Genomic DNA, 115,343 nt, shown 5'->3' with positions numbered 1-115,343 from the left:
CTTCACCGTGGGGGCGAGCGCGCCGATCCGGTTCATCTTCTTCGGGACCACCCAGCCCGAGTACTCCAGACGGCGCTCCTCCTTGGCGCGCCGGCCGTCGCCGGCCGCCGGGAGCGGCTGGTGGACCTCGACGAAGCGGCCGTCGGGCAGACGGCGGATGATGCCGGTCTCGAGGCCGTGCACCAGCACCTCGCGGTCGTGCTGCTGCAGGCCCAGCGCGATCCGGTACGACAGGTAGTAGGCCAGCGGCGGCAGGATCACGATGCCGATGCGACCCGCCCAGATCATCGCGTTGAGGCTGATGTGGAACTTGTCCGCCAGCACGTCGTTGCCGCCGGAGATCAGCAGGATCGCGTAGAACGTGATCGCCATCGCGCCGAGTCCGGTGCGGGAAGGGTTGTCCCGCGGGCGCTGCAGCAGGTTGTGGATGGCCCTGTCCTTCGAGAAGCGCCGCTCGATGAACGGATAGAGCATCGGCAATATGGCGAGGAGGCTGGGCAGCACAACAGTGGGCCAGAAGATCGGCGGGACGGTGTAGCCGTTGCCGAACAGGTGGAACCGGATCTCCCACGCCGGGAAGAGACGGGCCGCGCCGTCGAGGAACATGACGTACCAGTCGGGCTGGCTCGCCGCCGAGACCACCGCGGCCTTGTACGGCCCGTACAGCCAGATCGGGTTGATCTGCACGAGGCCGGCCAGCGCGGCGATCATGGCGAACACGAACATGAAGAAGCCGCCGGACTTGACCGCGAAGTTCGGGAACATCCGCACGCCGACCACGTTCTCGTTGGTGCGGCCGAAGCCGGGCCACTGGGTGTGCTTCTGCTTCACCAGCAGGCCCATATGGACACTGATGAGCGCGAGCAGCGCGGCCGGCACCAGCAGGACGTGCACGATGTACAGCCGGGGAAGGATGATCTCACCCGGGAACTCGCCCCCGAACAGCGAGGTGGTCACCCAGGTGCCGACGATCGGGATCGACAGCGCGATGGCGCTCGCGATGCGCAGGCCGGTGCCGGACAGCGCGTCGTCGGGCAGCGAGTAGCCGGCGAAGCCCTCCAGGAAGGCCATCCAGAACAGCAGGATGCCAACGATCCAGTTGGCCTCGCGCGGATTGCGGAACGCGCCGGTGAAGAAGATCCGGAACATGTGCACCACGATCGCGGCCACGAACAGCAGCGCCGCCCAGTGGTGCATCTGCCGCACGAACAGGCCACCGCGGATGTCGAACGAAAGTTGCAGCGTCGTGTTGTACGCCTGCGACATCTCCACCCCGCGCAGCGGAGGATAGCTGCCGTTGTAGGCCGTCTCGCGCATGGACGGGTCGAAGAACAGCGCGAGGAAGGTGCCGCTGAGCAGCAGCACGACGAACGAGTAGAGCGCGATCTCGCCCAGCAGGAACGACCAGTGGTCCGGGAAGACCTTGTTGAACAGGCGACGCAACGGCGTCGCCGCCTGAAACCGCTCGTCGACCGCCCTCGCCGAGTTGGCCGGCAGGGCCCGCAGATCGGTCTTGCGTCGTCTCATGGCCGCTCCCAGAATGCAGGTCGCGCCGCATAGGCCAGCACCGACTCGGCCAGCACGCCCAGGTGCCGGTCGAACTCCGGATGATCGCCCCCAGCTCGTAGACGTCGGCGAGCGCCCGCTTGGCGTCCGCCTCCCCTCGGAGGCGTTCCTCGACCAACGTGCCGCCGTCGGGAATCAAGCACGCGCCGCCCGATGCACGGCCAGCAGCCCGACCAGGTCGTTGAACAGGTCCTCCTTGCGTGCCCCCGGTGCGGAGCTGACGCGCGCGAACAGGATCTCCACGACGTCGCGCCGCAGCGTACCCTGCTTGCCGATGGCCTGGCTGACATCGTTCGGCGAGGCGAACCGGTCGCACGGAAGGTCCTGCAAGGTCCGCATCACCTTCTCGTCGGCGCCGTGCTGACGGGCCTGTTCGACGAGGCTCTGCATGCTCCTCGGACCGCTGCACCTCGATCGGGTTGGCAGCCATGTCCTGCCGCTACCCACTGCCACGACGTCCAAGCCCGGGCCGCGCCGCGGAATTACGTCACCCCCGGAGGCGACCCGATGCGGTACCGCGTCGGCGGCCTTGAACGTCAGGCCGCTGCCCGGCGATCAGCGCGGCCTGCATGTCGCGTCCGGAGTGCCCGAAAATGTCGCTGTCCACCACGCTCAGCTTTGATCTGGGCGTCTTCCAGGAGTTTCTCGACCCGGCTGCGTTCCGCGACGGACGGTCCAGCTCCGCCAGCCGCAGACTTCAGGATCCGGTTCGCCCGCCGCAGCTCACGAACCTCCCGCTCCAACTCGGCGATCCACGCCGCGTCCGACGACGCCGTCCCCGACCGGACTCCATCAGCCTCAGCCTGCTTCACCCACGTACGTACGCAACGCCTCCGGATGCACGCCGAGCTGCCCCGCAATCCGCCGAATCGCCCCGATGCTCGACGCCGGGTCCCGCCTCGCCTCACCCGCCAACCGCGTGGCCCGCTCCCGCAACTCGTCCGGGTACTTCCGTGGTGCCGCCAAGACAGTGAATCTTCCGGGTGTTCGATGTCTCCATCAAACCCGGGGCGAGACAGACACCCCCCGACGCCGCCAGCCTGCTACCGGGCTCCCTGGTGACTACCCGGACGGGACTTGCACCCGCTGGCGGTGACAAGCTCACGAACACACACGAATCAGACCGTCAGGCCCAGCGCCCTCCACTCCATTCGTGCGCGCCCTCCGGCCCTTGGCAGACTAAGGACCATGCCTGCTTATGAAGACCGCGCGGAGGGTGACGCCTCACTGAGTGGTGAGCCCTTCCAACTCACGCCGATCAGAAAGGTCGACGTGTTCCGCAGCATCCTCAGCCAGCTCGAAGCTCTCGCCAACCAGCATTCGGCTGGCGAGAAGATCGGCTCAGAGCGAGAGCTGGCGGAACGGCTGTCCGTGAGTCGAGTCTCCATACGCGAGGCACTGCGCGCGCTCGAGGGCATGGGGAAGGTGAGGATCCAGCCCAACCGGGGCGTTTTCGTCGCCGAGCATCCGCGGTATGTCGTCGAAGTCGCGCATCCCACCGGCCACATGGACGAGAACTACGTCCGACAACTCGCGCAGGTGCGCTCGGCCATCGAATGCGAAGTCGTCCGAGCGGTCGCACACCGAGCCGATCCCGACCTGGATGCCGCCGATGCAGCGCTACGCGAACCGCCTACCGGCAGCAGCAGGGCGTCCGGCGTGAACCTGGACGTGCGATTTGAAGTCGCTCTCGGCCGCGAGACCGGAAATCCTGTGCTCATCGAGTTCCAGCGCGTGATACACGAACTGTGGTTGCAGGCTTGGATCCAGCGTGGTGGCGGCGTCGGTCCACGAGACCGGTTCCATGACGAACATCTCCGGATCCTTGAAGCTCTTCGCGCACGCGACGCGGAGGGCGCCGTACGGCTCATGGCGCTGCACATCGATCCGTATCACCAGAAGTCCTCGTGAGAGGGCAGCCATTCTCCCTTCTGTGACACAAGCTGCTTCGCAACGAACCTGAACGAAGACCCAGCCGGGTCGGCTAAGCCGAGGCCGACCCGGCTGGGCTGACGGTCGCTATTTGGTGTCGATCACATAGAGGTAGCCGTCCTCCGCGGTCACCAGCAACTCACTGCGGTTGTCGCCGTCGATGTCAGCGGCGGCGACGTCGCCGAGCCGTGCCCCGATCGTCAGGCTCCACTTGATTCGGTTTCTGGCATGGGCGGTGGTGTCGATCGCGTATACCGTCCCGTCCTGGGTGCCGACGACGTACTCGATGTGGCCGTCGCCATCAATGTCGACGGCGATCACGTTCGGCGCCAACCCTGAGCCGGGAATCGTGAAACTCCATTTAATCTCCCCGGTGGCCGCGTTCCGGCAGGTGAGTACTCCCAGGTCCGACAGGGTCGCGAGTTCTACCGTGCCGTCGGCGTCGACGTCAACGACGGCGGAGCGGCGGGCGAAGAGTCCGATCGAATACAGTCCGGTGTCCTCCCGCCACAACGTGGTGCCGTTACCTTCGGCGTCAATTTTGATGACGTCGAGATTGTTGTATCCCGCGGTCATGAGCACCTCAGCGCGGCCGTCGCCGTCCACGTCAGCGATCACTGGTGTGTGATATGCCCCTACATGCCCTTCCAGGATCTTCATGCCGGCCATGTCGGTGCCGTCGATGTTGTAGATGAGGTCACCGGCCAGGAAGAGAGTGTTGTCAATGCCGTTGCCGTTGAGGTCACCGACAGCCGGGGCGCCAGTCCACGGCCCGAACTGCTGCCCCACGTGTCCAGGCCCGTCGTCGCGCGAGGCCAGGAGGGCGCCAGAGCGACCGTTCAGTATCCGGCTGACCTCGGTGTTGTAGCCGGCACGGTTCGCACCGACGTAGATATCCAGGCCTTGCTTTCCGGTGAAGCGGCCGAAGGTCCACAGGTAGGGGCCATTGGGGCCGTTGAATGTCGGCGCGGGGAGATCCTCGAACACGTGGTGCCACACCTCGCGGCCCGTCGCATCGAGTACTCGCATACGAGCGTGTGAGTCGACGGTATCGACGAAGACGAGTTCACTGCGCCCGTCTCCGTCGAGGTCGAACGCGGGCACCGACTCGAGCTGGGCCGGCTGGTGGTACACGTACTCGCCCTGGCCAGGCTGCTGCCAGCGCCGGACCAACTTACCCTTGGAATAGTCGAACACCCGGACCGCCCCGAAGCCCGGCACGATGATCGCATTTCGCTTGCGGCCGTCGAGGTCGGCGGCGGTCGCAATGCCAGCCAACCCGGCAAGCGTGGTCTGCCCGATGAGCGTCCCGTCGGGCTTCTCAAGCCGCAAATAGCCGTCAAGGGTCTGATACAGCACCTCTGCGGTGCCGTCGCCGTCGAGGTCGGTCACCCGGTGGAGCACACCGCCGTCGTACGGACGTGACCAGGTTTGGGTCACCGCGCCACCGGAAACCGTGTAGCCATGGAGAGAGTTGCCCGAGATGACCACGAATGAGGCGAGTGGGTCGCATCGGAGCGCCTCGTGGCGGTTGGTCCGGGAAGCCGGGCTCAGCGTGCTCGGATAGTCCGACACGGGGTCGGTCACGAGTACCGATCCGGGTAGCGACCAGACCCGGTGGTAGGTCCCGTCCGCCCCGACTGCGTAGAGTTCGAGCGTGGCCTGGGTACCAGGCGTCTGGGTCGTCTCGACGCTGACCAGCAGTTCCGCCTTTCCGTCGCCGTCGAAGTCCTGGATGGCGCGCAGATAGCGGTCGGCGAGGTCAAGCTTGGGAGAATCGATGCCGCCGACGGCGTCAGCGACCAGCACGTGCCATCGGTTGTCACCAGTGTCGTTGAACAGGCCGCATACGATCTCGATGCGGCCGTCGCCGTCAACGTCGGCAACACTATTCACGGTCGACCGAAGAGCCTTGTGATTCTCCGTGTACTCGATGAACTTGTCCCACAACAGCGACAGACCCGACGATGAATTCTGTATGACTGCCGCGTGCAGAGTCACGCCATCCGCGAGGTCAACCACTTCCAATCCCGGACCCCCGCCGAGATTGACCAGTTGAATGTGCCCGTAGTTTCTTCCGTCGATGTTCGGTCCGGTTTCCCATTGAACCCTTCCGTTCCAGCCCCCGTCGCTGCCGTCGAGCAATGCCCCGGTAGCGCCGGCGAAAGTGCTGATCTCGGCATAACCGGCAATGAGAACCTCGTTGCGACCGTCGGCGTTGACGTCGCCCACAAGGACTTCCGGCGCGTAGGCCGGCTGTGCATAGGCCTGACTCGTTTGCCATATCTGGCGGCCGGACTTCACGCCACCATCGAAGGCGAACGCGTAGCCAAACGCACTGTGGTATGGCCAAACCACCATTTGAAGTCCTGCCACGGAGTTGTCCAACTTCGCGATCTGCATCGAGGGGAGGAAGATTTGGCCACTCCCATCCGGCTCAGCAAAGTCGTGTTGCCACTGAATACTTCCGTCGTTCGCCGACAGCGCGTAGATCTTGGTTCCGCCGATGACCACGACCTGACGGGATCCGTCCCCGGCTAGATCGAAGACACCGAAGATATCGGCTGGGCTTAGCCCGTTCGCGACCCATCGATCGGCCAGGCGGGCATCCTTCGCGACGACCTGGCCACCGGAGATGAAGAGCAGGTCCCGCTTGCCGTCGTCGTTGAGATCCACGGCCTTCACCCAGGCCGTGGTGCCACCCAAGTAGGTGCGCGCCACGATCTTCGGCTTCTTGATCTTTCCCGGCATCGGCTGATAGCAGGTGTTGCGGGTATCCATGCCGAAGCGCGCCCACTGACCGGCCAACGTATTGCACGGTGGACGGGCTTCGGGAGCCGGCGAAGCCGCCGCCGACGGCTGACGGAAAAGACTCGGAATAGCAATCGAGGCGGCGCCCGCCGCTCCCGCTGCCAACAGACGTCGACGGCTCAGACCACTCATGGGAACGCTCCTCCAAGATTTGATGGCCTAGGACATACGTGGCTTCGGTCGCCGAAGGCGCCGAACTCGCCGTCCTGGGCGAGGTCTCCCTGGCTCTGGTGGACCAACGTCGCACGCGGCCAGTGGACTGTCAATAGACAAGTCATAGGTCCTAGGTTTACTCTTGGGCTGTCCCCTCGGCGATCCAAACCGCAGTCGCACATGCCTTCCAACGTCGCCAATGTCTCCCAGCAGCGCGTCGGCGTCCGGCACGCACATCGCCTCACCCGGCACGGCGATGACCTGCGCCGCCTTCGGCCGGGTCACGCGCACCTGATGGCAGCGGGCGTGCTGCACGGGCTCCTCGGCGCTCATCGCGGCCACCCGCGCCGGGTCGGGCAGCGTGGCCCAGCAGCATCCGCAACGTCTTGGCCTCCAGACCGGTGGTGAAACACCCGGTCAGACCGGGGAACGCCAGATCGGCCAAGGCATGGACCCGACTGCCCAACACCTTCGCGGCGGCCAACTTGCGCCAGCGGAGGGCCACCCATACGACCTGCCCAGCCATCGCACCCTCCTTGCGATAGACCGGCCAACCCAGCCCCCGCACCAGTAGCTCGAGCATGGCCATGCAGTCCCGCACGTCGGTCTTGACCCGCGCCGCCTGGAGCCGGACCCGGGACCGTTGACCTGATACAGGTTCAGCTCAACGACGTCGAATCCCTTGCCACGCCACGTCGCCGCGAGAGCCTGGTGGTAGTGTCGGCCGCCTCTACGCCCACCCGCACGCTCTGCGCGCCCACCCGCGCGCGTCAAGGGCGCTCAGGCCGGCCGCGGCTGCGCGCGCGGCTATCCGTTCGCTCAGCTCCGGCGCGGTGGTCGACATGTCAGCGACGATGGCAGGGCCGCCCGCGAGCACTCCCTCCGGTCCGAGCACCGCGAGCTCGACCGTCGCGACGTCGGGCAGCATCACCATGACGAGATCTCGGCCAACGGCACAGTCACGTGGCGGGGTCTCTGGACTTTCGCAGTTTTTGATGAGGGGTCGGCGGTGGGTGTGACACGCCGGGTGGCCTGGGAGTGCGTGATCTTGGGGTGAGATGACGGAAGCATCGACGGTCCTTGTACCACTGTCGTTGCCGAAAGTGATCCGTCGATGCTTCCAGGAGTCAGCCTACCGATCTCGTTGCGTCGGTTGTTGGACGCCTTCGGTGGGTGTTTCACGGCGCCGACGTTCGGGGTCTTCTCCGCGATGGTCGTCGGGTTGGTCGCGCAGACCGGGCAACGTACGGTCTGCGGGATGCTCACCGGGGCCGGGATGGCCACGTCCTGGTCGCATGATCGGGCGCACCGGTTCTTCTCGACCACGCGTTGGGCCATCGACCAGATCGGCCTGACGGTGTTCGATCTGGTCCTGACCCACCTCGTCGCCGACGGCGCCGATCTGCACCTGGCGGTCGATGACACCGCGCATCGCCGTCGGGGTAAGAAGGTCCACGGCGTCGGATGGATCCACGACGGCTCGGCGCCCGCCCGGAACAAGCTGGCGTTCGGTCACCGCTGGGTGGTCGTCGGGGTGATCGTGCGGCCCTCGTTCCTGTCCCGGCCGTTGTGCCTGCCGGTGTTGTGCCGGCGCTGGCAGGGCAAGGGCACCGCCTCTACCGTGGAGTTGGCCGCCTACATGATCACCGTCATCGCCGCCCGGACGCCGGGCCGGCGGGTCCACGTGGTCGCCGACGCCGCGTACCACGGCCATGGCCTGCGGGACCTGCCCGCCACCGTGACATGGACGACCCGGCTGCCCCGCAACGCGGTGGTGTATCACCGCGCACCGGCCCGCAGCGGTAAACGGGGCCGGCCACGATTGAAAGGCGCCCGGATCGGTACCCCCAGCGAGGCCGCCGCCACCGCGGTGTGGCAGACGGTGTCCGTGACGCGTTACGGGCGGGTCGACACCGTGCGTATCGCGGTCCTCGACTGCCTCTGGTACGGGGTGTTCGGGCCCCACCCGGTACGGATGACCCTCGTGCGTGACCGAGAAACCGGGCCGATGCTGGCCCTGATCACCACTGACCTGAGCGTCACCGCCGCCGATCTGGTGGCCCGCTACGCCGCCCGGTGGGCGATCGAGGTCACGTTCTTCGACACCCGCCAGACCCTCGGCGTCGGACAGGCCCGTAACCGCACCGCGGAAGCCGTGAACCGCACCTGGGCGTTCGGGATGTACGTCTACACCCTCGTCGTGCTCTGGTATGCGCTGTACGGTCACCGATCCGGGATCGTCGCCGACCGCCGCATCCACGCACCCTGGTACCTGTCGAAAACCGACCCGTCGTTCACCGACATGCTCACCGCGCTACGACGCACCCTCATTGCCGCTCGATTTATGGGCTCCCGCCCAGCTCAACCCACCAACGCAGAAATCCGGCAGGTCCAGCGAGCATGGGCACTCGCAGCTGCATAGACCGCGAAAGCCGAGGGGTCTGAGAATGGCGCGTAAGACAGACCGTCGACCCCGAGACCTCGGTGGTAACGCCCTGCCGGACCTTCATTTCAAGATGCCGGTCCTGGAGCAGCACGAGATCCGAATGGCTATGGATATCGATGAAGCCCGGCGCGACAATCTTGCCGGTAGCGTCAATCCGTTCCCTCGCCGAGACCTCGGACGTGTCGCCGCGCAGGATCTCGACCACCCCGTCCCGCACCGCGACACTCGCGTGGAACCCAGGATTCCCGCTACCGTCGATGACCAGCCCGTGTTCGATGAGGAAGTCCGCCGGATAGCTCATCGAGTACCACCGAGATCGAGGACGAGGTTCGGCTCACTGCGATCGAGTTCACGCACGTTCAGCGTCGGGCCGAGACCGGGACCTTCGGTCGGATGCCACACACCGCCCTCCACGACCGGCGCGCCGACGACATAACGTTCCCAGTAGGCCGCCTGCTCGGGGATGAACAACGACTCACTGATCATGAAATTGGGCAGCGTCGCCGCCAGATGCCAGGTCGCAGCGCTCTGCAGCGGCCCAAGCGGATTGTGGAAGGCGATCGAGATCGCATGAGCCTCCGCCAGATTGGCGATCCGGCGGGCAGCGGTGATCCCGCCACACAGACCGACGTCAGGCTGCGCGACAGCCACCGCATGCGACTCGATGAACGGCGCGCTGGTCAGATGGTTACCCCACCGCTCCCCCGCGGCGATCGGCGTACTGACCCGACCGGACACCTCACGCAGCCAGTCAGGGCGCTCGAACGGAACCGGCTCCTCGATAAACGTGAGGCCGTACGGCTCGAGCGCCTCAGCCAACCGGATCGCGTTCGCCACATTGAGCCGACCGTGACAGTCGAGCATCAGATGCACATCGCGGCCAGCTGCCTCCCGGGCCGCGGCAAAGTACTCGGCGATGTAGCCGAACACCCACGGGCTCAGGATCTCGGTCTCGGTGTGATGCGGTGCGACGAGCGGGGCCCGGTCATGCCGGACACTCGTGACCTTCTCATAGAAGCCCGGCAGCGTGGTCTTGACAGCACGAAACCCACGCTCCACCCGATCACGGACACCGGCGGCGAGACCCTCGGGCGACCCACTCGCAGCAGCATGGGTATACAACAGCACCTCATCCCGGAACGCGCCGCCCAGCAGCCGGTGCACCGGAACCCCCAGAGCACGGGCATTGAGGTCCCACAGCGCCTGATCGATGGCACTGATAGCAATCGTCAGCAGCGTGCCCCCGAGGAAGGCGTCACGATAAAGGCGCTCCTGAATCCGCTCAATGCGGGTCGCGTCCACACCGACCAGGTTGTCAGCCATCTCATCGATCAACGCGACGACCGAACGCGTCCGGCGACGCATCGCCACCTCAGCCTCACCGACCAAGCCGTCCTCGGTCTCGATCTGGACGTAGATGGCGTTGTAGAGACCAAACTCAACGGGCCATCGGCGCACGCGCGCGATTCTCATATATCCTCCATTGGTCTACTAAGAACATGTTCGTCTGGTTGGCCGTGTCGCAGACCCTGGAGGCGGTGATCGCCGGCTGCGAACAGGCGTGGGGGTTCTTGAGCGGGGTGTTCCTGCTGTTACCCGTGCCGGTCAGCTACGACCAGCCGCTGTTCAGATCGTGCAAGGCACGCCACCGCCGTCGACCGGGTCCGAGACCGGACCCGCACGGTCTCGACCTGGTCAACTACCTGATCGACCACTATGGACACCAGGCCGGAAACAACACCTTGATCAGATAGAAGCGCACCGCTGATGCCCTGCCGCACGTGATCAGCGAGCTCCGATCACCCCGGCCACCACCGTCTTTGCGCCAGAGCCGTTGTTCTTACAGTCCCAGGGCGACCACGCGAACCTACAACAAGGTCGCGTCGATGGTTCCGTCAAGGTGGAGCAGGGACTCCAAGAGGTAGTAGTCGCCCCAGATGAGCTCGTTATCTGTGGCCAGTCCGAGCCGGTGGTTGTAGCAGCCGTTGAGAAGAATGCCTGGCGGCCGAGGGTCGGTTTCGCTCACCGGGGTGAGGTGTCGGGTAACCAGAGCAGCAATCATGGATTCAGCCGCTGCCACGTAGGTAGTTGAGCGATCGGGGAGCGCAGAAGCTAGTTTCAGCAATGCGGCCGCAGCGATCGCGGTGCCCGACGTGTCGCGGGCGGCGCCATGAGGTGCGTCGAAGTCCCAATAGGTAACTGCATCCTTGGGAAGGTGATCGATCCACCAATCCCCCACGCGCCGGGCGAGGGGAGCAAGGTCGTCGGTAAGCCAGCGGACACTGTGCGCCAAGCCCAACAGCCCCCACGCCTGCGCACGGGTCCATGTGCTGTCGTTGTTGATGCCCTTGTGCGTGTAGAGACGCGTTGGCGCACCGGATTTCGCGTCGAGCGAAACGGATTGGATGACCGAGCCGTCGTCACGGATAAGGATCTCACAGTGTCGACGAGCGTGAGATTCGGCAAGCGCTCGTAGGGATTCGTCGCCGGTGTTGGCCGCGGCGTATACGAGCAGCGGCACGGTGCCGGGCACGCCGTCGATGTTGGAGTTGTGCATGCCGGTGTCCGTCGCTTCTTCGGCATCGTCGCCCAACGGGATCAGGCCGGCGCTGGCGTTGTAAAGGCCGCGCAGGGCCAAGGCGCCCTCGATCGCAAGGGCATTTGCTTCGGGGTCACCGAACAGTTGAGCGCCTGTGCCGCATCCATACCAGAACAGGAAGCCACGGAAGACGGTGTGCGAGCGCAGTCGCGGCTCCAGTTGCCGCGCCCAGTCGGAGGCAGCCGACCGGAGCGCATCGCTATCGCGAGCCGCGGCGGCGAGCCACAGCTGACCCACCCAGAAGCCACCGGTCCAGTCGCCACCAGGGCTGCGGACCCATCGTCCGGTCTGAGTGTCGGCGTAGTGCGGAAAGCCCGCCTCCGTCTCGGTTAGCGTCCACTCGATCCTGCCGAGGATCGCCTCGATCGCGGCGCCGCGACTTGCCTTTCTCATCGGTTTCAGTCTCCTTTGGGCTCGTCCGTCGTCGGAGGGCTGGCGGAAGGGTTGCGCGTGTCCACCGCTGCTCTCCTCCTCAGGGCGTGAAGAGGCTCTCGTCCATGAGTGGGATGGTGTTTGGAATGTGGATCGGGAAGGACATCTGGGCGGCGACATCCCGCACCGGATCGATGCCGGGGGCCACCTCGACGAGGTCGAGACCACGTCGGGTGATGTCGAAGACCGCGCGTTCCGTGATGATCCTGGCCTGCTGACCGCGCGCAACACCATCGGCCACCGAATAGGTCACCTGCTCGACTCGTTCGACGAACTTGCGGATCGACCCCTCCTGTTTGATCTCTAGCTTGCCGTCGGTGGCCAGAACGGATAGTCCTGCGGTGGTAAGGGTGCCAGCGAACACGAGCCGCTTAGCGTTGTGGGCGATGTCGATGAATCCACCCGCACCGGGGTTTGCGCTACCGAACTTGCTCACGTTGACGTTTCCGACCGCGTCGAACTCAGCGAAGGACAGCGCGGCGAACGTACACCCGCCCCCGTCGATGAAGTCGAACTGGGACGGACCGTCGAGCAGTGCGATGGGTGAGATGTTGGCGGAGAACTGCCATCCGCTCATCACGATGCCACCGAACGAGCCGTGTTCGGTCGTGAATGAGTACTCGTGAAGTCGCTCGCCGTCGAGCAATCCGTCCTCGACCATGGTCAGCACCGCATCCGAGGAGGCGCCGAACCCGAAGATGGACATCTCGCGGGGGCGAATCTCACGGGCAACGCGGCGAGCGACGACCTTGTCCGCGCCTGCCGGAAGCTGCGGAATACGCGTGAGTGCCGTCGCGTCGAAGCCCAGATACGCGGCGTCGAAGGCGACGTCAGTTGTCATCACCTGGTCGGGTACGACCACCACGCGGTCGACCAGCTCGCCAGGTACCCGCACGGCGTGTGCCGGGCGCGACCCCCGCGGGACCAACTCGCCGACCTGTGCGATGACAGTTCCCCCGGACGCCTTGACCGCCATGGCCATGGAGACTGCCGAGGACACCAGCGGGTCACGCTCGAACGAGAGGTTGCCGAGATCGTCCGATGCGCTGGCCCGCACGAACGCAACATCCAGTGGCCAGCTCGGGTAGAAGAGGAATTGCTCATCTCGAAGGTTCACGACTTCGACCAAGTCCTGCGTGGCTCGGCCGGTGAACTTGCCGCCCTGCTGTCGCGGATCGATGTAGGTGCCGAGGCCAATACGTGTCAGATAGCCCGGGCCGCCGCGGGCCACCTCGCGCAGCCAGTGCATTGTGGCTCCGATGGGCCAGCTGTATGCCTCGATCGCGTTGCTCTTGACGAGTTCCATGAGCTTCGGGCGGAGACCTGTAAGGGGGTTGCGAGGGTTGATGTACGAACCAGAGACGATCCGCTTCATCAGACCTACTCGGGCCACGTGATCCATCCCTGGAATGCCCATGGCGTCGCCGGTCCCGACCGGAAACAGAAAGGTCAGGTCATTGGGCGAGCCCGTTAGTTCGAACCGGTTCCCCAATGCCGCCAACAGAGCATCGGGAGTGCTCCAGCCGATGACGCCGGTCGAAGCCACTGCCTGGCCGCTTTTGATCGACGTAACTGCGTCCGCGGCACTGCAGATCTTGTCGGTCATGACGATGCTCCCGAATCGCGAAAGAGTTGAGAGAAGGTGGAGCGGGCGTTTGGCGAGTGACAATCGCGCTCGAAAGCGGCAGCGGTCTGCGCATCGAGCGTCTCTGCCGACTGGCCGGCCAAGGACGCGAATGCCCGCTTCGTCGAGGTGACGGAGTTCCGCGGCAGACTCGCCAAGGCCCGCGCCTGCTCGAGCGCGTGCGTGACAGCTTGCCCCGGCTCGGTGAGATCATCGGCGACCCCGATCTCGCGGGCGGCGGCGCCGTCGATGGGGTGTGCGCCCCAAGCCAGCCGCCTCGCCACGACGGGGCCGACCCGGACCGTCAACGCCTGCAGGCCCCACGGCGGAACCCAACCGAGCGTCACCTCCGGCAGATGCCATCGAACGTCGGAGGCTGACACGACCACGTCGCACGAGGTGGCGAGAAGGAATCCTCCTCCTACCGCGAACCCCTCGACCGCTGCGATGACGGGCGTCTGCAAGAGCGCGATCGTTCGGGCGACGGCGGCCATCCGCGCCTCATGCCGCGCCATATCGGCAGGCGTCATGCCGGCGAGGTTCTTCATGTCCGACCCCGCGCAGAATCCTGGAGCCGCGCCCGACAACACGACTGCGCCCACGGCTGGTGCATCATCAAGGCTCTCCAGAGCGCTCCCTAGCCGGCTGGCAAGGTCGGCATCGAGCGCATTGCGCCGGGCTGGTCGATTCAGAACCACATGGGCTACGCCACTCTCCTCGACGTGGCAAAGAAGCGGAACGGACGCATCGAGCCCGGTGTCGGCGACCATGGATAGGAATACTGGTAAGTCCACAGTCCACTGTCAAGAGGCAAGTTTGAGACGCGGAGCGCAGATGATCTTGGAGCCTCGTCGTGCGCAGCCTGAACTGCTCATGCCGTACAGCAGATCCTGGAGTGGCTGGCTGCACTGGCGCCGCCGGACGGTCAGGCCGGGTACCTGCTCGACGAACGTGCGCACCGCGCAGTCGCTCACCCGGCAGTTGAACCGCCGGACCTGCAGGATCAGCCAGACCGCCCGTCGATCGGCGTGTCGGCCAGGCCGCGCTGGCACCGGCCGCGCACCGAGGCCGTCACCGTGCCGCAGCCCGGACACGCGGCGCTCTCGCCGCGAGCCTGACCGAACAGGTAGCCGGCCGCGGGACCGGACTCCACCCGCTCGATCAGCACGCCGGACAGGTGCCGCAGGACAACCTCGGCGACTGTGTGATCGCGCACCGTCAGATGATCACCGGTGGCCGAGGATTCGCAAAGCGTTACCGGTCAACGGATCGACCCGGTAGCGCCATGGCGTCCGTCTACTGTCGACACCCGTCAGCCAGGACCGTCCGCAATCCCACACCGCCCGCCGCCCCGCCACACTTCATGTGCCGGAACCGAATTTCGTGAGCGACGCCAAATCGACGAGTAGCTCCGACGCGAGAATCACCGCAGGTCATGCGAGCTCGACGCCTTTCAGTTGCCCCCCAGGGTGCCGGGCCTCGCTTGCCGCGACCCGCCGCGAGACTACTGCCCCGTTGCCGGGGATCTCGGGGGTCGGTTCGCCGAGCCACTCGAGCGCCGCGCGGATCGTGTCGCCGTGGCTGACGATCACGAGGGCGCCGTCGCCGGCGTCAGCGAGGCAGCCGGCGATCGCGGCGGCGATCCGTTGCCGCAGCTCTCGCAGCGACTCACCGCCGCCTGGGTGAACGTCGACGTCGCCGGCGGCCCACAGCGCATCGGCCGACGGCAGGCCTTCGAGGCGGCCGTAACAGCGTTCGCGCAAGTCGGGACGGAGCCGGATGGGCACGTCGAGTACGTCCGCGATGTGCTCGGCGGTTTGCCGGGCCCGCAAGAGATCGCTGGTGTAGACGGCGCGAGCCGCGGTGCCGCGAAGCGCCTCGGCGGTGGCCCGAGCCTGCCGGTGCCCGCGCGGGGTGAGCGGCACGTACGGGGTCTGGCCCTGTAGGCGGCGGGCCACGTTCCACTCGGACTCGCCGTGTCGGACGAGGTGCAGCGTCGTCATCGCCCGGATCACCTCGGCGCCTGTCCGATCAAGTGACCCGTCCCGACTCCTCGCGTCGGAGCCGCACTGCCGAGAGCAGCAACCGCGCGGCGAGGCAGGCTCTCACGCCCTCGGCGGCCCGCAGTCGTAGATCGAGCAGCGGTTCCAATCCGAAGCGTTCGCGACTGCGATGCCCGGCGACGAGCGCGGCCTGGGCGGCCGGCTCGTGGCGGACGGCGATCAGCGCCGCGATCGACGTGGCCAGCCCGTCGAGCACGACCGGCACTCGGGCCGCCGCGGCGGCGAGCGTGACCCCGGCCGGTACAGCAGCTTCCGGACCGCCGAGGCTCGCCAGCGCCGTGGTGGGTCGGGCCAGCGCGGAGCTCCGCCACGGGCATCGGGAGACCTCCCTGTTGCGATCGACCGGACTCCAGGACGCTACGGCCGCCCGTTTCGTCAACATGTTGGCCAATCGATTGCCAGTCACCGATGAGCACATACCGATCCGGTCGAGCGGGGCGCCCCGTCACCGACCTTCGTCGGCCGCGCCCGGCGCTGGGCTCGGTGAGTGTTCGTCGGCGCTTCCCGGTCCCCCGGCGGTATCGTCGTAGTGGTGTGCGAGGCAGTAGTCGCAGACGCAGCCCGAGTGGGCCAACCTGCAGGGTGCCTCCGGATCACTGGCACCGCTAACGCCATACTCGCTCATGTCATACTCCGCTGGCGGCTCAATGTCATAGCGCGGATATCGATCGTCGATGCGGCACAACCGCGCCGGATGAACGGCGCGGATCAGGCCAGGACGTTGCGCGCGTGGTCTCGGATGTAGTCGACGAGCACCGCGGTCGGAGTACCGGGACCGAACACCTCGTGCACGCCGTAGGTCCTCAGGGTGTCGGCGTCCTCCGGCGGAATCGTCCCGCCCACGACGAAGAGGACGTCGGCCCGATCGTTGTCCCGTAGCAGTTCGCCGAGTTCCTTCGCGTATTCCAAGTGCGCCCCGGACAGACTCGACAACCCGAGCACGTCCGCGTCTTCCTGGATGACCGCGCGCATGATCGATTCGGGGGTCTGGTAGATCCCCGTGTAGACGACCTCCATCCCGGCATCGCGAAGCGCGCGAGCCACGACCTTGGCTCCGCGATCGTGTCCGTCGAGTCCGGGCTTGGCGACCACGACCTTGGTCGGCCTGGCCTTTTCCGGCAACGCCTGCATATCCAAATCTCCCTTTGCGCCTAGAAGACCGTTGACGGTCGATGATCCTTACGCCACGACCCGACCGCGTCGGCCCAGTCAAATTCAGTGCTCATCGGGCTCGTAGCTCCCAATTCTTCGAAGCACTCTGCAGAATTCGGCCGACAGCGTCGCGCATGTTGCCGCCGTCGGTCACCGCCACCGCCTCCGCGCACGCGGCGACCCATCCCTCGGCGACCAGGGCGGCGTCAGAGGCCCACTTCCGGCTGCGCAGGGTGCCGATGGCGTCGCTCTCGACGAGGCCGAGCCACCGCTTCTCGAGCGCGGCGCACACCTCGCCCACTCCCTTGCCGTCGGTGGCGACGGTTTGCAGCACCTCCACGCCGCGTCCGGCCGCCAGGCGCAGGTGCCGCGCGCTCTCCGCGGCGCCGGGGCGATCGGCCATGTTGACGACGAACATGTCGGCGACCTCCATCAGGCCCGCCTTGATCGACTGAACGGCGTCGCCGAGCCCAGGCACGGTCACGAGCAGGACGGTGTCGGCGATCTCGACGATCGCGATCTCGGTCTGGCCGGCCCCGACCGTCTCGATCAACACGACGTCGAACAGCTCGGACAGTTCAAGCAGCCGGGCGATGTTTCTGGTCGCGGCAGCCACTGCGCCGTGTGACCCCCGGCTGGCCAGGCTGCGGACGAAGACCTCGGGCCGACCGGCCAGGTGGGTCTCCATTCGAAGCCGGTCGCCCAGCACCGCACCACCGGTGGTGGCGCTGGAGGGGTCGATCGCCAGCACGGCGACGCGCGATCCCGCATTCGCGTAGGCGTCGATCAAGCGTCCGGTCAGGGTGCTCTTCCCCGCGCCGGGCGGCCCGGTGATGCCGACGATGTGCGTACGCGAGCTGGACTGCGGCAGCTCCACGTCCCAGGCCGGCGCATTCTCGATGAGGGTCACCGCGCGGGCGAAGGGGCCCCAGTAGCCCGCCTGGGCCTGGGTGACGGCGTGGCGCAGCTGGTCAGGCGTGAACAAGTTCCAGCTCCCCGTTTTCGATCATCCGTTTGACGGCCACCTTGTCCACCTTCCCGATTCCCGCGATCGGCAGGTGCGACACCAGCGCCGCGCCCGACGGCCGTTTGAAGCTCACGAGATTCCCGCGGCAGAACTGCAGGAGTTCGTCGGCCCGCAATCCACAGCCAGGCTTGGCAACTGCGACCACCACGGGCGTCTCGCCCCACCGGTCGCTCGGTATCCCCACGACGACCACCTCCTGCACGCCCTGGTGGGCCGCCGCGACCGCCTCGATCTCGGCCGGTGCGATGTTCATGCCGCCGCTGATGATGATGTCCTTGAGACGGCCGGTGAGGAAGACGAGTCCGTCGTCGCTGATCCGGCCCAGATCGCCGGTTCGAAGGGCACCGTCGCCGGTGAGGCTCGCCGTGGTCGTCTCCCGGTCGTTGAAGTACTCCTTCATCCGGGCCGGCGTCACCGCGACGAGTTCCCCGGCGTCGCTCGCCGGAGTCGCGCCGTTGCGGACCTGCAGCCCGGTCGTGGGAAACGCCCGGCCGACCGTCGTCGGCTCGGCCTTCAGCAGCCAATGCGGTGCGGCCGTCAGCGGAAGCGCCTCGGTCATCCCGTACAACTGGTGCATCTGCAGGTCCGGCAATTCCGCCCACCAGCGGCGCAGGAGACCGGTGGGCATCACTTCCGATGCGAACAGCACCCACTTGAGCTTCGACAGCTTCTCGAGCGGAGCGAATTCGATCAGTCGCCTCAGGACGGTCGGGACGGCATCGAAGGTGGTCGCCCTGGTGCACGCGTCGGCGACCCGCTCGACGTCGAATCCGGGCAGGATCTCGAGCGATCCGCCCGTGCACAGCGTCGGCAGGACCTGCTCGGGGATGCAGGCATACAGCGGCAGGAACACCACCCCGCGCTCCCCCGGACCGAACGGGAAGGCCGAGGCGACCTGCATGCTCCCGTGCAGCATGGACTCGTGGGTGTGGACCACGCCCTTCGGCTGTCCCGTCGAGCCACTGGTCAGCATGATCGAACAGCCGGAACTCGGCCCGATGGTGGGCAGTCGGCCCTGCGCGGACACTGGCGCCGTCCGTAGGTCACGCACGTCGTACGAGCCGTCGAGCGCCTCTCGGATCTCGGGCTTGACGCGGCCGACGAAGATCGTCTTGGCTCCGACGAACTCCATTTGCGCGCCGATCGCCGCCGGGCCGAGCATGGCGTTCATCGGGACGGCGACGCCACCGGCCCGCAGAATCGCCATGTAGGTGGAGACGTAGGCGGATTCGTTCTCGCCGACGATCGCCACGCGGTCACCGGGCTGAAGGCCGCCGGCGAGCAGATCCCGCGCCAGGTCGGCCGAGCGTGACCACAGTTCCCGGTACGTCCACGTCTCGCCGTCGAATACGAGCGCCGGCTCGTTGGGCCGCGCCCGGACGACCGCTCCGATCCACGAGACGACCGTGCTGGTTCTGCTTCCCATCGCTAGGACGCCTGAGCCGGCCGGCTTCGCCCGACGACGATCGTCACGGTCGCGGTCGCGGCCAGCACCGGGCCGTCCTGCTCGAGTCGACAACCGTTCTCGTCCACGCTCAGTACCCGGTAGACGCGAGCCTCCACCTTCCGGCTGCTGTTCCCCCGGGAGGTGACCCGAGCGACTCCCTCGACGAAGTCGCCTACCCGAAGCGGCGCGAGGAACTCGACCGAGTCGTAGGCGGCGCACAGCCCTTCGTCGCCGCCCTCCAGCAACGCGAGCTCCGTCTCGAGATCGGCGAAGATCTCCATCACCTTCGAGCCAGGCACCAACCCGCCGGCGTAACGAGCATCACTCGGCGCTAGGCGGAGGCGAATCCGGGCTTCGTCCTGGCTGGGTGCAGGCACGTCATTCTCCCGTCGATGGCGGATCGGCGTCGGCAACTTTGCCCTAGTAGAATAGGTCAAAGATTTTACCGGCACAAGAGGCTATAAAGTTGACATAAGTAGGTACGTAGAGAGGTCGCATGGGTGGGGCGGAAGCCCGGCCCGGCACCGATAGCATGTCGCGTGTGGTCCTTCACCTGCGCGGAATCTTCCTGCCCGACGAGACGCAGCGCGACGCCTGGATCGTCGAGGGCCGGCTGAGCTTCACGCCGCCCGCGCGCGGCTCCGACGTCGACACGATCGCCTCGTCGGGCTGGGTCATCCCCGGATTCGTCGACGCGCATTGCCATATTGGCATCGCCTCGACCCGCAACGTCCACGACCCGCGGGCCCAGGCGCGACAGGCGCTGCTCGACCGCGACGCGGGAGCCCTGCTGCTTCGCGAGGTCGGTTCGCCGGTGGACACGAGCTCGATACAGCAACGCGACGATCTGCCACGCCTCATCCGGGCCGGCCGGCACATCGCCCGTACTCGCCGCTACATCCGTGATCAGGGTGTCGAGGTCGACCCTGACGCGTTGGCCGACGAGGTGGAGCGGCAAGCCGCGGCCGGCGACGGGTGGGTGAAGATCGTCGCGGACTGGATCGACCGGGCCAGTGGCGATCTCGCGCCGGCCTTTCCCGCGGACGCACTCGAACGCGCGGTCGCGCGAGCCCATGCCCTGGATGTGCGTGTAGCCGTGCACGCCTTCGGGGAGGAGGCGGTCGCCGCGGCCATCGCGGTCGGCGTCGACTCGATCGAGCACGGCACGGGACTCATGGGGCAGATGCTCGCAGATGCCGTGTCGAAGGGCATCGCGCTGGTGCCCACCCTGATCAACGTCGACAACTTCCACAAGTTCGCCGCGGCCGCCGAGCACAAGTTCCCGGTGTACGCGCGGCACATGCGGGCTCTCTACGCGTCCTCGCGCGAGCGGGTTCGCGACGCCTACGAGGCCGGCGTGCCGATCTACACCGGCACCGACGCCGGAACCGACGTCCCGCACGGCACCATTCGCGGCGAGATACAGGCGCTGGTGGGCGCCGGGCTGCCGCTGCCGGAGGTCATCGCGCAGGCCTCATGGCGCGCCCGGCAATGGCTCGGCTGGCCGGGCCTGGACGAGGGCGCGCCCGCCGACCTGATCGTCTTCGACGAGGATCCCCGCGTCGCGCTCGATGCGATCTACTCCCCTCGGCGGACGGTGCTGCGCGGGGTGGTGGTCGGCTGAACCAGGCGACGTTCAGCCACCGCCCGGGAGGGACTCGAGCAGCTTGCGCGTGTACTCGTGCTGCGGATTGTCGAGTACCGTGTCGGTAGGCCCGGATTCGACCACCCGGCCGCGATACATGACGTACACGAACTCCGACACGTGCCGCACGATCGACAGATCGTGGGAGATGAACAGGTAGCTGATCTCCTGTTCGGCGCGAAGCGTCGTGAGCAGGTTCAGGATCTGCGCCTGCACCGACATGTCGAGCGCGGACGTCGGCTCGTCGCAGATGAGCACCTTCGGGCGGACCGCGAGGGCCCGCGCGATCGCGACCCGCTGACGTTCACCACCCGACAGTGCCCTTGGCAGGCGCCGGGCGTAAGTCGCCGGCAGGCCGACCATTTCCAGCAGCTCGCCGACCCGCTGTTTCGGGTTGGTCGCATTCTTGTCGTGCGTGGTGATCGCCTCGCGCAGCGTCCAACCCACGGAGCGCATCGGGTTCAGGCTCGAGTAGGGATCCTGGAAGACGGTCTGCACGTTCGAGCGCAGTTCCCGGCGTTCCTCGTTGCGTACCTTCGCCCACTGGCGCGTCGTCGTACCCCCGATGACGATCTCGCCTTCGGTCGGCGTCTCCAGCCCGACCAGCACCCGGGCCAGCGTCGTCTTGCCCGACCCGGATTCCCCGACGATGCCGACGCTCTCGTTCACTCCGACCTGAATAGAGACGTCGTCGAGTGCCCTGACAGCGCGGGGTCCGATCTGGAACGACTTGCCGACGTTGCGGACCTCCAAGATCGGCGAAGTCCGGTCGGTGCTCGGCGCGGCCGCGACCTGCTCGGCAAAGGTTCGCAGGCTGCGCATCTCCTCCCGGATCTCGGGCAGCCGGATGCAGGCGGAGAGCCGACCGGGTGTCGCCTCGGCCAGCGGTGGCGCGCTCTCGCGGCACGCCGGCCCGGCCCATCGGCACCGCGGCTCGAAGGTGCACACCCCCTGGACCTCATCAGCGGTCGGCACGGCCCCCGGCATGGCGACGAGCTTCTGTACCCGCTGGCCGACGGGCGGCTCCGAGAGCAAGAGGCCCTGCGTGTACGGATGCAGCGGCTCGGCCTGCATGCGCTGCGAGTCGCCCACCTCGACCAACGAGCCGGCATACAGCACGTAGATCCGGCTGCACGTCTCGAACGCGACCCGAAGGTCGTGCGTTATCAGGATCAGGCCCATGCCGCGGGCCTGCTGGATTCGCTTGATCAGCTCGAGAACCTCGCGCTGCGTCGCGACATCCAGCGCCGTGGACGGCTCGTCGGCGATGAGCACCTGCGGGTCACGGCACAGCGCGGCGGCGATGGCGACCCGTTGCCGCATGCCCCCGGACAGTTGGAACGGGTAGCGGTCGATCACCGACTCGTCGGTGATGCCCACCTCGGCAAGACGACGGATCGCCTCCTCGCGGGCACCCCGGCCGCCGTGGATGTACTCCGGCAGCAGCGATTCCTCGAGGATTTGGCCGCACCGCATGACAGGGTTCAGCATCGTGAACGGGTCCTGGAGGATCAGCCCGATCTCCCGGCCGCGGATCGTCTGCCACTTGCGCTCGTTCGCCGTCAGCAGGTTCTCGCCCCTGTACGAGAGTTGCCCCGTTGCCGTTACCCCGGCCGGTAGCAATCCGATCAAGGACTTGGCCGTCATCGACTTGCCACTTCCCGACTCGCCGACGATGCCGATCGACTCGCCGCGCCGCACCGACAGCGACGCCGACGACACGATCGTGCTCTCGCCGCCGCCCGACCGCTTGGCCACGATGCGCAGGTTCTGCAGGTTGAATATCGCAGTGTCCAAGCCCTGCGTCACGACCTCGACCGTGCCCGTCATCGGCTCGCTCCTCGGCTCGAGAGCCGGTCGTAGCCCCAGTCGCCGATGATGTTCATCGCGGCCGCGACCAGCACGATCGCCGCGCCGGGCGCCAGCGTCGCGATTGGATTCTGGAACAACGAGATCTGCCCGTCGGACAGCATCTGACCCCAATCCGGCGAGCCGGGGGCTACCCCGACGCCTAGGAACGACAGGCTTGACAGCCCGACCAGCGCGCCGGCATAGGCCAGGCAGGTATTCGCGACCACCACGGCCGAGATGTTCGGCCAGATGTGCAAGAACATGATTCGACGGTCCGAGACGCCGAGCGTCCGCGCCGCCTCGACGTAGGGGCGCGGCACCTGCTCGAGGGTCACGCCCCGCACGACCCGCGCGTCGAATGGCATGATGAGCAGTGCCAAGAGGCCGACCGCGACCCAGTAGCCAGCTCCGATCGTGCCGGACACGACAATGATGATCAGCAGTCCGGGCACGGCCATCAGCAGATCCGCGAGGCGCATGATGAAGGCGTCGATGATGCCACCGCGATAACCGGCCAGGAGTCCGAGAATGTTGCCGACGAGCATCGCGCCGCCCGCGACCATCAGCGGACCGAGAAACACTGTTCGGCTGCCGACGATCATCCTGGAGAACACGTCGCGTCCGAGCTCGTCGGTCCCGAGCCAGTGCGCGCCGCTCGGGGGCACCAGCACGAGGTTCAGGTCCTGGGCGGATGGATTCTGTGGCGCGATCAGCGGCCCGAACGCTGCCGCGACCGCGACGATCGCCATGATCAGGAAGGAAATCGCGACCGATCCGCGCACGCGGTGTACCCCGCGCAACAGTCCGCGGCGAACGGTCCGGTCCGGGGCTTGTTTCTCCGCGAGGTCGAGGTCGACTGCCGTCATGATTCGTGTCTCCCGAGGCGGATACGTGGGTCGATGACGATGTAGGCGATATCGGCCAGCAGGTTCATCACGATGATGAGGGCGGCGATGACCAGCGCGAGGCCCTGGATCATCGGCACGTCCTTCGACATGACGGACTGGACCAGTAGGGATCCGACACCGTTGAGTGAGAACGTCTGCTCGACGACGACCGCGCCGATGATCAGGCTCGAGAGCAGGGTGCCGCTGATCGTGACGATCGGCATCAGCGCATTTCGCAGTGCGTACTTGAGCATGACGCGGCGCGCCGACATCCCGCGTGCCCGCGCGAAGGTGACGTAGTCCTGGTCGAGAACGCCGATCATCGCGGCGCGGGTGTGCCGCACCAGGAAGGCCATCACGGACAACGCCAAGGCGATCGCCGGCAGGGTCAGGTGCCACAGCCCGTCGACGAAGCCTTCGCCCAGTCCGGCCACTGGGAAGATCGGTACGACGACCGCGAGCAGGTAGAGGGCGAAGACGCCGGACACGAAAGCCGGCGTACTCAGCGCGACGATCGACCCGGCCACGGTAACGCGATCGAGCGCGCCACCTCGGCGCATCGCGGCGACCACGCCCGGAATGATGCCGAGCGCGAGCGCCACGATGTACGCGTACCCACCGAGATACAGCGACGTGGGGAGCCGGGACGTGATCTGGTCGGTGACCGGCAGCGTGGTCTGGATCGAGTCGCCGAAGTCCAACTGCGCGGCGCCCTTCACCCAGTACCAGTACTGGGTGAAGAACGGCTCGTTCAGGTGGTACTTCGCGGTCAGTGCCGCCACGGTCTCGGGTGTCCGGGTGTTCGGGCCGAGCAGCACGTCCACCGGGCTGCCCGGCGTCAGGTAGGTCAGCGAGAAGATCACGAACGAGAGCAGGATGAGCAGCAGCACCATCGCGGCCAACCGCCGCGCGATGTATATCAGCAGGCTCGATCTGGTCATGTGCGTGCCGCCGGTCCCGTCATCGCGTTCTCCTGGTGACTGGTGATCGCGGCGTCGGTCCCCGACCGAAGCCGCGATCCACGAGTTGGCTGGGTCGTCCTCACCGGCTCGACGGTCAACGCCGCTTGATGTTCAGCGGCCAGCATGAGTACGCCCAGAAGTCCCCGAAGTTCACCCACTCGAAGTTGTTGGATGCGTAGCTGGTTCCCTCGCGGAACAAGGGGATGTAGGGCAGATCCGTTCCGAGCTTGTCCAGGATCTGGATGTAGGTCTGCAGGCGCTTCGCCGGGTCCGTGGTGGCCAGACCGTCCGCGATGAGCGTGTCGACCTCCGCCGGGTGGTAGTTCGCCACGTTGAGCCCGCCCTTGCCGATGAAAATGTTGTCCCAGGACGGATCCGGCGCGCAGCCGCCCGTCGAGATGAACCCCGGGGGGCGCTGGTCGGCCGGCCCGAGCAGAACCTCGTAGTACTCCGTGGTCGTCATCGGCTTGATCTCGAGGTTGATGCCGATCGTCTTCAACTGAGCGGCGATCGCCTGGTTGATCTTCAGAGTTGCCTGATCGTTGGTGGACACTATCGTGGCGGAGAAGCCGTTCGGCTGGCTGGACTGCGCGAGCTCCTGCTTCGCCTTGTCCAGGTCGTGCGGGTACTTCGGAAGTGTGTTCAAAGCAGCGTCCGCCGCGCCGGCGTCGCCCAGGTTCTGCAGCAGCGACGGGGCGATCACGGTGTCCAGCGTGTCGATGTTGGCACCGCCGGTCGCCTTGAGCAGGTCCTGCTTGTTGATCGCGTACGCGACCGCGCGCCTGACGTGAACGTCACTCCATGGCGCGGTCTGGGTCGGCATGCTGAACAGCGACGAACCACACGTCGTTCTCGTCGTCACCCGCACGCCCGATGCCGACTTGAACGTGTCCGGCTCCGAGACGGAGGGCGCAAGATCGACTTCGCCGGCCCGCATCGCGAGTGCGAGGCTGGTTTCGCTTTGATAGAACTTCACGGTGATGTGCTTGATCGGCGGCTCGCCACCCCAGTATGTCGGGTTGGCCGAGTACTCGGCCCCCTTCGTCGGGTCGAGGCTGTCGACCTTCCAGGGCCCGGTCCCCATCACCAGCGTGCCGGGCTTGCCGAAGGTGTCCTGGTGTGCCTCGGTGAACGCCTTTTCGTAGATTTGCGAATAGGCCATTCCCGGCGTGTTCTTCCAGGCCGCATCGGGATGTTTCAAGGTGACGACGACCGTGTGCGGATCGCGGGCCTCGATCTTGCTCACGCTTCCGTAGAATCCGGCCTTCCCGAGCGCCGGTCCGCCGTCACGCATCAGCGAGTAGACCACGTCGTCGGCCGTGAGTTCGTTGCCGTTCCAGAACTTGACGCCTTGCCGCAGGGTGTAGACGTACTCGGTCGGGCTGTTCTCTGTCCACGAGGTCGCCAGCCACGGCTGCAGCTTGCCGTCCGGCGTGACCCGCAGAAGCGTTTCCAAGCTGAACTGGCCGGCGTAGAAGTAGCCGGAACCGCTTGCGCCGCCGGTCGGGTCGAGCGAGGTGTACGGCGCCGCGTACCCGATCGACAGCTTCTGGATGGGCGAGGTCGCGGCCGGCTTTCCCGGAGCGATGGAGACGACTGGCTCGCTACTGGACTTGGGTCCATCGTTTCGCGGGCTCCGGTTGCTCGCGCAGCCGGCCGCGACCATACAAACGGTTGTCACGCCTGCGGTGATCGCAAGCGTGCGCCGGGCGCGAGGCGGGCGGACCCGCACGCCGACGATGTTGGACATCAGAACCTCCAGGTGGGGGTGAATAACTCATGGAGGACCTACGAGATCTCTTCGGACACGAGTGCTTGCTCGGCAAAGCCATGGCCACGTCGCCAGCCAATCGGCCGGCCAGGCCTACGGGGACCGATCCGCATCGTCCGGATCGAGGCGCACGGCCAGGAAAGGGCCCGGTCGCCGCGTCATAGATGGGCCTTAGCCCGAACTCTCATCGGCGCACCTGCCGAGCGAGGATGCCATCGGGACGTACCTCCGATGTGTCGAGGCTGCCTCTGGACCGATGGCCTAGGGCAGGCTGTACGCACCTGACGCACGAGCTAGGCTCATCATGGGGCTGTAGTTTGTCGCAGGTCATGATGGCTGTCAAGGCCTAGCAGACTAGGTCAGTAATGGATAGCCGGCCCGGTTCGCCGCATCGGCCGAACCGCCGCCAGCCGCGCGTCCACCACGACGGCAGCGACCACAGGCGGGAAGGATCTGAGCTAGACCCCCTTGCCCCTGGGTTACTCGGTTACTAGAGTCGTGGCCCATCGCACTATGACAATTACGCGAGCAGACGGCATCTCGATAGGCGGAACCATGTCGGCACTGCATGACGACGCGACGGTCGTCGACCTCCACAACGATCTGATCCTGCTGGTCGACCACTTCGACCATCGCGGTCGACCGGACTATTTCGCGGACTTCTGGCTGCCCGAGCTGCGCACCGGCGGGTTGGACGTCCAGGTGCTCCCGATCTGCATCGAGGAGCAGTTCCAGTCCGAGGGCGCGCTGCGCCGGACCCTGCTCCTCGTCGAGCGCATCCACGCGCTGGCGCAACAGCACCCCCAGGTCACCGTCTGCCTCACCGGCGCGGAGGTCGCACAGGCGACGGCCGCCGGGCGGATCGCGCTGATCATCGCCCTCGAGGGTGCGCACGGGATCGGCCAGGACCCGGAACTGATCGGCACGATGCAGCGGGTGGGCGTGCGGATAGCGTCGTTGGCCCACCTGGGACGGACCCACCTCGCCGACGGAAGCGGCCTCGACGACTCGTCCCGCGGCGGACTCACGCCCCAGGGGATAGAGGTCCTGACCGAGATGGAGCGGGCGGGAATCGTCTTCGACCTGAGCCACCTGGGCGTTGCCGGCGTCGACGACGTTCTCTCCCGGGCCACCCGCCCGATGCTCGCGACCCACTCGGCCTGCCGGGCGGTCACCGACATCCATCGCAACCTGGCCGACCAGCAGATCAAGGCAATCGCCGACCTCGGCGGGGTGATCGGAGTGGCGGCAGCCATTCCCCCGTTCATCGACCCGGACCAACCTACGACGGCCCGCGTGGTCGACCACATCGAGCACCTCGCGTCGATCGCGACGATCGACGCCGTCGCGCTCGGTCCCGACTTCGTCGACGACTACTACGACGAGGTCTTCGGCGGCTGGATGGTCATCCCCGGGGTCGATCAGCCGTCGCTCGACAGCGACATCCGCCGGCCGTCGGACCTGCCGAAGATCACTCACGAGCTGGCCGCACGCGGTTTCTCGGACGCCGACATCAGGAAGGTGCTCGGCGAGAACGCGCTGCGGGTGCTCGACCAGGTCATGGGGATCCCCGGCCGTTGAGGCCGTTCGACGAAATGGGAGGCCACTGCTATGCCCAACGAACCGACTGCGCCCGCTTCCGGTAACGGCGACGGCTGGACGTACACGCTCGTGCCGCTGCCCGACGGGCGCACCTGCGAGGTGCTCGTACACGGCCGGCATGACCGCGTGCTCGTCCACCAGCCCGGTACACCCAGCGGGGCGGCACCGGACCCACTGCTGGCCGAGGTGAGCGACTCCCTGGGTCTGCGGGTCGTCATCCCGCTGCGGCCCGGCTACGGACGGAGCACGCCGAACCCGGGTCGGCGCATGGCCGACGTGCCCGGCGACATCGAGGCGGTGCTCGCCCATCTGGGCGCAAGCGAGTTCGTCAGCGCCGGCTACTCCGGAGGTGGGCCGCACTCGCTGGCGACGGCCGCGCTCGCCCCGGCGTGCCGGGCGGCGGCGGTCGTCGTCAGCCCCGCGCCCCGGGACGCGGCCGGTCTCGACTACTACGCCGGCATGGCCGCGTCGAACTTCGAGGAGTGGGCGCTCGCCGATCAGGGTGAGCCGGCCGTCCGGCCGTGGCTGGAGAAGCAGGCCGCCGAGCTGCGCGAACGGCCGATCGACACGTACGTGGAGCTGTTCGGGGACGCGCTGCCCGCGCCCGACCGGGCCGTGGTCGATCGCGACGGGGCCACGCGGATCGGCGTCGGGCTCCGCAAGGCGCTGGAGAACGGGATCGAGGGCTGGCTGGAGGACGACATCGCCCTGACGACGCCGTGGGGCTTCGACCTGACCACCGTCACCACGCCCGTGACGTTCTGGTCCGGACGGCAGGACGCGTTCATCTCCTACGCGCACACGGTCTGGATGGCTCAGCGGGTGAGTGGCTCGGACCTGCATCTGCTGTCGGCCCACGGCCACCTGAGCCTGATGCGGGCGCTGCTGCCCGACCTGCTCGGCGACCTCGTGACCAAGGCCGGCTGGAGCTAGGAGACATCGAGTTGACCGAGCTGGTGACGCGCTTGGTGATCGGCGAAGCAAGGGGCGTGTCAGCGGCGGTGTCTGTTGAAGGGAGCACAACGTGGCCGAAACGGTAAGGTGTCGCGACCTCGGGATCAAGATTGGCATCTTTCCTCCTGGGGCGCACAACGCGATCACCGATGTCCCAGGCGTCCGCGTCGGGCATTGCACGATCGTCGAGGGCGAAGGACCGTTGACCGTCGGGCGAGGTCCGGTGCGCACGGGCGTGACGATCGTGGAGCCGCGCCCGACGGTATGGCGATCACCGGTCTACGCCGGTTCGCATCGACTGAACGGCAACGGCGAGATGACCGGACTCGCCTGGGTCCGCGAGAACGGTCAGTTGACCACGCCGATCGGGCTCACCAATACCCATTCCGTGGGCACTGTGCGAGACGCGATCGTCGCGGAGATCCACCGTGAGCGCGGCGACGATGAGCTGTACTTCTGTCTTCCCGTGGTCGCCGAGACCTATGACGGCATTCTCAGTGACATCAACGGTCAACACGTCCGCGCCGAGCACGTCGAGGCCGCCTTCCGTGCGCTCGACAACGGGCCGGTCGCTGAGGGCAGCGTGGGTAGTGGTACCGGCATGATCTGCCACGAGTTCAAGGGCGGCATCGGTACCTCATCGCGCCTGGTCCCCACCGACGCGAACGCGAGTTCCGTCTACACCGTTGGCGTGCTCGTCCAAGCGAATCACGGTCAGCGCCGACGCCTGCGCGTCGACGGCATCCCGGTTGGCGAGCGGATACCGAACGACATCGTGTCGTCGCCGTACGAGGACCTTCGGCGGCGGGCGATGGCCGGCAGTGGCTCGATCATCGTCCTGATCGCTACCGACGCGCCGTTGCTGCCGCATCAGTGCCAGCGGCTGGCGCAGCGCGGTGCTCTGGCGATCGGCCGGACCGGGGGGATGGGTGAGCACAGCAGTGGTGACCTGTTGCTCGCCTTCTCCACGGGCAACGACGCGCTGCCGACGGTTGGCCTGGGGGAACTCTCCCTGGGTGACATCGAGGTGCGCGCGGCCAGCGACGTGATGATCGAGCTGCTCTTCGAGGCGGTGATCGATGCGACCGAGGAAGCCATCGTCAACGCGATGGTCTCCGCCACCACGACGGTCGGCCGAGACGGCCTCACCGCGCACGCGCTGCCCCACGATCTGCTCCGCGCGGCATTGGCCGGCTCGTGACCCAACCGCAGGCTCCCGAACCGACCCAGCATCACGAAGGTAGGTGACAGCATTGGTCAACCTGACGCGCATCTACACCCGAACCGGTGACGGTGGGCAGACGCGGCTCGGCGACATGAGTCGCACGAGCAGGACTGACCCGCGTCTCGTCGCGTTCATCCTCGCCCGGAACACGAACCGGGCCACCGGCGACGTGCTGTGGGTTCCCGGGAGTCACCGATGACGACGCACGCGCTGACGCCCGAGGACTTGGCCTCCATCCGGGTGGTCACGCACCCTCAGACCGCCGAGGACGGGACCGCGCACGCGTGCGTCGTGCACGATGCCGCCCCGTCGCGCGGTGAGCCGCCGCGATCGGACATCTGGTACTCGCGCCGGGGCGAGCCTCTGCGCGCGGTGACATCGGGTCCGGGCGAAGACATGCTGCCGCGCATCTCCCCCTCGGGACGGTGGCTGGCGTTTGCCTCGGACCGGGAGCGGGCCGGGCTCTGGCGGCTCTACGTGCTGTGCCTCGACGACGGGGCCGGTACGCCGCCGCGGTTGATCGACGAACTGCCCGGAATCGTCGAGGACATCGTGTGGGCGAGCGATGACTCGGGCCTGCTGGTCCGGGCCGCCGACGAGGGTTCCGACACCGGCAACGTCGGCGGCGGCAAGCGGTTCGTGCCGCCCGGCGAGGAGGACGCCGCGTTCGTCGTGCGGCGCCCGGCCACCGAGTGGCGGCGCCTGTACCGGGTCGTCCTGCCGTCGGGTGAGGTGTCGCCGGCGAGCCCGGACGGCCTGACGGTGTGGGAGATCGGCTGGGCCGGGCACGGTCCGGTCGCTGCGGTGGTGTCGGCCGACCCGAGCGAGAGCGGTTGGTACGACGCCCATTTGGCGCTGATCGACGTTGTCGCGCGGACAGCGCGGTGCGTGTACACGCCCAAGTGGCAGCTGCAGTCACCGGCGCTGAGCGAGGACCTGCGACGTCTCGCCTTCGTCGAGGCACCGCAAAGCGATCGGGCGCTGCTGGCCGGCGAGATCGCGATCATGGACCTGGACAGTGGAGCCGTCGTCCGGCCGCGGCACGAGGCGGACGTCACTCGCGTGCGCTGGACGAGCGACGGCCGCCTGTTCTGGGTCGGGGTGGCGTCGGTCGAGACGGCATGCGGCTTCCTGGTTCCCCATCCCGGGCCGGGCGGTCCTGCTTGGCAGGTGGACGAGTGGTGGCGCGGCCGTCGCACGCTCGGGCGTACGCACCTGGTCAGCGCCGACTGCAGCCGGCGCGCTGACACGATCGTTGCCGCCGTGCAGTCACACAATCGACCGCACGAGCTGGGCATCCTCTCGCCGTCGGACGACGGCCGGCGCCGGTGGCAGGCGCTGACGAGCCTCAACGCCGACCTGGCCGGCCGCGCGCGGGCCCGCGAGACCGTACACCGCTGGGCGGCCCGGGACGGCCTGGAGATTCACGGGTTGCTGCTGCTGCCGGACGAGGCCGGTGAAGGGCCACTGCCGCTCGTCGTCGTCGTCCACGGCGGGCCGACCAATGCCAGCACGTCGGTGTTCGCATCCGGTGCCCACCGCGGGGACGCGCTGCTGCTCACCCAGGCCGGGTGCGCGGTGCTCATACCGAATCCGCGTGGTTCCATCGGCCGCGGTGTCGAGTTCATGTCGGCGAACATCGGCGACATGGGTGGCGGCGACCTCGCCGACATCGAGTCCGGGGTGCAGTCCCTGGTGGCCGAGGGCCTGGTGGATCCCGGTCGTGTCGGGATCGTCGGCCTGTCCTACGGCGGCTTCATGGCGGCCTGGGCGGCGGTGCGCAGCGACGTGTTCGCCGCGTCGATCCCCATCTGCGGACTGATGAACTGGCTGAGCTTCCACAACACGTCGAACGTGGGCCGGTTCGACGAGATCTATCTCGACGGCGATCCGTACGATCCCGCCGGTCCTTACCTCCCTCGCTCGCCGATCATGTACGTGAACGGCTGCCGGACGCCGACGCTGCTCCTGCACGGCGAGATCGACCTGGCCTGCCCCGTAAGCCAAGCCCAGGAGTTCTACCAGGGTTTGGCCCGGGCTGGATGCGAGACCGAGCTCGTGACCTACCGCGGCGCCGGGCACGGAATGACCGAGCGCGAGCACGTCATCGACGTCAGCAATCGGATCCTGGCCTGGTTCACGCGACACCTGGGTCTAGGCCGGCCGGAGTTGGCAGATCACTGAGACAGACAAGAGGAAGGCATATATGCATCGCGAGACTGCTCCGGTACCGACAATCGACGTGTTCGCACCGGGAGTGTCGTTCACGTGGATACGGCGTGACGGTGACGCCCTGCTGTGGATCGAGGTCCGGCCGTCCGAAGCCCGCTCTGTCCTCGTCCGGTGGGAGCCGGGCGGTGAACCGGTCGACCTGACGCCGCCGGGACGGTCGTGCAGCAACATCGTCGGCTACGGCGGCATCCCGTACGGCGTCGCGCCGGACGGCGAGATCCTGGCCTGCGACAGCGAGGACCAGCGCATCCACAGTTTCCGGCGGGGCATTGCGCTGACGCCGCCGTCGTCGAACAAGGCGGTGCGGTGGAGTGACTTCGTGGCCGGCGGCGGCCACCTCTACGCGGTCCGCGAGCAGCATCACGACGACGGCCGGATCACCAACGAGATCGTGCGCGTCGCATTGGAGCCGCCGTACGACTGCGTGGTTCTGGTCAGCGATCACGACTTCGTCGGGGCACCCCGTCTGTCGCCCGACGGCTCGCGCTTGGCCTGGATCACCTGGGACCACCCACAGATGCCGTGGGACGGCACCGAGCTGTGGCTGGCCGACCTCGGCCCCGAGGGGCTGCGCAACGCGACGCGGGTCGCCGGCTCGGCGGAGGAGTCCGTTGTGGAACCGACCTGGACCCCGGAGGGCGAGCTGCTCTTTCTCAGTGACCGCAGCGGTTCGTGGAACCTCTATGCGGCCGAAGCACCCGAGCCCATCGTGGCCATGGATGCGGACATGGGCGAACCGCTGTGGTTCCTCGGCCTGCGCAGCCTCGACGTCTTCGACGACGGGCGCATCGTCTGCAAGTGGACGGTCGACGGCATCGAGCACCTCGGCGTGCGCCACGCCGACGGGCGCATCGACGAGGTCCTGACCCCGTACACGCAATTCCGATCGCCCACCGTGGTCGGCAACCAGATCGCCGTCGTCGCCGCCGGACCGCGCCATGCCCAGGCCGTCGTCGTACTTGACCCGGCCATCGGCGGCACGGGTGTGGTGTTGCGCTACTGCGGAGCCGTCGTGCCCGAGACGATCTCGGTGGCCGAACCGATCTCGTTTCCGACGACCGGTGGCGCCGTAGCCCACGGGTTCTGGTTGGCACCTACTGCGCCCACCGATGGGTTGCCGGCCCTCATCGTGAACTGTCATGGCGGTCCCACGGGGCACGTCGTGCCGACGTTGGACCTGCGGCAGCAGTACTGGACCAGTCGCGGCTATGGCTATCTGGAGCTCAACTTCCGGGGCAGCAGCGGCCGTGGACGGCCCTACCGGGACGCGCTCAAGGGGCAGTGGGGTGTCGTCGACGTCGACGACGCCGTGGCGGGCGCCCAGTACCTCGTGGACAAGGGCCTGGTCGACGGCGACAAGCTCATCGTCCGCGGGCTCAGTGGCGGTGGCTGGTTGACCTTGTGCGCGATGGCCTTCCGCGACGTGTTCGCGGCGGGCGGCAGCATGAACGGCGTCGCCGACGCTGTCGGCTTCTCGGAGGAAACACACAAGTTCGAGTCCCACTACCTCGAGTCGCTCATCGGCCCGCTGCCGGAGGCGAGCGAGTTGTACGCCGAACGCTCGCCGGTCACCGCCGCGGCGCAGATCACCGCGCCACTCATCCTGCTGCAGGGCGAGGTCGACGACGTCGTCCCGAAGAGGCAGGCCGACGCCATCGCGGCCGTGCTGCGCGAGCGCGGCGTCGAGCACGAATACCACGTCTACGAGGGCGAAGGGCACCTGCTCGCCAAGGCGGAGAACCTCGCCCATGCCCTCGACGCCGAATACGCCTTCTACGCGCGGGTCCTGGCCCCGCGGACGCACTGATCGGAGCGCGGGATGGCCCTGCCGAAGCTGATCGACGTCGAGGAGTTCTTCGCCGATCCGGAGTTCTCCGGAGCGTCGATCTCCCCGGACGGCACGCGGATCGCCTACCTGGCGCCGGCGCACGGCCGGACCAACGTCTGGGTCCGCGGCATCGACGAGGGGCACGAGGACGCCGTGTGCGTCACGCACGACGCGCGGCGCGGCATCAAGGCGTACTACTGGACCGACGATCCGCGATGGTTGCTGTATCTGCAGGACACCGACGGCAACGAGGACTGGCACCTGTACCGGGTCGACCTGGAAGCGCCGCAGACACCGGCGGTCGACCTGACTCCGCTGCCAGTCGGCTCCGGTGTGCTCGGCGTGGAGCGGATGCGGTCAAGGCCGGGCACGATGCTGGTGACGATGAACCCCCGGCCCCGGTTCCTCGACGCGTTCCGGATCGACATCGCCACGGGTGAGACCACGCTGCATCGGGAAAGTCCCGTCATGACAAGCAAGTTCTTCTTCGGCCCGGACGGCGAAGTGTTCTTCATGGCGATGGCCGATGACGGGACATGGGAGTTCTTCGCGATCGACGACGCGACCGGACAGCAGAAGTTGATCCGCCGCTGCCCCGGCCCGGAACACCCGCTGGGCGTGTTCCCCGTGGAGGTCACGGCGGACGGCAAGGGCCTGCTGCTGGGCGTCTACCGCGATTCCGACGATCTGAGCCTGGTTCGGGTCGACGGCGAGACCGGTGCGGAGACGGTGGTCGCGGCGCTGCCCGGACACAGCCTGTGCACCGCCGCGATAGGCCCCCCGACACTGTTCCGGAGCCGCCGCACCGGTGAGCTGCTGGCCGCGCGTTTCGTGGGGGATCGACCGATCGTCCACGTCGTGGACCCGCACTTCGCCGAGGTGTACGCGGAGTTGTCGAAACTCTCGGACGGCGTGCTGGCGTCGGTGTCCTCGGACGAGTCGGAGCGGCGGTGGGTGGCGACGTTCTTCCACGACCGCGAGCCGGACCTCACCTACCTCTATGATCACGGCACGAGGGAGAGCCGGCTGTTGTTCCGGCCCTACCCGCAGCTGGATCGGGCCGACCTGGCGCCGACGCGAGCGGTCAGCCTCACGGCGCGCGACGGGCTGCCGTTGCCCGCGTTCCTGACCCTGCCGGTCGGGGTTGATCCCGTCGGTCTGCCGTTGGTGCTGTTCGTACACGGCGGGCCCTGGGCGCACGATTCGTGGGCCAACTTCGCCGCACCCAAGGCGCAGTTCCTGGCCAACCGCGGTTATGCGGTGCTGCAGGTGAACTTCCGTGGCTCGTCGGGATACGGCAAACGGCACACCACCGCCGCGATCGGCGAGTTCGCCGGCGCGATGCACGACGACCTGATCGACGCCGCGGACTGGGCGGTCAAGCAGGGCATCGCGGATCCGGCCCGCATCGGGATCTACGGCGGCTCCTACGGCGGCTACGCGGCCCTGGTCGGGGTCACGGTGACCCCGGACTACTTCGCCGCCGCGGTCGCCTACTGCGGCATCTCCAGCCTGCCGAACTTCATGCGGACCGTGCCCGCGGTCTGGTACTCGATGATCATGAAGAACAGCTTCCTCCTGTACTGCGGCGATCCCGACGACCCGGACCAGGAGGCCGATCTCCTTGCCCGGTCGCCGATCACGATGATCGACCGCATCCGCACGCCGCTGTTGGTGGTGCAGGGTGCCAACGACGTCCGCGTCGTCAAGGAGGAGTCCGACAACGTCGTCGACGCGCTCCGTGCGCGCGGGGTCCCCGTCGAGTACCTGGTGGCCGACGACGAGGGGCACGGCTTCCAGAACCCGGAGAACGTCGTCACCCTGTTCCGCACGATCGAACGGCACTTCGCCGAACATCTCGGCGGCCGGTCGGCCTGACCACTGCGGCAATCCTTCATCCGAACACGAGGAGGCACGACGTTGAGCACGGTCGACCTTGATGGCATGCTCTCGGACATCGAAAAGGAAGCTGAGGAGTACCTCGCTTCCCGGGACGACGGGACGCTCGTCATCGGGCTGTCCGTGAACGGCGAGCGCCACATCCGGTGCCTGCGATCGGCCCGGGCCGAGCACGCACCGCTGCCCGACGCAGCGTCGGTCTACGAGATCGGCTCGGTCTCGAAGGTCTTTGCCACGACGATCCTGGCCATGCTGGAGGACCAAGGACTGATCGGGCTGGACGACCCGATCAGCAAGCACCTGCCGAAGCAGTTGCGGTTGCCCGACGAAATCGGAACCATCACCATCCGGCAGCTCGCCACGCACAGCTCCGGCTTCGGCTCGGTCGGAAAGCAGCACCAACGGTTCATCGACGAGGAATTGCGCGGTTATGGTCCGCAGAATGACCTAGATAAGTAGGTCATGGCCTGGCATAGATCAACAGGCGATAATAGTCTAGGCCTCGCAGCAGGCTGAAACCGGGGCGCTGGGCCAGCGCATCGTGGTCGTTCTGAATAGCCGCTCGACGAGAGGACTGAAATGAGCAATCCATTGGCGAGCATGACCGAGCTGATCGAACGGGAGGGGCAGGCGTACTGCGACGCGCGTAGCGAGCTGACTCTCATCGTCGGCCTCACACACAACGGCGAGCGCGAGGTCAGAGCGTTTCGCTCAGCCGGTGCGAAGTATGCGCCCCTGCCGGATGCGAGGACGATCTATGAGATCGGGTCGTTCTCCAAGGTATTCACGACATCGCTGTTGTCCGTCCTCGTGTCCAGCGGTGTGTTGTCCTTGGACGACACGGTCGCCTCGTACTTTCCTGAGCTCGACCTCAAGCCGGAGATCGCCGAGATCACGGTGTTCGATCTGGCCACCCACACCTCCGGTCTCTCTGGCGACGGCGTCGTGCTCGCGCGCCTGATCGCCGAGGACGTGGCCACCGGAGATCTCGCCAAGTTCAAGTACTACGAGCACTACTCCAAGGAGCACCTCGACGAGGAACTTCGCGTTGCCGAGCTCGTTCGCCCGCGGGGCAGCGGCTGGGAGTACTCGCGGACCGGGCTGAGCCTGCTCGGGCACATCCTCGAGGTTGCCTCTGGGGAGCAGTACGAGCCGCTGCTGAAGAAGCACATCTGCGATCCGCTGGGCCTGAAGGACACGACATACACCCTCAGCGAGGAGCAGGAGAGCCGGTTGGTCCGTGGTTATGACGAGAATGGGCAGCCCTCGCCCGTCTGGTACTGGGACATCATGCTCCCGCAGGGCGGGCTCCGTTCCACGATGGACGACATGCTGACGTTCGCGGAAGCCAACCTCGCTACCGACGATTCGCAGCTGTCATCAGATCTGCGGCGCGCTCGGGAGACCGAGTTCGAGTGGCCCGCGGGCTCGACGCCCGCGCCGGCTCCGTATGGGAGCAAGGCGACGTTCCGGCAGGCGCTCGGCTGGTGGAACCTGGACCTGGGAGACGGTCCGGTGACGCAGCACGCCGGTGCGACGATCTCGTACCAGTCGTTCGGCGCGGTTCATCAAGGGACCAGAACCGGGCTGGTCGCCATGACATCGAGCGCGACAAACCTGGTCGACGTGATGGCGTTTCCGGTGCTTGGTCAGGACTTGATCAACAAGGCAGTGACAGCCGTCTCCAATGGATCGTCTGATTGATGGGACCCACTCGCGGGAGGTTTGCATGACAGCGGACATGGCGGCTCGGTACCAGCGTGCGGAAGCGATGCTTTCGCACAAGCTCAAGGACGCCGTCCCGAACCCCCAGGTAGTCTCGCACTGGATTCCCAGTACAGAGACGTTCTGGTACAAGCGCGGCTCCGAGGTGATTCTTGTCGACGCCGAGGCGAGGACCAAACGGCCGGTTTTCGACATCGCGGTGATCGCGAAGGCGATCAGCGAGACGATCGGGACCGAGCTGCCCACCGAGGTGTTCGCCGGACTGCCGTTCGAACTCCGCGACGGCGTATGCCGCGTCTCGCTTGGCGAAGAGGCTCGCTTCGAGGTCGACCTCGAAACCTTTGACGTGACCGCCCTTCCGGCGGTTCCGAAGCACTCCACGATGTCGCCCGACGGTCGGTGGGCGCTGTTCTTCCAGGACCACAATCTGTTCGTTTTCGACACGACGACGGGTGCGGAGCGCCAGCTCACCTTCGACGGTGAAGAGGCGTACGAGTACGCCGGCAATAGCGGCAACACGGGGCTGCACACCATGCGGGCGAACAACGGCTTCGAACTGGCGCCGTCGGTGATCTGGTCCTCGGACTCGACACGGTTCTACACGCACCGGCTCGACGAGCGGAAGGTCGAGAAGGCCTACCTCGTGCGGTCCGCGCCGTTCGACGGCGGCCGGCCTCAGCTCCTCGACTTCCGCTACAGCATGCCCGGCGACAAGCACCAGGCCACCTCGGCGCTCTTCGTGTTCAACGCGGAGACCGGTGAGGTCGTGCAGGCGAAATGCGATCCCGTGTGGACGCCGTTCGTAAGCCCCATCGGATACGGCTGGGTGTGGTGGAGCCCCGACCAGTCGAAGCTCTACTGGCTTTCGACCGAGCGCGGCGACCGCAAGGCCAAGTTGAGGACCTTCGACGCCACGACCGGGGACGTCACCGTCGTCCTCGAGGAGAGCAGCAGCTCGCAGATTCTGTTCGGGCCGCACCAGCACGACTGCAACGCCAAGACGCTGTCGACGGGCGAAGTCCTCTGGTGGTCGCAGCGCACCGACTGGGGCCACCTCTATCTCTATGGCGTCGACGGCAGCGTCACGCAGCTGACCTCGGGTGACTGGAACGTCCGGAGCGTCGTCGTCGTTGACGAGGAGGCACGACGCGTCGTGTTCAGCGGCGCCGGTCGTGAGCCGGGCTCCGACCCCTACCTGCAGGAGCTCTATTCCGTCTCCCTGGGTGGCGGCGAGATCACGGCCATCACGAACGACGGCCTCGACCACCACATCCAGAAGTACCCGAGCGGGCCGAACGCATCGGACTCAGGCCAGTACTTCGTCGACAACACAGCGCGCTGGGACGTGCCGAACGTCGCGGTCGTGCGCGAGCGCACTGGCGCCGTCGTGATGGAACTCGAGACGTGCGATCCCTCCGCCCTCTACGCGGCCGGGTGGACCCCGCCCGAACGGGCCGTAGTGAAGGCGGCCGACGGCGTCACCGACATCTACTGCGGTGTCTACAAGCCGCACGATTTCGACCCGACTAAGAACTACCCGGTGCTCGACAGCATCTACCCGGGCCCGCAGATGTCGACCGCGCCGCTGCGCTTCCCGTTGTCGGGCGGCACCAACGTCGGCATCGACATGGCCTTCAGCGAGCCGTGGTCGTTCGCCGCGCTGGGCTTCGTCGTCGTCGCGATCGATCAGCGCGGCGCAGCATTGCGCAACAAGGCCTTTCAGGACGCCTCGCGCGTCGACGGCGGCCTGGTGTTCGTCGACGATCACGTCACCGCGATCAAGCAGCTGGCCGAGTCCCGTCCGTGGATGGATCTCGACCGCGTCGGCACCTACGGCATCTCGGCGGGCGGCTACGCGTCGGCTCGCCTGATCCTGGAGGCGAACGACTTCTACAAGGTCTGCGTCTCCGGCGAGGGCAACCACGACGACCGGATGAACCACGCCTGGTGGGGCGAGAAGTTCTTCGGCCTCGTCGACGAATTCGACTACGAGAAGAAGGCTAACGTCTCGGTCGCCCACAGACTCAAGGGCAAGTTGTTGCTCATGCATGGCGAGCTCGACGACAACGCCCTTTACCACCACACGATCCGCCTGGCTCGCGCGCTCATCGAAGCCAATAAGGACTTCGACCTCATGGTCATGCCGAACGCCGACCACTTCATGATGGTCAACCGGGCGTACTTCATCCGTCGGCGCTACGACTACTTCGTCCAGCATCTGATGGGGGAGACACCGCCCAAGGAGTTCGAACTCGGCGAGATCGACGGTTCGATCGGATATCAGTGACGGACTGGATACCGAACCGAGGCTTGGACCCATGACGAGTCACGGGACATCCGGCTGGACCGACGAGCAGCTGCAGATGCTGCTGTCCAGGACTGATGTACGACGCGTGTCGGTCGAGTTCCTTCGTGCCATGACCGAGGGCTGGTTCGCCGGGGCCGGTCGCTCATTGAGGTCGGCCCGGAAGGCGCCCGCAGCGACCTCGACCCGGCCCTGCCGCTCACCGAGCCGCCGTTCGGTGTCTACACGCACTATCTGCGGTACCGCAAAGAACACCTGTACGCCGACCTCGAAACCGCCGAATTGGAGTACCCGACCGGACAGGGCTGGCTGTACTCGGTCCTCGGCATGGGAACGCTCGGCCACATCCTGGAATTGGTGACCGGCCGGCCGTACGAGCAACTGCTCAAGGAGACGATCTGCGAGCCGCTGGGCCTCGCCGACACCTGCTACAGCCTGTCCAAGGAGCAGCAAGGCCGGGTCGTCCACGCCTATGACCGCACCGGTCAGCCGTGCCCGAACTGGTACCACGACGTCATGCTTCCGCAGGGGGGACTGCGTTCGACGATGAACGACCTGCTCACCTTCACCGAGGCGAACCTCAAGGCCAGCATCGACGGGGATGACTCCGTGCTTTCCCGGGCGATGCGCCGAACTCGCGAGGAGCACTTCGACGGGCCCGCGGCGTACCCGATGCCGGACGCTGAGGAGTCGCGCGACTTCATCCAGGGCCTGGGGTGGTGGGGCCTGTCGCGCCCCACCGGCCACGCCTGGTGGCACCCCGGCACGACGCTGTTCTACCTCGCCGGCGCCGGCGTCGATGAGCACGCCCAGGTCGGCTTCGCCATCGTCTCGTCGTACGGCAGGAGCCTCCTTGATCGAGTCGTCCTGCATCCGCTTCAGCAGGACTGGTTCCGCCGTGCCTGCCAGTAGGCCCACCGCACTCACTCTTCCGGAAGGCGGCAATCGATGCCCCGCGCGAGACTGATCGACGTCGACGAGTTCTATGCCGACCCGGTGTTCGCCGGTGCATCGATCTCGCCGAACGGAAAGCGGATCGCCTACCTGGCGCCGGCGCACGGTCGGCTGAACGTGTGGGTCCGCGGCATCGAGGAAGAGCACTCGGACGCGGTGTGCGTCACGCACGATGCGCGGCGCGGGATCAAGGCGTACTACTGGACTGACGATCCGCGGTGGTTGCTGTATCTGCAGGACACCGACGGCAACGAGGACTGGCACCTGTACCGGGTCGACCTGGACGCCCCCGATGAGCCCGCCGTCGACCTGACCCCGATGGACCCCGGATCGCGCGTGCTGGGCGTCGAGCGGATGCGCTCGCGGCCGGGTACGGTGCTGGTGTCGATGAACCGCCGGCCTTTGTTCTTCGACGCGTTCCGGATCGAGGTCGCCACCGGAGATATCACGCTGCACCGCGAGAACCCCTCGATGACGTCGGGGTTCTTCTTCGGCCCCGGCGGCGAGGCGTTCTCCATGGCGATGGCCGACGACGGGACGTGGGAATTCGGGGCGATCGACGAGAAGACCGGCGCCACCCGGGTGATCCGTCGCTGCGCGGGGCCGGAACACCCCGTTGGCGTGCACCCCACCCAGGTCACGCCGGACGGCAAGGGTCTGCTGCTGGGCGCCTATCACGACGGCGACGACTTGAGCCTGGTGCGCGTCGACGTCGCGACCGGCGAGGAGACGGTCATCGCGGCCTTGCCCGGGCACAGCCTGTGCACCGCTGAGGCGGCCGGCCAGGGCGCGCCTGCGATGCTGTTCACCAGCGAGCGGACCGGCGAGGTGCTGGCGGCGCGGTTCGTCGGTGACCGGCCGATCATCAAGGTGATCGACCCCGAGTTTGCCGACGTGTACACCGCGATCGCCAAGCTGTCCGACGGGGTGCTCGGCTCGCTGTCGTCGGACAATGAATGCCGCCGCTGGGTCGCGACGTTCATCGACGATCGCGAGCCGGGACTGACGTATCTCTACGACCACGACACCGGCGAGAGCCGGCTGCTGTTCCGGCCGTACCCGAACCTCGATCCGGCTGAGCTCGCGCCGATGACCCCGGTCAGCTTCCCGGCCCGTGACGGGCTGCCGCTGCATGGGTATCTCACCTTGCCGGTCGGCGTCGAGCCGGCCGGCCTACCATTGGTTCTCGTCGTGCACGGCGGCCCGTGGTACCACGACACCTGGGGCTACAACCCGCAGGTCCAGTTGCTGGCCAACCGGGGCTACGCCGTACTGCAGGTGAACTTTCGTGGCTCGTCGGGATACGGCAAACGGCACATCACCGCCGCGATCGGGGAGTTCGCCGGCGCGATGCACGACGACCTGATCGACGCGGCCAACTGGGCGATCGAGCGGGGCTACGCCGACCCGGCGCATGTCGGCATCTACGGCGGCTCGTACGGCGGGTACTCGGCCTTGGTCGCAGTCACGGTCACCCCGGACTACTTCGCCGCCGCGGTCGACTACTGCGGCATCTCCAGTCTGCCGAACTTCATGCGCACCCTGCCCGAGTTCCTGCATCCCTCACTCAAGAACAACTTCTACCTGTACTGCGGCGATCCCGCCGACCCGGCCCAGGAGGCCGACCTGCTGGCCCGCTCGCCGATCACGATGGTCGACCGGATCCGTACCCCGCTGCTGATCGCGCAAGGCGCCAATGACGTCCGGGTGGTCAAGGCAGAGTCGGACAACATCGTCGAGGCCCTGCGCGAGCGCGGCGTCCCGGTCGAGTACATCGTGGCCGACGACGAGGGCCACGGCTTCGCCAACCGTGAGAACCGCACCACCCTGTACCGCGCCATGGAGCATTTCTTCGCCGAGCACCTGAGTGGGCGCACGTCGATGCGCCGACCGGCGTAACCGGCAAATCTTGACGCATGAGAGGTAACCAATAGCCACGATGACGCGTCGTCGGTCGAGCCCAACCCCACGGGGCAATAGCTGATCCGTGGAGTACGCTGGTCCGGGCCTCGCGGATACGCCGGCGGGGCAAGAGCGGGAATGTGCTACACCGAATACCGAATAGCGACCAGGTTCCGACCAGGAGTTGGACCGCAGACCTAGGACAATCATCGTGCAGCGGATCGAGTTGAATCGAGCGTCGGGCGTCCCGGTGTTCCGGCAGGTGATCGATCAGATCGTCTTCATGATCGAGGCCGGCGAACTCCGCGACGGTGATCGGCTGCCGAGCAGCCGGCTGCTCGCCGCGAATCTCGACGTGAACCGCAACACGACCGCGCGCGCATATGCCGAACTCGGCAGGCTCGGCTATCTCACCTCGCAGGGCCGTGGCGGCATGGTGGTGAAGCGCCCTGATCGGGCCCACGAGCACCTCGCCTCGCACGAGGCGGCAGTCGCCGCGCTGGCCGGGCCGATCCGGGAATGCCTCGAATTGGGGCTGTCCGCCGACGAGATCGCGATGATTGCGTACCACCTGGGCCTGCACGCCCAGCAGAGCTTCATCCGGGTCGCGTTCGTCGAGTGCAACGAGGAGCGGGCCAAGTCATTCGCCACCGAGCTGTCCGAGACGGTGGACAGCGAGGTGCTGGGGCTGGTGCTCGGCGACATCGAGGAAGCCGACGTCGCCGATTGCGACCTCGTCGTGACGACCTTTTTCCATCACGCCGAGCTCAGGCGCCAGATCCACGCCATGGCGCTGCCCCGTCCTCCTGAGATACTCGCGATCGTCGCTGCCCCGCACATCAAGACGCTCACCCGGTTGGCGGCGATCCCCAAGAGCAAGCGGATCGGAATCCTGTATTCGACCGACGACCAGGCCGAGGCGATCCGCCAGTCGCTGTCGGACACCGGTCTGGAGAACGTGAAGGCCCTGCACGGTCCGAACGACGCCGAACTCAAGAAGTGCGACGTGCTCGTCGTGCCCAGCGAGGACCCTGCGCTGGCGGCGAAGGCGGCCGAGAAGGCGCGGGATGGCGCGAAGGTCATCGAGTTCGGCAACGTGCTCGACTCGGCGTCGCGGCGGATGGTCGCCGAGATCGTCGAGGAGATTCGCGAGCGCAAGGATCGCATGCTGCTCGACCACGACCGGGCGGCCCGCGAATAGGGCGGGCGTCGCACCCGCACAACCCCCTGAACGTGCAGCTGCGCGGGTCGCCGGTGACCATGATGGCGCTGGCGGTCGCGCCGTGGTAGCTGCGGTAGGCGGAAAGCACCTTTCACCACCGGGCTGATCACCGAGCGACACGCCCTGGTCGCAGACGCGCCGGCCAATGCGGCCGTTTTCCGGCAGCCGTGCCTCACCCTGCTGAGGAAACCGTGCCGAACCGGCAGTTGGGCGGCAACCTGCCGGCCGGTCGTGCAGGTCGCCGGGCCGTCGGCCGACCTGGCCCGGGCGAGCAGGCCGGCCGCGGCCAGTGCGCCGCATCGACTATGGCGCGATCCGCACGCTCGCCTTCTTAGAACACGGTCGACGGCTTGTGGTAACCCCACACGCCGCGCAGCACGTCGCAGATCTCACCGACCGTGGCCCGCGCTCGCACGGCATCCTCGATGAGCGGCATCAGGTTGACGTGCAGGTTCGGCGCGGCCTTCTCGATCGCCCGGAGGGTCGCCACCACCTGACGCTGCTCCCGCGACCGCTTCACCTCGGCGAGCCGCTTCATCTGACGCTCCATCACGCCGGGCACCGGGCGGTCGATCTCGATGTCCTGGGTCTCGTTCTCGTCGACGTAGTCGTTCACACCTACGATGATCGAGTCGTTGCTCTCGACCTTGACCTGCTGCTCCCAGGCCGAGTCGGCGATCAACTGGACGGCGTAGCCGGACTGAACCGCCTCGATCATGCCGCCCATGCTGTCGATTCGTTCGATCAGGGCGCGGGCGTCTTCCTCGATCTGGTTGGTCAAGGACTCGACGTAGTACGAGCCGGCGAGCGGGTCGATCACGTCGGCCACCCCTGTCTCGTGCAGGATGATGGCCTGGGTCCGGACCGCGATCCTGATCGCGCTCTCCGACGGGATGGACAGCGCCTCGTCGAGCGAGTTGGTGTGCAGGGACTGGGTGCCGCCGAGCACGGCGGCCAGCGCTTGGATCGCAGTCCGGGCCACGTTGTTGTAGGGCTGCTGCGCGGTGAGCGTGACGCCGGAGGTCTGGCAGTGCGCCCGCATCAGCCACGACCTCGGGTCCTTGCAGCCCAGCCGGTCGCGCGTGAGCCGTGCCCACAAGCGACGGGCCGCTCGGAGTTTGGCGGCCTCCTCGAAGAAGTTGTTGTGCACATCCCAGAAGAAGGACACCCGCGGGGCGAGCCGGTCGACATCGATGCCGCGCTCGATCGCGTGCTCCAGATAGCAGAGCGCATTGCTCAGGGTCAGTCCGACCTCTTCGACCGCGGTGGCACCGGCATCACGGATGTGGTAGCCGCAGACGTTGAGGGGATTGAACCGGGGCATGACGTCCGCCCCGTACTCCATGGTGTCGACCACCAGTTGCACGGAAGGCAGCGGAGGGAAGATGAACTCGTTCTGGGCGATGTACTCCTTGAGGATGTCGTTCTGCGTTGTCCCGGTGAGCACATGGCCCGGGTAGCCCCGCTCGTCAGCCACCACGCGGTACATCGCGAGCAGCACGGCCGCGGAGGGGTTGATCGTCATGGACGTGGAGATCTGGTCGAGCGGAATTCCGTCGAACAGGGCGTGCATGTCGACGACCGTGTCGACGGCCACGCCGATGCGGCCGACCTCGCGTCGGTACACCTCGTGATCGGAGTCGTAGCCCAGCAAGGTCGGGAGATCGAAGTCCGTGGACAGTCCCGTCTGACCGGTCTTCAGCAGGTACTTGTACCGGTTGTTGGTGTCCTCTGCCTGGCCGAAGCCGGCCACCTGCCGGATGGTCCACGGGCGTCCGCGGTACATGGTCGAGTGAACGCCGCGCGTGAACGGAAACTCACCGGGCAGACCGATGTCCTCGGCCGGATCGAGGTCGCGCAGGTCCGCGCTTGTGTAGACGTCCTTGACCGGAACTCCGGACATCGTCGTGAACTCGGCGCGGCGGGGCGGGATCCGCTCATAGTCGGCGGCGACCCGCTCTCGTCGCCAGGCTTCGACGCGCTCGTCCCAGCGCTTCTGCTCGTCGGTCACTGAGCCCATCGGATCGACGCCTCCTTCAGGATGGGGCTTGCGGACGGCCGCGTGCCCGGTACGGTAGCGTATTACGGCCTAGCTCGCTAGGCTAAATGTGGCTGACCAGCTCGGACTATCTGGCCTGCCGTCGAATTCCTGGCCCGGCGGCCGGAGCCGCGGGACGGCGAGTGACAGACAACCACATTATGCCCTAGCATAGTAGGGCATACATTATCTCCCAACTGCGGCGCCCGGCACCGGAGTCACCGCCAAGGGCCGATCGCCCACCCGACGGGAGACGAACCTCCGGAGGACGTAACCGTGCCGCACCTCTCCGAAGCCTTCCTGGCCCGGCCGCGCACCGTCGCCCACGCGGTGGCCGCGTTCCTGGTGCGGGCCGGCGTCCGCCGCATCTACGGGCTCACCGGAAGCCACATCAAGCCGATCTGGGAGGAGGCCACGCACGCGGGGCTGCAGGTCGTCGACGTCCGTCACGAGGTCGCCGCCGTGCACATGGCCCAGGCCGAGGCCGACCTGACCGGGCAACTCGCGGTTGCCACGGTCACCACCGGTCCCGGGCTGACGAACGCCGTCACCGGCCTGGCGGCGGCCTTTTCGGCGCGCTCGCCCGTGCTCGTGCTGTCGGCCGTACCCCCTCGGGGCCAGCTCGGCCTCGGTGCCCTCGAAGAACTCGACCAGGCCGGGCTCGTGCGTCCCGTCACCCGCTTCGCGCGAACCGTCGGTCACGACCGGCAGCTGCTGCCGTTCCTGCACGCCGCCGTCGCGGCCGCGCTCGGCGAGGACGGGCCGTCCGGTCCGGCCTACCTGGACTTCCCCGTGGACGTCCTGCGCGGCCTGGCCCGGTGGTACAACCCCGGCGCGATCGGCGGCGTCCGGACAGCGGCAAACCCGATGGACCCCGACGACGGAGCGCTCCAGGCCGCCGCGTCAGCGGTCCGGCGAAGTCGCCGGCCCGTCGTCATCAGCGGCCGCGGCGCAGCCCCGCGCCCGCAAGCGATCGTGGACTTCCTGGACGCGACCGGCGCGCTGTATCTCGACACCCCCGAGAGCCGGGGCCTGGTGCCCACAACGCACGCCGGCTACGTCCCGGCCGTTCGTTCGGCGGCCATGAGCCAGGCCGACACGGTGATCACGATCGGTCGGCGGCTCGACTTCGCCCTCGGCTACGGCTCGCCGGCAGTGTTCGGCTCCGCCCGCGCCTTCGTCCGCATCGGCCGCAGCTTCGAGGAGCTGGCCGAGAACCGCGCGCCCGAGGTCCAGGTCAAGGGGGACCCCTGCCGCGTGCTGTCGGCGCTGACCGAGCTCGACGTCGCGCCTCGCGACCCGGACACCGCCTGGCGCGAGCGGCTGTGCGGCGACGACCGGCGCCGCCGGCAGGACTGGGTCGTGAAGGCCCGGGCCACGCCCTACGGCCCGGACGGGCGCATCCATCCGAACGCGCTGATCGAGGTGCTCAACCGCACGCTCGACGACCCGCAGGCGCTGCTGATCGCCGACGGCGGCGACATCCTGTCCTTTGCCCGGGTCGGCCTCCAGCCGCCGGCCCGCCTGGACACGGGCACGTTCGGCTCGCTCGGCGTCGGGGTGCCCTTCGCGGTGGCCGCGTCGCTGATCCACCCCGACCGCCGCGTCGTCGCCGTGATCGGAGACGGGGCGTTCGGCTTCAACGCCATGGAGCTGGACACCGCCCGCCGGTGTGGCGCCCGACCCGTCTTCGTCATCAGCAACAACCAGGCGTGGAACATCGAGCGGCTTGACCACGTCGAGAACTATGCGGCGAACCCCCGCTTCAACACCGAACTGCCGGGCTGCCGCTACGACCTGATCGCGAGCGCTCTGGGGCTGCACGCCCAACGCGTCACCCGCATCGAGGAGCTCGAACCGGCCATACGGCACGCGCTGACAGCGGCGCCGGCCCTGATCGACGTGCAGACCAGCGGCGCCGTGCCCTCCCCCGACTTCTCGGCCGGGCTGGCCGACCTGCCCGATCTCCACGTGCTACGCGGCTGGGACGCGGCCGAGCGCGAGGCGCTCCGCTGATTCCCACGTCTGGATCGAACAGGTCGACGGCGGCGAGCCCGTCTGCCGGCGGCGAAGTGGTCGGTCAGCGCCCCAGCCTGAGGAGTCAAAAGCAGATGAGCGACCAGTCGGAGCGCGAGCTGAACGTGACACTCGCTGTGGTCTCAGCCGATTCGCACCGCAGAGCTGCCGCCGCACAGGAGCAGGCGGAAGATGAGTGCGGTTGCCCGCGACCGCCGGCGAATGCAGCGGCGGGCGAGCAGGATATCGTGCTGGATCTCGAGGTCGATGCGACAACGCTCGCGTTCGCCCGGGTTGTCTCCACACTGCACCGCCGCGGCGTCGACGTTCTCACACTCACATGGTCGAGCGACCTCCGTCGCGGGAAGGCCAGGATCACCGTGACGGCTCGGGTGGACCGGCAGCGACACGAGCACATCCGCAAGGCGCTCACGCGTCTTGTCGACGTGACGACGGTCAGGTCCCTGGCAGGGGCCTGACCGGTCCGTTCCGCAACCCGTAGGGGACACTTCGCAAGACGTGGCGCCGCCGCACTCCTCGTGCGCCGGCGCCACGTCTTGCCGCATTCGATGCCGTTGGCGTGCTGGTCCGGTTCGGCGGGCGGCCGCGCGGAGAAGCAGCAGCCCAACGGCTGACACCTCGCTGCGCGGCCCACCCATTCGTCTGAACGCCTGCTGTGACCGGCCAGCCGCCTACAGCTCGACCGGAATGTCGTCGATGCGGTAGGGCGGTGGGGTTTCGCCCAGGAGGTGTTGGACGAAGTAGTCCCACCGCCGCCGGAGGAAGTAGGCCCTGTTCACCATCATGAAATGGTCGGCGTTCGGGATGATGAGCAGGTCGAAGTCCTTGTTCGCCTTGATGAGGGCGTCGACCAGCCGCATCGTGCCGTGCGGGGTGGCGTTGTCGTCCATCTCCCCGTGGATGAGCAGCAGCTTGCCCGCGAGTTTGTCGGCGAGCGAGACGTTCGCCTGCGCAGCGAAGTCGAAGTCGGAGGTGAGGCCGAAGAACTTCTCGCCCCACCAGGAGTGGTTGATTCGGTTGTCGTGGTTGCCGGCGGAGGACACCGCGACCTTGTAGAAGTCGGGCGCCTGCAGGATCGCCCGGGCGGAGGCGTAGCCACCTGCCGAGTAACCGTAGATCCCGACCCGATCCAGATCCATCCAAGGGCGGCCCTCGGCAAGCTGCTCGATGGCGGCGACGTGGTCGTCCACGAAGACGGCGTTGCCGGACACGCGGGAGAAGTCCTGGAAGGGTTGCGACCGCAGCGCGCCGCCCCGCCCGTCCACCACCACCACCACGAACCCGAGCGCCGCGACGGCCTCGGGATAGTTGAACGCCATCGCCGCTCCTGTGAACGTGCCGCCCGAGAGCGGGAATCGCAGAGGAGCGCAGGAGATCTGCGGACCGGGGTAGATGCAATCGAGCACCGGGTACGTGTTCGCCGGGTCGAAGTCGAACGGCTTGTAGACCGCGCAGTAGATGTCCGTCACGCCGTCAGCCGCTTTCACCACGGTCCGTTCGGGCGGGGCCCAGCCGGCGGCGTAGAGCGCGGTGGCGTCCGACCGCTCGAGCTCGAGCACCACCGCACCCGTTCGGTCGCGCAGCACCGAGTGCGGCGGCGTGTCCCAGCGGGAGGTGACGTCGACGAAGAACCTGCCGGACGGCGACGGTGTGGTGGCGTGATCGAGACCGTCGGCCGTGATCGCGGTGACCTCCCCGCCGTCGAGCGATACCGAGCACAGCTGCTGCAGGTACGGGTCGGCGTCCGGGTCGTGGCCGCCGGCCGTGAACACGACCCGTCGCGCTTGCTCATCGATGGTCACGACGTGCCGCACCATCCAGTCGCCCGAGGTCAGCGTGGTGACTGAACCGTCTGTGCGGTACAGGTAGAGGTGGGCCCACCCGGTGCGCTGGGACCACCACAGCACCTCACCGGTCGACAGGGTGCGCACGTTGCGGTCCTGCTGCTGCGGGCCGTAGAGGATGTGCGACGGGCTGCTCTCCTCGACCAGCACGGTGACCTCGCCGGTGTCCGGGTCGAGCTGGCGCAGGGCGACGTTGTGGTCGCCGCGGTCGTTGGACAGCCAGTACACCTTCGTCTGGTCCTGGCTCCACCACACCCAGCCGTAGTTGATAGCGGACACGAAGGGCATGTTGATCGGCTCGCACTTGGCTTGGACCGACTCGCCGGTGACGGCGTCGAAGACGAAAAACTCGGCGCTTGCGACGTGCTCGTCACCGGGCAGCGCGTAGCGGTAGGACAGCAGCCGCGGCCGGCCTCCGTCGAACGGCGAGGAGCGCACCAGATGCATCAGCTCGACGGCACGCTGGTCGAGGCGGTGCGTCACGAAGCGCGTCGAGTCGGGTGACCACACCACCATCGGCGGCCAGCTGATTCCGAGGTTCTCGCGCATCACGTGGCCGGAGACCTGGTCGTTCATCCCGCCGTAGGCGTGCCCGTCCACGCCGTCGGTGGTGAGCTGCCGCTCCTCGTCGGTGGTCGTGTCACGTAGGTAGAGGTTGTGGTCGCGCTGCAGCACCGCCCAGCGACCGTCCGGTGACAGCGCCTCATCCGTGCGCACCGGACCGATGACCGTCGCGGTGTAGCTGTCGAGGGCCACCTCCAGCTGCACTGAGCCGGAGGTGAGCCGCACGGCATCGTCGCGCAGCTCAAGGTCGGTCAGCGGCATGGCCGTCGGGTCGACCTCGGTCTCCAGCACAGCGGACAGGGCCGCGGCCAGCCGTGCGTGGTCGAACGCCGGCCGCTTGGTGCCCGCCTCGGCGTCGACCACGACGAACTCATGGCCGGCGCTGGTGTGCTTGCGGTACCAGAACGTCTCACCGTCACCGGTCCAACCCGGCACCACGTTGAAAGACGTTACGAGCTTCTTCATCTTGTGCGGCAGCATCGACTCTGCCTTGGCGTAGCGGGCGGCGAGATCAGTCACGGGCGGGCTCCTCTGAGTGCGTCGTGTTGGCGGAGGTCGGCTGGGACGAGGCCCAGGTGCTGCGGGGGTGCCTGATGTGGTTGTGCGTGGCGCCGGCCACGGTAGTCATCCGGCGACCTCGACATCCCAGGTCGACGGGCCGACGCCCCGAAGGCGTAGCTCCGGCTTGGCGATCTTCTGTGTCGGGGTGCGCGGCAGCCGTTCGCTGCCGATGTCCAGGTAGCGCGGCACCATGAAGCGCGGCAGGTGCTCGCGGCAGTAGGCCATCAGCTCCGCGGGATCGAGCGACGTGCCGTCGGCAACCACGACGAAGACCAGTACGTCGTCCTCGCTGAGCTCCGAGGGCACGGCAACCGCGGCGCACTCTTGCACCAGCGGGTGTGCTTCGATGACGGACTCGAGCTCGAACGCCGAGATGTTCGAACCCCGCCGTCGGATCACGTCCTTGATCCGGTCGCGGAAGTAGAGCCAGCCGTCCTCGTCGAGATACCCGGCGTCCCCGCTGTGGAACCAGAGGTTGCGCCACGCACCGAGCGTTTCGTCCGGCATCGCGTGGTACCCCGAGGACATCGACCAAGGCTGCTTCGGACGCACGACGATCTCGCCGATCGCGCCCGGCGGCAGTGGCTGGTCGAGATCGTCCACGATGCCCACCTCGAAGTGCTCGTCCGCGACCTTGCCGCACGAACCCGGACGCCACTGGTCGGGTGTGTCGTAGGAGACCCAGTTCGTCTCGGTCTGGCCATAACCCGTGACGAGGCGCAGGCCGAAGCGCTCCTCGAAGTCCCGCTTGAAGGCCACCATCGGCAGCGCCTGAGCGACGCGCAACGGATTGTCGGCGTCTCGGGCAGACGGCTCCTGCTTCCAGAGGATGTGGCCCATGGAGCCGAGCATGTTCGTCGCCGTCGCGCCGCTCTCCCGGACCTGTTCCCAATAGCGGCTCGCACTGAAGCGCTCGACAAAGGTGCCCTTCGTGCCGAACACCAGCGGGAAGTAGACCCCCCACAACTGCCCATCGGCGTGGAAGAGCGGTAACGGGGTGAAGTAGCTGTCGTCGCTCGTCAGCTGCAGACTGCGCGCGTAGAGCTCGACCCAGACGTAGTACTGATGGTGCGGCATGACGACGCCCTTGGCGGGGCCCGTGGTGCCGGATGTGTACAGGATGGCCAGTGGATCGGTATAGCTCACGTCGACGTCGAGCGAGGTCGACGGCCCGGTGAACAGTTCCGGGTAGGTCAGGACGCAATCGGCCGTGATGCCCGCGGCGCGCGCGTCCTCGACGCCACCGGCGACGACGACGACGGTTCGCAGGGCTGCCTGCTGATTCACCACAGGGGCGATGACGGCCAGGAACTCGCGATGGCATACGAGCACCTCCGCCCCTGAGTTGCCAAGGACGTGAGCCAGCAGGAGGCCGCGCAACTCGACGTTGATGGGCACCTGGACCGCGCCGAGCTTGGCGAGGGCGAACCAGGTCGTCACGATCTCGACGCAGTTGGGCAGAATCATGGCGACGCGATGTCCGCGGCCCACGCCGAGGCTGCGAAGGCCGTGCGCGAGCTGATTCGTCCGCAGCTCGACCGCACCGAACGTCGTGGCGGCCGCCCGCCCGAACTGCAGGAACGCGTCGTCAGGACGCCGTTCGGCCTGCCACCTCAGGATGTCCGGCAAAGTGCGGGCCTTCAGGTCAAACGTTGTCACGCGGCGACGACCTCCATCGCCTTGTGCATCAACCCGTCGGCGAACGCCGGGAAGACGTGGATGTCGTCCAGATTCTTGTCACTCGACACGAACGCCACGAGGCCCGTTTGCGTCTGTTCGCATACGCCGAGGTACGACTGGCTTGAACGGGTCGCACCGCCGTGGGACGAGACAATGCCGCTCGGCCCCTCGTGTCTGCGCCAGCCGAGCGCTTGCCTGAACGGCGGGGTCTTGCCGGGCAGACGCTCGTAGCTCTCGGGCCACTCGAAGTGCGTTTCACGGGCGCGCCGCAGGTCGGTCGACAGCTGTGACCCGTCGTTGCTGAGGTTGGCTTCCGCAAAGGCGAGCATGTCGTCCAATGTGGAGCGGAGGCCGCCTTGCGGCACCATCACGTCCCAGTACCAAACCGGTGAGGGCCGGTCCGTTTCGTCGTCGCCCCGTGCCACCCGGGCCAGTTGCTCGTCCGTGATCCTGTACGCGGTGTCACGCAGGCCCAGGGGCTCGCAGACGAACTCCCTGAGGAGGCGTTCGTACGACTGGCCGGCCGCTACGTCCAAGACATGGCCGAGCACCGACATTCGAATGGTCGAATATGCCCATCCGCTGCGGCGCGGACGAGCGATTCCGGCGACGCGCCGCTGTTCGTAGAGGTGCTCCTTGCGGTATTGCAGGTAGCAGGTGCGCACATCCTGGTCGACCATCCTGGCGAGGATCTTGCCGATGCGATCGACGCCGGCCGTGGATGTGGTGTCGTCGAGTGAAATCATCCCCTTCGACTCCATGACGGCCAACAGCGCCGTGGTGAAGACATTCGAGAACGAGCCGATCTCGTAGACGGCCTTCTCGCCGGCGACCGACGCTTGCTTGGCATCGGAAGACCGGAACGACCTGATATGACGCGTCCCGCCCTGCGTGATGCCGGCGATGACAGTCAGCTCGTGGCGCTCGGCGCAGTAGCCTTCGACCACCTTCGCGATCTCGGACATAGCACGTTCGGCGGTGGCGTCGTTCTTGAACACGCTGTTGGCCATGGCGGTCATTTCGACGGCCGAGCGCGCTCGAGCATGCGCAGGTAGGACCCGCCGCAGATCATGTCGACCTCGTCCGGGCTCAGCCCGCGTTCGGCCAGGCCGGTGGCGAGCTCGCTCAGCCGGCTCGGGTCCTCGAGGCCGTCCGGGCCGGAGCTGTAGAGCTCGCGGGCCCGCCCTTTGATGCCGTGCGCGCCCTCCGGATCGATCCAGTCCAGCACCGGGATCAGCATCTCGACCGGCGACTCGCAGTAGTCCGCGCCGATGCTGATGTGCTCCGGCCCGACCAGCTCGCACATGTGCATCGCATGATCGAGCAGATCCGACAGCGTCGCCTTCGTCGGATCCGCGGACACGTACCCCCGGAACGTGTTCAGGCCGACCACCCCGTTGCGCTCGGCCACCGCCTTGATCTGATCATCGGTCAGGTTGCGCGGATGCGGGCAGATCGCGTCGGCGTTGGAATGCGACACGAACAGGTCACCGTCGTAGTAGCGCAGCGCATCCCAGAACGAGGCCCGAGACATGTGCACGAGATCGATCATCATCGGCACGTTCTCCAACTCCCTGAGCGTCTCCTTGCCCAAGTAGCTGAACCCGCCCTCCATCGGCTCGTTGCTGCCGGTACACAGCAGGTTCTGCCGGTTGTGCGAGAACGTGAACGTGGTGACACCCAACTGGGAAAGCGTGTAGAGCGCCTCCAGATCACCGGCGAGCTCACCATGCCCCTCCAGCGAGAGGAAGATCCCGAACGAGCCCTCCGGACGGTTGTCGTAGTCCGCCCGCGTCGCGCAGTAGGTGATCTCACCCTCCGCGCGCGAGAACTCCGCGAAGTACATGTTGATCGTGCGCCAGTCCGACACCTGCACCACCGCAGCCGTCAACCCGCCGGCCCTCCACCGCGGAACGTAGGTATCGCGCAGTACATTCGCCCGACTCCCCGGAACCCCGTGGTGCGCCAACACGTCATAGACCACCCCACCGACGTAGCTGTTGATCATTCGAATCTCCTCACGAGGTTGGGGTTGAGTCCACCGGCTGGATCACCGTCGAGGGCGTGTCACATCCCAGACATGGCATCGATCAGCTCGACCGTGATGTTCCGTTCCCGGCCTTCGCATCGGTCACTCGTACACGCTAGGAACGCTTCGCGAAGCACGTCCAGCACACATCTCTTAACCTGTTGTACGGCGATCACGAACAGTAGAGTCGAGGTCGTGCCCATCAACCCGTGGCGGCTGCGCCTGCTGTGCGAGCTCGAGACGCTGGGGACGGTACGGGCCGTCGCCGAGGCGGTACATCAGAGCGCATCGAGCGTGTCCCAGCAGTTGTCGCTGCTCGAAAGCGAGGCCGGCACGCACCTGATCGAGCGGACGGGACGAAGCGTCCGGCTGACTCCGAACGGGCATCTGCTGGCCAGGCGTGGCCGCGCGATTCTGGACGCGATGACCGAGGCTATGGCCGAACTCCACGCAGTGGACAACGAGCCCACCGGGATGGTTCAGGTGGCCTCGTTCCAGAGCGCTATCCACTCGCTCGTCGTGCCCACGGTGGCTGCCCTGCGCAAGGAGCACCCCGCCGTTGAGGTTCGCATCGAGGAGCTCGAGCCGAATGAGAGCTCGAATGCGCTGCTACGTGGCCACGTCGATGCGATCATCACGACGGAAGACGTGTTCGAAGCGCCGATGCGATCCGAGTTCGACGTCGTACCGCTGCTCACCGACTCCATCGTCCTGGTGCTGCCCCCGGGCCATCCCGCGACTCGGCACGAGACCGTCGACCTCGCCACGCTGGCCGACGAGTCATGGACGTTCGAGCCCGAAGGCCTCTACATGTCGAGCCTCGCGACCCAGCTCTGCCGAGCGGCCGGCTTCGAGCCACGGATCATCTGCCGTTTCAACAGCTACCTCATCGCGCTGCAACACATCGAGGCCGGCGGCTCCATCGCGCTGCTGCCCGAGCTTGCTGTCGACCGTCGCTACAATGTGGTCACGCGTGAACTCCGCCCGGCCTACCGCCGCCAGGTCGTCGGGGCGGTGCGTTCCACATCCGCTACCCGCGCCGCAGTCCGCGTGGTGGTCGACCGGCTGCGCGAAGCGGCCGCCGGCTTGCCGGGGTCAGCCGACGAAGAACTGCACCCCTAACCCCAGTCCGAACTGGGGTTGGAAGCTCGCTCCCCGGACACTGGCGACGGGCGAGGAGTCCGGCGGCCCGTACGCCGCGGTCATTGCGCACTCCGGAGGGTCGCGAGGTAGGCGACCAGGTCGGCCTTCATGCGGGCGAGCGACGGCTCGTCGAAGTAGATCATGTGGCCGGCCTCGTAGCGCTTCATGGTGACGTTGCGGGCCTGCTCGGGTTCGAGGTGCAGGTGGTCGAAGGTCATTTCGGCCGAGAAGTAGGGCGTGCCGAGGTCGTAGTAGCCGCTCTGCAGAAGGACCTTGAGATGCGGAGCGCGGTTCATCGACGCGCGCAGCTGGGTGGCGGTCTCCAACTGGGGACTCCAGATGCCGTTCTGCTCGCTTTGGCGCGGCTTCCAGTTGGGGAAGGGGATAAGGTTGCGGTAGGCCAGGCCGGGGTCGGCCTCGAAGCCCAGGTCTTCGCGCACGTAACGGTTGAATGCCCTCGTCGCGGGTCCCCAGGTCATCGTCATGCTGGGGTCGTTCTCGAACGTCTCGCCGACGATGTCGCTGTCGATGCCGGTCCAGCGGGTGTCGAGACGACCGATCGTGCGACGCCGGTCGCGCAGCAGCGCCTTCCTGTAGCGCCACGACGTGACACGCAGGTTGGAGCCGCGGATGAGGTCCGGCGACAGCCCGGTGAGCTCGGCCATTCGCTTGGCGATCCGGTCCTGCTCGCCGTCGGTGAGCCGCGAACCCTTCAACAGGGCCACGGAGTACTCGTTGACGGCGAAGTCCTCAGCCGCGGCGATGAGCGGCTCAAGGTCGCCGGACACCACACCGTGGTAAAGCCCGGTGGCCGCGTAGCTCGGGAGCAGCCCGACCGCACCCAGCGCGGTGCCGACCCCGAAACTCGCCCCGGCGACGTCCATCAGCGACGAGATCAGCACGACGCCGTCGACGTAGAGGCCGGGCAGCCCCTGCAGGTAGTCGGTGACGGCCGGGGTGCGCAGCGTCCCGTAGCTATCGCCCAGCAGCACGATCGGGCTGTCCCCGCGACGCTCGCGGTTGATGAACTCGACCACGAAGTCACCGACCACCGCCGCGTCGGCTTCCACCCCGTGGAACTGCTCGACGTCCTCGCCCGGTGCCACCCGGCTGAACCCCGTGCTCGGCGGGTCGACAAAGACCAGGTCGGCGACGTCCAGCAGTGAGTGCGCGTTCTCCTGAAACTGCCAGCGCGAGGTGTCGAACAGCGGGTCGCCCTCGAACACGATCCGGCGCGGGCCCAGGCCGTACATGTGCAGCCAGATCGTCGACGAGCCCGGCCCACCGTTCCACAGGAACACCAGCGGCCGGTCCCGCCGAGACTCCACCCCATCACGCAGGTAGGCCGTATAGAACAGCGCCACCTTCGGCTTCGTCTGCTCCTCGCCATCGTGGAGCACCATCCGGCCGACCTTGGCCGTGTAGTCGATGCGCTCACCACCAATCGTCACCGAATGCCGCGTAACGAACTGCTGGTCCTCCAACGGCTTGGCATCCCCGGCGGCCTTCCCGGCCGTGCTCTCGGTAGTCACAGTCTCCGGCATCAGCTGACTCCCAACTTGGTAGAAGAGGCGGTCGCGGCGACCGGTCAGGACCGGGTCATCAGGCCTAGCCGGAAGTCGAGACCGAACGCCATGTGCTCCGGGCCGACGCAGTGGCGCGCTCGCCGAGGGGCAGGCCTGTCCATTCGTGTTCGGTCATTGCGCACTCCGGAGGGTCGCGAGGTAGGCGACCAGGTCGGCCTTCATGCGAACGAGCGACGGCTCGTGCAGGTGGATCATGTGGCCGGACTCGTAGCGCTTGATGGTGATGTTGGCGGCCCGCTCGGGTTCGAGGTGCAGGTGGTCGAAGGTCATTTCGGCCGAGAAGTAGGGCGTGCCGAGGTCGTAGTAGCCGCTCTGCAGAAGGACCTTGAGATGCGGAGCGCGGTTCATCGACGCGCGCAGCTGGGTGGCAGTCTCCAACTGGGGACTCCAGATGCCGTTCTGCTCGCTTTGGCGTGGCTTCCAACTTGGGAAGGGGACCATGCTGCGGTAGGCCAGCCCCGGGTCGGGCTCGAAGCCGAGGTCCTCACGCACGTAACGGTTGAATGCCCTCGTCGCGGGCCCCCAGATCATCGTCATGCTGGGATCGTTCTCGAACGTCTCGCCGACGATGTCGCTGTCGATGCCGGTCCAGCGGGTGTCGAGACGACCGACCGTGCGACGCCGGTCGCGCAGCAGCGCCTTGACGTAGCGCCACAATGTCACGCGCAGGTTGGAGCCGCGGATGAGGTCCGGCGGGAGCCCGGTGAGCTCGGCCATCCGTTTGGCGATCCGGTCCTGCTCGCCGTCGGTGAGCCGCGAACCCTTCAACAGGGCCACGGAGTACTCGTTGAGCGCGAAGTTCTCGGTCTCGGCGATGAGCGACTCCAGGTCGCCGGACACGACACCGTGGTAGAGCCCGGTGGCCGCGTAGCTCGGGAGCAGCCCGACCGCACCCAGCGCGGTGCCGACCCCGAAGGTGGCCCCGGCGACGTCCATGATCGAGGAGATCAGCACGACACCGTCGACATAGAGGCCGGGCAGCCCCTGCAGGTAGTCGGTGACCGCCGGGGTCCGCAGCGTCCCGTAACTCTCGCCCAACAACACGATCGGGCTGTCCCCGCGACGCTCGCGGTTGATGAACTCGACCACGAAGTCGCCCACTGCCGCCGCGTCGGCTTCCACTCCGTAGAACTGCTCGACGTCCTCGCCCGGTGCCACCCGGCTGAACCCCGTGCTCGGCGCGTCGAGGAAGACCAGGTCGGCGACGTCCAGCAACGAGTGCTTGTTCTCCTGCAGTTCCCAGCGCGAGGTGTCGAACAGCGGGTCGCTCTCGAACACGATCCGGCGCGGGCCCACGCTGTACATGTGCAGCCAGAGCGTCGACGAGCCCGGCCCACCGTTCCACAGGAACACCAGCGGCCGGTCCCGCCGAGACTCCACCCCATCACGCAGATAGGCCGTATAGAACAGCGCCACCTTCGGCTTCGTCTGCTCCTCGCCATCGTGGAGCACCATCCGGCCGACCTTGGCCGTGTAGCCGATGCGCTCACCATCGATCGTCACCGAATGCCGCGTGACGAACTGCTGGTCCTCCAGCGGCTTGGCATCCCCGGCCGTGCTCTCGGTAGTCACAGTCTCCGACATCAGCTGACTCCTAACTTGGTGGAAGAGGCGGTCGCGGCGGCCGGTCAGGGCCGGGCCCGCTCGAGCATGCGCAGATACGAACCCCCGGTGACCAGGTCGACCTCGGCCTGGCTGAGCCCGCGCTCGACCAGGCCGGCGGCGAAGTTCCCCAGGTGGCTGATGTCCTCGAGCCCGGCCGGGCCCTGGGAGTAGACCGAAGTACCCGTGCCGTGCAGCCCGTGCGAGCCATCCGGGTCGACGGCGTCCATCACCGCGGCGAGTTGCTCCATCGGGCCTTCCCAGAAGTCGAGACCGAGCGCCATGTGCTCCGGGCCGACGAGGTCGTACACGTGCATCGCATGGTCGAGCAGATCCGACAGCGTCGCCTTGAAGGGATCCTGGTGGACGTAGCCCCGGTAGCTGTTCAGCCCGACCACACCGTTGCGCTCGGCAACTGCCTTGATCTGGTCGTCGGTCAGGTTGCGCGGATGCGGATTCACCGCATCGGCGTCCGAGTGCGAGACGAACACGTCACCGGAGTAGAGCTCGAGGGCGTCCCAGAACGACGCACGCGACATGTGGACCAGGTCCACCATGACCGGCAGCCGCTCGAGCTCCGCGAGCGTGGCCTTGCCCAGGTGCGTCAGGCCACCCTCGCCGAAGCGCTCGTTGGCGCCGGTACAAAGAACGTTCTGCACGTTGTGCGAAAACGTAAACGCGGTGATCCCCAGCTCGGACAGGGCGTGGAGAGCGTCGAAGTCACCGGCGAACGACAGGTACCCCTCCACCGAAATGAAGAGCCCGAACGACCCCGCGGGCCGGTTGTCGAACTCGGCCCGCGTGCGGACAAACACCAGCTCGCCCTCGGACTGGGCGACCTCGGAGACGAGCACGGCGAGCGTGGCCCAGTCGCCGACCTGCATCACCGCACCGGTCAACCCGCCCGCCCGCCACCTCGGCAGGTGATGCGTGCGCAGAACCTGCGCCTGGTGGCCCTGACTCCCGTGCAGGGCAATCACGTTACCCACCGCCGGACCGACATAGCTGTTGATCATCGTGAGGCACACACCTTTTGTCGGGGTGCCGACGATGCTAGCGATGGAGACAAAAAGCAGTCAATACATTGGGACATAATTTGACTGTACGGTACGGTCGCACGTGGAGCACGATTCACCGCGACGGGACGAGGTCCGCCATGAACGACGCAGGTCATCAGCCGGCAGGTAGCCAGTCGCACGACCCGAACTTTCCTGAACGGTTCATCGAGTTCATGCGGACGGGCTGGCGCGACGTGGCCCTCGACGCCGCACCGCGGACGGAGGCGCCCAACCACGCGAAACGCCGCGCCGACCTCTCGGCGGCGTTCCCGGGCGAGACACTGGTCATCCCGAGCGGGGTGGACAAGGTGCGCAGCAACGACACGCACCACCCGTTCCGGCCGGGCACCGAACACGTGTGGCTCACCGGCGAGCACGATCCGGATGCGGTACTGCTGATGCGTCCGACGGAGGGCGGGCACGAGGCGACGCTGTACCTGCGGCCCCGTTCCCCGCGGGACACCGACGAGTTCTTCCGCGACATCAACTACGGTGAGCTGTGGATCGGCCGCCGCCACACGCTGGCGGAGAAGGCGACCGAGCTGCAGCTGAACACGGCGCACCTCGACGACCTGGCGGCCGCCCTCGACGAGTGCGCGCCCGGCCACACCCGGGTGCTGCGCGGCTTCGATCCGTCCGTCGACGCCCAGGTCCGCACCGCCGGCAACGAGCGCGACGTGGAGCTGGCCCGGGTGCTGTCGGAGCTGCGGCTGGTGAAGGACGCCTGGGAGCTCGAGCAGCTGCGGGACGCGATCGACGCGACCGTCCGCGGGTTCGAGGACGCGGCCCGGGTGCTGCCTTCGGACCGGCCGGTCAGCGAGCGGCTGATCGAGGGCGTGTTCGGGCTGCGGGCGCGGCACGACGGCAACGCGGTCGCCTACGGCTCGATCGTCGGCAGCGGCGCCCACGCGGCGATCCTGCACTGGATGCGCAACGACGGCCGGACGAACCCGGGCGAGCTGCTGCTCATGGACATGGGCGTGGAAAACCGGCACCTGTACAGCGCCGACCTGACCCGCACGGTCCCGGTGTCGGGCACGTTCTCACCGCTGCAGCGCCAGGTGTACGACATCGTGCACCGCTCCCAGCAAGCGGGGATCGACATCATCCGTCCCGGCACCCCGGTCGACGACGTGCGCCAGGCGTGCATGCGGGTGCTCGCGGAGGGCCTCGCCGACCTGGGCATCCTGCCGGTGAGCGTCGAGGAGGCGATGGCGAAGGACGCGACCCTGTACCGCCGGTGGACGCTGCACGGGTTCGGCCACATGCTGGGCCTGGACGTGCACGACTGCGCCTCGGCCCGCAAGGAGAAGTACCGGGAGGGCACGCTCGAGGCCGGTTACGTGCTGACCGTCGAGCCCGGGCTGTACTTCCAGCCCGAGGACGAGCTGGTCCCGGCCGAGCTGCGCGGCATCGGAGTGCGGATCGAGGACGACGTCCTGGTGACCCCGACCGGCGCCGAGGTCCTCTCGTCCGGCCTGCCCCGCGGCGCGGACGAGGTCGAGGCGTGGCTCGCCGCCCAGCGGGACGCCGGTCCGCGCTTGCCCTGACGTCGGCCGGATGCGACCACTCACAGGCGACCATGCAGCCACGAGTCCTGCTGTTCTCGTGCTCGGCGTGCTCCTGGGGGTGGGCCGCTGATAGGGACTGGCCGCCCCGCGTGGGGTTGGTCTCTGGCGCCTCGTCCAGACGCACCCAGCGCAGCCTTCGAAGCCTCATGAAGCGCGTTATGCGCCTCGTGGGGCCGCGTCGACGTCAAGCTGATCCGGCATGCCAGGGCAGCAGCGTCGGGGGGTCCACCGCGGCGACCGCGGGATCGAGCGCCAGCACATGACCGGCGTCGAACGGCCACCCACGCACGCCCAGGTCGCGGTCGAGCAGGAACTCCAGGAACAGCGCCAAACCGGACCCGACGATGTACGCGAGTGCCGAGGGATCCTCTGACACGTCGACGAAGTAGACCGCGTCGGCATCCAGATGGACGCGGCCCGCATCGATCACGTACTGGCCCCCGGTGCCGTCGCCGGCCACAGGCAGCCATCGCCGAGGCCGCCAATCGGGATACATCCGCAGGACCGCATCGATGTCGAGAAACTCCCGGCCCGTGCCCACGCCGTAGAGGCCGCCCGGCCCGGCGAGCGCGCCGTTGCAGGACGAGAGCCACTCGCGCAACGACTCCGGCAGGGGATACCCCATCTCCGCCTCGAGCCCCTCGAGTTGTTGACGAGGGGCACCCCTCGGCGGCGGCTCCCCCGGCGGACGGGGTACTCGGCCGAGCAGCTCGTTGACCCGCGCGAACCGTGGCTGCGCCGTCACCGGGGGAACACCATCAGATGTCCATAGCGCATGTCGACGTCCAACGCCTGCGGCATGAGCGGTGCCTGGGTCCGCGTGGCGCCGTTGAGTCCCACCTTCCAAACCCTCCAAGCCTCGGTGACCATCGAGCGATCGACCGGTTTCATGCCTACCAGATTCGCCAGCCGGTTCGGCTCGCCCGGCATCAGATGCGACCACTCGGGTGGCTGCTGAAGCGTTCGCTGATCCTCTGATTCAGGGATGCCGGTCCTGCGTGACGTGTGACACGTTGCTTTCTGTACCGATCGGTCTTAGCTTAATAAAGTACCGATCGGAACATAAAGGTTCACACGCGGTGCCAAGCAGCATCACGGCCGGAGAAAGCCCCGGCACATAGAGGGGAGAACGCCATGTCTGAGTCCGAGGTTCGTGAGGTTTTCGAGCGCTACATCGAAGCGCTCAACGCGCATGACTTCGACCGGATGACCGAGTTCGTGCATGACGAGCTCGTCGAGAACGGCAAGCCGGCCAGGCGGGAGGACATCATCGCGGAGCTGAAGGCGCACGGCGATTCGGTGCCGGACTTCACCTGGCGGGTCCAGGACATCGCCATCGACGGTGACCGGGTGGCGGCCCGCCTGTTCAACAAGGGCACGCACACCAAGGAGTGGCTCGGCGTCGCCCCGACCGGCGCCGTCGTGGAGTTCGCGGAGTACGCCTTCCACAAGGTCCGCGACGGGCGCTTCTACGAGATGAACTACCTCATCGACGCCCAGGCGGTCCAGCGGCAGCTCAGCAACTGACGTTCCGCACGCGTCCGGCTTCCGCACCGCCGACAGCACGGCCCGGAAGCCGGACTTTCCGACCGCAGCAATGACGAAGTACGACAACCGAACCCGGTCCGGGGCGACAGAAAGGTCCTCATGACTGACACCGGCGAGCGCTGCCTCGACGCTCTCACCACTCCCGCGTCCGGCCGGATCGCCGTCGTCACCGGCGCCAGCCATGGGATCGGTGCGGCCATCGCCGACCGTCTCGCCGCCGGCGGATTCACGGTTGCCGTGCACTACCGGACGGGCTCACCCCGGCCCGGAATAAGCTGATCGACATCAATTCGATCTATATCAAGGTCTATCGATGCGGTTGACACCGGCCACACTCCACGCGAGGCAGGGGCAAGACCATGGGGTCAGGCCCCTGCCCCGCGGAAAGCCCGGGGCTCAGCGGTCGATGGCGGCCATGTTGGCCTCGTCGTAGCGATCACCCAAGGCCGGTGCCAGGCCGTTGAGGCGGGCGACCTGGCTGTCGGTGAGCGCGACGTGGCCGGCGGCGGTGTTCTCCTCCAGCCGATCGATCCGGGTGGTGCCGGGAATGGGGGCGATGTCGTCGCCCTGGGCGAGCAGCCAGGCGAGGGCGACCTGTGCGGGTGTGGCCCCGGCCTCGGCGGCGACGGCGCGGACCTCGTCGACGATGCGCAGGTTGCGTTCGAGGTTGCCGCCGGTGAAGCGCGGGTTGGTGCGGCGCCAGTCGTCGGCGTCGAGGCCGTCGAGCGAGCGGATGTTCCCGGTGAGGAAGCCGTGGCCGAGCGGGGAGTACGGCACGAAGCCGATCCCCAGCTCGCGCAGAACCGGTAGAACCGCGGACTCGGGGTCGCGGGTCCACAGCGAGTACTCGCTCTGCACCGCGGTCACCGGGTGCACCGCGTGGGCCCGCCGGATGGTCGCCGGCCCCGCCTCCGACAGGCCGATGTGACGCACCTTGCCCTCGGCGACCAGGGCTGCCAGCGCGCCGATGGTCTCCTCGATGGGGGTGTCCGGGTCGACGCGGTGCTGGTAGTACAGGTCGATGTGGTCGGTTCCCAGGCGGCGCAGCGACCCCTCCACGGCGAGCCGGATGTTGGCCGGGGTGCCGTCCGCGCCGGGCCGGCCGGTGTGCGAGACGAGACCGAACTTGGCGGCCAGCACGACCTCGCCCCGGCGCCTCTTCACCGCGCGGCCCACCACTTCCTCATTGGTGTACGGGCCGTACACCTCGGCGGTGTCGATGTGCGTGACACCGAGGTCCAGGGCGCGGTGAATGGTGCGGATCGCCTGGTCGTCGAGCCGGCCGGCGCCGGTGTAGAAGGCGGAGATCCCCATGGCGCCCAGGCCGATACGCGAGACCTCAAGGCCGCCGAGCGAGGTGGTTTTCATCGTGTTGGTTCCCCTTTCCGGGATGTGAATCAGACCGCTTTAAGTTCCGGTTGGTACCGAAAGCTAGCATATAAGTTCCGGTCGGTACTAAAATCTGGTGTGAGGGAAGGAACAGCCGGACGCGCTGGTCGGCCGCTCCGTACTGGTTCTGGATCGAGGAGGATGCCGCTATGAGTGGTTCACGGACGACGGTGAGAGGCCGGCCCAGGGAGTTCGACATCGACGAGGCGCTGGAGCGCGCCATGCAGGTGTTCTGGGCGCGGGGCTACGACGGCACGAGCCTCACCGATCTGACCGGTGCCATGGGGATCACCAAGACGAGCATGTACGCCGCCTTCGGCAACAAGGAGCAGCTCTTCCGCAAGGCCCTGCAGCGCTACGGCGAAGGCCCGGCCTCCTATGCGACGCGCGCCCTCCGCGAGCCGACCGCGCGGCAGGTGGCCGAGGCGTTCCTGCGCGGCGCGGTCCGGGCCACGACCCAGCCCAGCGCGCCCGCCGGGTGCATGGCCGTACAGAGCGCGCTGGCGTCGAGCGAGGAGAGCCGGCCCGCGCACGACGTGCTCGTCGACTGGCGCAACGACGCCGGCGATCGCCTCGAGGAGCGCTTCCGGCGCGCCGTCGACGAGGGCGACCTCCCACCCGAGGCCGACCCGCGACGCCTTGCCCGCTTCGTCATGACCACGGGATTCGGCATCGCAGTGCAGGCCGCGAACGGCCTCACCGCCTGCGAACTCGACGAGATCGTCGACACCGCGCTGCTCAGCTGGCGGCCGTAGCGACTCCCTTGGAGGCCTGACCCGCACCGGGGTGGGACTCACATATCCCGATTACGTACCAACCGGAACATAAATCGTCGGAATGCGGAAGGAACCACTATGGAAGAACCACGCGCGCGCCGTACGGTCGGCGTCGGGATCGTGGGCCTGAGCGCGGCGGGGGCGCACCTGCCGGCCCTCTCGGCCGTCGACGGCATCGAGCTCACCGCGCTGGCAGCAAGCTCGCCCGCGTCGGCCCGCGCCGCCGGCGCCGCGTACGGGGTACCCGCGTACGCCTCGGTGGAACAGCTGGCCCAGAACGAGAACGTCGACCTCGTCGTCATCGCCGTCAAGGTCCCCCGGCATCGCGAACTCGTGCTGCCCGCGCTGAAGGCTGGAGTGCCGGTGCTCAGCGAGTGGCCGTTCGCCGTCGACCTGCCCGAGGCCGAGGAGATGGCCCACGCCGCCCGCGGCACGCGGACCTTCATCGGGCTCCAGGGACGCTCCTCGCCCACCGTCCGGTGGCTGGCCGAGCTCGTATCCGGCGGATACGTAGGGCAGGTGCTGTCCGCGACCGTGGTGGCGTCCTCGTCCGAGTGGGGAACCGCTGTCTCCGAACGCATGCGCTACACGCTCGACCGCACGCTCGGCGCCACCATGCTCACCATCGCGTTCGGGCACGCGATCGACCTGGTGTCGATGACCGTCGGCGAGCTGCAGGACGTCGTCGCCACGACCGCGACCCGGCGGCCCCGCGTCCCCCTCGGCCGCACCGGGCAGACGGTCCCGATGACCGCCGAGGACCAGATCGCCGTCTCCGGCACCCTGCCGAACGGCGCGATCCTCTCCGTCCACCACCGCGGCGGCACGGCGTCGGGCCCCGGATTCTCGCTGCTGATCGACGGCACCGAGGGGACCCTCGAGGTCACCGCCGCCGGACATCCACACATCAACCCGATCACGGTACGCGGCGCGCGCGGTCGTGCCCGGCCGGCGGAGCTGACGCTGCCCGACGGCTACGACGGCCACCCCCGCCTGGCAGGAACACCGATCCACACGCTGGCCCACGCCTACACCGCGATCCGCGACGACCTCGTCCACGGCACCGCGACCGCCCCGGACTTCGCCCACGCCGTCACACGGCACCGGCTCCTGGACGCGATCGCGCGTTCCGCCGCCGACGGACACCGCGTACCCCTCGCACAACTCTGACAAGGAAGCCCCACCGCGCCGGCCCAGAAGCCGTTAGCACGCAAGCCCGCCTGGCCGGCACGCCCTGGGTCACGGTGCAGGAGTCGCTGCGCCGGGCCGTCGAGGTCGTCGAGGTGTCCTGCCGGGCGTGACGAGGGGCAGGAACGTGGTGTCGATGATCTCCTCGATGGTCGCGTCGGGGACCGGCTCGAGGGTCATCATCAGCTCGTAGCGGAAGAGGTCGAACGGTAGCCGGGCTATGCGCGGGGTGAGCTTGGCCGGGTCGATCTCGCCCCGCTCCACGGCGCGTTCGATGATCTGCTGGACGACCGCCTGGTGGTTGCCCGGCATCACTTCGCGCAGGTCGGCGATGCTCGTCCCGGTTTCCTTGTAGTACGCCCCGAGCCGCACCATCACGAGAGTGGCGACGTCGATGCGGGTCTGGTTGGCCTGGCGCAGCAGGGCGATCAGGTCGCCACGGAGGCTGCCGGTCTGCGGCGGTGGCGGCAAGTCGTTGCCCGCGCCGTGGCCCAGAGCGGCCCGGACCAGGTCCTGTTTGGTGGGCCAGCGGCGGTACAGCACCGCCCGGCTGGTCCCGGCGCGGATCGCGACCGCGTCGATGGTGAAGCCGTCGTAGCCGGCTTCCAACAGCTCGGCCCAGGCGGCGTCCAGCAGCGCCGACTCCAGCTCGGCACCGCGGCGACGTTGGGTGGAGCGTTCCATAAGAGGCATTGCGTATCCTATTTCGCGGCGGTACCGTGGCCTCGTCAAAGGTACACGACGTATCTTAAGGTGGCGAAAGGACCCCAGATGGACAGCTATCCGTCCGCCCCGGGAGACACCCTCATCTTCGAGAACGACCGGGTCCGGGTGTGGTCGATGACGCTCGCGCCCGGCGGCATGTTCGACTTCCACCAGCACCACCACGACCACTTCGTGCTCTGGCCCGACGCCGGCCGGGCGCAGGGCCAGGAGGCCGGCGACGCCGACTGGTCGCTGTCCCAGGTGGCCCAGCCCGGCTACGTGATGTATCGCGCGGTCGGCGCCACCGGCCTGCCGGCCCACCGCATCCGCAACCTCGAGGACCACACGGTCACGCACTACATCGTCGAGCTGATCGGTGAGCCGTTGCGCAGCAGTGAGCCCCTGCCGCCCGTCACCAACGGCCGCGGTCACCTGGTCCGCGCCGAGGGCGAGGAGTCGTGACCACGACCGGGCGGGTGCGGGCCGGGGACGTCGAGATCGCCTACTCCGAGTCGGGGTCGGGCGAGCCGGTCATCCTCATCCACGGCGGCGAGAGCAGCCGGGCCCAGTACGACGCGTTCCGGCCGCTGCTCGGCGCCGGTATCCGGGCCGTCGCCTACGACCAGCGCGACACCGGCGACTCCGTCAACCCAGCGGCGCCGTACGGGACCGAGGACCTCGCGCGGGACTGCGCGGCGCTGATCCGGGGCCTCGGGTACTCCCGGGCCCACGTGTTCGGCGCCTCCTTCGGCGGCATCATCGCGCTCCAGCTCGCGATCACCGTGCCCGACGCGGTCCAGACCCTGATGCTGGGCGCGACGGTCTCCCGGGTCTCGTTCTCGGCGGGTTCCACGGCCGGCGACATTGTCGCGCTGTCCCCGCAGGATCGCACCCAGCGCATGCTCGACTTCGTCCTCTCCCCGCAGGCGCAGGCATCGCAGGAGCTGATGGCCGAGACGCTCGGGATCCTCCTGCACCGCCCGCCCGCGGAGGACGCCCGGCGGCTGGACGCGGTCCGCAACTTCGACATCACCGAACAGCTACCCGAGATCACCGCACCAACGCTGCTCATCTATGGCGAGGACGATCCGAGCGCCACGCCGGAGAAGGGCCGGGCACTCGCGGCGGCGATCCCCGGGGCCCGACTCGAAACGATCCCCAAGATCCGCCACGGCATCACGATCGAGGGCAAGGACACCGTGGCCCGGCTGATCCGCGAGTTCGTGCTCGCGCACCCAAGCAACTGACAGAACCCGCGCTCCCAAGCAACTGACAGGAACAGGAACCATGGACATTCTCGTCTCAGGGGCCGGCATGGCCGGACTGTCGGCCGCGGTGAACCTCGGCGCCCGCGGCCACCGCGTCACCATCGTCGAACGCTCCTCCCACTTCCGGGTCAACGGATCCCCGATCGACGTCCGCGGCGACGCGATCGAGATCGTGGACAAGATGGGGCTGCTGCCGCAGATCCTGGCGCAGCGGGTGGACATGACCGAGCAGGGCCAGTTCGTCAACGGCGACGGCGAGGTGGTCGCCCGGCTGCCGTTGGAGGAGACCAGCGACTCGGCCGACGACATCGAGATCGCCCGGGAGGACCTCGCGCGGATCCTCGCCGACGCGCTCCCGGCCGACGCGACAGTGATCTTCCAGGACTCCGTCAGTTCGCTCGCCGACAACGGCGACGGCGTCGACGTGCGGTTCGTCTCGGGCCGCGAGGCAGGCTACGACCTGGTGGTCGGCGCGGACGGCCTGCACTCGGCCGTGCGCCGGCTCGCGTTCGGCCCGGAGCGCGACTACATCCGCCATCTCGGGTTCTACATCGCCATCGCGGACCTCCCCGACGAGCAGCCGCGCGCCGACCGCGTCAACCCGGTCTACAACTACCCGGAGCACATGGTGAGCGTCATGCGCTACAAGGACAAGGCGCTCGGCGTGTTCCTGTTCCGTTCGGACCCGATAGAGTACGACTACCACGATCTCGACGCCCAGAAGCAGATCCTGGCCGACGCATTCGCGGGGCACTCCGAGTGGCGGATCCCGGCCCTGATCGAGGCGGCCCGGGTCGATCCCGAGCTGTACTTCGACTCGGCGGCCCAGATCCACATGCCGGCCTGGCACCGCGGCCGGGTCGTCCTCGTCGGCGACGCCGCGCACGCCGCCTCCGGTCTGTCGGGGCGGGGCACGTCGATCGCGTTCACCGGCACCCACATCCTCGCCGAGGAGCTCGAGAACTGCGCCGGCGACCACGCCACCGCGTTCCCGCGCTACGAGACCCGCCAGCGCCCGTACGCCGACTTCGCCCAGCACAGCATCCACGGCGGGGCCGAGCTCGTCGTCCCGGCCACCTGGGAGGCGATCCACGCCCGCAACGAGCGGATCGCGGCAGCCTCGAGGTGACCGCGTTCCAGGCCCGGCCAGACCTGACGGGGTCTTTCGGCATGTGCGCGTCGACCCACTGGCTGGCCTCCTCCACCGGGCAGTCCGTGTTCGAACGCGGCGGCAACGCCTTCGACGCTGCGGTGGCCGCGGCGTTCGTGCTCCACGTGGTGGAGCCGCACATGAACGGCGCCGGCGGCGATCTGGTTGCCCTGATCGCCCCCGCCGGCTCGCCCCCGCAGGTCTTGGCCGGGCAGGGCCCGGCCCCGCAAGCCGCGACGATCGAACACTTCAGATCGGAGGGCCTGGACCTGATCCCGGGCGCCGGAACGCTGGCCGCGGCGGTCCCTGGTGCGGTCGACGCGTGGCTGATGCTGCTACGCGACCACGGCACCTGGGAACTGGCCGACGTCCTCGGCTATGCCATCCACTACGCCACCACCGGCCACCCCATCAGCACCGGCGCGGCACGGGCAATCGCCGCCGTGACACCACTGTTCCGCCAGAGTTGGCCCACATCGGCCGAGCTGTGGCTGGACGGAGGCGTACCGCCGCAGCCCGGCCAGATCGTGCGCAACCCGCTATACGCCGACACGCTGACCCGGCTGGTGCACGGGCCGGGCAGCCGCACCGACCACATCGACCGCGCCCGAACCATCTGGCGAACCGGGTTCGTCGCCGACGCCATCGACACCTTCGTCCGCACAACACCACACCCGCACTCCACCGGCACCGTCCACCGCGGCGTGCTCACCGCCGACGACATGGCCAGGTTCACCGCCACCTACGAGATACCTGTGGCCGGCACGTTCCGCGGCACGCAGATCCTCAAGGCCGGTCCTTGGTCACAGGGCCCGGCGCTGCTGCAGACCCTCGCCATCCTCGACGGCTACACCGATGCGGAACTCGACCTGACCACGGACTTGGGTGTGCACCACGTGATCGAGGCACTGAAGCTGGCCATGGCCGACCGGGAGGCCTATTACAGCGAGGACCTCCCCGCCGCAGACCTGCAACGCCTGCTGTCCGCCGAATACGCCCGGCAGCGGCGGGTACTGATCACGCCGACCGCCTCCCACGAGCTACGCGCCCGCGCATGGCTCCCGGCCCAACGCACCAGCCCGGACGAGGCCGTCCGGCACACCGGCGCCGGCGAACCCACCCGCGGCGACACCTGCCACCTCGACATCATCGACCGCTGGGGCAACACCATCTCCGCCACACCCTCCGGCGGCTGGCTCCAATCCTCCCCCGCGATCCCCGGACTCGGCTTCGCGCTCGGCACCCGCCTCCAAATGCTCTGGCTCGACCCCGACAGCCCCTCAGCGCTGCGGCCGGGGAGACGGCCGCGGACCACCCTCACCCCAACCCTGCTCGTCCGCGACGGCCACGTCGTCAGCGCGCTCGGCACGCCCGGCGGCGACCAGCAGGAGCAGTGGCAGGTGGGATACCTCGTACGCACCCTCGTCGCCGCAATGACCCCACAGCAGGCGATCGAAGCGCCCGCCTTCCACACCACCAGTTTCCCCGAAAGCTTCTGGCCCCGCACCTGGACACCCGGCGGCGCCGTCGTCGAAAACCGCCTCGGCGACCACGTCGTCGAGGCCCTCACCGACCGCGGCCACATCGTCACCCGTGTCGGCGACTGGGAACTCGGACGACTCTCCTGCGTCACCCGCGACCCGAAGACGGGACTGCTGTCCGCGGCCGCCAACCCCCGCGGCGGCCAGGGCTACGCCGTCGGGCGATGATGACGGCCCTCCATGCCGCCGTCCTGGTGCTGGCCGGATTGGCCGCCGGAACGGTCAACGCCATCGCCGGCGGCGGATCGTTGATCGCGTTCCCGGTGTTGCTCGGCATCGGCCTGCCCCCGGTGTCGGCCAACGTCAGCAACGCACTGTCCGTCGCGCCCGGCTACGGCGCCAGCGTCTTCGGCAGCCGCAGCGACCTGACCGGCCAGGGCCGGCGCCTCCGCAGGGCGGTGCCGACCGCGGTCCTCGGCGCGCTGTGCGGCTGCGCGCTGCTGCTCGCCACGCCGCGCGCCGTGTTCGACATCGTGGTGCCGTTCCTCGTCCTCGGTGCGACCGCGACGCTCGGGTTCCAGACGCGGCTCCGCAAGCTCGCCGGGCAGCCCCGCGACCACTCCCCACGCAAGGCCGCCGCGCTGCTGCACCTGGCCGTCTTCCTCGGCGGCCTCTACGGCGGCTACTTCAACGCCGCGCTCGGCGTGTTGCTCGTCGCCGGCCTCTCGCTCATCCTCGACGACCCGCTGCGGCGGGTCAGCGCGCTGAAGAACGTCCTCTCAGCGACCATCGGCGTCGTGACGGTCGTCGTCTACGGCGTGTTCGGCCCGGTCAACTGGGCCGTCGTCGCGGTACTCGTGCCGGCGACCATGGTCGGCGGTTTCCTCGGCGCCCGCCTCACCCAGCGACTGCCGCCGCGCGTGCTGCGCACCGTCATCATCACCTTCGGCGCGACCGTCGGCGGCGTCCTGCTGATCCGGGCGATCTGATCAGCGCCGCCTCCCGATGCGCGCACGGATCGCGGCCAGGCCGGCGAGGAACTCCGGCTGGTTCATGGACCATTCCTGCTCGCCGGACTCGGCGTCCAGGAGATCCGCGTATGCGCTTCGCCCGTCCCCGGCCCCGCGCAGCGGTACGATGGCCCGCTCGACATACGCTCTGCGCTGTCCGCCCAGCGGCCGGGCGAGCCCAACCGCGGTGGGCAGCAGCTCGTCGCGCGGCACGACGGCCGCGACCAGGCCCCGCGCCAGGGCCGCGTCCGCGTCCCACACGTGCCCCAGGATGCTGCCAGGGCCGCTTGTTGCGCGCCCACCGCCCGGTTCATCAGCCAGGTGTGCCCCCGCCCGGCCTAGGCAGTTACACCCGGCTATGCCCGTGCATGGCGTCGAAGTGGATCTTGCGAGGAGACAACACCGTTGCGAGCAGACCCGCTACCGCTGCGAGCAACGCGAGTACGCCGAACACCACGCCGTAGCCCCGTACCGCGGCGGCGGCCTCGAGGTTGGGCCTGCCCGGATGCCTGGAAAGGTAGGACGAGGTTGCCGAGGCAGCGATGACGCTGGTTACCGCCACGCCCACCGCACCGCCGATTTGCTGCATGGTGCTCACCAGGGCGGCGACGGCTCCGGCGTCCCGTGGCTCGACTCCGAGCGTTGCGGTGTTCATTGACGGCGGCATCACCATGCCCAAGGCGAGGCCCATCACCACGAGGCCGGGCAGGACTCCGGCCTCGTACGAGCTGGCCGGCCGAAGGAGGCTGAGGTAGCCCAGGGCGACAACGCTGAGGTTGAGTCCGACCGTCACGATGACTCGTGGCCCAAACATTGGCAGGGTGATCCGGTTCGAAACGTTCGAGCTGATCATGATGCAGACGATCATGGGTAGAAACGCCAGGCCGCCGTTGAGCGGGCTGAGATGTTTGACGTTCTGGAGGTAGTAGGACAGGAACAGGTTGAGGCTGAAGGTGGTCAGGCCGACGAAGCCGACCGCGACGAACGCCATGCCCCGCAATCGTGAAACGACGATCCGCAACGGCAGGAGAGGGTGAGGGACGCGGCGCTCGACGACACTGAACGTAATCAACAGCACGACGCCGACAGCCAGCGACGTGAGCGTGACCCTGTCGGTCCAGCCTTTGGCCTCGACCTGGGAGAGGCCGAACACCAATCCGAACAGACCCGCAACCGCCAGCACCGTGCCGGCGATGTCGAGGTGAGGCCGGACTGAGGGTTTGGCGTGAACCATGTACGCCTTGGCAGCGAGGGCTGCCCCAGCCGCGAACAGTACGTTGACGTACATGCACCAGCGCCAGGACAGATACTCGGTGAGGATTCCGCCGAAGATGAGACCCACCGCTCCGCCGCTGACGGCAACCGTTCCGAAGAGCGCGAAGGCTTTGCCCCTGTCGCGGACGTCGGTGAAGGTCGTGGCCAGCGTGCCGAGAGCAGCCGGCGCGAGCAGCGCGGCGGCCGCGCCCTGCACGGCGCGCGCGATCACCAGTACCGCGAAAGATGGTGCGGCGCCGCCCAGCGCGGAGGCTGCGGCGAAGGCGATCAGAGCAATAAGGAACGTGCGCTTGCGGCCGGTCCGGTCGCCGACGCGGCCGCCGAGCAGCAACAGGCTGCCGAAGGCAAGGGCATAAGCGGTGATGATCCAGTGGCGCTGGCTGTCGGGGAAGTCGAGGTCTGCCTGCGCTGAGGGCAGGGCGATGTTCACGATCGTCGTATCCAGGACGACCATGAGCTGCGCGACGGAGACCACCATCAGCACGGCCCATCGCCGACGGCCGAGCCCGTTCGCCGGCGATGGCGCCGGCGATGGATGAGCTTCGTTGATGGTGTTCGGACACTTGGAGCCGACACTACTATGCGTGCTCACGCCGGTCAGGCCTAGTCTTGACCGGCCGCGGGCACGTCGATCCATTCGCTCCTGGAGGTGGTCGATGTCAGCACGGCCTCGGTGAGCTGGGCTGCCCTCAGGCCGTCGGCAAACTGGGGGCGGTCGCCCGGATCGTCGCCGCGTATGGCCGCGTAGGTGTCCGCGACGAAGTCGTTGAAGCAGTGTTGGTAGCCCTGGGGGTGCCCAGGTGGGAGCGCGTTGCTCCGGCGGGACTGCTCCCCACCGGAGGACGGATCACGGTCGACGACGTGTGCCTCCGAGGGCAGGCCGACCCACATTGACTCGGGGCTCTCCTGGTTGAAGCTGTAGGAGACCTCGGGACCGTCGAAGGAGAACCACAGGCGGTTGCGTCGACCGGCGCTGACCTGGCTGATGACGAGTGAGCCGATGGCGCCCGCGTCGGTCTCGAAGGTGATGAGGCCGCCGTCTTCGGTGAGGTTCTGCTCGGGGCCGCCCTCGCGGTCGAAGGCGTTGCCGAGGCGGGCCGAGAGCCGCGTGATGCGGTGGCCGGTCACGTACTCCATGAGGTCGCACCAGTGGATGCCGATGTCCCCGAAGGCGCGTGATCGTCCACCGGCGGAGGGTTCGACGCGCCAGTTGGTGGCATGCCGGCTAGCGAGCCAGTCCTGAAGGTAGCTGCCGTGGAGAAGCCACAGCCGGCTGCCATCACGCCTCAGACGGCGGCGGATCTCGCGGACGACCGGGTAATAGCGATAGACGAACGGCACGCCGGTCACGATTCCGGCGTCGGCGGCCGCGTCGGTGAGGTCCGCCGCGTCCTGCAGTGAGGTCGCGAGCGGCTTCTCACAGACCACCGCGACCCCAGCGGCGATGAGCGTTCGGGACGCTTCGTGGTGGAGTGCGTTGGGAAGGCAGACGTGGACGACGTCGACTCCTGCGTCGAGGAGTGCATCGACGGTGGCGAAGCCGGTGGCGTGGGGGTAGCGCAAGGCGGCTTCCGTGCCGGAGTCGTGCGTTCGCCCGACGACGCCGACGACTCGGGCGCCCGCGGCCAGGATGGCCTGTCCGTGCACGCGGCCCATGAAGCCGGTGCCGAGGATGCCCGCCCTGATGTTGTCAGCCATGATTGTCCTCTTCTCTCTGTGTTGGCGCGACGGTGGCCTCAAGCGCTGGCCGGCGCCAGGACGATGTCAAAGCGCACGTCGGTCCACGTCTGTTGCCCGAGTTCGCGGCCGTCGGGTGTGGGCGTGCCGGCAGGGTGCCGCGTGAAGTCCTTGATGAGTGTCTCCTTGACGCCGAACACGCTGTCGGCCCAGCCGATCTGGTCGCCGCGAACAAAGATGTGGGTCACGAGGGTGCGGTAGCTGGAGGCGCTGACCATGAAATGCAGGTGAGAGGCGCGCAGCGGGGAGCGTCCGGTCGCGGAAAGCATCCTGCCGACGGGGCCGTCGTCGGGGATCGGGTACGGCGTGGGCGTCAGCGCCCAGAACCGGTACTCGCCGTTGTGGTCGGTGAACAGATGGGCGCGGCCCGACGTTCGTGCGTCGTTGTACTGCACGTCGTACAGGCCGTCTTCGTCGGCCTCCCACACGTCGATACGCGCGCCTTGGACCGGTGTGCCGTCGGTATCGCTGACGCGTCCGACGACCCAGCACGGTTCGCCCGGTGCTCCGAAGGCCATGTCGCCGCCGTGCCCGATGAGCGGAGCACCCTGCACGAAGAACGGCCCGAAGACCGTCGCCTCGGTGGCGTCGCGGTAGGCCTCGTTATTGACGCTGATCACCTGCATCGAGATGCCGAGCACGTCGGAGAGCAGGATGAACTCCTGCCGCTTGTCGGTGGTGGTGCGCCCGCAGTCGGTGAGGAACTGCATGGCCGTGTTCCATTCCTGCTCGGTAAGCCGCACCTCGCGCACGAATCCGTGGAGATGCCGGACGAGCGCCTGCATGATCTGCTTGAGTCGCGCGTTGTCGGCTCTGTCGAATGAACGCTCGACGCGCTCGATCAGCTCGACCTCGCGGGCGAGCTGGTCTTCGGAGAGGAAGGGGGTGCTCATGGGCCCTCCTGTTTGACTGGTACGCCGGCCCAGGCGTCGTGCAGCAGCGACTCGAGGTCGGCCTGCGTGACGGGGCGGGGGTTCGACGGCGGGATCGACGGCAGGATGATGCGGGCGGCGTCGGGGATGTCGGTCTCGGCGAATCCGATGTCGGCGAGCGATTTGACGGCGCCGAGGTCGCGCCGCAGCTGAAACAGACCGGTCGCCCCGGGGAGTTCGTCGAAGGCGGCGCTGATGCGCGACTGCGCGTCCGGCGCTGCGGGGCCGTTGAAGCTGATCACGTAGCCGAGCATGATCGCGTGGGTGTCAGCGTGGGGAAGGTTGTAGGCACCGCCGAGCGCATGGCAGATCTTGTGATGCATCCCGGAGCCGGCGGAGGCAAACGCGACCGCCGCCAGGTATGCGCCGTACAGCAACTGCTCACGCGTGTCGAGGTCGTCCGGGTTCGCGTGCAGGGCGCGCAGGCCCGGAATCAGGGCGCGTAGCCCCTCCGTGCCGAGGGCGCGGTTGATCGGGTCGGCGCGAGGGGCCCAGAAGCCGTCGATCGCGTGGGCGACCGCGTTGAGCCCGGACGCCACCGCGAGCCGGCCCGGCAGGCTCGTGCTCAGCGCCGCGTCATACACGACGATCTTCGGCAGGACGTTTGGGTCGACGCCGGTGGTTTTGCGATGCGCTTCGGTCATGCCCCACACGTCGGTCGCTTCGGAGCCGGCGAACGTAGTCGGGATCGCGACGATCGGCAGCCCGGTGTCGCGGGCGACGATCTTGGCGAGCCCGGTGGACGAGCCGCCGCCGATTGTGACGACGGCGTCAACCTCGTTGTCCCGTGCGACGGCCACCGCGGTGCGGGCGCGCTCGATCGGCACGTGCGCGACGACGTCGCGGATGCGGGCGACGACGGGGGTACGCGCGGCGACCGCGTCAGCGAGATCCGCCACGAACGGATCCGCGATGAGCAGTACGCGTCGCGACCCGAGTGCCGCTACGGCAGCGGCGGTGTTGTCCACGGCCGCACCCGTTCCGAACAGCACGCGCTGTCCCAGCGTGTGATGGTCGAACGTGAGGCCCATTGGTCACCTGTCCCTGTTTCAGCGTGTCGCCGGCCGGGACGAGCGTGGATGATCTCCGGCTCGGACAAAAGCCGGATGTTCGTTCAACGGACAATCTGAAGGCTTGGGTCAGGAGGCGCTCACGGCGATGCCAGGCCGCCAGCCCAGTGCTCTGGAGATCCCGAGCCCGGATGCGACCACAGAGGGAACGGTGGCCTGGGGGCGCACCGAGCCTGTGCGCACCACGACGGAGAGGGCGGCGACCACCCGTCCGTCGCGATCGACGATTCGAGTTGCCACCGAGTCGGCACCGACCGTCAGCTCTCCTCGAACCATGGCTGTCCCGGTCCGCCGGCAGGCCGCGATCTCCCGACGAAGTGATGGAGGGTTCACGTTCGTCTGCGCCGTGAAGGTCGGCAGTGGTCCCGCCAGAATCCGGTCGATGAACGCGTGGTCCGTGTGGCTGAGCAGCACCTTGCCGACACCGGAGCAGTGCAGCGGCAGGCGCCCGCCAACCTCGGATACCAGGTTGACCGCGTGCGGGGCGGACATCCGCTCGATGATCACCGCGTGGTCATCGTCGAGCACGGCGAGCTGTACGTGTTGACGCAGGGCGGTGTACAGATCGTCCATGAAGGGCTTGGCCAGAATGCGCAGCGACTCAGTCCGGGGTGCCAGCGTGCCCAACTGCCACAGCCGCACACCGATTGCGAACCGGCCGTCGGCACAGCGATCGATGGCCCCCGCTTCTTCCAGCTCGAGAACCAGTCGACGAGCCGTCGCATGCGGCAGTCCGGTCTCCCGAACGAGATCGGCGAGGCTCAAGAGACTGCGCTCGGGGCGGAACGCGAACAGCAACTCGAGCAGCCGCGAGCTCACGCTCCTCCCGGGCTCGCTCGTGCGCGGCATGGCAGGCACCTCCGTTCGGTGGGACTGTCCCGAATCCTAGCGACTGATGTTCGTTGAATGAACACGGATGGCTGGCACGCATGTTCATTGAACGGTCACATCGCTTGAGCCAACGCCGCGGCAGGAAATCATGTGGCGACCGCACGGAGCGGCCCGATTCGGCACGGAGGAGGAGACGCGGCGTGTCCCGACCAGCGCCCGACGGGCTGGACATCGCAATCATCGGCGGTGGGATCGGAGGTCTGGCGGCAGCCGCGTTCCTGGCCCGCGCCGGCCTTTCGAGCACCGTCTATGAACAGGCCTCGGAGATCAAAGAGGTCGGGGCGGGACTGGTTGTCGCGCCCAACGTGGCGCGGCTGTTGCGGCGGCTTGGCGTGCTTGACGCATTCGTCCCGCGCGCCGTCCAGCTCGACGTGGGCTGGGAATTCCGGCGGTGGAAGGACGGGACTGTGCTGTCCGCCGAGGCCCTGGCGACGTCGTGCAAGGAACTGTATGGCGAACACACCTATACGGCACACCGCGCTGATCTGCTTGACGCCATCATGTCGGCGGTTCCCGACGGGACGGTTCGCCTCGGCATGCGATGCGTCGACGTCGCGCTCTCCGAGCCACGTCCGGTCGTCCAGTTCGGCGACGGGCAAGTCATCCGCCCCGACGTCGTGATCGGAGCCGACGGCATCCATTCCGTCGTACGCCCCGTGGTCGCCGAGGCCCGCCCGGCGCAGTACTCCGGGCTGTGCGCGTTCCGCGCACTCGTGCCGGCCGACAAGGCGCCGTCGTTCGCGCTCAGACCCGCGCAAACCCTCTGGATCGGCCCAGGGCACCACCTCGTGCACTACCCCGTTTCGGCCGGGGAACTGGTCAATGTCGTCGCATTCGCTCCCGCCGGGAACTACACCGTCGAGTCATGGAGTGCAACGGCGACGGTCGACGAGTTCGCGGACGAGTTCCAGGGATGGGATCCCCGACTCATCGAGCTGATCCGGGCCGCCGAATCACCCGGACGCTGGGCCCTTCTCGACCGCGCACCGCTGGGCCGGTGGAGCGGGGGCCGGGTGACGCTGCTCGGTGACGCCGCGCACCCGATGTTTCCTTTCTTCGCCCAAGGCGCGGCGCAGGCGGTTGAGGATGCCGCGCTGTTGGCGCTCTGCCTGGCCGACGAGCAGCGCGAACCTGGGCGGGCACTCACGCGCTACGAGTCGCATCGGATGGCGCGCACGGCGCGCCTGCAAGAGGTCAGCCACGGGCGAGCGCATGTCAACCACCTGCCCGATGGGCCGCAGCAGCAGGCGCGTGACCGAACGTTCGCCCTGGCTGATCCGCTCGTTGCCAACAGTTGGATCTACGAGTACGACCCTGAGGTCGCACTCGCCGCACGCGATGGAGACGAGGTACCCCGTTGACCGGCAACCCGCAGACAGCGGAGCGAACCGTCAGCCGATACAAGGCCTACCAGCTGGTGGCCCGCACCCTCGCCCACCATGGGCACGACACGATCTTCGGCCTGCTCGGTAGCGGAAACTTCCAGTTCACGGATGCGTTCACACGCGAGCACGGCGGACGCTTCGTCTGGGTCCGGCACGAGGCGTCAGCAGTCGCCGCCGCCACCGCCTACGCACAGGTCACCGGCCGCGTCGGAATCGCGTGCGTCCACCAGGGGCCAGGCGTGACCAACACCCTGACGACCCTGACGCACGCGGTCCGCGAGCGCCAGCCGGTCGTCCTGCTCGCGGGTGAGACCGGCCGCGGCCGGCGCGTGAACCAGACAATCGACCTCGCCGCGTTCGCCGCCGCCGCCGGCGCTCGAGTCGTACGCGTCACCGACGCGGCGAGCACGGTCACCGTGATCACCCGAGCGCTGGCAGCCGCCGCGGCGGATCGCAGCCCCGTCGTGATCGGCATCCCGGTCGACGTGCAGCAGGACGAGTCGGAATGGCACGATCCGCCACTGGGACCGTCGTCCAACACGCCACGCAGCCGGTCCGCTGCCAGCGATATCGAACGTGCCGCCGATCTCATCACGGCCAGCCGGCGCCCGCTGGTCCTCGCCGGCCGCGGCGCCGTCCTCGCCAACGCGCGTACCTCGCTCGAGGCTCTTGGCGACCAGATCGGAGCGCTGTACGCAACGTCCCTGGTGGCCAACGGATTCTTCGCGGGACATCCGCTCAGCCTGGGCGTCTGCGGCGGCTTCGGGTCGGAACTGGCACACACCGTGGTCCCACAGTCAGATCTCGTCCTCGCCTTCGGCGCCAGCCTCAACCAATGGACCACCATGCACGGCCGGCTCATCGACGGTGAGTCCGTGGTGCAGTGCGATGCCGACCCCGCGGCGATCGGGGCAAACCGTCGGGTCCGGCTCGGCCTGGTGGGTGACGCGGCCGAGACCGCGGCGGCCCTCACGGCCGAATTGGTGCGGCGTGGACACCGCGCGACCGGGTTTCGTGGCACGCCTGTGGAACAACAACTGCGGGCCTACGTACCGGGCGAGCAATTCGAAGCCAACGAGGAAGACGGCCTCGTCGACCCGCGATCAGTTGTCGTCACGCTCAACCGGTTGCTTCCGAGCGAGCGAACGATCACGTACGACAGCGGGCACTTCCACTGGTTCCCGACTCCGTACCTGGCGGTTCCCGACGCAGCCGGATTCGTGGCCGCGCAGGGCTTCCAGTCGGTCGGCATCGCTCTCGGCACCGCCGTCGGCGCGGCGGCGGCGAGGCCAGATCGCATCGCGCTGGTGTTCATCGGCGACGGCGGGACACTGATGCAGCTCGGTGAGATCGATGCTCTGACCGCGCAAGGGCTTCGTGTCGTAGTCGCCATCCTCAACGATGGTGCGTTCGGCGCCGAGGTCCATCACTTCGAGCCGATGGGGTTCTCCCCGGAGCTCGTCCAGTTCGGCGATCGCGACCTGGCGGGCGTGGCCCGGGCCCTCGGTGCGGCCGCTGCCGCGGTGCGGTCAATTGGCGACCTTGAGCAGGCAGTCACCAAGTGGCTGGCCGGCTCACAAGGGCCACTCGTTCTGGACTGCAAGGTCAATCCGCGGGTCCGATCCGAAGGTCTCCAGGAGGCGTTTCGCCAGCACTGACTCGGTGTCGCAGCAACTCGGCCGCCGGACGTGAGTTGATCTCCTTCTCACGTCACGGCGCGTACCGACAGACGGGGTCAGCTTTGGCTGGGCGCGGCAGAGAGGTAGCCGGCGTTCTCGATCGCCTTGATGGCGGCCTGAATGGATCTGCGCACAAGCAGAGCGGCCAGCTGGCCGTCGCCCCGCTGGACGGCATCGAAGATGGCCTCAGCAAAGTAGAGGCTCTCGGCGAGCCGTCCCTTGCGCGAGAGGGCCCGCCTCACCGGCAAGGTCTGGAGGAACAGGGAGTTGAGGATGCCTCTGGCCGTGTCGTTTCCCGACACCGCGGCGATGGCATCGAAATATCGGAAATGCGCCCACAGATAGTTGCTGTCGTCGTCATCGGCGGCACACTGCCGTAGGACCTCCATGATCGACCTCAGGAGCGCAATGTCGTGTTCCGACACTCGTTCCACCGCGACTTCTGCGAGGGCTGCCAGCAACTCGGCGCGGACGAAGAAGATTTCACGAATCTGTTCCAGGCTGAACAGGGGCACTCGCGGCCGCCGGCGCGCTCGCATCTCGACCAGGCCCTCCGACTCGAGCAAGGCGAGCGCTTCGCGGACGGGCGTCCTGCTCGTTCCGAATCGGCTGGCCAGGTCGACGCTGTTGAGATCCTGGCCGGGGCGGAGCTGTCCCTGGATAATGGCGAGCGCAACCCAGACGGCGATGTCGACGACTGCGGGTTCGCGCCGTTCCGACAGCTTCAGTAGCTTGATGAGCTCGTCTGGTGCATCGATGCTCCAAGCTATCACGCTCTCGACCGCCACCTAGCCTCCTTCACCGAGATGAACCACCTGGGCTGCGGCGGACGCTCGGCGAGCCGCATCGATGACGCGCATTGTCGCAAGTCCTTCCGCCCATGGCACCGGTGGCGCGCCGCCGTCGGCCACCCAACTGGCCACGCCGTCGTAGAACGCCTGCCAGCGTCCGCGATCAGCGGTGACGGGTGCGGGCGGCTGGCTCCCGCGTCGGATCACCCAGTCGGATGGGTCCGTGACACCCCACGACGCGGTTCCCGGCACCAGTCCGTCTGCCAGGTCTGCCTGCTGGCGGTCCGGCGTACCGAGGGTGATCAGGACCTCCTCGACCGCCACCTGGAACCGGGGTGAGTCCGGATCACCCAGCGGCCCGGCGGAGAGGTGTGACCGGCTCCCGTCGGCATGCTCCAGCGCGACGAACACCTCATCCTCAGCGATCGCGCCGCGTCGACGGGCGCGAAGCTCGGCATAGACCGCGGTGGCCGGGCCTAGCAGGGTGATCGCCTGGTCGATGAGGTGCGTGCCAACCTCCCGCAGGATGCCGCCGCCTTCTGAGCGGTTCCGCCAGCCGTCGCGGACGGTTGGCTGCCACCATTGGATCCTGGACTCGAGGCGGGTGGGCCCGGTCCACCACTGCTCGGATCGCAATCGTTGCAGGGTCAGAAAGTCGCTGTCCCACCGCCGGTTGTGGAAGACAGTCAACCGTGCGTTATCGTGCTCCGCCAGCCGGGCGGCGGCCTCCAGGCTCGTGGCCATCGGCTTCTCAACAACAACGTGAACACCGTGGTCGATCAGCCGCTCAACGACGTCGCCGCGGTAGGCGGGCGGAAGCGCGACCACGGCGACCGCGCAGCCCTTGGCCGCAAGGGCCTCGGAGGTGACATGCGCGTCCGGGCACTGCCGCCGGGCCGCCTCAGCCCGCGCCGCATCGCGCGTGACGACCACGTCGAGACTCAGTCGCGGATTGGCCGCGATCAGGGGTCGGTGAATGCCGGAGCCGGAGCCGCCAAAGCCGATCAGGGCGACCGGAAGCCGGTCGGGACGTCGCTCAGACATTGGACAGAGCCGCAATCATGGCGTGGTGCTTCGAGAGCTGGTCGACGGCGTCGGACGAGTCACTCCAGAGGTGTCCTTCGTACTCGCTCATGATGTGGCCATCGAATCCGGCGTCTGAGAGTTTCGCGAGGACATCCGCATAGTCGATCGTCGGCTCACCGGCCGCCTCCATCTCGAAGAATTTCCCATGAATGATCCGCGTGTACGGCAGGACTTCGGGCAGCCAGCCGGTGTCGGACCGGCGGAACAGCCGATAGGTCCGGTCGGCCAGTCGAGCGGCCGCGGCATCCATCGGCAGTCCCAGGTCCGCGAGGCGGGACCGGACCGCGTGCAGCGGGAGTCCGTCGCGCCATCCGTTCTCGATGATCCGCGCGGCTTCGGGCGGGCCGCCTGCTCGCAGCACCTGAGCGACCCACCCGGCCGGCAGCGTCCGCATGACGCAGGACAGGTCGACGACCAGCCCGAGCCTCGGCGACCGAAGGTCATCGAGCAGCGCCAGGAGTTCCTGGACGCTGGGATCCTGCGCGGTCTGGGCGTGCAGTTCGGTGAGCACGGCCAGGTCGTGCCGTTCGGCGGAAGCGGCGAGCTGCTCGAACAACCGTGGATCGGGTGGCACGTTGAGGCGAACGAACGAACAGCCGAGCGAGGCCGCGATGCTCAGCTCACGTTCCATCCACCGGAGAAGCTCGTCGTCTGCGGCGTCGTCGGGTCGGCGCCCCGGGTCGAGGAACGCGTCGTAGCAGTGCAACGCGAGGCCGTACTCGCGCATCAGGTCCGCGAGGCGGCCGAGCCACCGCGTCGACGGGTTGGGGTATCCGGCAACCACCTGCGCGCCCAGCACCTCGAGGGCGGTGTAGCCGATCGCGCTCACTTCCCGCAGGCAGGACCGTATGGAGCGCCCTCGCCGCAGCTCGCCGGCGAAGCTGAAGGTGCAGACGCCCAGCGGCCACCGCGGTTGGTGTGGGTCGATCATCGTCGTGTCGGCGCGCACGGTCCGGCGGGGCCAGTCGCCGTTGTGGCCTCTTCCATCCGGCATTCGAAGGGTCAGTTCGACCGTGACGACCGTTCCGGCGCAGGCACCCGGGGGCCCCTGGCCGTGCGCGACGCCGATCTGGAGATCCTCGTCGACCGACCAGTACCGGTCGGACATGCCTTGCAGTTCGGTCAGATTGTGCGGTCGCCCGTCGATGTGCGTCAGCAGCAGGCTCTCTGGGACCGGCTGGCCGTCCAGGGATACGACGATGCTCTCGACGCCTGACATCGGCAGCGCCCGAAACCACGGCAGCCGCAGGCGTACGGACCACTCGAGTCCACTGGAGCAGCCGGACGGGTGGCGGACTGCCGATGGCCGCAGCGTGTATGGGTCGGTCATGACTTGATACCGCCGGCGAAGCCGCGGACGAGCTGTTTCTGGACGATGATGAAGAAGACGAGCACCGGAAGCACCGAGATCACGATGCCCGCGAACACGTAGTTCCACTGCGCGGCGAACTCTCCGACGAAACCGTAGATCGCGACGGGCAGGGTCTGGTTGCTCGTGCCGGCGAGGAAGACCAGCTGCGTGAAGAAGTCGTTCCATACGAACAGCGCGGTGACCACGGCGACGGTGGCGGTGACCGGCGCCAGGAGCGGGAAGATCACAGACCAGAACACTCTGATCGGGCTTGCACCGTCGACGAGGGCTGCTTCCTCGTACTCCTTGGGCAGGGTGCGGATGAAGCCCGCGTAGAGGAAGATCGCGGTCGGAAGCTCGATGCCCGTGTACAGCAGGATCATGCCGGCGTGGGTACCCACGAGCCCCATCTCGCGCAGCAGCACGAACGCCGGAATCAGCCCGAGCTGGTATGGCAGGACGATGCCGATGACGAACAACAGGTACAGGACGTTGTTGAGGCGGGACGCGTGTCGGGAGATGGTGTAGGCGGCGAGTGAGGCGAGCAGGACGATGACGACGACGCTGCCGCAGGTGATGATGACGCTGGACAGAAGGCCGTCCCCCAGTGGGCTGTAGCCGCCGGACCATGCCTCGCTGAAGTTGTCGAACTGGGGATTCGTGATGGGGAAGGCGAGCGATCGCTCGTTGATCGCGGCGTCGTCCTGCAGTGACAGCGTGGCAATGATGTAGAAGGGGATCCACCAGATGGCCGCGGCGAGCAGCAGGAGAATCTCGCGGACAAAGGTCAGCTTGCGGTACCGGCGGCTCATCAGAGGTCCTTCCGACTGCGCAGCAGGAAGATCTGGGCGAGCGCCACGACCGCGATGAGGACGGTGAGCAGCAGTGCGATAGCCGCGCCGTAGCCGTAGTTGCCGTTGGCGAACGACTGGCGGTAGATCTGCGTCGCCATCGACTCCGTGACTTCGGCAGGGCCGCCGTTGGTGAGGCCGATGACCTGGTCGAAGACGCGTAGGGTCATGATCGTTGGCAATGCGACGGCCACGACGATGGCCGGATTGAGCATCGGCAACAGCACGGACCGGAATCGGGCGAACAGCCCGGCACCATCAATCTCGCTCGCTTCGATCAGGTCGTCCGGGACCGCCTGCAGTCCCGATAGATAGATAATCATGCATAGCCCCGTGAGCTGCCAGACGAGCAGGACGAGGATGGTCCAGATCGCGGTGTCGGGGTCTGCGGTCCATACCCGACGCCAACCCGAGAGTCCGGCGGCGCTCAAAACCTGGTTGAGCAGCCCGTCGTACTCGAAGATGAACGACCATACGTACGCGACGGCGAGCGGTGTGATCGCGAAAGGTGCGAAGAACAGCGTCCGGAGCACATGGCGCGTCATCAGAAGCTTGTTGAGGCCCAGCGCCAGCAGCATCCCCAGGACGTTCGACAGGATCACCGCCAAGGCCGAGAGCAGCAGGGTGTTGACGAGCGCCTGGCGGGCCACCCCATCGGAGAAGATCCGTTCGAAGTTGTCGAGCCCGACGAACTCGGCTTCGACGCTGACGCCATTCCAGCTGGTGAAGGCGTAGTACGCGCCGGCGGCGACGGCAACGTACCGCAGGAGGGCAACCGGAATGAGTGCGGGGAGCACCCACAGTCGCGATAGCCGTAGGCCTGGGACTCGGCGGGCGGGGCCGGGACGGGGGTTCGGCCCGCCCGCGGCCGACGCCGCGGGCGGGCTCTGCGTTGCGGACACTACTTCTTGCCCCATGCCTGATCGGTGTCGGCGAGAACTTGATCGATCGTTTTCTGCCCGGTCAGGAGCCCCTGGGCGCTGGTTGCGAGCTGCTGCGAGACCGCGGCGGTCGGCCAGGACAGGTAATTCAGCGTCAACGCCTTGTCCGACTCGAGATAGGGCCGCAGCGGCTCGAGCGCCTCCGGGATGACATCGCTTCCGTTGGAACCGGCGCCGTAGGCGATGGTCCCGGCGTGTTTCGCATACGCGATGCGCTGCTCGGGGAGCCCGAGGAACTCGAGGAGCTTCTTCGCGCCATCGAGGTTGCGGGCCTTGGCGTTGACCACGAGCGAGATGCCGCTGGTCCCCGAGACCCAGGTCGTGTCCTTGCTGTCTCCCGGGAACGCGAACGACGACACCTTGAGGTCGGGTGGTGCGCTACCGGCCACGATGGAAAGTGCCTGCGCGGGCATCACGTACATCGCGGCCTTCGAGGACGCGAACTGCTGCGAGTGCACGGGAGCGGCGACACCGGCGACGTCCGGGCTGTAGCAGCGAGCGTCGATCATCTTCTTGAAGTCAGACAGCACCTTCTTCCACTCCGCGCTGGCGGCGAACGTTGTCTTGCCGTCGGCTCGCTGCTGGTTCCAGTCCGGCACCGGCCCGTACACGTTGTTGGCGGCGAGGCTCTGCAGCGTGATGTTGACGTTCTGGAAGGACTTGCCAGCCAGGGCAATCGGGGTGAGGCCGGCGTTGGCGATGGCGGTGCACGCGTTGAGTAGCTCGTTGAACGTGGTCGGCACCTTGACGCCCGCCCGGGTGAACAGATCCGGGTTGTACGCCACGAAGAACGGTGCAAGATCGGTGGGGTATGCGTAGACCTTGCTGTCCATCGTGACCAGCGGCATTGTCGTCTTGGGTAGGGACTTCGCCCATGACGCGTCCGTCAGCGTGGCGAGCCGACCGCCCTGCGCGAGCGTCAGTGCGGCGAGTCCGCCACCCGAGCCGGGCGTGGACTGGATGACGTCGGCTGCCTGCCCGGCCTGCAGTTGGGTCTGGATCAGCTGCGGATACGAGTCGTTGGGTGTGAAGGTGGCGTCGACCTTGTATCCGGGGTTCGCGTCCTCGAAGGCCTTGAAGAGCGGCTCCCAGAGCTTCTGCTCCTGGGTCTGGCCGCTGAACTTGATCGTCCCGCCGGTCGAGGGTTGATCGCCTGCTCCACCGCAGCCGGCTAGCAAGACAGCAGCCGCCGCGACACCGGCGAACGCGCTGACTTTCCTTCCCTTGATCATGTTTGCTCCTGCGGTGCCAGTTGCCCTCGGTGGGGTCCGTGGGCGTGTAGCTGGCCACACTAGGGGCGGATCTTTGATCTGTCTACACTTCGGCCATCTTTGACGTTCAGGTCGCCGGTCAAGGCGGCCAAGGGGTTGTGAAGTGTCGACTCCTTCGACTAAGTTCGCCTCGTCCAGCACGCGGAATCGAGGAGTGTCGTGTTCCCAGAACGCCTCATCGAAGCGGAGACGCTTCATCCAACCGAGACGGGATTCAGTACCGGGCTACGGCTTCCCTGGTATCGGGCGCTGCCGTTGTCCTGCATCGAACGCATCGAGATCACCGTCGACGGCGCACCCGTGCCGCAGGATGCGGTGTGGTTCAGCATCCCCACCAGCGGTCCCCACCGGTTCTCAGAGCTCGCCACGCTGACCGACGTCTGGTGGTACGTCCTCGACTCCGCCGAGCTCACCGTCGAGCACCCTGTCGCGGCCCAACCCGGTACACACGAGGTGAGTGTCGCGATGGGGCTCCACATCCCCTACCTGCCCGTGGCCGGGAAGCCGCTGGTCAACCTCGACAAGTGCACCGCTCAACTGGAGGTGGCGTCGCGATGATCGAGCGCGCAGCTACTGCGGGTCCCCAACTCGGCACAACCCTCTACAGCATCACGCGGGACTTCCACGGCCGGCGAATTGGTTTCGACGACGCAGTACGACGCGTCGGCGAACTGGGTCTCGGTCCCGGGCTGGAAGTCGTCGGCTTCCAGAGCTTCCGCGGCTGGCCCCAGCTGTCCGACGAGCAAGTCAACCTGTTCCGCTCCCTCATCGACCAGACCGGACTCGCGCCCGCCGCCATCGGCGCCAACGCCGACGCCGGCATCCGTCGCGACCGCCTCCTGACGCCGGACGAGCTCGTCAGCTACATGGAGCCGCAAATCGTCGCCGCGCGGCGCCTGGGCTTCCCCGTCGTGCGCGTCCAGTACTCCCTCACACCCGACGACATGGAGCGGCTACTCCCACTCGCGGAGCGCGAAGGCGTCAAGCTGGGCCTGGAGATCCACGCTCACCATTCGCCGAGGCACCCGATCATGGTCGCCCTCAGGGAACGCTACGAGAAGCTCGGCTCCGCCTATCTCGGCTTCATTCCCGACTGGGGCAGCAGCATGCGCACCATGCCGCCCAGCGTTCTCGAGGCCGGCAGGCGCCGCGGCCTGACCGAACGGTACATCGAGCGGATCGTGCAAAGCTGGCTGGCACAGCACCAGCGCGGACCGATCCTGGACGACTCCGCGCTGCCGCAGATGTACCAGGACGTCTTCCGGATCGTCGAGGAGGAGGGCGCCGGCGCCAACGGCCAACCGCTGGCCCGAAACTCCATCGGACTCTTCGGCCACGCGAGTCCAGCCGACTGGGCGATCGTCGCGCCGTGGACCGTGCACATGCACGGCAAGTTCTACGACATCGACGAGTCCGGTGACGAGCCCGCCGTGCCCGTACGAGACATTCTGAAGGTCTTCGTGGAGGCGGGATACACCGGTTACATCTCCAGCGAGTGGGAAGGCTGGCACTGGAACCTGACCAGCGATCCATGGGACATGGTCGCCCGGCATCACGCGCTCGAGCGACGGATCCTCGCCGAGCTGCTCCAAGGCCATGCCCCCGCAAATGAGGCATCCAAGGCGTGAGCGCTGCAACGAGCGCGCCGCTCGCCGGACCGCGCACCTACCCCGAACACGTCGACGTGCTGATCATCGGGAGCGGTCCGGCGGGCGCCACCTTCGCGCGGGAGCTTCACGACTCAGCTCCCCACCGCTCGGTCCTGGTCGTCGAAGCGGGACCGCGGTTGACCGACCGACTGGGCAGCAACATCCGCAATCTCGACGCCACAGCGCGGCGCCAGGCGCAGGATCTCGCCACCAGGTGGACGGGGCAGGTGGCCTCGGACACCGGCCGCAACGGCGAGCAGATCGCGTCGCGGCCGGGTACCTTTCTGCTGGGTGACGCGGGCACCTCGGATGACCAGCAGACCGCAATGCCCGCGGCCGCGCTCTCGGCGAACGTCGGTGGAATGGGAGCGCACTGGACCTGCGCCTGCCCACGGCCTGGCGGCTCGGAGCGCATCGGCTTTCTGGAGAACACATTCGACGAGGCGTTCGACCGTGCGTCGAGCTTGCTCCGGGTGACCACGCAGGCCTTCCCGCCTACCGCCGCCAGCCAACGACTGCACCAGGCACTGTCGACACTGTTCGACGGCGGTCGGCCCGCCGACCGGCGTGTGCAACCGATGCCGCTCGCGTGCACGCCAACTGGAGCGGCACTGCCGGCATGGTCGGGGGTCGACACCATCCTGGGCGAACTCGCCGAGGGTCGCCACGAGGGCTTCGGTCTCGCGTCCGAGACCGTGTGCCGCCGGCTCCTCCACGAGGCTGGCCGCGTTTACGGCGCAGTGCTGGCCGATCGCATCACAGGGCACACTCACGTCGTCTACGTCCGGGCCGTCGCTGTCGCCGCGGACGCACTGCGCACACCACAGTTGCTGTGGGCGTCCGGCATCCGTCCACGCGCGCTCGGGGCCTACCTGAACGACCAGCCGCAAATCGTCAGCGCTCTGGCGCTCCGTGAACCGACGAGCGGCCCGGCCGGCATCGCCAACGGCTCGGATGACCGTCGCGATTCACTCACGGGCGTATTCTGGATCCCGTTCCATGAACCGGACTTTCCCTTTCACACACAGGTCATGCAGGTCGGGACCACGCCAGTCGAGGTGCCTGGAACGGCGCCACTGCACCGACCTGTGGTGACCTGGGGCAGGTTCACCACCAAGGAGATCCGCCCCCAGGATCGGGTCGAGTTCTCCGACACCGAGCTCGATGCCTTCGGCATGCCCAAGATGAGCATTCAGTACGAGCTGACCGAGGTGGACCGGGACACCATCGCCCGTGCGATGCGAGACATGGTGGAGCAGGCTGACAGCATCGGGGACTTCTTCCCCGGTAGCCACCCCCGCCTGCTCCCCGCCGGAAGCTCGCTGCACTACCAGGGCACGGTACGCATGGGGGACGTCGATGACGGGACATCCGTCTGCGATCGCAACAGTCGAGTGTGGGGATTCCAGAATCTCTACGTCGGCGGCAACGGCGTCATCCCGACCGCGACCGCCTGCAACCCGACGGCGACCGCGATGGCCCTGGTCGTGCTGGCGTCGCGCCACCTGATCGCGAACCTGTGACATGCAACCGGAGCCTGCCGCGGCCTCCCCCGCCGTCCCCTTCCGCGACCGGCCGCGGTTTGGCGTTCGTACAACGAACACCGCCACCCGCGGCAGCTCGCTGCGGGAGAGCATCAAATCCATGCGTACAGGCGACGGGTCAGTGGGCGCGCGCCGGCCAGCTGCGGCGGGAGACCTCGCGTGAGTGCGACCATCTTCGAGAGGGCCGACGAAGCAGTCGGCGGGATCGCCGACGGATCAACGATCCTGGTCGGCGGATTCGGCCTGGCCGGGATGCCCTTCGAATTGATCGAGGCCCTGATCCGGCAAGGCGCGACGGATCTGACGATTGTGTCCAACAACGCCGGCAACGGCGACGTCGGGCTTGCGGCGTTGCTGGCCGCGGGGCACGTGCGCAAGATCATCTGCAGCTTCCCACGCCAGGTCGACTCCTACGTCTTCGACCAGCTCTACCGCGACGGCAAGATCGAGCTGGAGGTCGTGCCTCAGGGCACGCTCGCCGAGCGGCTGCGCGCCGGTGGCGCCGGCATCGGGGGCTTCTACTGCCCGACGGGCGTAGGCACCTCACTCGCCGAGGGCAAGGAGACCCGCGTAATTGATGGGCGCGCCTACGTTCTGGAGTATCCAATCAAGGCCGAGGTCGCATTGATCTCGGCGTTCAAGGCGGACGGTCTCGGCAACCTGGTCTACCGCAAGACGGCCCGCAACTTCGGACCGGTCATGGCCACCGCCGCCAAGACCGTCATCGCCCAGGTCACCGAGATCGTCACGATCGGATCGCTGGATCCGGAGAACGTCGTCACACCGAGCATCTACGTCGACCGCCTGGTCGTCGCTCACGCCCGCCAACTCGCTGTGGAGGGAGCGCGATGACGGGCACCTCCAAGCCGGCCACCGTGGAGTACGCGGATCGCGCGCCGCTTTCCCCCGACGAAGTGGCCGCCCGCATCGCTGCCGACATCCCCCTTGGTGCATACGTCAACCTCGGCATCGGCCAGCCCACGCGGGTCGCCGACTACCTCAACCCCGCGTCGGGAGTCATCCTGCACACCGAGAACGGAATGCTCGGTATGGGACCCGCCGCCGTCGGTGATTCGGTCGACACCGACCTGACCAACGCGGGCAAGGTGCCGGTCACCGAACTTCCGGGCGCCGCCTACTTTCACCACGCCGACAGCTTCGCGATGATGCGCGGCGGCCATCTGGACGTCTGCGTCCTCGGCGCCTTCCAGGTTTCAGTCACCGGCGACCTCGCCAACTGGCACACCGGGCGCCCAGACGCCATCCCTGCCGTCGGCGGTGCGATGGACTTGGCGATCGGCGCCAAGACGGTGCTCGTCATGATGACCCTGTTCGCCAAGGACGGCTCCCCCAAACTCGTGCGGGCATGTACCTACCCACTCACCGGCGTCGGCTGTGTTACCCGCGTCTACACGGATCACGGAGTCTTCTCAGTCGGACCAGAGGGTGCCCACATCCTCGAGACCTACGGCTCAACGCTCGCCGACCTTCGCGAACGGCTCGACATCTGACACGCGCAAGCCACAACAGGCCAGGTCGCATCAGCTAGGACACGTGGACGAGGCACTGACGGAGAACTACAGGGTAGCCGTGGCGATGCGCCACCCGGTCCCCGGTGTGAACTGCGCTCACCGGCCCAGCCACCCGGGGCGGTACTGGGCCGGGCGTTGCAACTGTTCAGCGGTCGCGGCGCTCTCCCGCGCCTCCAGCCGCGGCTGGGCCGCGCCGGCGGGCGAGCAGGCCGGCCGCCTCCTCGGCGCGGCGTAGCGTTTCATCGTCTGGCGCCCAGCCCAAGCGGCGGGCGCACTCCAGCAGCCCGAACCCCTGGTTGAGCAGCGTGTGGACCGCAGCGTGCCGCTCACGGGTGCGCTGGTGGCGGACGAGGGTCATCCTGGGTGGTCCGGCATGCCAGCAGTTGCTGTGCGCGATCACGGTCCGCCTTCGGACACCGGTGACGTGTGTGAGGGGCCGCCGTTCATCCACCCGCGCATCGCCGGGCCATCCAGTCGACGCGCACCACGACCTGGCCGGCGGCGGGCTCGGGGACAGCCACTTCGTCCAGCGCGCCGCAGTTGTCGATTGACGAGTCCAGTCATAGGCGCCATGATATCGGCAAAGGTTCAAAGACTCTACCAATAGTAAATAGGAGGCGTCGGCATCGTGGCTAGCCCCTCGCGACCGGTCATCGGCATCACCTACTCCTCGACGGATCTGGAACGGTTCTCCCTGTGGCGCAACATGCTGCACGGGTTCGTCGAGGCAGGTGCGGTGACGCTGACCATCGACTGCCACCAGCCCCATGAGGACATCGCGGCGGTCGTACGTCACCTCGACGGCCTGGTGATCAGCGGGGGCGCAGACGTCGACCCGTTGGCCTACGGCGCTGACCCCAGGGACCCGGCGATCCGCGATGTCGACCGGGCCCGGGACAGCAATGAGCAAACCGCCCTGCGCGCTGCCCTCGCCGCCGGGATCCCGGTGCTGGCGATCTGCCGTGGTCTACAGCTGGTGAATGTGACGTTCGGCGGGACCCTGTATGCCGACCTCAAGCGCGATCTAGCGGGCGCGGTCACCCACGAGCTACGCGAGGAGGAACTCGCGTGGCCGCTGCACACGGTGGACGTGACCCCAGGTTCGCGCCTCTCGCAGTGGCTGCGGACGAGTGGGCGACTGGCCGTCAACAGCGAGCACCACCAGGGCGTTCGTCGGCTGGCTGGCGGACTGGTCGCGGCAGCGGTCGCCGACGACGGTCTGGTGGAAGGTGCGGAGCTGAGGGATCACCCGCTGGTCGCCGTGCAGTGGCACCCCGAGATCCTGTGGCCGAACGAGGAGCACGCGCTGCGACTCCTGAGCGGCTTCGTCGACGCGTGCCGGACCGGCCAGCCGGCGGATCAGTCAGTGAGCTATTCCGCGCAAGGCGACGGTGACGTTCGGTAGTTGATGGTGTGGCGGCGTCCGACACGCCGAAGTCGTGTGAGTGCAACGAAGAGACGCAGAACCGGGGTACGAGGAGGTCCTTCCACAGATCAACTTCATAGGGTTCTGCGTCGAGGATGAGTGTCACGTATACCGCCACACTGAGTGTGCGGCAGGAGACCGTGTTGTTCGTCTCGCGTTTGCTGCACGCTGAACGTCAGCGGCGAGGTACCCGTGCTGGCACCCCTGCACTGGACTGTTTCAAGCAGGCCGTACTGGTTATCCGCTGGTTTCTCGACGGCACCCGCCTGGCACAGCTGGCGCGCGACAACGCGATCGGTAAGTCCACCGCGTACGGCTACCTGTATAAAGGCATCGACATGCTCGCCGCACAGGCCCCGAGCCTTCATGGTGCGCTGCTGGCGGCCAAGGCCGCCGGCTACAGCCACGTCATCATCGACGGCACCCTGATCGAGACCGACCGGGTTTCCGCGCCTGGGCCGACTCCCGGCGTGGACCTGTGGTGGTCGGGCAAGCACCACAACCACGGCGGCAACATCCAAGTGGTCGCCGCCCCGGACGGGTGGCCGCTGTGGACTTCCGATGTGCGTCCCGGCCGCGAGCACGACACCACCGCGGTGCGCACCCCATGCCGAGATCCTGCCCGTGCTCACCGAGGTCGCGGGTGACCTACGCGCAATGGGTGACCTCGGCCACGAGGGTGAGGCCGATACCATCACCGTGGCGTTCAAGAAGCCCAAGGACGCCAACCTCAGCTCAGCCCAGCAGCAGTTCAACAAGGCCCACAACGGGATCAGGGCCATCGGCGAGCGAGCCAACGCGCTGCTGAAGATGACCTTCCGCGCCCTGCGTAACGTCAGCATTGCACCCGGGCGCATCGGGAAAATCGTCGCGGCAGCTCTCGTGCTGCTGCACTACGACCACGGCCGCACCACATGACAGCAGTCAGTAGCCCCGTGCGCACAACGGCTCGCCATACGATCCGCCGTCATCAGAGACGACCTTGGTTCGATACCTGAACTTGTGCCAAGTCACCGGCTTTCTGGGCTGTCGGTCGGCCATACCGCTTCTAGGCCGTGGTCGGTGGCGTAGAGCAGGTATGGCCGCAATTCAGGGGCGTATTCCAGGTCGCGGCGCAGCGCGTACAGATGAGCTGACCTCGCCGCCAGGAACGGTTGGGCGGCCAGCAGGCCCCTAAGATCCCCGAACCGCCAATCCACACCCAGCAGCTTCCTTGCCCGTACCAGCAGCTGAACTCCATCGACCGGAATCCTGCCTACATAGACGTCGGCGGTTGGCGGCAGGTCTGGCTCCGGGTCGGGTGGCAGGGCGAAACCGGAACGCAACCACACCTCGAACACGGGGGCAGCAACATCGAGGTCAACTTCGCCGAGACCGCCCAGGTCGGCCCAAAACACCGGGCCGCCGCCATCGTCGCACCTGAGGAAGAATCCCCGATCGCCTTCTTGGCCGATCATGAGGTAGCCCGTGAGCCACTCGCCGATTCCGTAGGTCGTGTTGCTCTCCAGCAGGGATTCCAGGCAGTACATGACCACTCCATCGGCGACGACGTCGTCGGTGACCGACGCCAACCATCGCTGGTAGGCGGCATCCGTCCGGGAAACGAGCTGCTCGACCATCTCCACCGCCGGCTCCTACCTGTCGTCACCAGGCGCGGGCACGCCTGCACCGGCTGACCCCAACCCGACACCCCGGAAGCCAACACCGTAGCCCGACCCGCACCGCAGGAGCCATCATCAAGACCCAGCCCCCGTCCACTGTATGAGGGGCCCAGTGAGGAGTCCGGGTCAAGCCGGCGACCGGCCCATTCCGTTCCCACACCCGTATGACAACGGTCAGTAGTCGATCCGTTGCGCGGAATTCCTCAGTGCCCGCCGGCGAAGAGGTCACGACCGTCGTGACCGAATGAGCCACGACGGTGCGGTGACTCCGACGCTGGTGAACGCCTCGCCCGGCAGTAGCGCCGAGTCTTTGTAGAGGGACCAGGTGCACCATTGCGGCCGGGCTGTTCGTCGTCGGGGCACACCGGCGGCTCGATCACCCGCAGCGGCATCCCGAGGTGCTCGATGGAGCGCGCTGCTGCAGTTGACAGCGGTGCACGCAGTAATGGGACGCCGAGGATCACTTAGCTCAGCGGCCCGCGATCGGGCCTTGACGCCGTTTGCCGAACTTGTGCGGCGGTGTCGCCCTCCGTGAGGGGTGACACCGCCACACGTACTCACTCGAGCTTGACGCCGAACCACCGGGCCAGACGAGTACCCGCGAGGTACGAGGTTGGACTGAATCCCCACTGGCTGATGATCTTGCCGCTGGTGCCGTGAAAGTAGCTCGGCACCTCGGTCCAGACCGTCTGGGCGAGGCGTCGCTGCAAGCGCCGGTTGTACGCGTCGTGGACCGCCTTCCTGACGGTGATCTTGCGCGCCCGGCCGGTGGCGAGCTTCTTGACGAGCTTCGCGGCGAACTTCGCCTGCGCCTCGTAGTAGGTCACCAGCGGGATCCCGCTCGTGTTGGGCCCGAAGATCATGAAGAAGTTCGGGAAGTTCGGGGTCATGAGACCCAGTAGCGCCTCGGCGCCTCCGGTCCACTGCTCCCGCAGGTCGAGGCCGCCTTCCCCGACGACCCGGAAGGTGCTCAGGTAGTTGGCCGCGTCGAAACCAGTCGCCAGGACGATCATGTCCAGGTCGTGCTTCTTCCCGAGCGCGTCGACGACGCCGGTGGGCGTCACGTCGGCGACGGCGTGCGGAACCAGTTCGACCTTCGGGCTCAGCAGCGCCTGGTAGTAGGTGTCGCTGATGACGGTCCTGCGCGCCTCGACCGAGAAGCTGGGCGTGAGGAGCTTCTTCAGGTCGGGCCGCGTGGCGGTCTCTCGCGCGAGGAACGCCTCCGCGTCGGCCTGGCGCTTCTTGTTCACCCGGCCGCCCACCCTGGCGTGGCTGGCTCGGTGCTGCCGGAGGTCGTAGCCGAGGTAGAGCTTGTAGCGGCGATAGTAGTAGACAAACCGGAAGCGGTTCCAACGGCGCTCGGCCGGAGTGAAGTCGCGGGCCCCCTTGGGCAGGAGCCAGTTGGGTTCGATCTGGAAGACCTTGACCGCTCTGCCCTGCCGCTCGGCCTCGGTGACGATCTGGACCGCTGAGGACCCGGTTCCCAGCACTCCCACCGTCTTGCCCTTGAGAGTGAGCTCATCCCGCCAGGTGGAGGTGTGGCAGATGTCGCCGTCGAAGGCCGTCTCGCCGCGCAGGAAGGGCGGGATCAGCGGTGTGTTCAGGAAGCCGACAGCGGAGATCACGGCCTTGAAGGGACCGTACGTGACGCCGTCCGCGGTGTCGATCGAGTAGGTCTTCGTCGACTCCGACCACGTCACGGTCGCCACCTTGGTGCTGAGGAGTGCCTTGTCGTACAGGCGCCACTTCCGGGCGACGAGCTGCAGGTAGCCCAGCAACTCCTGCCAGCTGGCGTGCGTGCGGGTCCAGTCGTAGGGCTCGAAGGAGAAGGAGTAGATGTGCGATTCGAGATCGACCTCGGCCCCGGGGTACCGGTTCACCCACCAGGTGCCACCGATCTCCTCGGAACGCTCGAACATCACGAAATCGTCCACGCCCTGCTTGAGCAGGGCCGTCGCAGCGGCGATACCGCTGAACCCGGCGCCGATGATCGCGACGTCGTGGGCACCAGTTCCGGGCAAGAACGTCTCGTTGCTTGGCTTCACGGTTGACCCCCATTCGGTCCAAAAGGTTATTAGGCTGAGTCTTTCGACCTTTAAGGGGAGTGTCAAGGGCGATGGCCGACTGCCGTCGCCCTCGATACCCACCCGCCGTACCTATCCGGTCGTGTCGCCGGCGGTGAACGCGGCCATCGCCATCTCGAAGCACTCGAGCGGGGCCCGGATGATCCCCGCCCCGATCTGGCCACCGTCCCGCCCGGCCAGGCCGACGTCCATCACAGGGGTGATGCCGGTCCGGAGAACCTTGCGCGCGTCAATCGCCGTGGGAGTTCCCCGGAAACCGAACAGGGGGATCCGGTAGACCGCGTTCTCACCGTGGGTGATCTCGTACATCTGCCGGTTGCGCTCGATCATGATCTCGGGGGAACCGCCCTGGTACTCCTGCAGAGTCAGGGCGCACGCCTGGGCCAACCCGCCGAGCCCGATCGTCTCCGTGATCGGCGACTCGCCGCCCATCCACGTGATCTCGTCCTCGGCGTGACCGGCGAAGAGCTTTCCCTCGTGGACCGGTGGGGGACCCTCGAACCACCGGTCGCCCAGCCCGGCCAGCTTGATCGCGAACCCGCGACAGCTGAAAGCCATCGCCGACACCAGGGTCGAGCCCGGCACGACCATAGCATCGGCCGACGCCTTGGCCGCCGCCATCGACAATCGCAGGAAGAAGTAGTCGTTCTCGGCGAGGTGAACCATCGCCTCGCGGACGCCGGGAAAGCCGTCGCGAACCATGTCGAGGGTAGCGGGCAGGATCTCACGGTTGAAGAGCAGGGAAGCGGCCGCATTGCGGCTGTGGACCTCGTCACCCATGCGCAGGGCGCGAGCGATGAGTGGTTTGAGCGACACCCCGCCGGAGCGCCGGATCGCCTCGCCGACCACCGGGGCGAGGACGGTGTTGACGTGGACGAGTCGTTCGTGGACCCCCTCGTCGTAACAGCCGTAGTTCAGGCGCCGTGGCTCCTTCCCTTCGTAGAAGTTGCAGAAGCCGATGTTGCCGTGAGTGCGGTTCTCGACGACGAAGACCGGCATCGAGGCGGTGTAGATGCCGGCAAGGGAGCCGACTGCCCCGAAGTCGTGGCAAGCACCGATGCGGATGGCTCCGGACTCGAAGCCCGCGATCGCTTCCGCACGGGTCCGCGCCAGCCCCTCGAACAGCGCCCCGCCGATCAGCGCCTCACGCTGCCCCCCGACGTAGTCTTGCCACTCCATCGGCGCACCCGAGGTGAGGACCAGATTGTCCGCGTAGCCAGGAATGGCATTCCGGGCGGGAACGACGTCGACGACCCAGGGGTCTGCTGCGTCGAGCCGGGCGAAGGCTTCGGCGTTCGCAGCTTCGACCGTGGCGGTGGTGCCACCGGCGCTAGTCGCCGTCACCATGCGACAACACCTCCGTCGACGAGGAGAGTCTGGGCGGTCACGAACGAGGACCTACCGGAGATGAAGAACTCGACGACCTCGGCGACCTCCTCGGGCTCGCCTATGCGCTTGAGCATGGCGTAGCCGGCGGAGATCTCCTCACCACCTGAGACCCGGGCCATCGATGGGCTCATCGGCGCCCGGATGACGCCGGGCGCGACATTGTTGACGCGGATGCCGCGAGGCGCCAGTTCAGAAGCGAGGTAGCGGGTGTAGGCCGCGATGCCGGCCTTGGTGGCCCCGTAGACGGACGCTCCGGTGAAGCGGCCGAAGTGCCCCGTCAGCGAGCCGATGTTGACGATGGAGCCGCCATCGTCGATCAGCGGGGCGGTGACCTCCACCACGCGGGCCATGCCTGCGATGTTGACCTGGAACATCAGGTCGAGCTGGGCTTCGTCCAGTTCACCGACAAACGAATCCCGCAGGATGCCGGCGCAGTTGACCAGGCCGGCAAGCCCCTCCCCCGCTGGAACGGCTTCGGCGACGGCGGCGCGGATCGAGTCCGTCGACGTGACATCGAGCGTGACGAACGCGAACGGGAACGCTCCCCTCCCCTCCGGGATCGAACTGTCCAGATCGCCCGCGACGGGCTCGTAGCCGCCGGCGGTCAGGCGCGCGCAGATGGCGCGCCCGATGACTCCGCCGCCGCCTGTGACGATGACTTTGCTGCTCACGGTGTCCTTTCCTCGCGCTCGATCGCTCCCCGACCAGGCAGCGCTCATTGGCCATGCCATTCGGCCCTTTCCGGCACGTCGCCGAGGCGCCACTCCACGCCTGGCAGGCCGGCGCCGGGCCGGATCAGTTGACTTGCCGCTGGGCCCCACGCCAGAAAGGCTCGCGCAGCTTGAATTTCTGTAGCTTGCCTGTAGCGGTGCGCGCCAAGCTTTCGCGGAACTCGATCCGCTTCGGGCACTTGTACCCGGCCAACCGCTCCCGGCAATGCGCCACGAGCTCTTCCTCGGTGACCTCGGCTGCGGTTACCACAAGCGCCGTGACAAGCTCGCCCCACTTCTCGTCCGGGATGCCGATGACTGCGACCTCCCTGACCGCCGGGTGGCCGGCGAGGACATCCTCGACCTCGATCGAGGAGACGTTCTCACCGCCGCTGACGATCACGTCCTTCTTGCGGTCGTGGATGGTGAGGTAGCCGTCGGTGAGCCGCCCCCCGTCGCCGGTGTGGAAAACCCGTCCGGCCTGCACGCGCTCGGTCTCCTCGGGGTTGCGCCAGTAGGCGTGCAGATTGTGGTTGCTCGCGGCGAGAACCTCACCGTCGTCTGCTACCGAGATGCGCACGCCGATGGCGGGCGCCCCGGCCCTGCTCAGCAGGCGTGCCTGCGCTGCGGCGTCCTGATCCCTCCACTCCTGACGCATCCGCGACATGGTGAGGAAGGGCGAGGTCTCGGTCAGGCCGTAGATCTGGATGAACTCCCAGCCGAGTTCCTCGCGGATGCGTTCGATCAACCGCGTAGGCGGTGGCGCACCGGCCACGACGACGCGGACTCGGTCGCGCCCAGGCACAGGACCGCGCCACATGCTCGCGGCTTCCAGGACGGCGGCGAGCACGGTGGGAGCCGCGCACATCACGGTGACGCCGTGCCGCTCGACGCGCCGCAAGATCTCGGCGCCGTCGACCTGGCGCAACACGACATGGGTGCCACCCATCCCGGTCAGCGCGTAGGGCATGCCCCAACCGTTCGCGTGGAACATCGGCAGCGTGTGGAGGTAGACGTCGTCGTCATCAACCCGGAGGTGCCAGCCGAACGTGGCCGCGTTGAGCCACAGGTTGCGGTGGGTGAGCTGCACTCCCTTGGGTCGCGCCGTGGTGCCCGAGGTGTAGTTCAGCGTGGCGGTGGCGGCCTCGTCGGCCTGCCACTCTGACGGCTCGGCGTCGGATTCCCAGAGGCTCGCGTCGTTGCCGCCGAAACGAAATACGTGCGGTCGGTCGAGCCCGCCGACGAGATGGTGGAACGCGGGATCGACCAGAATCACTTCCGCTCCGCTGTGCTCGACGATGTACTCGACCTCGACGGCCGTGAGCCGGAAGTTGATCGGAACGAGAATGCGGCCGTATCCGCTCACGCCGAAGAAGGACGTGAGCATGCGGGCCGAGTTCTGCGCCAGGATCGCGACCCGGCCGCCGACGGGGACGTCGAGGTGGTCCAGCGCGGCGGCGAGCGAGCGCGCCCGGCGAGCGAGCTCACGGTACGTGACCGGCGTCCAGGAGTGGTCCTGCCCTGGCTCGTCATGGACGGCGATCCGGTCGGGGAACACCTGCTCAGCGCGGTAGAGGAAGTCGTTGACGACCAGGGGATAGTGCATCGCTCCTCCGTTGAAAAGTTGGCGTGAGGTGCGGTCCAGGCCGGCGAGCGCTGGTCTGGCGCAAACCGCAGCCCGACGCGTGGGACGAACCGTCGCCAACTAAACGGTAGAATCTAAATGGTCCAAAGACAAGACCTGTAGTCCTTTCCCTCCCTGGTCGCTTTGTGGCCTTCGATTTCCGTGGCGTACGCTGTAGCAGAGCGCCCACAGCGCGCGCCGCGGTGTCGAGTAGCGTGGTCAGCAGAAGGAGGTACCGGTGGCCGAGCAGCCGAGCCTGAGCCCGATCCGGCAGATCGCGGCCCACGAGCTGGTGGTCGACCAGATCCGCCGGTCCATGGATCGCGGTCAGTTCCGGCCCGGCGACCGCCTGCCCCCCGAGCGTGATCTCGCGGAGATGCTGGACGTCTCACGCACGACCGTGCGCTCGGCCATCGCGGTTCTCGAGCGCGAGGGACGCATCTCGGTCCGGCGAGGTCGCAGTGGGGGCTTCCTCGTCCTCGAGCCGACCTACGATGCCGCCGAGGCTCGGCGTGAACTCCGACGGAACAAGGTCGCCGTCCACAACGCATTCGAATTCCGCGTGATCGTCGAGACGGCCGCCGCCCGACTCGCCGCTCAACGCCGTCGCACCAAGGACCTGCCACCGCTGTCCGATCTCGTGAGCCGGATGAGCGACATGATCGCCGAGGCCAAACAGACGCCATCGACAGCGCTGATCACCGAGTTCCAGCACCTCGACTCCGCGTTCCACCTCGGCGTCGCGCGGGCGTCCGGCAACGACCAGCTGGTGGAGGCCGTGACTCACGCGCGCAGCCGTATGTGGATACCGGTGGGGGCCATTTTCGGGCGCATCGAGGACAACGCCAACGACCACCACGCCGACATCCTTACGGCGATCCGGAACAAGGAGGCAGACCTCGCGGCCGCCACGATGGCGGCCCACATCAACGAGACCCGGCAAACCATCGAGTCCTGGCTCAACCGCTGACTCGCAGGGCGGACCTCAGGAACCGGCACGCACGCCGGGAATCAGCCCAGATTCGTCAGCCAGCCACCGTCCACGACGAGGTCGGTTCCGGTGACGAAGGACGCGGCGTCGGAGAGCAGGTAGCTCACCGCCGCGCAGACATCGCCAGGTGAGCCGACGCGCCGCAGGGGCACGCGTGCCGCCATGGAGGTGGCCCGCGACGGGTCGTGCTCGTAGATGCCGGCGATCATCGGCGTCAGGATCGCCCCCGGGCACACCGTGTTGGAGCGGATGCCGTTCGGTCCGTACCGCGCCGCGATGGCACGGGAGAGGCTGATGAGCCCCGCCTTCGAGACCTGATAGGCATCCAGCGGGCCATCAGCCGTGCGCAGGCCGGCAATGCTGGCGATGTGGACGAGGGCTCCCCGGCCGTGGTCTCGCATCACCGGGAGCGCAGCACGAGCGAAGAGCATCGGACCAGTGAGGTTGATGTCGAGAACGCGTCTCCACGTTTCAGGTTCAAGGTCGACGATCGAGCCGTCCGGGAAGGGCGGCGGGGCGAGACCAGGTTCGGTGAACCAGGCGACACCGGCCGCGTTGACCAGCATGTCGATGGCGCCGTCCGGGGATCGACGGGCGGCTTCCTCGACGGCGGCCGGCGCGAGCCCGGGGTCGGTGACGTCGCCACGGAGGTAGCACACGCCATCGGGAAGGCCCGACGGCGGATCCTTGAGATCGACCGCCACGACGCTCGCCCCTTGAGTGGCGAGGTGCAGGGCGATCGCGAGCCCCATGCCTCCGCCGGCACCTGTGACAACGGCCGTCCGTCCCACGAATTCGGTCACGCCCGGCCTCGCCTGAGATGGTCGTCGACAAACCTGGCGACCTGCTCGACGGCTTCGCCGGCCTGCTCGAAGAGTGCCGGGAACTGAGCGAACCCGTGAATCATGCCGTCATACCGGCGGAACAGCACCTCGACCCCGGCCCGCTGGAGGCTCTCCGCATAGAGTTCTCCCTGGGCGTGGATCGGGTCGTACTCCGCGGTGAGGACGAGCGTCGGCGGAAGGTCCGTGAGGTCCGCGATCAGGGGGGAGGCATACGGGGTGGAGGCGTCGGATTCTTTCGCGAAGTAGGCGTTCCTGTGCCACAGCAGCTCGTCGCGGTACAGCACATAGCCCTCGAAGCCCAGATCGAAGCCGAGGTCGACGTCGAAGGTGGTGGCGGGGTAGATGAGCGCTTGACAGGAGAGCCGTGGCCCACCTCGGTCGCGCGCCATGAGAGCGACGGCCGCGGCCAGGTTGGCCCCGGCGCTGTCGCCGGCGACCGCCACGCGAGTGCCGTCGATCCCGAGGCGCGCCGCGTGGTCGACGGCCCAGGCCAGCGCGGCATAACAGTCTTCTGGTGCCGCCGGGAAGGTATTCTCGGGCGGCCGGCGGTACTCGACACTCAGCACCGCGACTCCCGACGCGTTCCCGATCGCGCGACAGATGCCGTCATGTGAGGCGATGCTGCCCATCTGCCAGCCACCGCCGTGGAAATACACCACCAACGGGAGCTCACGACCGGCGTCGATCGGCGTGTACAGGCGCACGGGCACCTCACCGTCGGCAGTCGGGGCAACCAGGTCCTCGACGGCGTGGATCTCCTCGACCCGCAAAGCGCCGAACGCCGCTTCGAAGTTGACACGGGCGACCTCGATCGGCAACAGGTGACTGTTGGGCCGGTCGCTCGCTTTGGCTTCGTCAAGCAGCTGCTGGGCGACGGGATGGATCGGCACAAGCTACTCCGATAGTCTAATGGCTGACTCTTTAGTCCTAAAGTAGGCAGCCGGATCTCACAGGTCAACCTGGAAGGAATCAGTTCAGTCCGGGGTGCTCGGCGAGGAAGACTGCTCGCGTCGCGCTACGAAGGAGCGAATGACGTTCTCCGTCATGCGTGAGACCCCGTTGCGGGTGTCGTTGTGCAACAACGCGCCGGACCACGCGATCGAGCCAGTCGAGAACACCTCACCGCCGCCCGGAGTCGTGAAGTAGACGATGTCGGCCCGCACCTCGGGATCCTGCTCCCCACCGCCGTGCTCGGGGAGATTCATGGCGATCTCCTCGACCGCCCGCTGGTAGAAGTTCGAGTGCCCACGCGAAGACGCCAGGACAACGGTTCCCCGCGGAGTGCCGAGGGCAGGTTCCGCCCGGTCGATTTCGTCGCCGGCAGCTCCGCCCATGACCAGCCCGTAGGCACCGATCGGCTCCTCGTCGACGCCGTCGAAGATCCACGCATACGCCGGGTCTGCTGCCGCTTCCGAGCGGTGATACGGCTCGGACCTGCCCCAACCCTGCGCCGCAAAACCGACACCGACGAGCTCCTGGGGAGGTCGTCCGCGATGGCGCCACAGTCCACCCGGCAGGCCGGTGGACATCAGCGTCACCTCCCCGGGGAGCGATTCCCAGCAGCGGACTCCGGATTGCCCGCGCCTGATCTCGACGACGAGGGCGTCGTGGGACAGGACGCCGGTGACCCAGTACCAGCCATTGCCGCCCAGGTAGAGCAGCCCGCCACCATGGTCGCGGTAGGACGTCAACGCGTCCAGCATCTCCTCCGTGGTGTACTCCGGGTGAGAGCCCGAGATCACCGCGGAGTAGGGCGCGAGGTAATCGGCACCCCGGAGATGGACCTCGTGGTCGGTGACCACATCGACGTCGATACCCCGGCGGGCAAGCCATTCGATGAGGTACATGTCGGAGGAGAACGCGCGCCCCGCGTCGACGATCCACATGCGGTAACCGCGCCGCATGTTGACAATCTGGCGTCGCGCCGCCGCGAACATCACCCCGCTCCCATCGAGGTGGTGGTCGTACATGGAGAGCCCGAACGACGCGTCGCCCACGTGCGCCCGGTCCTCCGGCTCGACGACAACCTCCTGGTCCGTCATCGCCGAGTAGTCGAGCCCGTTGAAGAGCGCTTCGTTGGAGTAGGCCAGGTAGGTGAAGGTCGGGAGAATGACAGCGACACGCGCTCGACGATCGGTGGCCTTCGGCACGACGGTGATTGGAACGGTGTCAGTGCCCGAGTCGTTCTCGACGACGACGCCGTATACCCCGCTCGGCAGGTCCTGCGGCAACGTCGTACGCAGTACCGCCGTCCACCGGGCGTCTACCAGGTCGGTGGAGTGGAAGTGCACTGCGGCGTACTCGTCGGGCACTCGGGTGAAGTCCAGGCACCTGCCGGTGAACGTACGGCCGGTGACGGCACGGGCCGGGCCGTTCACGAGCCAGCCCGCCGGCTGGTCATCCGCAATGGGTGCGGCGACCCGCACATCCTCACCGTGCCGGAGGGCCAGGTCCCACGCGGCGACGAGATCCAGGGACCGGATGTCACGCGAGCCCGAGGCCAGCTCGGTTGCGTCCTGGGCGGTCATTGGCGTGGTTGCGACGAACGGCTGCTCGATCTTGCCGGAGAAATGCTCTTCAGCGAGGCCCGTCGTCGCGTCCGTGGAACACTCGACCGCTCGCCCCGAGCGTGCGGCGACGGTCACCGCTCCACGCAGGTCGAGCCGCCGGGCCGGCGACGGTCCCTGGGCCTGGGCGCTGATCCCACGAACGGGATCGACCGGGATGACGAACACCCTGGATCCGCCAGTGTCGACGGAGCCGACCACGAGGTGCCATTCATGGTTGGCCAGGGCTACGTCCGTCTCGGCGAGCACGTTGCCCGCACGCTCGTCGACCAATACCGCTCGACCGTCCCTCAGCTGCAGCGACAGCTCGTCCTCGAGGGCGATGAGCGTTTGCGAACCAGCCGCCTTGACGTTCCCGGACCAGACGAACACGCCGAGGGAGGCCGTTGCGGACGCCGAAGGCGCAGCGCTCGCCGGCGCACCGAACAGGAATGAACCAACGCAGGTCGCCTGTGGGGCCGTGCTGTAGCTACCCTCCCCGGTCCACGCGACATCAAGGTCGAGCGAGGCATCGGTCGTGGTCGAGCTCCTCAACCGAACGAGCCGGACACCAACCCGTCCCTCGGCGCTGACGTGGACGCTGATCTCGTCGCCGCGTTCGTAGGACAGTCGGTCGGTGTAGGCGCGAACAGGCAGTGCAGGCATTACTCCTCCTCGGGTCGGATGCTGCTCGGAACTGCTCAGGCGACGGGTTCACCGGATCAGATCGGCCCGGCAGCGACGTAACCCCCGTCCACAGGCAGGCTGACGCCGTGCACGTAGTCGGCGAGCGGCGAGGCGAGGAACAGGACCGCGTCGGCGATCTGCTCAGGCGCTGCCCACACCTTCGCGGGGACAGCGGCCGCGATCGTCGCTTTCGTCTCGTCGTCGTAGATGTCCGCCAGATCAGTCATCGTGAAGCCGGGCAGGACCGAGTTGACGTTGATGCCCCGTGGTGCGCAGTCGAGAGCGAGCTGCCGGGTCAGGTTCACCCACAACCCCTTCGAAGCGCAGTACGCCGCGAAGCCGGGGTTGCCCACCAGGCCCGAGATTGAGCCGATCACCACCACCTTTCCGGCGGTGCCGGCAGCCAGCATGTGCCGGATCGACTCGCGGACGCACGTGAAGGTGCCGTCGACGTTGACGTCCATGTGGCGCCGCCACAGCGCGTCGTCCGCGTCGACCGCCGAGGCGGGCTCGATGACCGCTGCACTCAGCACCACGATGTCCAGCCCGCCGGTCGCCAGCTGGGAGAACGTCCGGACTACGTCCTCGCGCCGCGAGATGTCGAGCGCGCGGTGGGTGATCCGGGCCGCGACTTCCGACGGCCCGTCAAAGCTTGCCGCACGGCTCCGCCGGGACAGTGTCACCACGTTGGCTCCGGCCTGTGCCAGGGCGTAGGCCGAGGCCCGCCCGATACCGGTTGCGCCACCGACGACGACGGCCCGCTTGCCCGTGAGATCGATCTGTCTCAACTCGCATCTCCTTTGCTGGGGGACCTCAGACGTCCCTGTCTCTCCCGCGTCGTGTTCGACCGCGGTCGGGGGTGGTCGGTGAGAACAGGCCTCGATGAAGCGCCGCAATTGGTCCCGGTGCGTAGATCCGCTGCCCCTTGGGCCGCACCGCCCAGTGGAGCGACGCACGGACGGGCGCCCGCGAACGACATCGGATCGGGGCCTCTCAGCCATCCCCGTGCTCGAGCCGCAATAGCTGCTTGCCGAGGTTGTTGCCGTCGAACAGACGGTTCATTGTGGTCACAGCCAGACTTACGTCGCCCGTCTGGACGTCTTCCGCCCACACCAGCCTGCCGTCGCGAACCCAGCCCGCCAGCCGTGCGGTGGCCTCAGCGAATCGGGCGGCGAAATCGGTGACGATGAAGCCCTTCATCACGCAGCTGCGGACCGTGATGGTGGAGAGGTTGCGAGGCCCGACCGGGGTGGCCTCGTCCGAGTAACCGCTGGAGATCCCTCCGCACAGCACGACGGTGCCGCGCTGCGCGATGTTCGCGATCCCTCCCTCGAGCACCGATCCGCCGACGTTGTCGTAGAACAGGTCCACCCCGCCGGGAGCGATCTCGGCGACCCGACCGCGGACGTCCTCGTTCTTGTAGTCCACCACGTGGTCGAACCCGGCCACCTCGGTCAGCCATCGCGACTTTTCCGGCCCACCGGCGATTCCGATCGTCCGGGCTCCCGCCATTCTCGCCAGCTGCCCGGCGACAGAGCCGGTCGCTCCAGCGGCGCCGGAGACCAGCACGACATCACCGGGACGCGGCTGGCCGAGCTCGAGCATCCCGAAGTAGGCCGTCAGGCCGGTCGTCCCCAGCACGCCCAAGGCAGCAGTGGGCGGGACGTCCTCGGGCACCTTGTGCGCCAGCGGGACACCCAGTCGCTCGTCGTGCACGTGCGCGAGCAGTCCTACCGCCGAGCGGCTGGGGCGGGCGATCACATGGGTCTGCCATCCGAAGTTGCCAGAAACCACTGTGCCGACTGGGCAGTCGGCCACCTCACCGGCGACCACTTCGCCAACCGCGTGTGCCCGCATCACTTCGCCCAGCGGCACCGGCGGCGCGTAGGAGGGACCCTCGCTCATCCAGCCGCGCATCGCGGGATCGAAGGCGATCCAGTCGACCCGCACCAGCACCTCGCCGGGTCCGGGCGTCTGCACCGGGATCTGCTCAACGGTGAAATCGTCGGTCTTGGCGGTCCACACGGGGCGTCGTGTCAGCACCATGCGCCGGTTGATCCGTGTAGTCATGCGGGCATCCTATGATAGGTCCAATGGAAATACCATTAGTCAATTCCCGGCCCCAACCTGCCGTGCCCGAATCGTCATGACAAGCGCCGCCTACCTGAAGATGGTCCGTCGCCCTCAGAGGAGGCACTACGGTCCGCGGCCATGAACGCCATCTCGAGAGGCGGCGCCGGCACGGTGCACTTCTTCCGGATCCGGGCTGAGCCCGCAGGTGTCCAGTCCCAGCGGCGCTCAGCCGGCGCCACCGAGCACCGGCAGCGGCCGTCCTCCCTCCGGGGTCACGTACGCTGCGGTGATCCCCCCATCGACCCGCAGTTCGATTCCCGTCACGTAGCTGGACTCCTCGCCGAGGAGGTAGCAAGCCGCCGCGGCCACCTCCTCGGCGAGCGCGAACCGTCCTGCCGGCACGTGGACCATGCGACGGGCCACCTCGTCGCCGGTGAACACGCTGTCGAGCAAAGGCGACTGGACAGGTCCCGGGCTGAGCGCATTGGCCCGGACTCCCCGACGAGCGAACTCGACAGCCAGCTCACGGGTCATCGCCAAAACGGCCCCTTTCGACGCGGTATAGGCGATCTGTGACGCCGCCGACCCCATCGACGCGACGAGCGACGCGGTGTTGACCACCGTCCCCCCGCCGTTGCGGACCAGATGAGGTATCCCGTGCTTGCAGCACAGGAAGACGCTGGCAACATTGATCGCGAGCGTCCGGGTGAATGCGTCGAGGCCGACCTCAAGCACCGACCCGTCGCCGGGCAGAACGACGCCGGCGTTGTTGAACAGGCCGTCGATCCTGCCGTAGCGACTGGCAACCGCCGCGTACAGACTCGCGACCTCCCGCTCATCGGTGAGATCGCACTGGGCGAACCAGTCCGCGGCAACGTCCTGCCCCGTCTGTACGTCCACGCCCACTACGACGGCGCCTTTGTCGGCGAGCGCTGCCGCAGTCGTCCGCCCGATGGCGCCGGCTGCACCGGTGACTACGATCACCTTCTCCTTCACACCTGACATTGGCTTCCCTCTCGTCTCGCCTCGTCCGGACACCAGCCACGGGCTCGATGGCCGGCGCTACCTCCTTGTGGAGAGTGACAAGTCAGTTCTCCAGGATCTGTGCATACTTCTCCGGTGACGTCGCCATTGCGATCGCGGTCATCGCGGCACCGGCCACGAACGAGGCGACGAGTCCGGCGCAAACCCAGTTCGCAGCGGCTCGGCTACCGACGAGGAGGTCGAGGTTGTCGAGCATCATCCATACGACGAACGACAGCGCTGCGAACGACAGGATCGGTGCGACGACCGAGTTCCACACCGGGTCGCGACCCCTACCGCGCCAGTGGAAGGCCACGACGGCGGCACTGGTGAGCAGCATGAGCACCACGATGCCGAGGGTGGCGGCACCGGAGAGCCAGGTGTAGATCTCCAGCACCGGGTCGAGGCCCGCGATGGTGAGAGCACCGAGCACACCGGCCGAGGCGATCGTCACGACGATCGAGGATCGGGACGGTGCCCGGTGCTTGCGATGTACCTCGCCGATGAACGCCGGGAGCACTCGTCCGTTGGCGAGGTTGAACTGGTAACGGGCAACGACGTTGTGGAACGACAGCGAGCAGGCGAACAGGCTGGTGACGAGGAGGATGACGACGGCGTCCTCGATGAGGCTGCCAGCGTATCGGTTCGCGAGTCCCTGCATGACGTTCGACGGGTCGCCACCGGCGACAGCGGCGGCCCGGTCGACGCCGAGTCCATTCGCCACCGCCCACGACGTGAGCGCGTACAGCCCGCCAATAATGGCGACTGCGATGTAGGTCGCCCTGGGGATGGTGCGCTTGGGCTCCTTGGCCTCACTGCGGAAGACAGCGGTAGCTTCGAAGCCGACGAACGCGAAGAAGGCGAACATGAGGCCGAGGCCGGGAGCTCCGTCGAACAGACGGCTCGGGTTCAGCGGCGCTGCGCTGAGGCCAGAGTCCCCGCCGGTAAAGATGATGGCGAAGTCGACGACGAGGACGACCAGGCCCTCCAGGACGAGGGCGACGCCGAGCACCTTCGCGCTGACTTCGATGTCGCGGTAGCCGAGGAACGAGATGATGACCAGGAAAGCGAAGGAGCAGACCCACCACTTCACGGTCACGTCGAGGTAACGGTCCAGGGCCGCGGAGGCAGCGACGCCCAGGTACGCGTAGAGGGCGATCAGCAGGATCGTGTACGAGATCAGTGCGAGGGACGCGGTCCCGGCGCCGGAGACCTTACCGAGGCCGGCCTGGACGTAGGAGTAGAACGCGCCGGCGTTCTTCACGTGGCGGCTCATCAGCGTGAACCCGACGGCGAAGACGTACAGGACAATCGCGGCACCGATAAAGTACAGCGGCGCGGTAGGGTTGCCGCCCAGTGCGAAGACGAGGGGGATGACCGCGCAGGCCGCACCGAGGGGCGCGACGGCGGCGACCACCATGAAGACGATCGAGCCGACTCCGAGACCCCGATGGAGCAGTGCGGCCTTGTCGCCCTGGGAGCTGGCTCCAACCTGGGGATCAGTAGTTGCGGACATTTGGCTGGTTCTCCTTGCTCCTACTCCAATTCGGAGTCGATGGATGCGGGGGTCCTCACGTGGGCCGCCCGGGCAACCAGATGGTGAGCAGAGCATCAGCGTTCGCTGCGTGAGACTGCGCTTTTTGGGCGCCGTCTTCAGTCCCAGTACTCGTGTGAGCGCGGTGGTCCTCGTTAGCGCGCTGGGCTACGGTGGTGGGTGGTGGCGATGAGCTTGGTACGGCCTGCCGCCGATGCTCGATCAACGTGTCACTCTATTGGTTCGATATTGGGTCCTTTTGTGATCCATGTCAACAGTCTGGGCTTGCTTCGGGCCGCGCGTCGGTCCTTCGAGTGGCGTTGGCGCGGTCGGCCATCAGGCGAACGGCGAGGTCGCCGCAGCCCAGGTACTGGTTACCCCGAGCCGCGCACGAGGCCAGACGGGGAACTCGTTGATAGCCTGCGCAGATGGCCCCGCTTCCAGGCCCCGGCGCGCCAGGAACCGGCGCAGTGGCCAGCTGGGGTGGAGTTGGTCGAGGTAGCGGACCCAGTCCTCATCGTGAACCCGAACCTTGACACTGTGATCGATGGCTCACTAGCATAAGGTCTATTGACTCGCCCAATAGGTTGTTTTTGTTCGAGGGGACAGGGAGACAACGGTGACTTCGTCCGCCACATCGCTCAACGGATTCCGCGACACCTCGACCGGGTCGCAGTTACCGTTCGGGCCCGTCCCCATCGACCGGCTGATCGAGAGCATCAGGTCGGGCGCGATCGATGCCGTCCTGCTGGTCACTCCCGACAACGCCGGCCGATGCTTGGGCGAACGCGTTCCGGGTGCCCGGATTCTCCAGGCCATCGACGATCCGCTGGCGATCCGGGTGCCGCTCATGCTGTGGGGCATCGACATCGAGCAGAACGTCCGTGCCGGCCTGGTCCACGTCGGCGGGATGGCAGCGGGCGTCCCTGATGTGCCACTGGTTCCCGACCTGTCGACCGCCCGATTGCTCCCATGGCTGCCGCGCACGCCGGTCATCATCTGCGACCCGGCCGATGCGGAGGGCAGGCCGCTGGACATCGCGCCGCGCCAGATGCTCAAGCGGCAACTCGCCCGCCTCGAGGCACTTGGTGTTCAGCTCCAGGCCGCCACGGAACTCGAGTTCAACTTGTTCACCGAAAGCTACGAGGACGCCTGGAGGAACGGCTACACAACGCTGACTCCGTCGAGCCGCTACCACGCCGCATACGATGCTCTGGAAGCCCTCAAGTCCGAGGCGTTCATCGACGCGGTCATAAGCCAGATGGACCAGGCGGGCATCGAGGTGGAGGGCTACGCGAACGAGTACGGGCGCGGGCAGCACGAGATCAACCTCAAGCACACCACAGCCCTGGAGATGGCCGACCGGCACTTCCTCTACAAGTTCGGGGTGAAGAGCATCGCGACCAGGTTGGGCGTGTCCGCGACCTTCATGGCGAAATGGATGATCGGCGACGAAGGCAACTCCTGTCACGTCCACGTGAGTCTCTGGGACGCAGACACCACAGCCCCGCTGGGCGAGGACAAGCGGTTCGACGCCTTCGTCGGTGGCGTTGCGGCCCATATGGCCGAGTCGACATTGATGTACGCGCCGCACATCAACTCCTACCGACGCTTCCGGCCCCACTCGTTCGCGCCGACGACCATCGCCGTCGGCGACAACAACCGCACGTGCAGCCTGCGCGTCGTGGGCTTGGGCAAGCACCGCCGGGTCGAGAACCGAGTGCCGGGCGCCGACGTCAACCCCTATGTCGCCCTCGCGGCGGTGGCACTGGGTGGGGCCGGCGGCATCGAGACCGAGGCCGCGATGCCGCACCTGGAGACCGGCGATGTGTACAGCCGGACCGACCTGCCCATGCTGCCGACCTCCCTGCCCGCGGCCCTCTCGCTGTTCGAGAACAGCAAGGCGGTGCGTGACGGTCTGGGAACTGAGGCGCACCACCACCTGCTCGCCGTCGGACGCGAGGAGGAGATCGCGTTCTTGTCGGAGACGGTCACCGACTGGGAGCGTCGGCGGCTCTTCGAGCGGGGCTGACCTGTGGGATCGGACGCGATCCGGTACAGCGACCTCCTGGGACACAATGTCCGTGCCGACCCTTGGACGGCGCAGGGCCGCTCGTCGTACCAACTCGCGCACGAGGCGCTGACCGCCGGCCGAGTCGATGACGCTCGCGCACTGGCTCGGCTCACCGTTCAGGAGGCGCAAGAGGCATATGACCTCTACGCGCTCTGGCTCGTCGAACTCCCTGCGTTGCTGGACGCGCTCGGTGTCGAGGCAGCGGCTTTGACGCCGGCGCGCGGGCGCGCGGACATGGTGCTGAAGGACCTCGTGTGTGGCTGGCGCCGCTACCTCGCGCTGATCGACGAGGTCGGCGAGCACGCCGTGTCCGGCGATCTCGAGTTCGCGGGCGCCGCACTCGAGCGGGCGCGCGCAACCTGGCTCGCCGCCCACGACCCGGCCACCGACCACCTGACGGAACTGCTCGCACTCGGAGCCGAGCACCTCGGGGAATCGGTCGTCGGCAGCCTGTGGGACGCGCTGCTCGGCCACTACTACACCGGCATCAGGCACAAGTACGCCGCTGAGCGACAGCCGTGGCAGCGCTCAGTAGAACGACTCCTCCTCGACATCTTCGAAGCCACTCGCGGACACTTGTGCGGCCCGGGCCGGGACGGCACGTTCGACGTGCGGGAGGAGGACGACCGCTGGGTGGTCCAGTTCGCACCGTGCGGCTCCGGGGGCCGGACCTATCCGACCTCAGAACCGACCGGCTCCCAGGACACCCGGCGGTTCACCACCGAGGAGCACGACTGGGCGTGGCGCACGAAGGGGGTCTGCCTGTACTGCGCGCACTGCTGTCAGCTGCAACAGCGGGCACCTATCGTCCACCTCGGGTTTCCGCTGCGCGTGGTCGAGCCTCCGACGTTCGGCGACGCCCATACTCCGGGACGCTCATCGTGCACGTGGTCGATCTACAAGCACCCGGAGTTGCTACCGGCGAACGCTTTCACCGATGTCGGTATGCCCGTTCCCAGCTGGTTACCAGCGGGGCAGGCACACACCGTGAAGCAGCCCAGGTCACACGTTATGGACGGAGTCCTGGCACCCCACAGGACCCGAGGCTAGCGGCCTGAACGCCCGCGCAGCACGTGCCGAGGTGGACCGACTACCGCGCGGTGTGCACCCGGGACAGCCCCGTCGCGTGCTCGGTCTGCGGCGGCTCGACGGTGGCCTGCGTCGAAGCCGACCGCTCCAGGAAGCGCAACAGCTCGACCGGGAACGGCAGCACTACCGTCGAGTTCTTCTCGGCTGCCACCTCGACCACCGTCTCCAACAACCGCAGCTGCAGCGCGGTCGGTGTCCGCGCCATCGTGGCCGCGGCGTCGGCGAGCTTTCGCGACGCCTGCAGCTCACCGTCCGCGGTGATGATCCTGGCACGCCGCTCCCGCTCCGCTTCAGCCTGTCGGGACATCGACCGTTTCATCGACTCCGGCAGCGAGACGTCCTTGATCTCCACGCGGTCGATGTGGACGCCCCAATCGATCGCCGGACTGTCGATCATGACCTCCAGGCCCTGGTTGAGCCGCTCCCGGTTGGTCAGCACCTCGTCGAGGTCGCTCTTACCGATGATCGAACGCAGCGACGTCTGCGCCACTTGGAGGACCGCGAACATGTAATCCTGCACGTTGACGATGGCCCGGAGCGCGTCGATGACCCGGAAGTACACCACCGCGTCTACCTTGACGGTCACGTTGTCGCGGGTGATCCCATCCTGTGCTGGTACCGGCATGGTGACGATCTGCAAGTTCACTTTCTGCAGCCGGTCCAGAATCGGGACAATCAGCGTCAGGCCCGGCCCGCGTGTCACCTCTTGCAGACGCCCGAACCGGAAGACCAGACCGCGTTCATACTGTCGGACGATCCGGGCGCTGGCCAACAACCCGGCCACCGCTACCATCAACACGACGATCAGCATCAAAACCATGGCAGCTCGCGCCATCCTTGCATCTGCACCAAGCGTAACGCGGCGTGCCAGCCGAATCACCCGCTACCGCGAGCCGTGCAGGCCACGGATAGCGAGACGAGGGAAGCTCCCCCGAGTTCTCACCCCGCACCGATCGCGAGACGGTAGCCGCGGCGCATGACCGTGTGGATCAGAGGCGTGCCGTTGAGCGCCCGGCGCAGCCGGGATATCGCCATCTCGATGGCGTGGTCGTCGACGGCGGCGCCGGTCGGCATGTTGCGGCGGATGTCCGCGCACGACATCACGCGACCCGGGCTGCGGGCGAGGGTCCGCAGTACGGCGATCGGGACCGGCTGGAC

The 115,343-nt window shown here is 67.5% G+C and carries 101 protein-coding genes and 2 pseudogenes (2 of these 103 running past the window's edge); 43 read left to right on the top strand and 60 right to left on the bottom strand.

From position 1 onward, the window contains the following. Both qcrB and ACQPY0_RS18320 read right to left on the bottom strand, forming a co-directional pair. Positions 1 to 1,527, bottom strand: partial view of a cytochrome bc1 complex cytochrome b subunit gene (qcrB, locus tag ACQPY0_RS18325; protein WP_432990360.1) — the 5' portion only. Its footprint begins 96 nt before the window's first position; 1,527 of the gene's 1,623 nt are visible here — the first part of the coding sequence; it begins with the start codon at positions 1,525 to 1,527; its stop codon lies beyond the left edge, outside the window. Between the two features lie 174 nt (positions 1,528 to 1,701). Next, the gene (locus tag ACQPY0_RS18320; RefSeq protein WP_432990358.1) at positions 1,702 to 1,956 is read right to left on the bottom strand and encodes a DUF2795 domain-containing protein; all 255 of its coding nucleotides are present in this window, start codon (positions 1,954 to 1,956) and stop codon (positions 1,702 to 1,704) included. A gap of 798 nt (positions 1,957 to 2,754) precedes the next feature. Between ACQPY0_RS18320 and ACQPY0_RS18315 the strand changes: the two genes are divergently transcribed. After that, positions 2,755 to 3,477 (top strand): FadR/GntR family transcriptional regulator, encoded by a 723-nt coding sequence (locus ACQPY0_RS18315; protein WP_432990356.1) that lies wholly within the window; start codon positions 2,755 to 2,757, stop codon positions 3,475 to 3,477. A 108-nt stretch (positions 3,478 to 3,585) separates the two neighbouring features. On the opposite strand, the gene ACQPY0_RS18310 is transcribed toward ACQPY0_RS18315, so the two are convergent. The 3 genes from ACQPY0_RS18310 to ACQPY0_RS18300 all read right to left on the bottom strand — a co-directional run bounded on the left by ACQPY0_RS18310 (position 3,586) and on the right by ACQPY0_RS18300 (position 7,396). Next, entirely contained in the window at positions 3,586 to 6,441 is a 2,856-nt protein-coding gene (locus tag ACQPY0_RS18310; RefSeq protein ID WP_432990354.1) for an FG-GAP-like repeat-containing protein, read from the bottom strand. A gap of 262 nt (positions 6,442 to 6,703) precedes the next feature. Further along, positions 6,704 to 7,051: a hypothetical protein gene (locus tag ACQPY0_RS18305; RefSeq protein WP_432990352.1), complete on the bottom strand. Its 348-nt coding sequence runs from the start codon at positions 7,049 to 7,051 to the stop codon at positions 6,704 to 6,706. 141 nt (positions 7,052 to 7,192) lie between these two features. Further along, positions 7,193 to 7,396: an NAD(P)-binding domain-containing protein gene (locus tag ACQPY0_RS18300; RefSeq protein ID WP_432990350.1), complete on the bottom strand. Its 204-nt coding sequence runs from the start codon at positions 7,394 to 7,396 to the stop codon at positions 7,193 to 7,195. Between the two features lie 210 nt (positions 7,397 to 7,606). On the opposite strand from ACQPY0_RS18300, the gene ACQPY0_RS18295 reads away from it, so the two are divergent. Continuing rightward, on the top strand, positions 7,607 to 8,884 hold the full coding sequence (locus tag ACQPY0_RS18295; RefSeq protein ID WP_432974310.1) for an IS701 family transposase: 1,278 nt from the start codon (positions 7,607 to 7,609) through the stop codon (positions 8,882 to 8,884). Here ACQPY0_RS18295 and ACQPY0_RS18290 read toward each other — a convergent pair. Then, entirely contained in the window at positions 8,805 to 9,209 is a 405-nt protein-coding gene (locus ACQPY0_RS18290) for an amidohydrolase family protein (RefSeq protein ID WP_432990348.1), read from the bottom strand. The genes ACQPY0_RS18295 and ACQPY0_RS18290 overlap by 80 nt on opposite strands. Then, a complete protein-coding gene (locus tag ACQPY0_RS18285) occupies positions 9,206 to 10,381 on the bottom strand; it encodes a mandelate racemase/muconate lactonizing enzyme family protein (protein WP_432990346.1) in 1,176 nt (391 codons plus the stop codon). Before ACQPY0_RS18285 ends, ACQPY0_RS18290 begins: the two co-directional genes overlap by 4 nt. A 26-nt stretch (positions 10,382 to 10,407) precedes the next feature. Between ACQPY0_RS18285 and ACQPY0_RS18280 the strand changes: the two genes are divergently transcribed. Beyond that, positions 10,408 to 10,662: a hypothetical protein gene (locus tag ACQPY0_RS18280; protein WP_432990344.1), complete on the top strand. Its 255-nt coding sequence runs from the start codon at positions 10,408 to 10,410 to the stop codon at positions 10,660 to 10,662. 113 nt (positions 10,663 to 10,775) lie between these two features. Here the strand turns inward: ACQPY0_RS18280 and ACQPY0_RS18275 are convergent, their stop codons facing one another. From ACQPY0_RS18275 to ACQPY0_RS18230, 10 genes are all read right to left on the bottom strand, one after another. Continuing rightward, a complete protein-coding gene (locus tag ACQPY0_RS18275; RefSeq protein ID WP_432990342.1) occupies positions 10,776 to 11,900 on the bottom strand; it encodes a hypothetical protein in 1,125 nt (374 codons plus the stop codon). Between the two features lie 79 nt (positions 11,901 to 11,979). Continuing rightward, a complete protein-coding gene (locus tag ACQPY0_RS18270; RefSeq protein WP_432990340.1) occupies positions 11,980 to 13,545 on the bottom strand; it encodes a CoA-transferase in 1,566 nt (521 codons plus the stop codon). Then, complete coding sequence (locus tag ACQPY0_RS18265) at positions 13,542 to 14,333, bottom strand: enoyl-CoA hydratase/isomerase family protein (RefSeq protein ID WP_432990338.1); 792 nt, start codon at positions 14,331 to 14,333, stop codon at positions 13,542 to 13,544. Before ACQPY0_RS18265 ends, ACQPY0_RS18270 begins: the two co-directional genes overlap by 4 nt. Positions 14,334 to 14,566: 233 nt before the next feature. Further along, positions 14,567 to 14,779: a hypothetical protein gene (locus ACQPY0_RS18260; protein ID WP_432990336.1), complete on the bottom strand. Its 213-nt coding sequence runs from the start codon at positions 14,777 to 14,779 to the stop codon at positions 14,567 to 14,569. A 217-nt stretch (positions 14,780 to 14,996) separates the two neighbouring features. Further along, positions 14,997 to 15,566, bottom strand: a complete 570-nt coding sequence (locus ACQPY0_RS18255) for a histidine phosphatase family protein (protein WP_432990334.1) — start codon at positions 15,564 to 15,566, stop codon at positions 14,997 to 14,999. Between the two features lie 28 nt (positions 15,567 to 15,594). Next, positions 15,595 to 16,008 (bottom strand): nicotinate-nucleotide--dimethylbenzimidazole phosphoribosyltransferase, encoded by a 414-nt coding sequence (locus ACQPY0_RS18250; protein ID WP_432990332.1) that lies wholly within the window; start codon positions 16,006 to 16,008, stop codon positions 15,595 to 15,597. Between the two features lie 326 nt (positions 16,009 to 16,334). After that, positions 16,335 to 16,757, bottom strand: coding sequence for a cobalamin B12-binding domain-containing protein (locus ACQPY0_RS18245; protein ID WP_432990330.1), 423 nt, complete (start codon positions 16,755 to 16,757; stop codon positions 16,335 to 16,337). A 91-nt stretch (positions 16,758 to 16,848) separates the two neighbouring features. Beyond that, a complete protein-coding gene (locus tag ACQPY0_RS18240; RefSeq protein ID WP_432990328.1) occupies positions 16,849 to 17,763 on the bottom strand; it encodes an ArgK/MeaB family GTPase in 915 nt (304 codons plus the stop codon). Further along, positions 17,750 to 19,231 (bottom strand): class I adenylate-forming enzyme family protein, encoded by a 1,482-nt coding sequence (locus ACQPY0_RS18235; RefSeq protein ID WP_432990326.1) that lies wholly within the window; start codon positions 19,229 to 19,231, stop codon positions 17,750 to 17,752. Before ACQPY0_RS18235 ends, ACQPY0_RS18240 begins: the two co-directional genes overlap by 14 nt. A 2-nt stretch (positions 19,232 to 19,233) precedes the next feature. Continuing rightward, positions 19,234 to 19,533, bottom strand: a complete 300-nt coding sequence (locus tag ACQPY0_RS18230) for a hotdog domain-containing protein (RefSeq protein WP_432990324.1) — start codon at positions 19,531 to 19,533, stop codon at positions 19,234 to 19,236. A gap of 260 nt (positions 19,534 to 19,793) precedes the next feature. Here ACQPY0_RS18230 and ACQPY0_RS18225 point away from each other — a divergent pair, with 260 nt between their 5' ends. Then, positions 19,794 to 20,876 (top strand): amidohydrolase family protein, encoded by a 1,083-nt coding sequence (locus ACQPY0_RS18225; RefSeq protein ID WP_432990322.1) that lies wholly within the window; start codon positions 19,794 to 19,796, stop codon positions 20,874 to 20,876. A 12-nt stretch (positions 20,877 to 20,888) separates the two neighbouring features. Here ACQPY0_RS18225 and ACQPY0_RS18220 read toward each other — a convergent pair whose 3' ends face one another. From ACQPY0_RS18220 to ACQPY0_RS18205, 4 genes are all read right to left on the bottom strand, one after another. Continuing rightward, on the bottom strand, positions 20,889 to 22,727 hold the full coding sequence (locus ACQPY0_RS18220; RefSeq protein WP_432990320.1) for a dipeptide ABC transporter ATP-binding protein: 1,839 nt from the start codon (positions 22,725 to 22,727) through the stop codon (positions 20,889 to 20,891). Then, positions 22,724 to 23,614, bottom strand: coding sequence for an ABC transporter permease (locus ACQPY0_RS18215; protein ID WP_432990318.1), 891 nt, complete (start codon positions 23,612 to 23,614; stop codon positions 22,724 to 22,726). Before ACQPY0_RS18215 ends, ACQPY0_RS18220 begins: the two co-directional genes overlap by 4 nt. Beyond that, positions 23,611 to 24,576 (bottom strand): ABC transporter permease, encoded by a 966-nt coding sequence (locus ACQPY0_RS18210; RefSeq protein ID WP_432990316.1) that lies wholly within the window; start codon positions 24,574 to 24,576, stop codon positions 23,611 to 23,613. Before ACQPY0_RS18210 ends, ACQPY0_RS18215 begins: the two co-directional genes overlap by 4 nt. Before the next feature lie 115 nt (positions 24,577 to 24,691). After that, positions 24,692 to 26,347, bottom strand: coding sequence for an ABC transporter substrate-binding protein (locus ACQPY0_RS18205; RefSeq protein WP_432990314.1), 1,656 nt, complete (start codon positions 26,345 to 26,347; stop codon positions 24,692 to 24,694). Positions 26,348 to 26,866: 519 nt separating this feature from the next. Here ACQPY0_RS18205 and ACQPY0_RS18200 point away from each other — a divergent pair. From ACQPY0_RS18200 to ACQPY0_RS18140, 13 genes are all read left to right on the top strand, one after another. After that, positions 26,867 to 27,949 (top strand): dipeptidase, encoded by a 1,083-nt coding sequence (locus ACQPY0_RS18200; RefSeq protein WP_432990312.1) that lies wholly within the window; start codon positions 26,867 to 26,869, stop codon positions 27,947 to 27,949. A 30-nt stretch (positions 27,950 to 27,979) separates the two neighbouring features. Further along, entirely contained in the window at positions 27,980 to 28,903 is a 924-nt protein-coding gene (locus ACQPY0_RS18195) for an alpha/beta fold hydrolase (protein ID WP_432990310.1), read from the top strand. Between the two features lie 91 nt (positions 28,904 to 28,994). Continuing rightward, positions 28,995 to 30,125, top strand: coding sequence for a P1 family peptidase (locus ACQPY0_RS18190; protein ID WP_432990308.1), 1,131 nt, complete (start codon positions 28,995 to 28,997; stop codon positions 30,123 to 30,125). Positions 30,126 to 30,168: 43 nt separating this feature from the next. Further along, complete coding sequence (locus tag ACQPY0_RS18185; RefSeq protein ID WP_432990306.1) at positions 30,169 to 30,348, top strand: hypothetical protein; 180 nt, start codon at positions 30,169 to 30,171, stop codon at positions 30,346 to 30,348. Beyond that, positions 30,345 to 32,333, top strand: a complete 1,989-nt coding sequence (locus tag ACQPY0_RS18180; RefSeq protein ID WP_432990304.1) for a S9 family peptidase — start codon at positions 30,345 to 30,347, stop codon at positions 32,331 to 32,333. Before ACQPY0_RS18185 ends, ACQPY0_RS18180 begins: the two co-directional genes overlap by 4 nt. 58 nt (positions 32,334 to 32,391) lie before the next feature. After that, a complete protein-coding gene (locus ACQPY0_RS18175; RefSeq protein ID WP_432990302.1) occupies positions 32,392 to 34,188 on the top strand; it encodes a S9 family peptidase in 1,797 nt (598 codons plus the stop codon). Between the two features lie 12 nt (positions 34,189 to 34,200). Continuing rightward, a complete protein-coding gene (locus ACQPY0_RS18170) occupies positions 34,201 to 36,087 on the top strand; it encodes a S9 family peptidase (RefSeq protein ID WP_432990301.1) in 1,887 nt (628 codons plus the stop codon). Positions 36,088 to 36,129: 42 nt separating this feature from the next. After that, positions 36,130 to 36,567: a serine hydrolase domain-containing protein gene (locus ACQPY0_RS18165; RefSeq protein ID WP_432990299.1), complete on the top strand. Its 438-nt coding sequence runs from the start codon at positions 36,130 to 36,132 to the stop codon at positions 36,565 to 36,567. A 141-nt stretch (positions 36,568 to 36,708) separates the two neighbouring features. After that, positions 36,709 to 37,812, top strand: a complete 1,104-nt coding sequence (locus tag ACQPY0_RS18160) for a serine hydrolase domain-containing protein (protein ID WP_432990297.1) — start codon at positions 36,709 to 36,711, stop codon at positions 37,810 to 37,812. A 25-nt stretch (positions 37,813 to 37,837) separates the two neighbouring features. After that, positions 37,838 to 40,120: a DPP IV N-terminal domain-containing protein gene (locus ACQPY0_RS18155; RefSeq protein WP_432990295.1), complete on the top strand. Its 2,283-nt coding sequence runs from the start codon at positions 37,838 to 37,840 to the stop codon at positions 40,118 to 40,120. A gap of 300 nt (positions 40,121 to 40,420) precedes the next feature. After that, positions 40,421 to 41,050 carry a serine hydrolase domain-containing protein gene (locus ACQPY0_RS18150; protein WP_432990293.1) on the top strand — a complete coding sequence of 210 codons (630 nt, stop codon included), beginning with the start codon at positions 40,421 to 40,423 and terminating at the stop codon, positions 41,048 to 41,050. Positions 41,051 to 41,086: 36 nt separating this feature from the next. Further along, the gene (locus tag ACQPY0_RS18145; RefSeq protein WP_432990291.1) at positions 41,087 to 42,991 is read left to right on the top strand and encodes a S9 family peptidase; all 1,905 of its coding nucleotides are present in this window, start codon (positions 41,087 to 41,089) and stop codon (positions 42,989 to 42,991) included. Positions 42,992 to 43,205: 214 nt separating this feature from the next. Next, positions 43,206 to 44,195, top strand: a complete 990-nt coding sequence (locus ACQPY0_RS18140) for a GntR family transcriptional regulator (protein ID WP_432990290.1) — start codon at positions 43,206 to 43,208, stop codon at positions 44,193 to 44,195. Positions 44,196 to 44,547: 352 nt separating this feature from the next. Here the strand turns inward: ACQPY0_RS18140 and ACQPY0_RS18135 are convergent, their stop codons facing one another. Further along, positions 44,548 to 46,236, bottom strand: coding sequence for an acyl-CoA mutase large subunit family protein (locus ACQPY0_RS18135; protein ID WP_432990288.1), 1,689 nt, complete (start codon positions 46,234 to 46,236; stop codon positions 44,548 to 44,550). Between the two features lie 294 nt (positions 46,237 to 46,530). Between ACQPY0_RS18135 and ACQPY0_RS18130 the strand changes: the two genes are divergently transcribed. Further along, the gene (locus ACQPY0_RS18130; protein ID WP_432990286.1) at positions 46,531 to 48,270 is read left to right on the top strand and encodes a thiamine pyrophosphate-binding protein; all 1,740 of its coding nucleotides are present in this window, start codon (positions 46,531 to 46,533) and stop codon (positions 48,268 to 48,270) included. 95 nt (positions 48,271 to 48,365) lie between these two features. Further along, entirely contained in the window at positions 48,366 to 48,749 is a 384-nt protein-coding gene (locus ACQPY0_RS18125) for a hypothetical protein (protein ID WP_432990284.1), read from the top strand. A gap of 213 nt (positions 48,750 to 48,962) precedes the next feature. On the opposite strand, the gene ACQPY0_RS18120 is transcribed toward ACQPY0_RS18125, so the two are convergent. The 4 genes from ACQPY0_RS18120 to ACQPY0_RS18105 form a co-directional block, all read right to left on the bottom strand. Further along, complete coding sequence (locus ACQPY0_RS18120; protein ID WP_432990282.1) at positions 48,963 to 51,218, bottom strand: DPP IV N-terminal domain-containing protein; 2,256 nt, start codon at positions 51,216 to 51,218, stop codon at positions 48,963 to 48,965. Positions 51,219 to 51,323: 105 nt separating this feature from the next. Then, positions 51,324 to 52,919 carry an AMP-binding protein gene (locus ACQPY0_RS18115; RefSeq protein ID WP_432990280.1) on the bottom strand — a complete coding sequence of 532 codons (1,596 nt, stop codon included), beginning with the start codon at positions 52,917 to 52,919 and terminating at the stop codon, positions 51,324 to 51,326. Further along, a complete protein-coding gene (locus ACQPY0_RS18110; protein WP_432990278.1) occupies positions 52,916 to 53,950 on the bottom strand; it encodes a serine hydrolase domain-containing protein in 1,035 nt (344 codons plus the stop codon). Before ACQPY0_RS18110 ends, ACQPY0_RS18115 begins: the two co-directional genes overlap by 4 nt. Positions 53,951 to 53,955: 5 nt before the next feature. Continuing rightward, positions 53,956 to 54,831, bottom strand: coding sequence for a dipeptidase (locus tag ACQPY0_RS18105; protein WP_432990277.1), 876 nt, complete (start codon positions 54,829 to 54,831; stop codon positions 53,956 to 53,958). Between the two features lie 333 nt (positions 54,832 to 55,164). Between ACQPY0_RS18105 and ACQPY0_RS18100 the strand changes: the two genes are divergently transcribed. Continuing rightward, positions 55,165 to 56,091 carry a LysR substrate-binding domain-containing protein gene (locus tag ACQPY0_RS18100; protein ID WP_432990275.1) on the top strand — a complete coding sequence of 309 codons (927 nt, stop codon included), beginning with the start codon at positions 55,165 to 55,167 and terminating at the stop codon, positions 56,089 to 56,091. Positions 56,092 to 56,171: 80 nt separating this feature from the next. Here the strand turns inward: ACQPY0_RS18100 and ACQPY0_RS18095 are convergent, their stop codons facing one another. The 3 genes from ACQPY0_RS18095 to ACQPY0_RS18085 all read right to left on the bottom strand — a co-directional run bounded on the left by ACQPY0_RS18095 (position 56,172) and on the right by ACQPY0_RS18085 (position 60,316). Further along, complete coding sequence (locus ACQPY0_RS18095; protein ID WP_432990273.1) at positions 56,172 to 57,656, bottom strand: S10 family peptidase; 1,485 nt, start codon at positions 57,654 to 57,656, stop codon at positions 56,172 to 56,174. A 153-nt stretch (positions 57,657 to 57,809) separates the two neighbouring features. Next, positions 57,810 to 59,282, bottom strand: coding sequence for a S10 family peptidase (locus ACQPY0_RS18090; RefSeq protein WP_432990271.1), 1,473 nt, complete (start codon positions 59,280 to 59,282; stop codon positions 57,810 to 57,812). A 44-nt stretch (positions 59,283 to 59,326) separates the two neighbouring features. Continuing rightward, positions 59,327 to 60,316 carry a dipeptidase gene (locus ACQPY0_RS18085; RefSeq protein WP_432990269.1) on the bottom strand — a complete coding sequence of 330 codons (990 nt, stop codon included), beginning with the start codon at positions 60,314 to 60,316 and terminating at the stop codon, positions 59,327 to 59,329. A 140-nt stretch (positions 60,317 to 60,456) separates the two neighbouring features. On the opposite strand from ACQPY0_RS18085, the gene ACQPY0_RS18080 reads away from it, so the two are divergent. Then, entirely contained in the window at positions 60,457 to 61,908 is a 1,452-nt protein-coding gene (locus ACQPY0_RS18080; protein ID WP_432990267.1) for an aminopeptidase P family protein, read from the top strand. 205 nt (positions 61,909 to 62,113) lie between these two features. Here ACQPY0_RS18080 and ACQPY0_RS18075 read toward each other — a convergent pair whose 3' ends face one another. Together ACQPY0_RS18075 and ACQPY0_RS18070 are read right to left on the bottom strand one after the other, a co-directional pair. Further along, positions 62,114 to 62,530, bottom strand: a complete 417-nt coding sequence (locus tag ACQPY0_RS18075; RefSeq protein ID WP_432990265.1) for a hypothetical protein — start codon at positions 62,528 to 62,530, stop codon at positions 62,114 to 62,116. Between the two features lie 140 nt (positions 62,531 to 62,670). After that, positions 62,671 to 62,859, bottom strand: a complete 189-nt coding sequence (locus tag ACQPY0_RS18070) for a hypothetical protein (RefSeq protein ID WP_432990263.1) — start codon at positions 62,857 to 62,859, stop codon at positions 62,671 to 62,673. A 204-nt stretch (positions 62,860 to 63,063) separates the two neighbouring features. Between ACQPY0_RS18070 and ACQPY0_RS18065 the strand changes: the two genes are divergently transcribed. Together ACQPY0_RS18065 and ACQPY0_RS18060 are read left to right on the top strand one after the other, a co-directional pair. Beyond that, the gene (locus ACQPY0_RS18065) at positions 63,064 to 63,456 is read left to right on the top strand and encodes an ester cyclase (RefSeq protein WP_432990262.1); all 393 of its coding nucleotides are present in this window, start codon (positions 63,064 to 63,066) and stop codon (positions 63,454 to 63,456) included. 120 nt (positions 63,457 to 63,576) lie between these two features. Further along, a complete protein-coding gene (locus ACQPY0_RS18060; protein ID WP_432990260.1) occupies positions 63,577 to 63,756 on the top strand; it encodes an SDR family NAD(P)-dependent oxidoreductase in 180 nt (59 codons plus the stop codon). Between the two features lie 117 nt (positions 63,757 to 63,873). On the opposite strand, the gene ACQPY0_RS18055 is transcribed toward ACQPY0_RS18060, so the two are convergent. Then, positions 63,874 to 64,845, bottom strand: a complete 972-nt coding sequence (locus tag ACQPY0_RS18055) for an aldo/keto reductase (protein WP_432990258.1) — start codon at positions 64,843 to 64,845, stop codon at positions 63,874 to 63,876. A 170-nt stretch (positions 64,846 to 65,015) separates the two neighbouring features. Between ACQPY0_RS18055 and ACQPY0_RS18050 the strand changes: the two genes are divergently transcribed. Both ACQPY0_RS18050 and ACQPY0_RS18045 read left to right on the top strand, forming a co-directional pair. Next, positions 65,016 to 65,621 carry a TetR/AcrR family transcriptional regulator gene (locus ACQPY0_RS18050; protein ID WP_432990256.1) on the top strand — a complete coding sequence of 202 codons (606 nt, stop codon included), beginning with the start codon at positions 65,016 to 65,018 and terminating at the stop codon, positions 65,619 to 65,621. 99 nt (positions 65,622 to 65,720) lie between these two features. Continuing rightward, complete coding sequence (locus ACQPY0_RS18045; RefSeq protein ID WP_432990254.1) at positions 65,721 to 66,812, top strand: Gfo/Idh/MocA family protein; 1,092 nt, start codon at positions 65,721 to 65,723, stop codon at positions 66,810 to 66,812. 69 nt (positions 66,813 to 66,881) lie between these two features. Here ACQPY0_RS18045 and ACQPY0_RS18040 read toward each other — a convergent pair whose 3' ends face one another. Beyond that, a complete protein-coding gene (locus tag ACQPY0_RS18040; protein ID WP_432990252.1) occupies positions 66,882 to 67,514 on the bottom strand; it encodes a TetR/AcrR family transcriptional regulator in 633 nt (210 codons plus the stop codon). A gap of 87 nt (positions 67,515 to 67,601) precedes the next feature. On the opposite strand from ACQPY0_RS18040, the gene ACQPY0_RS18035 reads away from it, so the two are divergent. Genes ACQPY0_RS18035 through ACQPY0_RS18015 form a run of 5 tightly spaced genes read left to right on the top strand, consistent with a single transcriptional unit; the run spans position 67,602 to position 72,423 of the window. Next, positions 67,602 to 67,997, top strand: a complete 396-nt coding sequence (locus ACQPY0_RS18035) for a hypothetical protein (RefSeq protein ID WP_432990250.1) — start codon at positions 67,602 to 67,604, stop codon at positions 67,995 to 67,997. Then, positions 67,994 to 68,782, top strand: coding sequence for an alpha/beta fold hydrolase (locus ACQPY0_RS18030; RefSeq protein ID WP_432990248.1), 789 nt, complete (start codon positions 67,994 to 67,996; stop codon positions 68,780 to 68,782). The genes ACQPY0_RS18035 and ACQPY0_RS18030 overlap by 4 nt, the downstream gene beginning before the upstream one ends. Positions 68,783 to 68,822: 40 nt before the next feature. Next, on the top strand, positions 68,823 to 69,932 hold the full coding sequence (locus ACQPY0_RS18025) for an FAD-dependent monooxygenase (protein ID WP_432990246.1): 1,110 nt from the start codon (positions 68,823 to 68,825) through the stop codon (positions 69,930 to 69,932). Positions 69,933 to 69,973: 41 nt separating this feature from the next. Further along, complete coding sequence (locus tag ACQPY0_RS18020) at positions 69,974 to 71,662, top strand: gamma-glutamyltransferase family protein (protein ID WP_432990244.1); 1,689 nt, start codon at positions 69,974 to 69,976, stop codon at positions 71,660 to 71,662. Beyond that, a complete protein-coding gene (locus ACQPY0_RS18015; protein WP_432995291.1) occupies positions 71,662 to 72,423 on the top strand; it encodes a sulfite exporter TauE/SafE family protein in 762 nt (253 codons plus the stop codon). The genes ACQPY0_RS18020 and ACQPY0_RS18015 overlap by 1 nt, the downstream gene beginning before the upstream one ends. Here ACQPY0_RS18015 and ACQPY0_RS18010 read toward each other — a convergent pair whose 3' ends face one another. From ACQPY0_RS18010 to ACQPY0_RS17985, 6 genes are all read right to left on the bottom strand, one after another. Beyond that, the gene (locus ACQPY0_RS18010) at positions 72,424 to 72,705 is read right to left on the bottom strand and encodes a hypothetical protein (RefSeq protein ID WP_432990242.1); all 282 of its coding nucleotides are present in this window, start codon (positions 72,703 to 72,705) and stop codon (positions 72,424 to 72,426) included. 85 nt (positions 72,706 to 72,790) lie between these two features. Further along, on the bottom strand, positions 72,791 to 74,197 hold the full coding sequence (locus ACQPY0_RS18005) for an MFS transporter (RefSeq protein WP_432995289.1): 1,407 nt from the start codon (positions 74,195 to 74,197) through the stop codon (positions 72,791 to 72,793). A gap of 125 nt (positions 74,198 to 74,322) precedes the next feature. Continuing rightward, positions 74,323 to 75,417, bottom strand: a complete 1,095-nt coding sequence (locus tag ACQPY0_RS18000) for a Gfo/Idh/MocA family protein (RefSeq protein ID WP_432990240.1) — start codon at positions 75,415 to 75,417, stop codon at positions 74,323 to 74,325. 38 nt (positions 75,418 to 75,455) lie between these two features. Beyond that, positions 75,456 to 76,349 carry a dioxygenase gene (locus tag ACQPY0_RS17995; RefSeq protein WP_432990238.1) on the bottom strand — a complete coding sequence of 298 codons (894 nt, stop codon included), beginning with the start codon at positions 76,347 to 76,349 and terminating at the stop codon, positions 75,456 to 75,458. Next, a complete protein-coding gene (locus tag ACQPY0_RS17990; protein WP_432990236.1) occupies positions 76,346 to 77,419 on the bottom strand; it encodes a maleylacetate reductase in 1,074 nt (357 codons plus the stop codon). The genes ACQPY0_RS17995 and ACQPY0_RS17990 overlap by 4 nt, the downstream gene beginning before the upstream one ends. Positions 77,420 to 77,527: 108 nt before the next feature. Next, entirely contained in the window at positions 77,528 to 78,277 is a 750-nt protein-coding gene (locus tag ACQPY0_RS17985) for an IclR family transcriptional regulator (RefSeq protein WP_432990234.1), read from the bottom strand. 212 nt (positions 78,278 to 78,489) lie between these two features. Between ACQPY0_RS17985 and ACQPY0_RS17980 the strand changes: the two genes are divergently transcribed. From ACQPY0_RS17980 to ACQPY0_RS17970, 3 genes and pseudogenes are all read left to right on the top strand, one after another. Beyond that, complete coding sequence (locus tag ACQPY0_RS17980; RefSeq protein WP_432990232.1) at positions 78,490 to 79,710, top strand: FAD-dependent monooxygenase; 1,221 nt, start codon at positions 78,490 to 78,492, stop codon at positions 79,708 to 79,710. Positions 79,711 to 79,766: 56 nt separating this feature from the next. Continuing rightward, positions 79,767 to 80,006, top strand: a pseudogene (locus ACQPY0_RS17975) (thiamine pyrophosphate-binding protein); the annotation flags it as partial. A gap of 192 nt (positions 80,007 to 80,198) precedes the next feature. Further along, positions 80,199 to 81,392: a thiamine pyrophosphate-dependent enzyme gene (locus ACQPY0_RS17970; protein ID WP_432995287.1), complete on the top strand. Its 1,194-nt coding sequence runs from the start codon at positions 80,199 to 80,201 to the stop codon at positions 81,390 to 81,392. A gap of 77 nt (positions 81,393 to 81,469) precedes the next feature. Here ACQPY0_RS17970 and ACQPY0_RS17965 read toward each other — a convergent pair whose 3' ends face one another. From ACQPY0_RS17965 to ACQPY0_RS17940, 6 genes are all read right to left on the bottom strand, one after another. After that, positions 81,470 to 82,201, bottom strand: a complete 732-nt coding sequence (locus tag ACQPY0_RS17965) for a GntR family transcriptional regulator (protein ID WP_432990230.1) — start codon at positions 82,199 to 82,201, stop codon at positions 81,470 to 81,472. Then, the gene (locus tag ACQPY0_RS17960) at positions 82,202 to 83,248 is read right to left on the bottom strand and encodes a Gfo/Idh/MocA family oxidoreductase (protein WP_432990228.1); all 1,047 of its coding nucleotides are present in this window, start codon (positions 83,246 to 83,248) and stop codon (positions 82,202 to 82,204) included. Further along, positions 83,241 to 84,620 carry a TIM barrel protein gene (locus tag ACQPY0_RS17955; RefSeq protein ID WP_432990226.1) on the bottom strand — a complete coding sequence of 460 codons (1,380 nt, stop codon included), beginning with the start codon at positions 84,618 to 84,620 and terminating at the stop codon, positions 83,241 to 83,243. Before ACQPY0_RS17955 ends, ACQPY0_RS17960 begins: the two co-directional genes overlap by 8 nt. Further along, positions 84,617 to 85,453, bottom strand: a complete 837-nt coding sequence (locus ACQPY0_RS17950) for a carbohydrate ABC transporter permease (RefSeq protein ID WP_432990224.1) — start codon at positions 85,451 to 85,453, stop codon at positions 84,617 to 84,619. Before ACQPY0_RS17950 ends, ACQPY0_RS17955 begins: the two co-directional genes overlap by 4 nt. Then, complete coding sequence (locus ACQPY0_RS17945) at positions 85,453 to 86,289, bottom strand: carbohydrate ABC transporter permease (protein ID WP_432990222.1); 837 nt, start codon at positions 86,287 to 86,289, stop codon at positions 85,453 to 85,455. The genes ACQPY0_RS17950 and ACQPY0_RS17945 overlap by 1 nt, the downstream gene beginning before the upstream one ends. Positions 86,290 to 86,393: 104 nt before the next feature. After that, positions 86,394 to 87,665: an ABC transporter substrate-binding protein gene (locus ACQPY0_RS17940; protein ID WP_432990220.1), complete on the bottom strand. Its 1,272-nt coding sequence runs from the start codon at positions 87,663 to 87,665 to the stop codon at positions 86,394 to 86,396. A 198-nt stretch (positions 87,666 to 87,863) separates the two neighbouring features. On the opposite strand from ACQPY0_RS17940, the gene ACQPY0_RS17935 reads away from it, so the two are divergent. The 5 genes from ACQPY0_RS17935 to ACQPY0_RS17915 all read left to right on the top strand — a co-directional run bounded on the left by ACQPY0_RS17935 (position 87,864) and on the right by ACQPY0_RS17915 (position 92,408). Continuing rightward, positions 87,864 to 88,262, top strand: a complete 399-nt coding sequence (locus tag ACQPY0_RS17935; protein WP_432990218.1) for a C-glycoside deglycosidase beta subunit domain-containing protein — start codon at positions 87,864 to 87,866, stop codon at positions 88,260 to 88,262. Next, a complete protein-coding gene (locus ACQPY0_RS17930) occupies positions 88,259 to 89,332 on the top strand; it encodes a sugar phosphate isomerase/epimerase family protein (protein WP_432990216.1) in 1,074 nt (357 codons plus the stop codon). Before ACQPY0_RS17935 ends, ACQPY0_RS17930 begins: the two co-directional genes overlap by 4 nt. Next, a complete protein-coding gene (locus tag ACQPY0_RS17925; protein WP_432990214.1) occupies positions 89,329 to 90,876 on the top strand; it encodes a GMC oxidoreductase in 1,548 nt (515 codons plus the stop codon). The genes ACQPY0_RS17930 and ACQPY0_RS17925 overlap by 4 nt, the downstream gene beginning before the upstream one ends. 180 nt (positions 90,877 to 91,056) lie before the next feature. Continuing rightward, positions 91,057 to 91,749, top strand: coding sequence for a 3-oxoacid CoA-transferase subunit A (locus ACQPY0_RS17920; RefSeq protein WP_432990212.1), 693 nt, complete (start codon positions 91,057 to 91,059; stop codon positions 91,747 to 91,749). Continuing rightward, positions 91,746 to 92,408 (top strand): 3-oxoacid CoA-transferase subunit B, encoded by a 663-nt coding sequence (locus ACQPY0_RS17915; protein ID WP_432990210.1) that lies wholly within the window; start codon positions 91,746 to 91,748, stop codon positions 92,406 to 92,408. The genes ACQPY0_RS17920 and ACQPY0_RS17915 overlap by 4 nt, the downstream gene beginning before the upstream one ends. Before the next feature lie 166 nt (positions 92,409 to 92,574). Here the strand turns inward: ACQPY0_RS17915 and ACQPY0_RS17910 are convergent, their stop codons facing one another. Then, the gene (locus ACQPY0_RS17910) at positions 92,575 to 92,787 is read right to left on the bottom strand and encodes a hypothetical protein (RefSeq protein ID WP_432990208.1); all 213 of its coding nucleotides are present in this window, start codon (positions 92,785 to 92,787) and stop codon (positions 92,575 to 92,577) included. 270 nt (positions 92,788 to 93,057) lie between these two features. Between ACQPY0_RS17910 and ACQPY0_RS17905 the strand changes: the two genes are divergently transcribed. Both ACQPY0_RS17905 and ACQPY0_RS17900 read left to right on the top strand, forming a co-directional pair. Next, the gene (locus ACQPY0_RS17905) at positions 93,058 to 93,834 is read left to right on the top strand and encodes a gamma-glutamyl-gamma-aminobutyrate hydrolase family protein (RefSeq protein ID WP_432990206.1); all 777 of its coding nucleotides are present in this window, start codon (positions 93,058 to 93,060) and stop codon (positions 93,832 to 93,834) included. A gap of 116 nt (positions 93,835 to 93,950) precedes the next feature. Continuing rightward, positions 93,951 to 94,773, top strand: a pseudogene (locus ACQPY0_RS17900) (HARBI1 family protein). 92 nt (positions 94,774 to 94,865) lie between these two features. Here the strand turns inward: ACQPY0_RS17900 and ACQPY0_RS17895 are convergent. The 5 genes from ACQPY0_RS17895 to ACQPY0_RS17875 form a co-directional block, all read right to left on the bottom strand. Next, entirely contained in the window at positions 94,866 to 95,480 is a 615-nt protein-coding gene (locus ACQPY0_RS17895; RefSeq protein ID WP_432990204.1) for a hypothetical protein, read from the bottom strand. A gap of 593 nt (positions 95,481 to 96,073) precedes the next feature. Continuing rightward, positions 96,074 to 97,537 carry a flavin-containing monooxygenase gene (locus ACQPY0_RS17890; protein ID WP_432990202.1) on the bottom strand — a complete coding sequence of 488 codons (1,464 nt, stop codon included), beginning with the start codon at positions 97,535 to 97,537 and terminating at the stop codon, positions 96,074 to 96,076. Positions 97,538 to 97,672: 135 nt separating this feature from the next. Further along, a complete protein-coding gene (locus tag ACQPY0_RS17885) occupies positions 97,673 to 98,947 on the bottom strand; it encodes a DUF1116 domain-containing protein (protein ID WP_432990200.1) in 1,275 nt (424 codons plus the stop codon). Continuing rightward, the gene (locus ACQPY0_RS17880; protein ID WP_432990198.1) at positions 98,941 to 99,660 is read right to left on the bottom strand and encodes an SDR family NAD(P)-dependent oxidoreductase; all 720 of its coding nucleotides are present in this window, start codon (positions 99,658 to 99,660) and stop codon (positions 98,941 to 98,943) included. The genes ACQPY0_RS17885 and ACQPY0_RS17880 overlap by 7 nt, the downstream gene beginning before the upstream one ends. Before the next feature lie 124 nt (positions 99,661 to 99,784). Beyond that, positions 99,785 to 101,305 carry an AMP-binding protein gene (locus tag ACQPY0_RS17875; protein WP_432990196.1) on the bottom strand — a complete coding sequence of 507 codons (1,521 nt, stop codon included), beginning with the start codon at positions 101,303 to 101,305 and terminating at the stop codon, positions 99,785 to 99,787. A gap of 256 nt (positions 101,306 to 101,561) precedes the next feature. Between ACQPY0_RS17875 and ACQPY0_RS17870 the strand changes: the two genes are divergently transcribed. Continuing rightward, positions 101,562 to 102,293, top strand: a complete 732-nt coding sequence (locus tag ACQPY0_RS17870) for a FadR/GntR family transcriptional regulator (RefSeq protein ID WP_432990194.1) — start codon at positions 101,562 to 101,564, stop codon at positions 102,291 to 102,293. Positions 102,294 to 102,334: 41 nt separating this feature from the next. Here ACQPY0_RS17870 and ACQPY0_RS17865 read toward each other — a convergent pair whose 3' ends face one another. The 7 genes from ACQPY0_RS17865 to ACQPY0_RS17835 all read right to left on the bottom strand — a co-directional run bounded on the left by ACQPY0_RS17865 (position 102,335) and on the right by ACQPY0_RS17835 (position 111,004). Further along, positions 102,335 to 103,117 (bottom strand): SDR family NAD(P)-dependent oxidoreductase, encoded by a 783-nt coding sequence (locus ACQPY0_RS17865; protein WP_432990192.1) that lies wholly within the window; start codon positions 103,115 to 103,117, stop codon positions 102,335 to 102,337. Then, positions 103,114 to 104,049 (bottom strand): alpha/beta hydrolase, encoded by a 936-nt coding sequence (locus tag ACQPY0_RS17860; protein ID WP_432990190.1) that lies wholly within the window; start codon positions 104,047 to 104,049, stop codon positions 103,114 to 103,116. The genes ACQPY0_RS17865 and ACQPY0_RS17860 overlap by 4 nt, the downstream gene beginning before the upstream one ends. A gap of 84 nt (positions 104,050 to 104,133) precedes the next feature. Beyond that, a complete protein-coding gene (locus ACQPY0_RS17855) occupies positions 104,134 to 106,371 on the bottom strand; it encodes a N,N-dimethylformamidase beta subunit family domain-containing protein (protein WP_432990188.1) in 2,238 nt (745 codons plus the stop codon). A 56-nt stretch (positions 106,372 to 106,427) separates the two neighbouring features. Continuing rightward, positions 106,428 to 107,180 (bottom strand): SDR family NAD(P)-dependent oxidoreductase, encoded by a 753-nt coding sequence (locus tag ACQPY0_RS17850; RefSeq protein WP_432990186.1) that lies wholly within the window; start codon positions 107,178 to 107,180, stop codon positions 106,428 to 106,430. A 205-nt stretch (positions 107,181 to 107,385) separates the two neighbouring features. After that, positions 107,386 to 108,462: an NADP-dependent oxidoreductase gene (locus ACQPY0_RS17845; protein WP_432990184.1), complete on the bottom strand. Its 1,077-nt coding sequence runs from the start codon at positions 108,460 to 108,462 to the stop codon at positions 107,386 to 107,388. A 228-nt stretch (positions 108,463 to 108,690) separates the two neighbouring features. Beyond that, on the bottom strand, positions 108,691 to 109,470 hold the full coding sequence (locus ACQPY0_RS17840; RefSeq protein WP_432990182.1) for an SDR family oxidoreductase: 780 nt from the start codon (positions 109,468 to 109,470) through the stop codon (positions 108,691 to 108,693). Between the two features lie 82 nt (positions 109,471 to 109,552). Continuing rightward, complete coding sequence (locus ACQPY0_RS17835) at positions 109,553 to 111,004, bottom strand: APC family permease (RefSeq protein ID WP_432990180.1); 1,452 nt, start codon at positions 111,002 to 111,004, stop codon at positions 109,553 to 109,555. Between the two features lie 637 nt (positions 111,005 to 111,641). Between ACQPY0_RS17835 and ACQPY0_RS17830 the strand changes: the two genes are divergently transcribed. Then, a complete protein-coding gene (locus ACQPY0_RS17830) occupies positions 111,642 to 113,054 on the top strand; it encodes a glutamine synthetase family protein (protein ID WP_432990178.1) in 1,413 nt (470 codons plus the stop codon). 3 nt (positions 113,055 to 113,057) lie between these two features. Beyond that, positions 113,058 to 114,146, top strand: a complete 1,089-nt coding sequence (locus ACQPY0_RS17825; protein ID WP_432990177.1) for a hypothetical protein — start codon at positions 113,058 to 113,060, stop codon at positions 114,144 to 114,146. A gap of 40 nt (positions 114,147 to 114,186) precedes the next feature. On the opposite strand, the gene ACQPY0_RS17820 is transcribed toward ACQPY0_RS17825, so the two are convergent. Further along, positions 114,187 to 114,996, bottom strand: a complete 810-nt coding sequence (locus tag ACQPY0_RS17820; RefSeq protein ID WP_432990175.1) for a slipin family protein — start codon at positions 114,994 to 114,996, stop codon at positions 114,187 to 114,189. A gap of 128 nt (positions 114,997 to 115,124) precedes the next feature. After that, positions 115,125 to 115,343 carry the 3' portion of a uroporphyrinogen-III synthase gene (locus ACQPY0_RS17815; RefSeq protein ID WP_432990173.1) on the bottom strand. Its footprint extends 957 nt past the window's final position, so the window shows 219 of its 1,176 coding nt (coding positions 958-1,176); its start codon lies beyond the right edge, outside the window; it ends in the stop codon at positions 115,125 to 115,127.

Source organism: Dactylosporangium sp. CA-233914 (assembly GCF_050942935.1).
GTDB lineage: Bacteria > Actinomycetota > Actinomycetes > Mycobacteriales > Micromonosporaceae > Dactylosporangium.
Note: the sequence above shows the minus strand (reverse complement) of the source record. Positions and strands in the feature narration are given on the sequence as shown.

Bases quoted from the DNA above. Each gene is read 5' to 3' on its own strand.
- ACQPY0_RS18320 (WP_432990358.1), bottom strand. From the start codon at position 1,956: ATGCAGAGCCTCGTCGAACAGGCCCGTCAGCACGGCGCCGACGAGAAG.
- ACQPY0_RS18315 (WP_432990356.1), top strand. From the start codon at position 2,755: ATGCCTGCTTATGAAGACCGCGCGGAGGGTGACGCCTCACTGAGTGGT.
- ACQPY0_RS18310 (WP_432990354.1), bottom strand. From the start codon at position 6,441: ATGAGTGGTCTGAGCCGTCGACGTCTGTTGGCAGCGGGAGCGGCGGGC.
- ACQPY0_RS18305 (WP_432990352.1), bottom strand. From the start codon at position 7,051: ATGGCCATGCTCGAGCTACTGGTGCGGGGGCTGGGTTGGCCGGTCTAT.
- ACQPY0_RS18300 (WP_432990350.1), bottom strand. From the start codon at position 7,396: ATGGTGATGCTGCCCGACGTCGCGACGGTCGAGCTCGCGGTGCTCGGA.
- ACQPY0_RS18290 (WP_432990348.1), bottom strand. From the start codon at position 9,209: ATGAGCTATCCGGCGGACTTCCTCATCGAACACGGGCTGGTCATCGAC.
- ACQPY0_RS18285 (WP_432990346.1), bottom strand. From the start codon at position 10,381: ATGAGAATCGCGCGCGTGCGCCGATGGCCCGTTGAGTTTGGTCTCTAC.
- ACQPY0_RS18280 (WP_432990344.1), top strand. From the start codon at position 10,408: ATGTTCGTCTGGTTGGCCGTGTCGCAGACCCTGGAGGCGGTGATCGCC.
- ACQPY0_RS18275 (WP_432990342.1), bottom strand. From the start codon at position 11,900: ATGAGAAAGGCAAGTCGCGGCGCCGCGATCGAGGCGATCCTCGGCAGG.
- ACQPY0_RS18270 (WP_432990340.1), bottom strand. From the start codon at position 13,545: ATGACCGACAAGATCTGCAGTGCCGCGGACGCAGTTACGTCGATCAAA.
- ACQPY0_RS18265 (WP_432990338.1), bottom strand. From the start codon at position 14,333: ATGGTCGCCGACACCGGGCTCGATGCGTCCGTTCCGCTTCTTTGCCAC.
- ACQPY0_RS18255 (WP_432990334.1), bottom strand. From the start codon at position 15,566: ATGACGACGCTGCACCTCGTCCGACACGGCGAGTCCGAGTGGAACGTG.
- ACQPY0_RS18250 (WP_432990332.1), bottom strand. From the start codon at position 16,008: ATGTTGACGAAACGGGCGGCCGTAGCGTCCTGGAGTCCGGTCGATCGC.
- ACQPY0_RS18245 (WP_432990330.1), bottom strand. From the start codon at position 16,757: ATGCAGGCGTTGCCGGAAAAGGCCAGGCCGACCAAGGTCGTGGTCGCC.
- ACQPY0_RS18235 (WP_432990326.1), bottom strand. From the start codon at position 19,231: ATGGGAAGCAGAACCAGCACGGTCGTCTCGTGGATCGGAGCGGTCGTC.
- ACQPY0_RS18230 (WP_432990324.1), bottom strand. From the start codon at position 19,533: ATGGAGATCTTCGCCGATCTCGAGACGGAGCTCGCGTTGCTGGAGGGC.
- ACQPY0_RS18220 (WP_432990320.1), bottom strand. From the start codon at position 22,727: ATGACGGGCACGGTCGAGGTCGTGACGCAGGGCTTGGACACTGCGATA.
- ACQPY0_RS18215 (WP_432990318.1), bottom strand. From the start codon at position 23,614: ATGACGGCAGTCGACCTCGACCTCGCGGAGAAACAAGCCCCGGACCGG.
- ACQPY0_RS18210 (WP_432990316.1), bottom strand. From the start codon at position 24,576: ATGACCAGATCGAGCCTGCTGATATACATCGCGCGGCGGTTGGCCGCG.
- ACQPY0_RS18205 (WP_432990314.1), bottom strand. From the start codon at position 26,347: ATGTCCAACATCGTCGGCGTGCGGGTCCGCCCGCCTCGCGCCCGGCGC.
- ACQPY0_RS18195 (WP_432990310.1), top strand. From the start codon at position 27,980: ATGCCCAACGAACCGACTGCGCCCGCTTCCGGTAACGGCGACGGCTGG.
- ACQPY0_RS18180 (WP_432990304.1), top strand. From the start codon at position 30,345: ATGACGACGCACGCGCTGACGCCCGAGGACTTGGCCTCCATCCGGGTG.
- ACQPY0_RS18170 (WP_432990301.1), top strand. From the start codon at position 34,201: ATGGCCCTGCCGAAGCTGATCGACGTCGAGGAGTTCTTCGCCGATCCG.
- ACQPY0_RS18160 (WP_432990297.1), top strand. From the start codon at position 36,709: ATGACCGAGCTGATCGAACGGGAGGGGCAGGCGTACTGCGACGCGCGT.
- ACQPY0_RS18155 (WP_432990295.1), top strand. From the start codon at position 37,838: ATGACAGCGGACATGGCGGCTCGGTACCAGCGTGCGGAAGCGATGCTT.
- ACQPY0_RS18145 (WP_432990291.1), top strand. From the start codon at position 41,087: ATGCCCCGCGCGAGACTGATCGACGTCGACGAGTTCTATGCCGACCCG.
- ACQPY0_RS18135 (WP_432990288.1), bottom strand. From the start codon at position 46,236: ATGGGCTCAGTGACCGACGAGCAGAAGCGCTGGGACGAGCGCGTCGAA.
- ACQPY0_RS18125 (WP_432990284.1), top strand. From the start codon at position 48,366: ATGAGCGACCAGTCGGAGCGCGAGCTGAACGTGACACTCGCTGTGGTC.
- ACQPY0_RS18110 (WP_432990278.1), bottom strand. From the start codon at position 53,950: ATGGCCAACAGCGTGTTCAAGAACGACGCCACCGCCGAACGTGCTATG.
- ACQPY0_RS18095 (WP_432990273.1), bottom strand. From the start codon at position 57,656: ATGCCGGAGACTGTGACTACCGAGAGCACGGCCGGGAAGGCCGCCGGG.
- ACQPY0_RS18090 (WP_432990271.1), bottom strand. From the start codon at position 59,282: ATGTCGGAGACTGTGACTACCGAGAGCACGGCCGGGGATGCCAAGCCG.
- ACQPY0_RS18085 (WP_432990269.1), bottom strand. From the start codon at position 60,316: ATGATCAACAGCTATGTCGGTCCGGCGGTGGGTAACGTGATTGCCCTG.
- ACQPY0_RS18080 (WP_432990267.1), top strand. From the start codon at position 60,457: ATGAACGACGCAGGTCATCAGCCGGCAGGTAGCCAGTCGCACGACCCG.
- ACQPY0_RS18070 (WP_432990263.1), bottom strand. From the start codon at position 62,859: ATGCCGGGCGAGCCGAACCGGCTGGCGAATCTGGTAGGCATGAAACCG.
- ACQPY0_RS18065 (WP_432990262.1), top strand. From the start codon at position 63,064: ATGTCTGAGTCCGAGGTTCGTGAGGTTTTCGAGCGCTACATCGAAGCG.
- ACQPY0_RS18060 (WP_432990260.1), top strand. From the start codon at position 63,577: ATGACTGACACCGGCGAGCGCTGCCTCGACGCTCTCACCACTCCCGCG.
- ACQPY0_RS18055 (WP_432990258.1), bottom strand. From the start codon at position 64,845: ATGAAAACCACCTCGCTCGGCGGCCTTGAGGTCTCGCGTATCGGCCTG.
- ACQPY0_RS18050 (WP_432990256.1), top strand. From the start codon at position 65,016: ATGAGTGGTTCACGGACGACGGTGAGAGGCCGGCCCAGGGAGTTCGAC.
- ACQPY0_RS18045 (WP_432990254.1), top strand. From the start codon at position 65,721: ATGGAAGAACCACGCGCGCGCCGTACGGTCGGCGTCGGGATCGTGGGC.
- ACQPY0_RS18040 (WP_432990252.1), bottom strand. From the start codon at position 67,514: ATGGAACGCTCCACCCAACGTCGCCGCGGTGCCGAGCTGGAGTCGGCG.
- ACQPY0_RS18035 (WP_432990250.1), top strand. From the start codon at position 67,602: ATGGACAGCTATCCGTCCGCCCCGGGAGACACCCTCATCTTCGAGAAC.
- ACQPY0_RS18025 (WP_432990246.1), top strand. From the start codon at position 68,823: ATGGACATTCTCGTCTCAGGGGCCGGCATGGCCGGACTGTCGGCCGCG.
- ACQPY0_RS18020 (WP_432990244.1), top strand. From the start codon at position 69,974: ATGTGCGCGTCGACCCACTGGCTGGCCTCCTCCACCGGGCAGTCCGTG.
- ACQPY0_RS18015 (WP_432995291.1), top strand. From the start codon at position 71,662: ATGACGGCCCTCCATGCCGCCGTCCTGGTGCTGGCCGGATTGGCCGCC.
- ACQPY0_RS18005 (WP_432995289.1), bottom strand. From the start codon at position 74,197: ATGGTGGTCTCCGTCGCGCAGCTCATGGTCGTCCTGGATACGACGATC.
- ACQPY0_RS18000 (WP_432990240.1), bottom strand. From the start codon at position 75,417: ATGGCTGACAACATCAGGGCGGGCATCCTCGGCACCGGCTTCATGGGC.
- ACQPY0_RS17995 (WP_432990238.1), bottom strand. From the start codon at position 76,349: ATGAGCACCCCCTTCCTCTCCGAAGACCAGCTCGCCCGCGAGGTCGAG.
- ACQPY0_RS17990 (WP_432990236.1), bottom strand. From the start codon at position 77,419: ATGGGCCTCACGTTCGACCATCACACGCTGGGACAGCGCGTGCTGTTC.
- ACQPY0_RS17960 (WP_432990228.1), bottom strand. From the start codon at position 83,248: ATGTCTGAGCGACGTCCCGACCGGCTTCCGGTCGCCCTGATCGGCTTT.
- ACQPY0_RS17955 (WP_432990226.1), bottom strand. From the start codon at position 84,620: ATGACCGACCCATACACGCTGCGGCCATCGGCAGTCCGCCACCCGTCC.
- ACQPY0_RS17950 (WP_432990224.1), bottom strand. From the start codon at position 85,453: ATGAGCCGCCGGTACCGCAAGCTGACCTTTGTCCGCGAGATTCTCCTG.
- ACQPY0_RS17940 (WP_432990220.1), bottom strand. From the start codon at position 87,665: ATGATCAAGGGAAGGAAAGTCAGCGCGTTCGCCGGTGTCGCGGCGGCT.
- ACQPY0_RS17930 (WP_432990216.1), top strand. From the start codon at position 88,259: ATGATCGAGCGCGCAGCTACTGCGGGTCCCCAACTCGGCACAACCCTC.
- ACQPY0_RS17915 (WP_432990210.1), top strand. From the start codon at position 91,746: ATGACGGGCACCTCCAAGCCGGCCACCGTGGAGTACGCGGATCGCGCG.
- ACQPY0_RS17910 (WP_432990208.1), bottom strand. From the start codon at position 92,787: ATGACCCTCGTCCGCCACCAGCGCACCCGTGAGCGGCACGCTGCGGTC.
- ACQPY0_RS17885 (WP_432990200.1), bottom strand. From the start codon at position 98,947: ATGGTGACGGCGACTAGCGCCGGTGGCACCACCGCCACGGTCGAAGCT.
- ACQPY0_RS17875 (WP_432990196.1), bottom strand. From the start codon at position 101,305: ATGCACTATCCCCTGGTCGTCAACGACTTCCTCTACCGCGCTGAGCAG.
- ACQPY0_RS17855 (WP_432990188.1), bottom strand. From the start codon at position 106,371: ATGCCTGCACTGCCTGTTCGCGCCTACACCGACCGACTGTCCTACGAA.
- ACQPY0_RS17845 (WP_432990184.1), bottom strand. From the start codon at position 108,462: ATGACTACACGGATCAACCGGCGCATGGTGCTGACACGACGCCCCGTG.
- ACQPY0_RS17840 (WP_432990182.1), bottom strand. From the start codon at position 109,470: ATGTCAGGTGTGAAGGAGAAGGTGATCGTAGTCACCGGTGCAGCCGGC.
- ACQPY0_RS17835 (WP_432990180.1), bottom strand. From the start codon at position 111,004: ATGTCCGCAACTACTGATCCCCAGGTTGGAGCCAGCTCCCAGGGCGAC.
- ACQPY0_RS17820 (WP_432990175.1), bottom strand. From the start codon at position 114,996: ATGCTGATCGTCGTGTTGATGGTAGCGGTGGCCGGGTTGTTGGCCAGC.